Raw genomic sequence first — 113,171 nt, forward strand, 5'->3', positions numbered from 1 at the left:
CGCTCTGCGTGGGAATGCAGCCCGTGACGCTCCGCGTCACTGGACGCGGAGCGTCCCTTGAGGCATTCCCACGCGGAGCGTGGGAACGATCATCAACAAAAAGGCCCCGAGGTTCTCACCCCGGGGCCTTTTGCATTGCTGCGAAGCTTATGCCGCTTTCGCTTCCGGCTGGCTCAGGGAGCGGTTCAGCGCGCTGAACAGGGCCTTGAAGCTGGCAGTGGTGATGTTTTCGTCGATGCCGACGCCGTGCACCGCACGCTCACCATTGACCCGCAGTTCAATGTAGGCCGCGGCCTTGGCATTGGTGCCCGCGCCGATGGCGTGTTCGTTGTAGTCCATGATTTCCACCGGGATCGGCAGGCCGGCCACCAGTGCTTCCAGGGCACCGTTGCCCTTGCCGCGCCAGTGCAGGTTGGTTTCGCCCTGACCTTTGCTGGAAACTTCGACTTCCACGGCGCTGTGACCGTTTTCTTCCTGCAAACGATGGCTGACCAGCGCATACGGGGTGTTGGCCTGCAAGTACTCGCTGTGCAGCAGCGCGTGGATTTGCTGGGCTGTCATCTCCAGGCCCAGGCGATCGGTTTCACGCTGCACGACCTGGCTGAACTCGATCTGCATGCGACGCGGCAAGCTGATGCCGTATTCCTGTTCCAGCAGGTAAGCGATACCGCCCTTGCCCGACTGGCTGTTGACGCGAATCACCGCCTCGTAGCTGCGGCCGATGTCGGCCGGGTCGATCGGCAGGTACGGCACTTCCCACAGGGCGTCCGGTTGCTGCTGGGCGAAGCCCTTGCGGATCGCATCCTGGTGCGAGCCGGAGAACGCGGTGTGAACCAGGTCGCCGACGTACGGGTGACGTGGGTGCACCGCAATCTGGTTGCATTCTTCGACGACTTTGCGCACGCCGTCGATGTCGGAGAAGTCCAGCTCAGGGTCGACGCCCTGGGTGTAGAGGTTCAATGCCACGGTGACGAGATCGACGTTACCGGTACGCTCGCCGTTGCCGAACAGGCAGCCTTCGACACGGTCGGCGCCGGCCATCAGGCCCAGCTCGGTGGCGGCCACGCCGGTGCCACGGTCGTTGTGGGTGTGCAGGCTGATGATCACGCTGTCACGACGGTTGATGTGACGACCGAACCATTCGATCTGGTCGGCATAGATGTTCGGGGTGGCGCATTCGACGGTGGCGGGCAGGTTGAGGATCACCTTGTGCTCAGGCGTCGGGTTCCACACCTCGATCACCGCGTCGCAGACTTCCTTGGCGAATTCCAGTTCGGTGGCGCTGAAGGTTTCTGGCGAGTATTCGAAGGTCCACTCGGTGTCCGGCTGCTGGGCGGCATATTTGACGAACAGCTTGGCGGCGTTCACGGCGATGGCCTTGATCCCGTCCTTGTCTTGGTTGAAGACAATGCGGCGGAAGGAAGGGGAGGTCGCGTTGTACAGGTGAACGATGGCCTTCTTGGCGCCGCGCAGGGATTCGAAGGTGCGCGCGATCAGGTCTTCACGGCCCTGGGTCAGCACCTGAATGGTGGTGTCGTCCGGGATGTGGCCGTCTTCGATCAGGGTACGCACGAAGTCGAAGTCGGTTTGCGAAGCGGCCGGGAACGAGGCTTCGATTTCTTTCACGCCGACGGAGACCAGGGTCTTCCAGAAACGCAGCTTCTTGACCGCGTCCATAGGCTCGATCAGCGACTGGTTGCCGTCACGAAGGTCCGAGCTGCACCAGATCGGCGCGACGTCGATGGTCTTCGATGGCCAGGTGCGGTCCGGCAGGTTGATGGTCGGGAACGCGCGGTATTTCGAAGACGGGTCTTTGAGCATGCTCATTGGAAAATCCTTATTGTGTGGGCCGAAAAAAGGCGGCCTGCCGGTGGATCAAATGTTCTGGTAAAGCGTCAGACGAGGCACCGCGATTCAGCCCGGCAGTCGTGCACTGACGAGGCACAGGCTGCGGTGCTGGCGGAGCTGAATGAGGGTGTGAGAGGTTTTCATGCCTTCAACCCTAACCGCGGGGGGAAAGGATGGCAAGCAGTCGAAAAACTTTGAGAGGAATCCTCGAAAAGCAGGATTTTGCGAGATTTTATTGCTCGTAGGAGGCTGGATCGTTTTGTTGTTTGCGCAGTGTCTCAGCCATGCGCAATCGATAGAAGAAGGGTTGAGTGGGTTGGGAGTGGGAGTGTTCGGTTTATCTGCGGGTTTCGGTGATGCTCAGGCCGCCTTCGCGGACAAGCCCGCGAAGAGGCCATCAGCCTCAACCACTGCTTATGGCTGAAACGCACCAATAAAAATCGCCGGATCCACCCGCGCATCGTTCAGGCTGACATTCCAGTGCATATGCGGCCCGGTCGCGCGGCCAGTTGAGCCGACTTTCCCGACCACGTCACCACGCGCCAGTTGCTGGCCGACTTTCACGTCGATCTTCGACATGTGGCAGAACATGCTGATAAAGCCCTGGCCGTGGTCGACGAACACCGTGTTGCCGTTGAAGAAGTAATTCCCGATCAGGATCACCTTGCCGGCGGCCGGGGTTTTGATCGGCGTGCCTGCGGGCACTGCAAAGTCGAGGCCCGCGTGGGGATTGCGCTCTTCGCCATTGAAGAAGCGGCGCACGCCGAACTTGCTCGACAGCGGCCCATCTACTGGTTTGTCCAGCAGCAGGTTGCTCGGGGTATTCGGACTGAAGCTGCGGTAGGCCCGGATCTGCTCGGCCAGCTCGCCTTCGATGCGCTTGAGATTTTCCGGGTTCGGATTGACCTGCTGCGTATTCTTCAGGGTGATGTGCTGTTCCGGGTATTTCTTGCTGCCGACGGTGAAGCTCAGGTTGCGGCCACCGCTGCTAAGCGACTGACTGCCCGGTTTGACCGTCAGCGGCACGCCGACGATGGCCAGCCAGTTGTTCTGTTCCTTGACCACCAATACGGGCTTGCCTTGGTAGCTGGCTTTCGGTGCCTGGGCGGAGCTGCCCAGATCCACCACTGCCACGCCACCCGGCACCGGTTTGTTCAATAGACGGGTGATGTAACTGTCGGCGTGGGCGTTGAAGGTCAGGCACAGCAACAGCAGCGGAGCGAAAAAACGCGACATGGATCAATCCAGTAAAGAAAGGGTGACAGGCGTCAGGTGATTGTCTTCGACCCGCACTTGCAGCTCGCCTTCGCCGAGTTTGGCTTTCAGGCGCTGGCCAGTATGGGTCTGCGCGGCGCTGCGGATCGCGTTGCCGCGCTCGTCCAACAGAATGCTGTAACCACGGGCGAGGGTCGCCAACGGACTGACCACGTGCAGCGTCTGCATCTGACTTTGCAGTTGCAGGCGACGGGATTTAAGGCCTTCGCGCATGGCTCGGGGCAGGCGCTCGGCGAGGCTGTCGAGGCGCTGGTGAAGCATCGCCAGTTGTCGCCCGGGATGTTGCCCGGCGAGGCGGGTTTCCAGACGGATCAAGCGTTCGCGACGGGTATTGAGGCTGCGTTCGAAGGCGCGGCGCAGGCGCATGTCCAGATCGTCCAGACGTTGCGCTTGCTGACGCAGGCGCTCGCCGGGATGGCGCAAGCGGCGAGAGATGCCTTCCAGGCGCAGCCGATCACGCATCAAGCGGTCACGCATGCGCATCACCAGTCGTCGGTGCAGGCTTTCGACCCGACGCACCAGATCGCTGGAGTCCGGCGCCAGCAGCTCGGCGGCGGCGGACGGCGTCGGGGCGCGAACGTCGGCGACGAAGTCACTGATCGACACGTCGGTTTCATGGCCGACGGCGCTGACAATCGGCGTCACGCAGGCGTCTACGGCGCGGGCCACGGCTTCTTCGTTGAAACACCAGAGGTCTTCCAGCGAGCCGCCGCCACGGGCCAGGATCAACGCATCGAAACCACGGGCGTCCGCCAGTTTCAGTGCGCGGACAATCTGCGCAGTGGCTTCGCGGCCTTGCACGGCGGTGGGGATCAACGTCAGTTGCACCTGCGGCGCACGGCGGCGGAACACACTGATGATGTCGCGGATCACCGCGCCGGTGGGTGAACTGATGATGCCGATGCGTTGCGGGTGCGCCGGCAATGGCACTTTGCGCTCGGCGCTGAACAGGCCTTCGGCGCTGAGTTTTTCCTTCAATGCATCAAAGGCCAGGCGCAGGGCGCCATCACCGGCCGGCTCTACGGTGTCGAGAATCAGTTGGTAGTCGCCGCGGCCCTCGAACAACGAAACCTTGCCGCGAACCTTGACCGCCAGGCCATCCTTCAGCGCCTGGCGAACCCGTGCCGCGTTCTGCCGGAACAAAGCACAACGCACCTGGGCGCCGCTGTCCTTGAGGGTGAAATACACATGGCCGGACGCCGGGCGGGCGAGGTTGGAGATTTCGCCTTCGACCCAGATGTTGCTGAACACGTCTTCGAGCAACACCCGCGCGCGGCCGTTGAGCTGGCTGACAGTCAGGACTTCCCGGTCCAGGCCGAGTCTTGCAAAGGGATCTTTAATCATGGGCGCAGTTTAAAGGCATTCGGCGATCAATCTCCATGAGCCAGTGTAAATCCCTTGTGGGAGCGGGCTTTGCTACGGCAATCGGGTGAAGTGTTCGACGAATTGCTGAACCAGCGCGGTGGGATCTTGCCGGCAGGCGAGGGCGACGGTGCTGTGGCAATCCGGATCGGCCAAGGGGAGAAAGTGGATGTCCGGCGGCGCGATGTCCTGCATCGACTCCGGTAGCAGCGTGATGCCGAACCCGGCCTGGATCAATTGCAGTTGCGTGGTTTTGCGCGATACCACCCGAGCCGCCCGGGGAAAGAACCCTTGGCGCATGCACAACTCGGCGGACAGATAGCTCAGGCCGCCACGCTGTGGATGAGGGATGGAAATAAACGCTTCATCCTTCAACTGTGCCAGATCGATGCCGTGCGCCGACTTATCCACAGCCAGCCGATGATTTGGCGGCACCGCCAGCAACAGACGCTCGCTGTACAGCGGAACAATCTGCACCCCTTCGCGCTGACGCAGCACCGGCAGGCGCAACAGACCCACATCAAGGCGACCTTCGGCCAATTCTTCCAGTTGCGCCTCGGAGGACAGCTTGACGATGTCCATCGACACCCCGGTGTGCTGATCCAGATAGGCGCTGATGCCGCGCAGCAGCCGACCGCTCATGGGCACGGTGCTGGAGTGACTCAGGCGCAAGACGCCCAGTTGGCCGGTGCCCACCTGAGTGGCCATTTCGCTGGCCTTGGTCAGTTCGTTCAGCAGGTTTCTGGCCCTAGGCAAGAAGGCTTCACCCGCCGCGGTCAGTCGGGGCTGGCGCGCGGTGCGTTCGAACAACGGCGTTTGCAGGCGGGTTTCCATGTCCTTGATTTGCCGGCTCAAGGCAGATTGAGCAATAAACAGTCGTTCGGCCGCAGCGCTGAAGCTGCCGCTCTCGGCGATTTCCACGAAGTAACGCAATTGGCGGGTTGAAAGCACCAGGTATGCCTTTTTGAGATGGGTGGTCGATTTTGAAGATATTAGTCGCAACGCCTGACGCTGGCTAAAGTCATCACAGGAATAAAAGGAAGCCGTGTCGATGAATGTGTTGGAGTTGTTAAACCAATGGCCGTGGGGTGCGGTGGATTGGTTGGTGATCGGATTGGGTGTTGCTCTGGCCTACATCGTGTTCGGCATTGCCGGTTTTGGCACCGCGCTGGTAGCGGGGCCGGTTCTGATTCTGTTCATGCCGCTGTCGAAAATCGTGCCGCTGCTGGTGCTGCTGGATTTCGTTGCGGCGTTCGGCAATCTGCTGCCCTCGCGCCGAAATGTAGCGCGGCCCGAGTTGCTGCGACTACTGCCGTGCATGGCGGTGGGCTGCACGTTGGGGGTGATTTTTCTGCTGAACCTAAAGTCCGATGTGTTGTTGCTGTTGATGGGGCTGTTTATCAGTGCCTATGCGATTTACAGCCTGTGGATCAAAACCCGTCCGACGCAATTATCCGCCGGGTGGGCGGTGCCAATGGGCACGGTGGGCGGGATGTTCGGGGCGCTGTTTGGCAGTGGTGGTTTTTTGTATGCGATCTATTTGAACAGTCGGTTACCCAAGGACGAGGCCCGGGCCACCCAAAGTGCGCTGATCAGTTGCAGCACCGTGGTGCGTTTGAGCCTGTTTGCCGTCGCCGGGGTGTATGCCGAGCTACCCTTGTTGGTATTGGCGCTGTGTTTGTTGCCGGCGATGGCGCTGGGGTTGTGGATCGGCCGGCGGTTGACCATGAAATTGTCCCGCGAGGCCTTCGTGCGGCTGGTGACCTGGCTGGTGCTGGCCAGCGGGATTGCCTTGATCGGGCGTTATTTGAGTACTTGACCGGATTTCGTCAGGGATTAAGCTGCCGGCCGTCCTGGCAATCGGCACGCCGCAGGAACATCCATTTGACGCAGTAGGCTTGCACCATGAATTCGCAAAGCATCATCGTCCCGAAAATCTCCACACTGCCGGTACACGAACCCCGGGCTCGGGCAGTCGTGCGGTGGCTGGTGCGCAAGAACATCATTAAAGAAGAGCTGACCACCTGTGGCCGCACCGGCAATCGCATGGCCCACGCCATCGCCGACGGTGCCCGCGCCGTGGTCCTGCACCCTGAAGCGCTGCCGTTCGGCGAGCCAATCAATGGCCTGGAAATCATCACCAAGCGCTGCATCTATACACCGGCCAAGGGTTTCCTCGAAGAAGCCGGCTGCGCCGAGTGCCGCAAGGAAATTGGCGAAGCGCTGTTCGAAAGCCTGGAAGACTGGATGCCGGGGCGCACCGATAACTTCACCTGCCCTGAATGCGGGCATGAAGACGACATCAACGGCTTTCTGTTTTTGCAGGAATGCGGCTTTTCCAACCTGGGGTTCATCTTCAACAATTGGCTCGAGGCCGGGTTCAAGCAGGACTTTATCGATGAGTTTGCCGATTGGCTGGATCAGCCCGTGAGTTGGGTCAAAGTCGAACTCTAAATGCCGACCCCGGTCCTCTGCGGGGGACAATGTTTCTCCGTATGTCAGTAATGCCAATAATAGGCAGAGTTTTACATTGAACCCGAGGGGGTGTCTGACTATAATGGCGCGCTTCCATTTTCCCGCTCGGGAGCCCCCGCGATGCTGCGTATCAGCCAAGAAGCTCTGACATTCGACGACATTCTCCTAGTGCCCGGTTATTCCGAGGTGCTTCCTAACGAAGTCAGTCTCAAGACCCGCCTTACCCGTGGCATCGAGCTGAACATTCCACTGGTTTCTGCCGCCATGGACACCGTTACTGAAGCCCGTCTGGCAATCGCCATGGCTCAGGAAGGTGGCATCGGCATCATCCACAAGAACATGACCATCGAGCAGCAAGCTGCCGAAGTGCGCAAGGTCAAGAAGTTCGAAGCCGGCGTCGTCAAGGACCCGATCACCATCGAGGCCGATGCCACGGTTCGTGATCTGTTCGAACTGACCCGCCTGCACAACATCTCCGGCGTTCCGGTACTGCACGATGGCGACCTGGTCGGCATCGTCACTTCCCGTGACGTGCGCTTCGAAAACCGTCTGGACATCAGTGTCCGTGAAGTGATGACGCCCAAAGAACGTCTGGTCACGGTCAAGGAAGGCGCCAACAAGAACGATGTGCGTGAATTGCTGCACAAGCACCGCATCGAGCGCGTGCTGATCGTCGACGACAAATTCGCCCTCAAAGGCATGATGACCGTCAACGACATCGAAAAAGCCAAGGCTTACCCGCTGGCCAGCAAGGACGATCAAGGTCGTCTGCGCGTTGGCGCTGCAGTCGGTACCGGTAAAGACACCGGTGACCGCGTAGCCGCCCTGGTCAATGCCGGCGTGGACGTGGTGGTGGTCGACACTGCCCACGGTCACTCCAAAGGCGTGATCGACCGCGTTCGCTGGGTCAAACAGAATTTCCCTGAAGTGCAGGTCATTGGCGGCAACATCGCCACCGGCGCTGCCGCCAAGGCCCTGGCCGAAGCTGGCGCTGACGCAGTCAAGGTCGGTATCGGCCCAGGCTCGATCTGCACCACCCGTATCGTCGCCGGTGTCGGCGTCCCGCAAATCAGTGCCATCGCCAACGTCGCCGCCGCCCTTGAGGGCACTGGCGTTCCGTTGATCGCCGACGGCGGCATCCGTTTCTCCGGTGACCTGTCCAAGGCCATCGTGGCCGGTGCTTCCTGCGTGATGATGGGCTCGATGTTCGCCGGTACTGAAGAAGCGCCAGGCGAGATCGAACTATTCCAGGGCCGTTCGTACAAGGCTTATCGCGGTATGGGTTCGCTGGGCGCCATGTCCCAGGCTCAAGGTTCCTCCGACCGTTACTTCCAGGACTCCTCCGCGGGTGCCGAGAAGCTGGTTCCGGAAGGCATCGAAGGGCGTGTTCCTTACAAGGGCACCCTGAGCGCCATCATCCATCAACTGATGGGCGGCCTGCGTTCCTCGATGGGTTACACCGGCAGCGCCGACATCGAAGAAATGCGCACCAAGCCTGAGTTCGTGCGGATCACCGGCGCTGGCATGGCCGAGTCCCACGTCCACGACGTACAGATCACCAAAGAAGCGCCAAACTACCGCGTAGGTTGAGGCTTCAAGCAAATCGTTAAGCAACCGGGGCTGTTCTATTCAGCCCCGAGTTGTTTCTGAATCACGACTGTTTCTGAATTACTTAGACGAGACTGAATCATGGCCCTCGACATTCACGCTCACCGCATCCTGATCCTCGATTTCGGTTCCCAGTACACCCAACTGATCGCCCGCCGCGTGCGTGAAATCGGCGTTTACTGCGAATTGCATCCGTTCGACATGGACGAGGAAGCCATTCGCGAATTCGCTCCAAAAGGCGTGATCCTCGCCGGCGGCCCCGAGTCCGTGCACGAAGCCGACAGCCCTCGCTGCCCGCAAGCAGTGTTTGACCTGGGCGTGCCAGTCTTCGGTATCTGCTACGGCATGCAGACCATGGCCGAGCAACTGGGCGGCAAGGTTGAAGGTTCCGACCTGCGTGAGTTCGGTTACGCCCGTGTTGATGTGGTCGGCAAGAGCCGCCTGCTCGACGGCATCGAAGACCATATCGACGCCGATGGCCTGTTCGGCCTCGACGTCTGGATGAGCCACGGTGACAAGGTCACCAGGATGCCGGAAGACTTCCACATCCTGGCCAGCACCCCGAGCTGCCCGATCGCCGGCATGTTCAGCGATGAGCGTCGTTATTACGGCGTGCAGTTCCACCCTGAAGTGACCCACACCAAGCAAGGCGGTCGCATCCTGTCGCGCTTCATCCTCGATATCTGCGAGTGCGAAGCGCTGTGGACACCGTCGAAAATCGCTGAAGACGCTATCGCCCAGGTCCGCGCTCAGGTCGGCACCGACAACGTACTGCTCGGCCTGTCCGGCGGCGTGGACTCCTCGGTGGTTGCCGCGCTGCTGCACAAAGCCATTGGCGACCAACTGACCTGCGTCTTCGTCGACAACGGCCTGCTGCGTCTGCACGAAGGAGAGCAAGTGATGGCCATGTTCGCCGAGAACATGGGCGTCAAAGTGATCCGCGCCAACGCCGAAGAGCAGTTTCTCGGTAACCTGGCGGGCGAGTCGGACCCGGAGAAGAAGCGCAAGATCATCGGCCGTACTTTCATCGACGTGTTCGATGCCGAATCCTGCAAACTGGACAACATCAAGTACCTGGCCCAGGGCACCATCTACCCGGACGTGATCGAGTCGGCTGGCGCGAAAAGCGGCAAGGCGCACGTGATCAAGTCGCACCACAACGTGGGCGGCCTGCCGGAAGAAATGAACCTCAAGCTGGTTGAACCCCTGCGCGAGCTGTTCAAGGACGAAGTCCGTCGTCTGGGCCTGGAACTCGGCCTGCCGTACGACATGGTCTACCGTCACCCGTTCCCGGGCCCGGGCCTGGGCGTGCGGATCCTCGGTGAAGTGAAGAAGGAATACGCCGACCTGCTGCGTCGCGCCGACCACATCTTCATCGAAGAACTGCGCAAGGCCGACTGGTACCACAAGGTCAGCCAGGCGTTCGTGGTGTTCCAGCCGGTGAAATCGGTTGGCGTGGTCGGCGATGGCCGTCGTTACGCCTGGGTCGTTGCCCTGCGTGCCGTGGAAACCATCGACTTCATGACCGCGCGTTGGGCTCACTTGCCTTACGAACTGCTGGAAACCGTCAGCGGCCGCATCATCAATGAAATCGAAGGCATCTCCCGCGTTACTTATGACGTGTCGAGCAAGCCGCCAGCGACGATCGAGTGGGAGTGATCCCGGTTTCAACTGATCGTCCGTAACACCTGAAAGGCCCCGTGAATGTGAGTTTACGGGGCCTTTTTACGTATCAGCTCCGGTGCTGTGCTGATTACACAGGCAGGCGCCCTTCAAGCGTCATGCCCATGCGGTGGAGTGCTCGTGCAAGAAGGCCAATATTCTGGTAGTTGACCTGATGCACATCGGTCCAGGCGGGACGGTTGATCAGAAAGCCGCCATCCTCGGTTCGCTCAATCATCGTCCGCACGATCACGCCGGTCCTGCTGCGATGGATCAACGTCCAGGTGCCCTCTGATTGCTCGATGGTGAACATGCCCGGACGGTACAGGAGCCGGAGGATGGCTTCCTGTGTTCGTTGAGTGATTGGTGGGGTGGGCATTTTCAAGCTGATATCGGCATACAAGGTGTCAAAGTCTCCGCGCATCTGCGGCAGTGGGGGCTGAACGTCACGACCCACCTCGATGCCATGGTCTATCTCGATGTGCAGGCTCTGGTCAGGACCGACCTCTTCGATCCGTAAACCGATCCCCCCCTCCATTTCGCTGATACCGGCAATTCCCCTGAACGTGTTGGTGTTTTCCTGGCCGGTCAGCACCACCCATTTTCCAGGGCTGTAGGCTTCGTTGGCCTGGATGATCGTGTGAGTGAGGTAGTTCTTGATGGATTGTTGCGACAGGGTGCCAAAGGACGCGTCCGGGAACCGATAGCTTGCCAGGCAATCAGTGGACTGGACTCGAATGCCGTACTGTTGGGCCGTCCGGACGACTTCAAGGGGTGTGAACTGCCCGGCGGGATCGCTCTGGAGCTGTTTCAAATACATTTCCAGCATGCCTTCCATCTTCCCTGTATCGGCGAAATTATTCAGGTCGACTTGAAGGAAGTCGTTGAGCAAACGATGCATGTAAATCGTCTTGACGCCTTGCTTCGACAGCGTCTGCATGTTTTCGATGAGGAACCGCATACTGGCAATGCGATCCTGACTTTCGCCGACGACTAGCCCGGGCGCAGTATCGAATATTTTCTCAATGAGTTCCGAGGGCGTCATGGACGGCGTGATGACGGGCTGTACCGGACGTGCGGGCAATGAGGCAAAAAAGTTCTTGGGGATCTGGAAAGTGCGCGCATCTCTCACCAGGGCCGTACGCCGTGCAGCGACGAACTCATCGTATACAGTCACGGCTTTTATGGTCCCGTCGGGAAGGTTGACCATTTTGAAGTGCGTTTCTTTTTGGCCTAACGCCAGGAAATTCATTGAACGTCCATTGGGGGTATCGTATTTCGTCAGGTGTCGGAAAAGCTCAGCCGGTGGCCGGACATGGGTGGTTCCCGTGGAGGATCCGGGAACAGGGTCGGGCAGGTCCTTGCCGCCGCCCCTCAATCTGCTTTTCGGCGCCAGTTCCCACTCACCCTCGGCATTCAGGCGTACTGGCATAGACCCTGAAGAGGCGAGAGGGTTTTGTGGGTCGATGATCGCCCACGTGCCGCCGCCGTTGATGTCGGCTTCGTAGCGCACGTAGTAAGCCTGATCGTTCATCAGGATGGCGGTAGAAGGGTTTGAGTCCAGCGAGTAGATGCCCTGGAGTTTTCCGCTCGTGGCCAGAGGCGTCTGGCTTTCCAGGATTTCATTGCTCTGCCAGTGCTCTGGCACTTCAATGGCTTGCGTGGATTCCTTCGGCAGAGGCGTGAATTCTTCAAGTTGACGGATGATTCCCTGAGCATCATCGGACGCTTGTGTACCGACAGGTTCATCCGGATGACCGGCTGCCTTCAGGTCGGCCATCTCGGTCGCTTCGGCTGCGTCGACCGAAGCTCCCGCTTCCTCCATTACGCCGGCTTCTTTGAGCAGCGGAATATTGAACAACACATTGATCCCATCAAGCACCGCGCCGATAACGCCAGCCTTGCGTTCCGCCGCCGTTTTGCCATTCACCGCTTTGTCGATATTCAAACCCATCGCCGCGATGCTGGCCCCGATCACTGGCAATGCGATCGGCCAGCCAAGCACCGCCAATGGGCCGAAAACGTGCAGCCCGACAGTCAGATAACCCAGCCACAGCTGTTTACGCATCTGTCCATTGCTCACCAGCGTCAGGTCGGCCTCTTCCAGCATTGTGCGCTGGACAGCCCGGGTCTGCCAGGTGAACACATCACCGCTAATAGTGATGTCTTTTTGATTGATCAAATGGTGGTCGTACTTGCCCCAAGTGCCGACCAGCTGATTCATGAGTGGGGTGATGTTGTCGTGGACCTCCTTTCGCACCGACAGCGGGAAATGGGTCATGAATTCGGTGCGGGGCTGCTCTTCGTTCATTTGCAGCAGCATCCACCAGTGCATGTCCGCCACTGTCGGATGCACATGGAAGGGCTCTGCGGCGCCGGGAACGTAGGTGATCTGCCGGCCATTGGGCTCAACGATGCGCAGGATATCGGTGGCGACATGCCCTGCGACATCCAGCGCACAGACACGAAGACCTTCAGGCGTAACGGTTTGCGCTTGCAGGGTCGCCAAGGTGATCGGCCAGGACGCGTTACCGACCATGGCCCTGATGACGGTCTGGAAATCCTCCTCTTCGAGTTGCCCGCTTTCCCGTGCCTGCACGGCTTTGCTGAGGTAGTTACATTTGGCCAGGGTGCGATAGTCATCAAAATGGCTGGCCCAGAACGCATTCAGCTTCTCCAGGTAGCGTTGACTGAGGTCCTTCTCCCACAGGTCTGCGAGGACTTTCCTGGGGTACATCCGCACTTCATTGGTTTCGTTGTAAATACTGGCGTGCGCATCCGCCGTATAAAAGCCGCCTTTGAAGTCCAGTTCGAGGGCGTCGTCCTGGTCGGTTACGCGGTACCGGTGGATGACCAGTTGCGTCAGGGTAAAGGACTCACTGATTTTGGGCTCGTACTCCCAACCACGAAATGCCTTGGTGCTGCTGGCTGCTAAACCGGAGAAGCGATGCCACCAGACCTGATCCGGGTCCAGATGGGTTATGCCGTGTTTTTGCAGGATTTCACTGGCGACCGCATGGGCTTCCTCCTGCAAGCCGGGGCAGGCTGTCACAACGACGGGCGCGATGAGTCTGAGTGTTTCCTGGTCGGCGGCATTGCTTGATGCGGGGGGATTTTGTTCGGTAGACATGCTCTCGTTCCTTGAGAAATGGGCCGCGATGATTGCCCGTTTCCATGCAAGAGGTGCACTACATAGTTATGCCCAAACGTGATTCAAGAACCTGTAGGGTCAGCGCCGTGCTACATCCGAAAAGTAGAACTTGTCGAGGGTGTGCCGTGATTCCGTGTACTCGAACTGCCGGCCGTCCTGCAGGAACGTTTGGTTGCTGACCACGATCACATGGCTCTGCCCGTCGAGGTCCAGGTGTTGCTGGTCGTCCTTGCTGCGGGGGACCGCTTCGATGGTGCGCTGGGCGTAGGCGATTTGCAGTTGCAGGGTCTGCTCGATGTAGGCGTAGATCGAGTGCTCGGCGATGTCGCGGGACAGGCCGGGAATCACGTCGCTGACGAAATGGTTGATGTCGAGGATCACCCGTTTGCCGTCGATCCGTCGCACGCGCTTGATCCGGGTGATCAGGCTGCCTTCTGCAGCCTTGATGTGCTCGAGCAGCGGGCCTTCGAGGGGGATCTGGGCGAATTCGACCACCTCGGTGCTGACGTCGTTGCCCAGTCGCGGCCAGGTTTCCTGGAAGCTGACGATGCCGCCGAGCTGAAATTCGATCGGGTTGGTCGACAGCACGAAGGTACCTTTGCCATGGACTTTCTGGGCGAAACCGCGCTCCTGCAGTTGCTCGATGGCCTTGCGCACGGTGCCGCGACTGGCTTGATAGCTGTCCATCAGTTCGGTTTCGGAAGGCAATCGGGCGCCGCGTTCCAGACGTTCGGTCGTGATGCTGGCAAGCAGATCGCTGTAGATCTGGTTGTATTTACTCATGGGGATGGCTCTGTGCCGCGTTGTGCTCAAGGTTTTGAACCTTAAGGGCAGGGTAGGGGTTTGTCCATGCGGCTTTGGGTTTCTTTGACTTCGGAGGTAGGAAATATCGCCGCCTGTCGGGTTCAGGATAAACAAAATCAAACTCGTCTGTACGAGTTGTTGCTTTAACTCGTACAGACGAGTATTTTTCGCTTCGGCGTGCTGCCAATAACAAAAAACTACAGCGGAAGAACAAGCATGAGCCATGACTATCCGAACATCGTCACCGAGCTGCTGCACAGCCTCGGTGGCAGCGACAACCTCGAGCAGGCCGCGCACTGTGTCACACGGCTGCGCCTGGCCCTCAAGGACCCGAGCCTGGTCAACAGTGCCACGCTGAACCAGATCGACCTGGTCAAAGGTTCGTTCTACACCGGCGGCCTGTTCCAGGTGGTGATCGGCCCCGGCGAAGTGGAAAAGGTCTACGCCGAGCTGCGTCGGCAAACCGGTCTCGCCGTCTCGACCATCGCTGACGTCAAACAGAAAAGCGCCGACAAGATCAACGCCATGCAGCGGCTGGTGCGGGTGTTTTCCGACGTGTTCATGCCGATTCTGCCGGCGCTGATCATTGCCGGCCTGTTGATGGGCATCAACAACCTGATCGGCGCCAAGGGCATGTTCATCGAGGGCAAGACCCTGCTGGACGCTTATCCCAAGCTTGACGGGCTCTGGAGCCTGATCAACCTGATGGCCAACACATCCTTCGTGTTCCTCCCGGCGCTGGTGGGCTGGTCGGCGGCCAAGCGCTTTGGCGGCAGCGAAATCCTCGGCATTGTGCTCGGCCTGATGCTGGTGCACCCGGATCTGCTCAACGCCTGGAACTACGGCAAAGCGGTGGCCGGGCTTGAGGGGCAGAGTCTGCCGTACTTCGACATCCTGGGTGTGTTCCAGATCGAGAAAGTCGGTTATCAGGGGCAAATCCTGCCGATCCTGCTGGCGGCCTACGTTATGAGTGTCATTGAAAAATGGCTGCGGGCACGCGTGCCGAATGCCATTCAACTGCTGGTGGTGCCGATTACCACCATCGTTGTGACCGGGGTGCTGGCGCTGGCGGTAATTGGCCCGGTGACCCGCCATCTGGGGATTCTCATCACCGAAGGCGTGGTGACCCTGTTCGATCTGGCGCCGATGGTTGGCGGGGCGATTTTCGGCCTGCTCTACGCACCGCTGGTGATCACCGGCATGCACCACATGTTTCTGGCGGTCGACCTGCAACTGATCTCCACACAGGGCGGCACGTTCATCTGGCCAATGATCGTCATGTCCAACCTCGCCCAAGGCAGCGCGGCACTGGGGGTGTTCTACATGACCCGCAATGTGCGGGACAAAAGCATGGCCTCGACCTCGGCGATTTCTGCCTACTTCGGCATCACCGAGCCGGCCATGTTCGGGGTCAACCTGCGCTACAAGTTTCCGTTCTATGCGGCCCTGATCGGCTCGGCCCTGGGCTGCATCTTCCTGTCGCTGAACAAGGTCCAGGCCTCGGCGATCGGCGTTGGCGGCTTGCCCGGTTTCATCTCGATCATCCCGCAGTTCATTCCGATGTTCGTGGTCGGGATGGTGATTGCCATGGTCGTGCCGTTTGTTTTGACCTGCGGGTTGAGCATGAAGATTGTCCGGCCTGGGTATCGGGTCGCCTGATAGATCGCATTCGCCCGTAGGAGCTGCCGAAGGCTGCGATCTTTTGATCTTGATCTTCTGCAAGACCGCTGAAGGTCAATAGATCGCAGCCTTCGGCAGCTCCTACAGGGCCAGTACATATTTAAGAAGGAACCCCGCCATGCAAGACTGGCAACGTTCGGTGATCTACCAGATCTACCCGAAGAGTTTTCACAGCCACGCCGGCAACCCCACGGGGGATTTGCTCGGCGTCGTGGCCAAGCTCGATTACCTGCACTGGCTGGGTGTCGATTGCCTGTGGATTACGCCGTTCCTGCGTTCGCCCCAGCGTGACAACGGTTACGACATCAGCGATTACTACGCCATCGACCCGAGCTACGGGACCATGGCCGATTGCGAATTGCTGATCGCCGAAGCCGGCAAGCGCGGGATCAAGCTGATGCTCGACATCGTGGTCAACCACACCTCGATCGAACACACCTGGTTCCAGCAGGCCCGCAGCAGCCTCGATAACCCTTACCGCGACTTCTACATCTGGCGCGACCAGCCGAACAACTGGGAATCCAAGTTCGGCGGTTCGGCCTGGGAGTACGAAGCCCAGACCGGTCAGTATTACCTGCACTTGTTCGACCACACGCAGGCCGACCTGAACTGGGACAACCCCAAAGTGCGCGCCGAAGTCTTCAAGATGATGCGGTTCTGGCGCGACAAGGGCGTGGGCGGTTTCCGTCTGGACGTGATCAATCTGATTTCCAAACCGGCGGATTTCCCCGAGGACAACACCGACGGTCGACGCTTCTACACCGATGGCCCGAACGTCCACGAGTACTTGCAGGAAATGCACCGCGAAGTGTTCGAAGGCCATGACCTGATCAACGTCGGCGAGATGTCGTCCACCAGCCTGGAACATTGCATTCGCTACTCACGACCGGAGTCGAAAGAGCTGTCGATGACCTTCAACTTTCATCACTTGAAGGTTGATTACCCGAACCTGCAGAAGTGGATTCGCGCCGACTTCGATTTCCTTGAACTCAAGCGCATCCTCTCCGATTGGCAGACCGGCATGCAGGCCGGCGGTGGCTGGAACGCGCTGTTCTGGTGTAACCACGACCAGCCGCGGGTGGTCTCTCGTTTTGGTGATGACGGCGAGCATCGGGTGGTGTCGGCGAAGATGCTCGGCACTGCGCTGCATTTCCTCCAGGGCACGCCGTTTGTGTATCAAGGCGAAGAGCTGGGCATGACCAATCCGGGCTTCGATCACATCGATCAGTACCGCGATGTCGAGACCCTGAACATCTTCCGGCTCAAGCGTGAGGCTGGTGCAAACGACGCCGACAACATGGCGGCGATCATGCAGAAGTCTCGGGACAACAGTCGCACGCCGATGCACTGGAGCGCCGAGCCGAACGCCGGTTTCAGCGCTGTCGAACCGTGGATCGGGGTGCCGGCCAACGCCGCGCAAATCAACGTCGCCCACCAACTCGACGATCCTGATTCGGTGCTGCATCACTACCGTCAGCTGATTGCCCTGCGCCGCAGCGAAACACTGATGTCCGATGGTGTGTACCGGCAGTTATTGCCTGAGCACAGACAAATCTGGGCATACGTGCGTGAAGGCAATGGTGAGCGTTTGCTGGTGCTGAACAACTTCTATGGCACGCCGTGTGAAGTTGAACTGCCGCCGGAGGTGATCAGTGAAGCGATGGCGCAACGTCTGGTGATCAGCAATTACCCGGACTGTCCGCCGCGACATCGGCAGGTCTTTTTACGGCCCTATGAGTCGTTCGTTCTGCACCTGACCAACGACTAACCCTTAACCAATAACAGCATCGTTTCAAAACACACGCAGAACGCTGCGCGGGGAGTTTTGCGCGCCGGTTTTGCTGCATCACACAATAAAAATAATGAGGTGGTTCTTGAAGATAACAATAAATCGCAGCCTTGCAGTCGCGGGTGTCTGCCTGGGGTTACCGTTGTCGGCCCAGGCGCTGGAATTCGCCGGCTATTTGCGTAGCGGTGTCGGCACCTCGGTCAACAGCAGTTCGCAGTCGTGCTTTCAATTGCCGGGCGCACAATCGAAATACCGCCTGGGCAACGAATGCGAACAGTATGCGGAGCTGGAATTGCGTCAGGATCTGTTCACGCTGGACGATGGTTCGGTGCTCAGTGTCGACGGCATGGCTTCGCTGTATAACCAATACGACCGCAGCCTGACGTTCAACGGTGACAACGGCTCGGTGCGCATGCCGCAGCTGTATGCGCAATGGTCGAACATGCCCAGCCTCAATGGTGGTTCGCTGTGGGCCGGTCGGCGTTACTACAAACGGAATGACATTCATATTTCCGACTTTTACTACTGGAACCAGAGCGCCACCGGCGGCGGTATCGAAGACGTGCTGATCGGCGATCTGAAGTACAGCTACGCCTTCTCGCGCAAGGACAACCTGTACCAGAAGGACTACATCAACCGTCACGATTTCAACGTCGCCGGTTTCAACACCAACCCCGGCGGTGAGCTGGAGTTCGGTTTGAGTTACATCGACAAACCCGACAGCCGCGACGCTCACCGTGGCTGGGCGATCACCACCCAGCATGTGCAGAAGGGCTTTCTGGGCGGCAAGAACAAACTGGCCTTTCAATACGGCGAAGGCCCCGGCACCGGGTTGGGTTATACCGGTAACGTGAAGCTGGACGACAGCAGCAAGAGCTACCGCGTGGTCGAATTCTTCGACTGGCAAGTGACGCCACGCTTCGGCGGACAGGTCGAGGCGGTCTACCAGAAGGACATTCGCCCGGACGGCGCCGATCAGAACTGGATTTCCCTCGGGATTCGCCCGGCCTATGCAATCACCGAGCAAATCAAACTGGTGACCGAACTGGGCCACGATCAGGTCGAGGCCACAGGCGGTACGCGCAAACTGAGCAAGTTCACCATCGCCCCGACCTGGTCGCCCAAGGGCCCGGAATTCTGGGCGCGCCCCGAGGTGCGTCTGTATTACACCTATGCCAGCTGGAACGAGGCGGCCAAACGGGCGGCCAATGAACTGGCGGCAGGTTCGGCGTTATCTGACACCGGCGCCTTCGGCACGGCGAGACACGGTTCGAACGTCGGATTGCAGGTCGAGTATTGGTGGAAATAAGCGATGCTGTCGGGGCCTCGCGCTCCATCGGCACTTCAAAGAACAAAACAGCAGGTGACGTCATGGCCACACCCCAACAATTGCAACTGCTGGCTCCCTTGTCCGGCGTGCTGATGCCGCTGGACCAGGTGCCCGATCAGGTGTTTTCCAGTCGCGTGATCGGTGACGGTCTGTGTATCGACCCGACCTCGTCCACCTTGTGCGCACCGCTGGCTGGAGTGATCAGCAATGTGCAGGTCAGCGGGCATGCTGTCAGCATCACCGACGACAACGGCGTGCAGGTGTTGATGCACATCGGCCTCGATACCGTGAACCTGGCCGGCAAGGGCTTCACCCGGTTGGTGGAGGAAGGTCAGCGGGTTGAGGTGGGGCAGGCGCTGATCGAGTTCGATGCCGATTACATCGCCTTGAACGCACGCAGTTTGTTGACCTTGATGCTGGTGGTCAGCGCAGAGCCGTTCACCTGGCTGACACCCGAAACGGGGGTGGTGCAAAGCGGTCAACCGCTGCTGAGTCTGAATCCGTCCGAAGAGGGGGCCGATGAGCGGGTGCCGGAGGAGGGCGAGGCATTGTTCTCCAAACCGCTGACGCTGCCCAATCTCAATGGCTTGCACGCCCGCCCTGCGGCGGTGTTTGCCCAGGCCGCGAAAGGTTTTTCGGCGAGTATTTGCCTGCATAAACAGCAGGACAGCGCGAACGCCAAATCCCTGGTGGCGATCATGGCGTTGCAGACCGCTCACGGCGACATCGTGCAAGTCAGCGCGGCGGGGGCGGATGCCGAAGTGGCGATCAAGACCCTGGCCGAGTTGCTGGCCGCCGGTTGCGGAGAAGCCGTGACGGTGATGGCAGAGGTTGAGCCGGTTACCGTTGAAGCCTCATCGCTGAAGGTGCTGCGTGGCGTCTGTGCATCGGCGGGGTCGGCGTTTGGCCAGGTGGTGCAGATTGCGCAGCAGACCCTTGAAGTTATTGAATCCGGTCGAGGCGCGCAAGTTGAGCGCGAGCACTTGTCCCGGTCGTTGGCGACGGCGGTTCTGGACCTGCAGCAGTTGCGTGACCAGGCCACGGGTGACGCCCAGGCAGATATCTTCAAGGCGCATCAGGAGCTGCTTGAAGACCCAAGCCTGCTGGATCAGGCCCTGGCACTGATCGACGCTGGCAAAAGCGCCGGTTTCGCCTGGCGGGCGGCCACCGAGTCGACGGCTACCTTGTTCAAAAAACTGGGCAATGCCTTGCTGGCCGAACGGGCAGCGGATTTGGCCGACGTTGGTCAACGGGTGCTCAAGTTGATTCTCGGCGTAGAGGATCAGGCGATGGTGTTGCCGGAAGGGGCGATTCTGATTGCCGAGCAACTGACGCCCTCCCAGACGGCTGGCCTGGACACGCGCAAGGTGCTGGGGTTCGCGACGGTCGGCGGTGGCGCCACCAGCCATGTGGCGATTCTCGCCCGGGCCTTCGGCTTGCCGGCGATCTGCGGTTTGCCGGTTCAGGTGCTGGCACTGGCCAATGGCACCCGGGTTTTGCTCGATGCCGACAAGGGCGAGTTGCAGCTGGATCCTGAGCTGGCCGCTATTGAGCAGTTGAAAACCAATCGTCAGCGACAAAAGAAACGCCAGCAATACGAACTGGAAAATGCCGCGCTGGCTGCCTGTACCCGCGATGGGCATCATTTTGAAATTACCGCCAATATCGCTTCGCTGGCCGAAGCCGAACAGGCCATGACGCTGGGCGGCGAGGGCGTCGGTCTGTTGCGTTCGGAGTTTCTGTATCTGGACCGCAACCATGCACCGAGCCATGACGAGCAAGCGTCCACCTACAGCGCCATCGCCCGAGCATTGGGGCCGGCGCGCAATCTGGTGGTGCGGACCCTGGATGTCGGCGGTGACAAACCATTGGCCTACGTGCCGATGGACCGCGAAACCAACCCGTTCCTGGGCATGCGCGGTATTCGTTTGTGCCTGGAGCGTCCGCAGCTGTTGCGCGATCAGTTCAAGGCGATCCTGAGCAGCGCCGGGCTGGCTCGCTTGCACATCATGTTGCCGATGGTCACGCAGTTGTCGGAATTGCGACTGGCCCGTCAGCTGCTTGAAGAGGAGGCGCTGGCAGCAGGGCTCACGGAACTGCCGAAACTGGGGATCATGATCGAAGTACCGGCAGCGGCGCTGATGGCGGATCTGTTTGCGCCCGAGGTGGATTTCTTCTCCATCGGCACCAACGATCTCACCCAATACACCCTGGCCATGGACCGCGATCACCCGCGGCTGGCCAGCCAGGCCGACAGTTTTCATCCGTCGGTGCTGCGCTTGATCGCCGGTACCGTGAAAGCCGCCCATACCCATGGCAAATGGGTCGGCGTGTGTGGCGCCCTGGCTTCGGAACATCTGGCGGTGCCGTTGTTGCTGGGGCTTGGCGTGGATGAGCTGTCGGTGAGCGTGCCGCTGATTCCGGCGATCAAGGCGGCAGTTCGCGAAGTGGACCTGCTGGACTGTCAGGCCATCGCCCAGCAGGTGCTGGGGCTGGAGAGTGCCGAGCAGGTACGCGAGGCATTGCGGCTGCACCACGAGGCCACGGTCGATACTTCACTGGTTCTGGAGAACTGAGCATGTTCGAGAAAATGCAGCGGGTGTTCTGGAAAGCGTTGACTCCGGATCTGGTGGTGGATGAACCGAAAGCGGTGACTCAAGCCGTTTCCGGGCTGGCGCCGAATGTCGTGGCCGCACTGGGCGGTGTGGATAACCTCAAGTCGCATCAGCCCGTGGCGCTGACCCGGATGCGGGTGGAGTTGCGGGATATGGCGCGGATGGATCGGCAGGCGTTGACGGCGGCGGGGGTGCCGGGAGTCATGATGCTGGATGGTGGGGTAGTGCATCTGATCACCGGTCTGCAGCCATGATCGTTCCCACGCTCTGCGTGGGAATGCCGCCACAGATGCTCCGCGTCCGCTCCAAGTGACGCGGAGCGTCACAAGATGCATTCCCACGCGGAGCATGGGAACGGTAAACCGCGAACTGCGTCCATCCGCCACGCTGCCCTTACTGTTTCTCAACCGCAGGTGTATCGTATTCGCCTTTTGCAGGCACCGCGCCTGTGGCTGATACGTGAGGTAGTTGAGTTCATGTCCTTTACCCGTCGACAAATACTCGGTGGTCTGGCCGGTCTTGTGGTGGTTGGCGTGGGGGCCGGTGGCGCGTCGCGTTACTGGCTGGGCAAGATGGCCGACGCTGAGGCCGGCCACGACTATGAGCTGATCGCCGCTCCGTTGGATGTCGAACTGGTCGCCGGGCACAAGACCGAGGCCTGGGCGTTCGGCCCATCGGCGCCGGGCACTGAGTTGCGCGTGCGTCAGGGCGAATGGCTGCGGGTGCGTTTTATCAACCACCTGCCGGTGGCGACCACCATTCACTGGCACGGCATCCGCCTGCCGCTGGAAATGGACGGCGTGCCCTACGTGTCGCAATTGCCGGTATTGCCGGGTGAATACTTCGACTACAAATTCCGCGTACCCGACGCCGGCAGCTACTGGTATCACCCGCACGTGAACAGCAGCGAAGAACTCGGTCGCGGCCTGGTCGGCCCGCTGATTATCGAAGAGCGCGAGCCCACCGGTTTCAAATACGAAAAAACGTTGAGCCTCAAGAGCTGGCATGTCGATGAAGTCGGTGCCTTCGTGCCGTTCAGCATTCCTCGTGAAGCGGCCCGTGGCGGCACGGCCGGGGGCCTGTCGACCATCAATGGCGTCTCGCAAGCGGTGATCGACTTGCCCGCCGGGCAGATCACCCGCGTACGCCTGCTCAACCTTGACAACACCCTGACTTATCGCCTCAACATCCCCGGCGTCGAAGCGCAGATCTACGCGCTGGACGGCAATCCCATCGAACCGCGTCCACTGGGCAAGGAATACTGGCTCGGCCCCGGCATGCGCATTTGCCTGGCGATCAAGGCACCACCGGCCGGCGAAGAACTGTCCCTGCGCAATGGCCCGGTACGCCTGGGCACCTTCCGCTCAGTGGCCAATACCGACGCGCCGACCGAGTGGCCGCCGGCACTGCCCGCCAACCCGGTGGCCGAGCCGGACCTGGCCAATGCCGAGAAACTCAACTTCAATTTTGAATGGGTGGGCTCGGTGTCGGTCAATGTCGACAACGGCAAGCCGCCCAGCCTGTGGCAGATCAACGGCAAGGCCTGGGATATCACCGACAAGACCTGCGCCGACCGACCGATTGCCAAGCTCGAAAAGGGCAAAAGCTATATTTTCGAATTTAAAAACATGACTCAGTATCAGCACCCGGTCCATTTGCATGGCATGAGCTTCAAGGTTATTTCCTCGAACCGGCACAAGGTTATCCCGTACTTCACCGACACTTACCTGTTGGGCAAGAACGAGCGCGCGCAAGTGGCGCTGGTGGCGGATAACCCGGGCGTCTGGATGTTCCACTGCCATGTGATCGACCACATGGAAACCGGCCTGATGGCCGCCATCGAGGTGGCGTGATGCGTCAGATACGCCCCGCGGCGATTATCGACCGCAGCCGTGATCGTGACTTCATGCACGAAGCCCTGGCCCTCGCCGCCGAAGGCGCGGCGCTGGGTGAAGTGCCGGTGGGCGCGGTGCTGGTGCAGGACGGTGAAATCATCGGGCGCGGTTTCAATTGCCCGATCAGCGGCAACGACCCCAGCGCCCATGCCGAGATGGTCGCGATCCGCGCCGCCGCCCAGGCCGCCAGCAACTATCGCCTGCCCGGCAGTACACTCTACGTGACGCTGGAGCCGTGCAGCATGTGCGCCGGGCTGATCGTGCATTCGCGGATTGCGCGAGTGGTGTATGGCGCACTGGAACCCAAGGCCGGAATTGTGCAGAGCCAGGGGCAGTTTTTTACCCAGGGCTTTCTCAATCATCGGGTGTTGTATGAGGGCGGCGTGTTGGCGGAAGAATGCGGCGCGGTGTTGAGCGAGTTCTTCAAGGCTCGTAGGGCCAAGCCAGCGGATTAGGCGGCGACAGGTAGGCCGCCTTGCCCGCGAAGCTTCTACTTGCGGGCGACGATCACCGCACGCATCGGCGCCGGCAGCCCTTCGATCGTTTTGCTGTGATCATCCGGATCGAGGAAGTCGCTCAACGACTGATACTTCATCCACTCCGTCCCGCGTTGTTCCTCGACCGTGGTCATGCTCACATCCACGCAACGCACATCGCTGAACCCGGCGCGACGCAGCCACAGTTCCAGCGCCGGCACCGACGGCAGGAACCAGACATTGCGCATCTGTGCATAACGGTCTTCCGGCACCAATACCTGCTGTTGATCGCCTTCGATCACCAGCGTCTCCAGCACCAGTTCACCACCCTTGACCAGGCAATCCTTCAGCGCCAGCAAATGCTCGATCGGCGAACGGCGGTGGTAAAACACGCCCATGGAAAACACGGTGTCGAACCCTTCCAGGTTCGGCGGCAGGTCTTCGAAAGGGAAGGGCAGGTGCCAGGCATTGGGTTCGGACAGGTAACGCTGCACTGCCTGGAACTGGCAGAAGAACAGCCAGTTGGGGTCGACACCGATCACGCTGTCGGCCCCGGCGCCGAGCATGCGCCACATGTAATAGCCGTTGCCGCAGCCGACATCGAGGATGCGTTTGCCCTTCAGGTCCAGATGCGGAGCCACCCGGGACCACTTCCAGTCCGAGCGCCATTCGGTGTCGACATGCACGCCGAACAGGTCAAACGGCCCTTTGCGCCAAGGTGACAAGCCCATCAGCGCGGTGCGCATTTGCGCGCGGGTTTCATCGTCGCAATCGGTGTCCAGCTTGAGGCCGTTCAACAAGTCGACTTCGCTCGGCTGGATCTTCGGCAACGCATCCAGGGCGCTCTGCCAGCGCTCCAGGTCGCCGTGACCTTTTTCCATTTTCTTGTCGAGTTGCACTTGCAGGGTGTTGGCCCATTCGGCCAACGGAGTACCGGCCAGACGGCGGGCGAGGGGGGACAAATCAATCATGGCAAGGCAATCAACGAGGCAAAGTTAAGACACTGGAACCACGGCACGACTTTCGAGAACCCGGCGGCCAGCAGGCGTTCGCGGTGTTCTTCGAGGCTGTCGGGCTTCATGACATTTTCGATGGCGCTGCGCTTCTGGGCGATTTCCAGTTCGCTGTAGCCGTTGGCGCGTTTGAAGGCCACGTGCAGGTCAGTGAGCAGCGCGTGTTCTTCGGGGTCGTTGAAGCGCAGCTTCTCCGAAAGAATCAGCGCGCCACCGGGCAGCAACGATTGGCGGATACGCGCGAGCAGCGCGGTGCGCTGGTCCGGGGCGATGAATTGCAGGGTGAAGTTCAGCGCTACCACCGAGGCCGGCTGGAATTCGAGGGCGAGGATGTCGCCTTCGATCACTTCCACCGGCAGCAACTCCTGGAACATCGAGTCCTGGCCGTTGAGATATTCGCGGCAACGCTCGACCATGGCCGCGGAATTATCCACAGCAATGACGCGGCAGCCGTCGGTGCGCACATGACGGCGCAAGGCCTGGGTCACGGCACCCAGCGACGAGCCCAAATCGTAGAGCACGCTGTTTGGCTGAGCGAATTGCGCGGCGAGCACGCCGAGGTTTTCAACAATGGTCGGATAACCCGGCACCGAGCGCTTGATCATGTCCGGGAACACCCGCACCACGTCCTCGTTAAAGGCGAAGTCAGGCACCTGGGCCAAAGGCTGGGCGAAAAGGCGATCGGATTCTTTGCTCACGGCGGTTCCAGCGGCATAGGTGGAAAAGGTCGGCATTTTAGCCAACTTGGCGCGGGGATGCGCGGGTTTGCTGATAAACCGCCGGACTAACCTCGGTTAACTTAAACACATGCTGTTGTGGCGAGGGAGCTTGCTCCCGCTGGGCTGCGAAGCGGCCCCACCCCAGGCGACTCTATTCTTCCGGACGAACCCCACTTACCGGAGACGACTGCTGCGCAGCCGAGCGGGAGCAAGCTCCCTCGCCACAGGATTCAGCGCCGTTTCTGGGTGAACGCCGACGCGGCAATCCCCCATTGCCCCAGCCAATAACTCAGAATGATCACGTAAGGCGCGGTATGAAATGGCATCACAAACCGGTTAATGCCAATCACGCTGTCAGAAAACACAAACGCCACCGCGCCTGCCGCCGCCAGTAGCGCCGAGCGTTTGGGCACGTCGGTGGCGAGTCGGGCCAGGGCGCGCCAGAGCATGGCGCTGATGGCCAGGCCGTAGACGATCACCGGGACCAGCAGCGGCCCCAAGCCATTGGAAATCAGAATCCCCAGCAGCACGGCACCCACGCCGAGGGCTAGGATCAGCGGTAACACGGCCAGACGTCGGCAATCGCTCAAATAAGCCTTCAGATACGCCAGATGCGCGAGCAAAAACGCTCCAAGTCCAAACACGAACAAGTCTTGCGGCCATGCCAGCAACACGTCGCCGACCAAGGAGAAAATCAAACCCAGGCTGATCCAGCGCCGATACTCGCTGGGCGGTGCATCGTGCAACCAGCCGAGCAGGGCCAGCACCGGCATCGGTTTGACCAGCAGGCAGAGCAGCGCGGCATGCACGCTCAGGCCATACACAAAGGTCACCGCGCCCATCAGCGCCAGAATCAGCCAGCCCACGATCAGTTAACCGCGATGGCACAGTCGAAGGTTTTCACCGCCGGTACTTCCGGTGCCCACGGTTGTGAGTAAGTCAGCCGCAGGCGGCCAGTGCCGGTGGCGAAGGCCTGGAAACGCCAGGTCGAGATGCCGGCACTGCCGACGATCCCGGCGTCTTCCGGATTGCTGTAAACCTCGGGGCTGAGCGCGCGCAACACGCCACCGGCTGAATCCTGGATCGCCCAGCGGTAACCCGTGGTCGGGTTGCTTGGCAGCGTCAGGATCAGGGTTTGCCCGTTGTGCAGTTTCGCCGGGCATTCGCTTTGTTTTTCCACGGTCAGGTTCTGTTTCGGTTGCGAGGCGCAAGCGCTCAGCAGAGCAAGGGCGAGAGGGACAAACAGGCGAGTGGGGGACATAAGATCAGCGGCTCCGGCGTTCACGACGAACGGCGAGCATAACTGAAGATGAGACAAATTGTGACGATGCGGGAGTTGGTAACTTTCTTGCGTCTTTTGTGGGAGCGAGCCTGCTCGCGATGCGAGCACCGCGGTCATTCAGATAGACCGCGGTGCCCCCCTCAGCGAATTAGCCCGCTGCCAGCGGGTTTAGAGTGTGCCGAAAACTTTCTTCGCCAAACTGGTCGCTGCTGCCGCAGGGTTCTTGCGAATGGTTTCTTCCTGTTTGCCAATCATCTCGAACAACCCGTTCAACGCCTGTTCGGTCACGTAGCTTTCGATGTTGGCATTTTTCGCATCCAGCACACCCAGCGTCGCGGCTTGCCCGGCGAACGCGTTGTACTGCTGGGCCAAACCCACCTGGTCGGTGGCTTGCTTGACGATCGGCAAGAATTTGGTGCGGATCTGTTCGCGGCTGGTTTTGCTCAGGTACTGAGTGGCCGAATCCTGGCCGCCGCTGAGAATCCCCTTGGCATCTTCCACGGTCATCTTCTTCACCGCATCCACCAGAATCGGCTGAGCCTGCGTTACCGCCGCTTCAGCTGCCTTGTTCATGCTGGTTTCCAGTTGATCGACCTGGTCGCCCATGCCGAACTGTTTCATTTTCTTGGCGACCTTGCCCAGTTTTCCCGGCAGTTCGATTTTTACGTCCGGGTTATTGCTGAAACCGCCGGGTGTGCCCAGCTGTTTAACGGCCAGCTGCGCGCCTTGGGTCAGGGCGTCCTTGAGACCGCCGGTAGCGTCTTGTTGCGACAGGTCACTGAGTGACAGTGCCAGGGCGTTGGCGCAGATCATCAAGCCTGCGCACAGGCCGGCGAAGCGAAGGGTAGGGCGCAACATGGCGGCTTCCTTATTCAGAAAAAAGGCTCAGAAAAAATGTTCAGAAAAGACAGTTAACGGACGGCATCGACGCGGATTTTCAGTGGCTGCGGATCTTTGCCGTCCAGTTGCACGGCGTGATGTTCAGTGGTGATGAACATTAATTTGCCGTCTACTTCAATCCGCGCGCTGACCGAATAACGATGGCCGGGTTTGACCTGGGCCGGATCGTAGCTCAAATGAAACGGCAGCGGCACCTGACCTTTGACCGGACCTTTCTGTTCATCGAGCACCACCGCTGGCGCGTCGGCCAGAGACACGTCCTGCAGGCTGATGCTCAGAGTCGCGCTCGGTGGCAGGGCGATGCGTTGCAGGTAGAACACTTCGCCGTCAAGGCTGACTTTGGCGGTCGGTGTCGTTGACTGGCAGGCGCTTAACAAAGTGGCAGCAGCAAGAAGAGCAATTTTTTTCATCGGAACCTCTAAGGCTTGAGCATCGGAAGAAACCCGGCGCTCAAGGAAATCTAGCGGATTTTGCCGATAGTGTCAGTGAGCAAACGTAATGGCGTATCCAGTCACTGATTGAGCGTGTGCAGTAAGCGCGAACTTGTCGGTTGTGGCATCGGTAAAAGCTCGATGGGGCCCGGAGAGACGGAAATGTGTTGGTGATATCTGTTTTCAATCCCGCTCAGTGCGTAGCGCTTGCCGGGGACGACATCGTCTGGGTTATATTTCAGATAAAACGAAGTTGCAGTTTGTTCATCGTGTGTGACGCGTATCAGCTCAACTTCAGGGTTCCCGGTTTCATGCAAGCTGACGGTCACCGCTTGCTCTGCGGCTACGACCTTCGGTTCTTGTACTTCAACATACAAATACCCGATCGGACTCAAATGTAGGGTTTGACGATAGGGCGCGTGATCGATGATCACGAAATAATCCTGTTCCAGCAGCAACGGTTGTTGGTTATGGAACATCTGTATGTTGATCCGGTACTTGATGCTGATATCCAGATAGTGGTGCGCAAATGAAAAACTGAACTGGCCATCGGTAATCGAAGGGTATCGCCAGTCTTTGACTTTTATCGGTTGTTTGGTATTGGCGACCTGGATTTCGATAACTGTTTCATTTTTGCCGTCGAGGGGGGCGATAAACTCAGGCGGCAAACTGAAAGTCAGAGTGATGTTTGGGGTTTCTTTGTTCAATAGACTCATCTCGATATCCTTATCGCGATTATTTAAAGGGAGTCTATTAATTCACGAATCAACTAACCGGAAAACATCTGCGCGTTCCGGTTAGTTGTCAGCAAGTTTCAAGCTTCAGGCATGACCGCCGTTTCTGCCGCATCCTCACTACGATGCAACGCCACCTGACGGATCGACAAGCGAATCTCCGCCGGCAACACCCGTTTGGCCGCACCTTCCGCCAGTTCACCCAGCAGTTCGTGATAGCTCAGCTTGCCGGCTTCGTCACGCTTGAGTACGTCGAGATCCAGCATCGTCTGGATGAAGTGACGGAACAGGCTCTTGTCGAAGAACTCTGGGGCATTCAGGCCATGCAGGATCGACAGGCGCTGGGCCATGACGGTGCACAGGTCTTCCAGTTCTTCGGCGCTGATGCTGTTCTGGCCGCTGTTGAGCAGCAAGGAAACGGTCATGTAGAAGCGCTGCAAGGTCTGGGCGATGCTCTTCGATAACAGGGTCAGCAACACGAAGTGCCGCGAGCTTGGCGCCGGGCGCAGGTAGACGTCGTTCTCGAAACGCAGCAGGCCTTGCTCGACGAAGGCTTCGAGCCACTGATCGATCACGCCATCGAGTTCGTCCTGCGTCCAGCGAATGAACAGCTCCGATTGCAAGTACGGATACAGCGCACGGGTGTAGCGCAGGATCTGCTCGCGGCTCATGCGCGACGCACTCTGGAAGAAACTCGCCAGCAGCGATGGCAACGCGAAAATGTGCAAAACATTGTTGCGGTAGTAGGTCATCAGGACGGCGTTCTGTTCGTCCAGGTACAGAATCTTGCCCAGCGCATCGCTCTGCTCAGACAGCAGGTCCATGTCTTTCACGTGCTCGATCAGCGCGCGACCGTCACCGTCCGGCAGGGTGGTGTGCGGCGAGTAAGGGACCTTGCGCAACAGCGCCAGATACAAATCCAGCACCCGCGCCATGGCGCGATCGTCCAGCGCCAGTCTGCTGGTGGACAGCAGCGCCAGGGCTACCAGATTCACCGGGTTGATCGCCGCCGCTTCGTTCAGATGCTGCGCGACTTTCTCACCGAGGCGGTTGGTGGTTTCGTTGAGCCAGGCCGGTTTGAATTGCGGGCCGAGTTCCTGTTGGCGCCAGTCTGGCTGTTCGCTGTCGAGGAACTCTGCCAGTTTGATCGGCTCACCGAAGTTCACCGCGACCTGACCGAAACGCTGTTTGAGCGCGCCGATGACTTTGAAGATGTCGAAGATCGATTCTTTCTTCTTGCTCGCACCACGCAATTCGCCGAGGTAGGTGCGGCCTTCCAGTACGCGCTCGTAACCGATGTACACCGGTACAAACACGATCGGCATGCGCGACGAACGCAGGAAGCTGCGAAGCGTGATCGCGAGCATCCCGGTTTTCGGTTGCAGCATGCGCCCGGTGCGCGAACGGCCGCCTTCGACGAAGTACTCGACCGGGAAGCCTTTGGTGAACAGGGTGTGCAGGTATTCGTTGAACACCGAGGTATAGAGCGGGTTACCCTTGAAGGTGCGGCGCATGAAGAACGCACCGCCGCGCCGCAGCAGGCCGCCGATCCCCGGCATGTTGAGGTTGATCCCGGCGGCGATGTGCGGCGGGGTCAGGCCGTTGCGGAACAGCAGATAGGACAGCAGCAGGTAGTCGATGTGGCTGCGGTGGCAGGGTACGTAGATCACTTCGTAACCCGGGGCGACCTTTTGCACGCCTTCGATGTTGTTGACCTTGATGCCGTCGTAGATCTTGTTCCAGAACCAGCTCAGCACCACTTCCATGAAGCGGATCGCGGTGTAGGTGTAGTCCGAGGCGATCTCGTTGCCGTAGCGCAGGGCCTGGGCCTTGGCTTTTTCCGCGGAAATGTTCTCGCGCTCGGCTTCGTCGAGGATCGCTTGCTTGACCAGCGGCTGGTTGACCAGGCCCTTGACCAGATTGCGCCGGTGGGAAATGTCCGGGCCGATCACCGCGGCTTTCAGATTGCGGAAGTGCACCCGCAGGATGCGTTGGGCCATGCGCACGGTGCGTTCGTGGCCCTTGTTGTGTTCGATCAGTTCGCGCAGGTGGATCGGCGCCGAGAACTGCACCCGGGTCTTGCGCCCCAGCACGATGATGCTCAGCAGGCGACGCAGGCGCCCGGTGACCGCCCAGCTGTCGGCGAACAGCAGCTTCCACGGGCTCGATTCGCTGTCTGGCGACTGGCCCCAGAACACGCTGACCGGAATGATCTGCGCGTCTTCGGCGGCGTTCTGGCTCAGGGCGCTGACCAGGCGGGTCAAGGTTGGCGGCGCACCGCGTTTGTCCTGGCGGCCAAGCCAGTCGGGATCCGGTGTCAGGTAAAAGAACGCGGCGGGCTCCACCAGCGCACCCACCGATACCGGCAACACCGGGCGGGGCAGGCCTGCCTTGCTGCACTCGGTGTCGACCACTGCCAGGTCGGTGAGCGAAGGGTTTTGCAGGACGTAGAACACCGGACGGCTGCGGTCGAGGTTGAGGGTGAACGACGACTGGTTGATCGTCTCCGAGCGAACCCAGAGGTACAACAGTCGGCGCAGGGTGCCAAACACAAGACGGCGGAACGGGGAACGGGTCATACGGCTTCTGCGTGAGTGAATAAAACCGAGCGTTTGCTCGGGCGGTCGATAGTGTGCCGGATTCATCGAAAATCGGCAAAAAAGCAGCGAAGTAAACTCCTGTTGAGAGTTTTTGTGTCTGTCATATACTCGGCGAGCCCGCACTGGCCAGACAGTGGCACCTATCAGTGCAAGCGATGTTCCCGAGGCTTTCCTGCGAAAAGCCCGATCAATAATAAAAAAGGAGTATGAACAGATGGCAACACGCGAAACCGGCAACGTGAAGTGGTTCAACGACGCCAAGGGTTATGGCTTCATTCAGCGCCAGGACGGGGTGGATGTGTTCGTGCACTACCGCGCGATCCGCGGCGAAGGGCATCGCTCGCTGACGGAAGGTCAGCAGGTTGAATACGCGGTGGTGGAAGGGCAGAAGGGCTTGCAGGCTGAGGATGTGGTGGGGTTGTAAACCCACTAAAGATCGTTCCCACGCAGAGCGTGGGAGTGATCAACTGTCTTAAGCGGTTTTCCAGGTGATCTCTTCTTCACCATCGACGCTGATGCGAATCCAGCGATCCGCCGACTCTTCACCTTCTTCCTCGACCCAGCTACCCGGCGCACAACGCACTTCGACGTTCAGCGCGGCAAATGCGGCGCGGGCGCAAGCGATGTCGTCTTCCCACGGGGTCTGGTCGCTTTCCAGGTACAGGCTGTTCCATTTGCCTACTGCTTTGGGCAGCCAGGTGACTGGCACGTTACCGGCCTTGCACTTGTAGGTCTGGCCTTTCTGAACCCAGTCGGTGCACGGGCCTAAAGCCGCGCCGAGCCAGGCCGCGATGGCTTTGTGATCGACGTCGGCGTCTTTCAGGTAAATCTCGATGTCCGGTTGGCGCATGGATCTCCTCACTGCGGGTCTGAAAAATCCATTCGCGGATTTAGCCGGCCTCAAGCCGTTGCTCAAGACCAAAGTTGTTGGGTTATTGAAGAACGAAATAATCGTAGCGCATCGACACAGTGACCTCGAACGGCTCGACCTGATCGATGACCGCTGCCCGGCGTTCGGCACTGGCGCGCCAGCCGTGAGGTGTCATCGCCAAGAGGTTCGCGCGATCCTGACCGTTGACCAGCGTCAGTTTGAACTCCAGGGTTTCGCTGTGTTGCAACGCCATGCCTTCCGGCACCAACGCCAGGTGTTTGTCATCGGTGTACTCACGCACTTCGTCGTACAGCCGCTCACGCAGTTCCATCAGATGGCCGCTGGTTGGCCCGACTTTCATCAAGCCGCCACCGGGGCTGAGCAGGCGTTTGGCTTCTTGCCAATCCAGCGGGCTGAACACGCTGGCCAGAAATTGGCAACTGCCCGAGGCCAATGGCACCCGCGCCATGCTGGCGATCAACCAGGTCAGCGCAGGGTTGCGTTTACAGGCGCGTTTGACCGCTTCCCGGGAAATGTCCAGGGCATAGCCATCGGCGTTGGGCAAGGCTTCGGCGATTTGCGCGGTGTAGTAACCCTCGCCACAGCCGATGTCCAGCCAGCGCTGCGGCGCATAACCGGCCGCCAGCTCCGCCAGGCGCTTGGCCACCGGCGCGTAATGGCCGGCGTTCAAGAAGTCGCGGCGGGCTTCGACCATCGCCTGGTTATCCCCAGGGTCACGGCTGTTTTTGTGTTGCACCGGCAGCAGGTTCAGGTAACCCTGCCGCGCACGGTCGAAACGATGCCCGGCGGGGCAGGCCACGCCGTTGTCTACCGCGTTCAGCGGTTCGCTGCAGATCGGGCAGGCGAGCATCAGGCGAGCAACTTGATCAAGGTCTGGTAGTAGATCTCGGTCAGCACGTCGAGGTCGGCCGCCAGTACACGCTCGTTGACCTGGTGGATCGTCGCGTTGACCGGGCCCAGTTCAACCACTTGGGTGCCCATGGTCGCGATGAAGCGCCCGTCGGAGGTGCCGCCGCTGGTGGAGGCTTTGGTGTCACGACCGGTGATGTCCTTGATGCTCGCCGACACCGCGTCGAGCAGCGCGCCCGGCTCGGTGAGGAATGGCAGGCCGGACAGCGCCCAGTCGATGTGCCAGTCCAGACCATGCTTGTCGAGAATGTCGGCGACGCGCTTTTGCAGGCCTTCGACGGTGGACTCGGTGGAGAAGCGGAAGTTGAACACCGCCACCAGATCACCCGGAATCACGTTGGTCGCGCCGGTGCCGGAATTGACGTTGGAGATCTGGAAACTGGTCGGCGGGAAGAAATCGTTGCCGTGGTCCCAGTGCTCGGCGGCAAGCTCGGCCAGGGCCGGGGCGGCGAGGTGGATCGGGTTCTTCGCCAGGTGCGGATACGCCACGTGGCCCTGCACACCGCGCACGGTCAATTTGGCGCCGAGGGAACCGCGACGGCCGTTCTTGACCACGTCACCCACCAGGGTGGTGCTCGACGGTTCGCCGACGATGCACCAGTCCAGGCGTTCCTTACGGGCAGCAAGGCGTTCTACCACAGCCTTGGTGCCATGGTGCGCCGGGCCTTCTTCGTCGCTGGTGATCAGGAACGCGACTTTGCCCTTGTGATCCGGATAGTCGGCGACGAAACGCTCGGCCGCCACGGTCATGGATGCAAGGCTGCCTTTCATGTCTGCCGCGCCACGGCCGCAGAGCATGCCGTGTTCGTCGATCACCGCATTGAACGGATCGATCTGCCAGGCGGCCACCGGACCTGTCGGCACCACGTCGGTGTGACCGGCGAAGCACAGCACCGGGCCGTCGTGTTTGCCGTGGGTCGCCCAGAAGTTATCCACATCTTCGATGCGCATCGGTTCCAGCGTAAAACCGGCATCGCCCAGGCGCTGCATCATCTGCTTCTGGCAATCGGCGTCGACCGGCGTCACGGACGGACGGCGGATCAGGTCGATGGCGAGTTGAAGGGTCGGCGAAAGGTCGGCGTGGGCCGTCATGTAAGACTCCGGAAACTGTAAATGTGGGAGCGAGCCTGCTCGCGAAGACGGACTGACAGCCAACATAGATGTTGAATGTGACGGACTCATCGCGAGCAGGCTCGCTCCCACAGGTATTGGGTCAGGCCATTAGGCCCAAGGCCTGCAAAATGGCGGTTATCTTAAAGCAAAACGGCGGCCATTGGCCGCCGTTTAGTGCATCTGTGTTGATTTAGACCGCAGGCAGAGGCGCCGCTTCCACCGAAGGTTTCGGCAGCGACGACAGGAACGCCATGATCAGCGCCGCCAGGTACGGCAGCGACTGCACCAGCAACATGGTCACCCAGAAGCGCATGTCGTTGCTCGGTATACCCTGCACCAGGAAAATCCCCAGCGCCGCGCCCCACAACAGCAGCATGATGAACAGCTCTTCGCGAGCCTCCGAAATCGCCACCCAGAAACCGTGGTTATCGGCATTCTTCGGTGTACGGAAGAACGGAATGCTGCTGGTGAAGAAGCCGTACAGCACCGCTTTGGCAATGGTGTGCGACAACGCCAGCCCGGCCAGCGCGGCGCAGAAGGCGTCTTTCAGGTTGACCCCGACCGCACGGCGGTACAGGAAGATGATCTTGCCCACCTTGAACACGAACAGCGCCAATGGCGGGATCGCGAAAATCAGCAGCGGTGGATCGACTCGTTGCGGCACGATGATCATCGCCGCCGACCACAACAGTGCGCCGATGGTGAAGAAGATGTTCATGCCGTCCGCCACCCACGGCAACCAGCCCGCGAGGAAGTGGTAACGCTGGCCACGGGTCAGCTCGGTGTCCTTGCCGCGCAGCAGGCTGGCGGTGTGACGCTTGATGATCTGAATCGCGCCATAGGCCCAGCGGAAACGCTGTTTCTTGAAGTCGATAAAGGTATCGGGCATCAGGCCTTTGCCGTAGCTGTCGTGGTAATACGCCGCCGACAGACCTTTTTCGAACACACGCAGACCCAGCTCGGCGTCTTCACAGATACACCAGTCGGCCCAGCCCAGTTCCTCGAGCACCGAGCGACGGGTCATGGTCATGGTGCCGTGCTGGATGATTGCGTCGCGGTCGTTGCGGGTGACCATGCCGATATGGAAGAAGCCTTTGTATTCGGCGTAGCAGAGCTTCTTGAAGGTGCTTTCGTTCTGGTCGCGGTAATCCTGTGGCGACTGCACCACGGCGATTTTCGGATCGGCGAAGTGCGGCACCATGTGCTTGAGCCAGTTCGGGTGCACGCAGTAGTCCGAGTCGATCACCGCGATCACTTCGGCATCCTTGGCGGTGTGCGGAATCAGGTAATTCAGTGCGCCACCCTTGAAGCCGGCCAACGGTGCGACGTGGAAGAACTTGAAGCGCGGGCCGAGGGTTTCGCAATAATCGCGTACCGGCTCCCAGACCGCCGGGTCCTTGGTGTTGTTGTCGATGATCAGGACTTCGAAGTCCGGATAGTCGAGGTTGGCCAGGGCGTTGAGGGTCTGTTTGACCATCTCCGGCGGCTCGTTGTAGCACGGTACGTGAATCGACACCTTCGGTCGGTAGTCCGAATCGCCCACCACCGGCAGGAATTCACGCCGGCGTTTGTGGGTCCAGACTGCTTCGGCCAGCTCATGGGCTTCAGTCAGCAGAACGATGAACACTCCGAGCGCACCGAGGGCGAGCAGGAAACCCACCGTCAGACTGAACCAGGTGCTGTATTGCTGGCTGTAGTCGTAACCGATCCACACCAGCACCGAACCGCACAAGAACGCGATAAAGGTCAGGAAGGTACGGCCACGTTGACGCAGGGCCGAACCGTCGATCATCAGCAGGGTCAGGGACAGCAGCGCCAGCACTACCGAGCCGATAGCCAGCACGCGCCATTGCGGGATCGCGACTACCGGGCCTTCAAAGTTGAATTTCTGCTGGCGTGCGGCGTTGAACACGCCCCAGTACGCACCCACCGAACCTTCGTCACTGGCCTTCCATGGTTGGTCAAACGCTTCGATCACGAAGTAGTTGAAACCCTGACGGTTGAGTTTGTTGACCAAGGTACGCAAGTAAATCGCCTGGTCTGCCGGCGACGCATCAGCGCCACCGCGCATGCGGCCGTTGCTCGGCCAGCCGACTTCGGAGAGCAGCAACGGTTTTTTCGGGAACATCTTTTTCAGGTCACGGGCGCGGTCAAGAACGAACTGACCAGCCTTGTCCACCGGGATGAACTCCCAGTAGGGCAGAATGTGAGCTGCGATCAGGTCGACGTGCTTGGCCAGTTCCGGGTGTTCTTCCCAGACGTGCCACTGTTCGGAAGTGGTGACCGGAACCTTAACGGCCGCGCGCACGCGATCCAGGATCACGCTCAGCTCGGCAGCGGTGATTTCCTTGCGGAAGATCGCCTCGTTACCGACCACGACGCGAACCACACTGCGGGAGGTGTTGGCCAGTTCGATGGCACGCTGAATCTCGCGCTCGTTGCGTTCCTGGTCCGGGCTGATCCAGATCCCCAGGGTCACCCGCAGGCCGAATTCTTCCGCCAGTTTGGGAATGTCCTCCAGCGTGCCGTCGACCGAGTAGGTCCGGATGTTGTCCGTCAGCTTGCTCATGATCTCCAGGTCGCGACGCATTTCATCGTCGGTCGGGAACTGGGCTTTTTGCGGGTACTGGCCTTGCTGGAACGGCGAGTACGAAAAGCCGGAGATCTGTTCAGGCCAGTTGGGGGCGGTGACGGGGCGATTGACCAACGCCCAGAAACCGGTGAACAAGGCGGCGATTGCTAGAACCACTACCAGGTTGAGTCCAAATTTACGCGATGACATAGCTTTTTCGGGTTCCAAAGGCTGTGGAACGAAGGAACGGTTGGCGGCCGGCTGCCAGGTGGCAGGGGCGCGCATCCTACACTGGAGGTTCTCTGACCGTACAGCGAACAGGGAAACGCCCGACATTGGGCAATCCAGGTCGACTTAAGTTCTTCGACCGGGAAGATGTAGCCCAATTCCAATAAATTTGTAGTCAATTGAAGCAATCGACACCGCCGTTCATAGTGCAAAGATGCTCTTGGCCGCCGACAGCCCTATAATGCGCGCCGGTTTTTGGGGTAATGGTCATGAGTACAGAAGATCCACGGTTTGCTGGTATCGCCCGCTTGTATGGCATTGAAGGCATGGAGCGCTTGCGCGCGGCCCATGTGGCGATCGTCGGCGTCGGTGGTGTCGGTTCCTGGGCAGCGGAAGCGGTTGCCCGGTGTGGCGTGGGCGAGATATCGCTGTTCGACCTGGACGACGTCTGCGTCAGCAACGTCAACCGTCAGCTGCATGCGCTGGACAGCACCGTCGGCAAGCCCAAGGTCGAGGTGATGGCCGAGCGCCTGCGCGGGATCAACCCGGACTGCACGGTGCATGCGGTGGCGGACTTCGTCACCCGCGAAACCATGGCCGAGTACATCACGCCGAACATCGACTGCGTGATCGACTGCATCGACAGTGTCAACGCCAAGGCGGCGCTGATCGCCTGGTGCAAGCGACGCAAGATCCAGATCATCACCACCGGCGGCGCGGGCGGGCAGATCGACCCGACGCTGATCCAGGTCTGCGACCTGAACCGCACGTTCAACGATCCGCTGGCATCGAAAGTGCGCTCCACATTGCGCCGCGACTACGGCTTCTCTCGCACCGTGACCCGTCACTACAGCGTGCCGTGCGTGTTTTCCACCGAGCAACTGCGCTATCCAAAACCCGATGGCAGCATTTGCCTGCAGAAGAGTTTTGTTGGAGACGGCGTGAAGCTCGACTGCGCCGGGGGCTTTGGCGCGGTGATGATGGTGACGGCGACGTTCGGCATGGTCGCTGCGACCAAGGCTGTGGATAAGATTGTGGCCGGGGTTCGACGCCCGGCGGATCGGGTCAAGCCGGAGGTTTAATGGTTTGATCGTTCCTACACATAGCATGGGAACGATCAAACGATCAGTGCGCTAGCTCACGCATCCGCTGCAACACCGCATTCAAGCCATTGCTACGGGACTGGGACAACTGGCGACCCAGCCCCAGCTGACTGAACCAATCCGCCAGATCCACCTGTTGCAACTCAGCTGTCGACAACCCGTTGACCCGCGCCAGCAGCAACGCCACCAACCCGCGAATCAACCGCGCATCGCTGCTGGCGCTGAATTGCCAGTGTCCGTCCTGCAACGTGCCGACCAGCCAGACCTGGCTTTCACAGCCATGCACGCGGTTGGCGTCGACTTTATCCACATCGCTCAGCGCTGGCAGACGGTCGCCCCACTGCATCAACAGCCGCGCCCGCTGTTCCCAGCTCGCCGCCTTCTGAAACGTGTCCAGCGCGGTAACGGCATCGACGGGCAAGGTCATCGCAACAACTCCAGGGCCTGATCCAGTGCTTCGAAAAAGCGCTCAAGGTCTTCGGAATCGTTGTACAGCGCCAACGACACCCGAATCGCCCCGGCCAGTTCAAAGCTTTTGAGCAACGGCATGGCGCAATGATGACCGGCGCGCACGGCGATTCCCTGTTCGGTCAGCAAATGCGCCAAATCAGAGTTATGCACACCCTCGACGACAAAACTGGCCAGGGCCAGTTGCGGTTTGCCCAGCAGGCGAATGCCGTTGCGTGCTTCAAGGCCCTTGAGCAAATAGTCATGCAGCGCCGCTTCGTGTTCGCACACGGCGTCCTGATCCAGCCCCGCGAGGTAGTCCAGGGTCGCGCCCAGACCGATCACACTGGCGATCGGCGGCGTACCGGCCTCGAACCCCAGCGGCGCGGGCCGAAAGCGTGCGTCGTGATAGTTGGCATCCAGCACCATTTCGCCGCCGAACTGCCAGGGGCGCAGCTGTTGTAGCGCTTCGTTGCGCCCGAACAGCACACCCAGGCCATCGGGGCCGTAGAGTTTGTGGCTGGAAAACACATAGAAGTCGCAGCCCAGTGCCTGCACATCGTGCCGACCATGGACCACGCCTTGAGCGCCATCGACCACGGTCAGCGCGTTGTGTGCCTGGGCCATCGCCAACAGCGCGGGCAACGGTTGCCAGGCGCCCAGCACGTTGGACAGCTGGCTGACCGCCAGCAAACGGGTTCGCGGACCGATCAACTGCGCGGCGACATCCAGGTCGATCAAACCATCGACATCCAGCGGCAGGATCACCAGTTTCAGATCACGACGGTGGGCCAGCTGCTGCCACGGCAACAGGTTGGCGTGATGCTCCAGAGCGCTGATGACAATTTCATCGCCCGGATTGAAAAGGTGTTCCAGGCCATAGGCCAGGAGGTTCAGCGCGGAAGTCGCACCGTGGGTAAAGATAATCTGCCCGCAATCGCCGGCATTGAGCCATTGCGCAACTTTGCGGCGGCTGTCCTCGAACGCCTGGGTGGCATGGGCGCCGGGCAAGTGTTGCGCCCGATGCACGTTGGCCGCGCCGTTGGCGTAGTAATGCGCCAGGGCATTCAGCAGGGCTTGAGGTTTTTGCGTGGTGGCGGCGTTGTCCAGATAGGTCTGGTCTTGCCGTTGCAGTGCGGCGATGGCCGGAAAATCGGCGCGCCAGGGAGAAGGAATCATCATGTTGTTCGGCCCTGGTGACATGGGCGGGTGTACGCCTGACCTTGTAGGAGCGAGCGATGCGGCGCTCCTGCAAGGTGATCGTTTGACGCTCTGCTTAGTTGTGAGCGTGCAGCGCTTCGTTCAGTTCGATAGCCGATTTGTGGGTTTTGCACTCCACGGCACCGGTTTCCGAATTGCGGCGGAACAACAGGTCAGGTTGACCGGCCAGTTCACGGGCTTTAACCACTTTGACCAGTTTGTTGTGCTCGTCCAGCAGCGCAACCTTGGTACCGGCTGTCACGTACAGGCCCGACTCAACGGTGTTGCGATCGCCCAGCGGGATGCCGATACCGGCGTTGGCGCCGATCAGGCAGCCTTCGCCAACCTTGATCACGATGTTGCCGCCGCCCGACAGGGTGCCCATGGTCGAGCAGCCGCCGCCCAGGTCCGAACCCTTGCCGACGAACACGCCAGCCGACACACGGCCTTCGATCATGCCCGGGCCTTCGGTGCCGGCGTTGAAGTTGACGAAACCTTCGTGCATCACGGTGGTGCCTTCGCCCACATAAGCGCCGAGGCGAATACGTGCCGCGTCAGCGATACGCACGCCAGCCGGTACCACGTAGTCGGTCATTTTCGGGAACTTGTCCACCGAGAACACTTCCAGCAGCTCGCCCCGCAGACGGGCTTCCAGTTGATGCTCGGCCAGTTCGGACAGGTCGATCGCACCCTGGCTGGTCCACGCTACGTTCGGCAGCAACGGGAAGATCCCGGCCAGGTTCAGGCCATGCGGCTTGACCAGGCGGTGGGACAGCAGGTGCAGTTTGAGGTAAGCCTCAGGCGTGGAGGTCAGTTGCGCGTCTTCGGCCAGCAGTGTGGCAACCAACGGCTTGTGGCTCTCGGCCAGACGGGTCAGCAGCGCAGCTTGTGCAGCGTCGACGCCTTTGAGCGCTTCAGCCAGTTGCGACGCCTGAGCGGTGCTGAAGGCGATGGCCTGATTGCCTTCGGTGTAGCCCAGAACCGGCGCAATGGCAGCGACCAGTTCGACCGAAGGGTTGAGCAGTGGCTGTGCGTAAAACACTTCCAGCCATGCGCCTTGACGGTTTTGAGTGCCGACACCAAAGGCCAGGCTGAACAGGGTAGTGGACATGTTGATACCTCTAACAAAATGGAACGGGCTGCCTTACTTGAGTGCGGCCGCGTAGATATCTGGCTTGAAGCCAATCAGGGTTCTGTCACCGAGATCGAGCACCGGGCGCTTGATCATCGAGGGTTGTGCGAGCATCAGTTCGATGGCTTTCGGCTGATCGAGATCGGCTTTGCGTTCGTCGTCGAGCTTGCGAAAGGTCGTGCCTGCACGGTTCAACACCACTTGCCAGCCGTGCTCCTCGCACCATTGGGTCAGGTGTTCACGGTCGATTCCAACCGTTTTGTAATCATGGAAGTCATAGCCGACAGCGTGTTCATCGAGCCAGGTGCGCGCCTTTTTCATGGTGTCGCAGGCTTTGATGCCGAAAAGGTGCAACGTTTTGCTTGAAACGGTCAAGGAATTGCCCCCTTTGCAGGTGCTGAAAATAAAAGGTGACGGATTATGCCATGACCGGACGGTTTCGCGTCGGCTGTGGTTGTTTTGCCAGGGCGATGCGACATTGGTGCAACGGTCAGCCCACAGTCTAAGCGGCTGATATGGCACTTCAATGTTGTCGATTGCCTGGGAACCCACGCTTTATGCAAACCGCCTGCACCGTCCTGATCCTGCTGATCCTGGTCGGCGTTTCACGCCTGATCGGACGGGTGATCCCGCTGCCGTTGCCTTTGATGCAAGTTGCCGCGGGCGCTCTGTTGGAGTGGTCGACGTTGGGCCTGCATGTGGCACTCGACCCGGAGTTATTCCTCTTTGTGTTCCTGCCTCCGCCATGCCCAAACGCGAGCTGTGGCGTTTGCGAGGTCCGATCCTGACGTTGGCAGTGGGGCCGGTGTTGTTTACGGTGGTCGGTGCCGGCTATTTCATTCATTGGTTATTGTCGAGCATTCCGCTACCGGTGGCGTTTGCGCTGGCGGCGGTTTTGTCGCCGACGGATGCCGTGGCCGTTTCGGCGATTTCCCGGAATCGTTTGCCGACCCGCTGATGCACATGCTCCAGGGCGAGGCGCTGATGAACGACGCTTCGGGTCTGGAGACTTTCAAATTTGCATTGGCTGCTGCCATGACGGGCGTGTTCTCGATGGCCAGCGCCAGTCTGACATTTGTCTTGGTCGCTGTCGGCGGTCTGGCTGTCGGTGTAGCCCGATGACAAACGTCGTAATGAAGTACGTGATGCCTGGCGCAAGACCGCTGAAGCGGCGATCCATGCGCTGGAAATCGAAGAAGCCAAGCCTGCGGATGCTGTGCAGGCGGCGCTCGCCGCTGAACTCAAGGCGCGAATCATGTCCGAGTATCGACATCAGTTGGACGTATTCAATGATTCGGCGGTCAGAGTTATGGATAAGTCTGCCGAGCAAACGCGATATCGCCTTCGCTGAGGTATTTGTTTTGAAGTTGCTCCCAATCGCCGAGGGTGGCGTCGTTCGTTACTTGATAATGCATCACGGAGTGTCGGTCATAGGGAGCGTAAGTCGCGTTATTATCTCGAGGGAGGGGGAATAAGTTGGCGTCTACTGCAGTCCTCGACATTCCATGGTTGGTTTGAAGTGCCTGATAAACTTTTTCCCTGTCCCAAGGAATATCCGCGTCAGGGTGTTGATGCTCGTGCAGGCGGCCCAGAGCGTGACCAAACTCATGGATCGCCACGGCGCTATAATTTTCATCGGTACTGTTGATTCCTAAACCCATGGTGACTTCATAGGCAGGAGTCGTTAATGCATCTGTGCCGATGCGGGAGAATGCCACCTTGTTGTAGTGGGGTGAGAGATCGATGCGAATATCACCTTCAAAGAGTTCGTCGTTATCACTGAGGTCGACGAATTCAAAATTAAGATTGACGTAAGGTGCCCATTGATTGATTGCATTTTTGACGGTGTCATAAAGTTCGTCGTTCAGCCGAAGGATGGCGATTTTCAGTGTTCTACCCGTAGCCCAGTACTTCGTGTGCGCGCCAATGCTTCGGGTTGGTCTATTTGATTTGCCTTGAGGTGAATTACTTTTTCGTTCTTGTGTAGCGGCTTCGTAAGAAGCCTGAGGGTTAATAGGTGTTTGAATGTCGCACGAAACAAACATGTTCATGGTTTATATCCTTATAAGCGGGATGAATGATAAGTGTGGTGATGTTTAAGCGGTCTTGTAGCGGTTGCTTGATGGGAGGTTAGTTGTTTGGCTGGAGAGGGTAAAGTTTAAAGCGGTTAACTAATGTTTCTTTCGTTAAAACCTGTACTGCATTGCACAGTACAGGCTTGGTTTGTGTTACTTGTGGCGTTGGATAAAAGCGCGAATACGTTCGGCCGCCTCAACACATTCGGCCAGCGGCGCGACAAGTGCCATGCGTACTCGGCCTGCGCCCGGATTAAAACCGTCAACGTCGCGCGACAGATAAGAGCCCGGCACCACGGTCACGTGTTCCTCGGCAAACAGATCACGGCAGAACGCCTCGTCATCACCTTCAACATTCGGCCACAAGTAAAAGCCGCCATCGGGCCGCTGCACGTCCATCACCGGGCCGAGGATCTCCAGCACCGCATCGTACTTCTCGCGATACAGCGCACGGTTGGCCCGTACATGCACTTCGTCATTCCATGCGGCAACGCTGGCCAGTTGCGTTTGAACCGGCATCGCACAGCCGTGGTAAGTGCGATACAGCAGGAAACCCTTGAGGATGTCTGCATCACCGGCCACAAAGCCTGAACGCAGGCCTGGCAGGTTGGAACGCTTGGACAGGCTATGGAACACCACGCAACGCTTGAAGTCTTTGCGACCCAGTTCCACACAGGCGCTGAGCAGGCCGGGTGGCGGGGTCTGTTCGTCGAAGTACAGTTCGCTGTAGCACTCATCCGCGGCAATCACGAAGTCGTATTCGTCGGCCAGGGCGATCAGTTTTTTCAGGGTTTCAACCGGGATCAGCGCGCCGGTCGGGTTGCCCGGCGAGCACAGGAACAGGATCTGGCAGCGCTTCCAGATGTCTGGCGAAACAGCGTCGAAATCCGGGTTGAAGCCGTTTTCATCCAGGCACGGCAGGTAATGCGGCTTGGCTCCGGCCAGGAACGCCGCGCCTTCATAGATCTGATAGAACGGGTTCGGGCTGACCACCAGCGCGTCTTCGCCACGGTTGACCACAGTCTGGGTGAACGCGAACAACGCTTCGCGGGTGCCGTTGACCGGCAGCACGTTGCGCGCCGGGTCGAGCCAGCCGTTCGGAACGCTGAAACGGCGTTCGCACCATGCGGCAATCGCTTCACGCAGGGCTGGGATGCCGAGGGTGGTCGGGTACACGGCCATCTGATCCAGATTGCTTGCCAGGGCTTCGGCGACAAAGCTTGGCGAGCGATGCTTCGGTTCGCCGATGGACAACGCGATGGCGCGTTTGTTCGGGTTTGGCGTGACGCTGCCGAGCAGGGCGCGGAGCTTTTCGAACGGGTAGGGCTGCAACTGGTTCAGAGCGTTGTTCATGGGGGCCTCGTTCAATGTGGGAGCGGGCCTGTGGCGAGGGGGCTTGCCCCCGTTGGGCTGCGAAGCAGCCCCAAATTCTCTGATGCACCAAAGATCTTGTGAGTGCTACGCACTCAAACGGGGGTAAGTCCCCTCGCCACAGGCGCTCCCACAGGGGGAAAATTGTTGATTCAGATGCTGATGCGCGAAAGTTTGATATCGGGTTCCTGGTTGACGCTCAGCTGTTCGACGATTGCATCCTGCAAACGGCTGCACAGCAACGGGTCGGATAGCGGCTGATTGTTTGCGTCGGTGATGAAGAACACGTCTTCCACACGCTCGCCCAAGGTGGCGATCTTGGCGTTCTGCAGCGACAGGTCGAACTCGAGGAAGATCGTGCCGATCCGCGCCAGCAACCCAGGACGGTCGGGTGCGCTGAGTTCCAGCACGGTCACCGGACGCTGCGCATCGTTGTGGATCGTCACCTGTGGCGCAAAGGCAAAGTGCTTGAGCTGACGCGGCACCCGACGCTGGATAATCGTTGGGTAGTTGTCCGGGTTGCGCAGGGCTTCGGTCAGGCCATCGCGGATCTGCTTGACCCGCGCCGGGTTGTCGCCGATCGAGTCGCCATCGGTGTCGAGCACGATATAGGTGTCGAGGGTGAACTGGCTGCTGGAGGTGATGACCCGGGCGTCGTGAATGTTCAGGTTGAGCTGGTCCATCGCCGCCACGGTCACGGCGAAGAAGTCGTGCTGGTCCGGCGCATAAATGAAGATCTGCGTACCGCCCTCGAATTCGCGCTGGGTGGTTTCCTTGATCAGCACCAGCGGGCCGCCGTCGGCCGGCTGCTGCAAGATCGCATCAGTGTGCCAGGCCACGTCGCCGGCGGTGTGACGCAGGAAGTAGTCATCGCCCAGTTGTGCCCACAACTGCTCGACGTCGTCCGGGTCGGTGCCGCCGCGTACCAGAATGTCCAGCGCTGCGCTTTGGGTCTGGCGGATCTGCTCTTCGCGATCCACCGGGTTTTCCAGGCCGCGACGCAAGGCGCGCTTGGTCTCGGTGTAGAGCTGGCGCAACAGGCTCGCGCGCCAGGAGTTCCACAGCGTCGGGTTGGTCGCGTTGATGTCGGCAACGGTCAGCACATACAGATAATCGAGGCGGGTTTCATCACCGACAATCTGTGCAAAATCGTGGATCACATGCGGGTCGGACAAGTCCTTGCGCTGGGCGGTGGTCGACATTACGAGATGGTTTTGCACCAGCCAGACGATCAGGCGGCTGTCCCAGATCGGCAACTGATGGCGTTGGCAAAAGGCTTCGGCATCCACTGCGCCGATTTCCGAGTGGTCGCCATGCCGGCCCTTGCCGATGTCGTGGTACAGGCCGGCCAGGTAAATCAACTCCGGCTTGGGCAGTTTGGCCATGAGCTTGCTGGCGAGCGGGAATTTTTCCGACACCTGGGTGTACTGCAACTTACGCAGATGCTTGATCAGGTTCAGGGTGTGCGCATCGACCGTATAGATGTGAAACAGGTCGTGCTGCATCTGTCCGACAATAAAGCCGAACTCCGGCAGATAACGCCCAAGAATCCCGTAACGGTTCATGCGCCGCAGGTTGCGGTGGATGCCGATCTTGCACTTGAACAATTCGATGAACAGGCTGGTATTGCGAATATCATTGCGGAAGTCGTCGTCGATCAGATGACGGTTCTCGCGCAGCAGGCGGATGGTATCGGCGCGTACGCCCTTGATTTCCGGCTGCTGGGCCATCAGCACGAAGATCTCGAGCATGGCGAATGGTGTGCGGCGGAACACATTGTTGTTGCGCGCCTCGATGTAGCCGTCGTGCAGCTGGAATCGCGAGTTGATCGGCTGCGGCGGTGCTTCGTCTTCGGGGGCCAGGATCACTTCTTCGAAGTGCTGGATGATCAGGTCGCTGAGCTGGGCAATGCTCATGACTACCCGGTAGTACTGTTGCATGAAGTTTTCGATGGCGTGCTTGGCGTCATTGCCCACGAAGCCCAGCAGCCCGGCAATCGTGCGCTGGTGATCGAACAGCAGACGGTCTTCGGAGCGGCCGGCGAGCATGTGCAGCGCGTAACGCACTTTCCACAAAAACTCCTGGGATGAGGCCAGCAGGGCGTTTTCGCTCTCCACTAGAAAACCTTCACCGGCCAGGGCCCGCAGGTTCAGGGTGCCGTACTCACGACGGGCGACCCACAGAATCGTCTGAATATCCCGCAGGCCACCGGGCGAGCCTTTGACGTTGGGTTCCAGGTTGTATTCGGTGTCGTTGTACTTGTGGTGACGGGCTTTCTGCTCGGCGCGCTTGGCCAGGAAGAACTCCTTGCTGGGCCACATGTGCGCGGTGCTGGTCACGTCCAGCATGCGCTGGCGTAGACGCTCGGGGCCGGCAATGGTGCGGCTTTCCATCAGGTTGGTGATCACCGTCAGGTCGGCGCGGGCTTCCTCGGCGCATTCATCCACTGAGCGAACGCTCTGGCCGACTTCCAGGCCAATGTCCCACAGCAACGTCAGAAAACGCTCGATGGAATCACGGAAAACTTCGTGATCGGCACCGTCCAGCAGGATCAGCAGGTCAATGTCGGAGTAGGGGTGCAACTCGCCACGACCGTAGCCGCCGACCGCGACCAGTGCGATGTCGGCATCGAAGCTCCAGTTGAACTGTTCCCAGGCCTTTTGCAGGATGTTATCGACGAACCAGGCACGATCCTCGATCAACCGTCGAATTTCCCGACCGGCGCGAAACCGCTCGTCGAGCACTTCGCGGGCCTGACGGATCGCCTTCTTGAAAGCAGCGATAGGGCTTGCCTTCAGGGCCAGTTCAGCCTGGAACTGGCCGCGGTCGAAGAGTTCGGGATCCACCTGCGGCATCGATTGGCTTTCCTTTCTATAAGGCTGGGAACGGAGCGGGCGGGATCAGGCCGAAACGCGCGGGATGGTGTCGTCGCTGCGCAGGGTGAAGATCTCGTAGCCGGTTTCGGTCACCAGCAGGGTGTGTTCCCATTGCGCCGACAACTTGCGGTCCTTGGTGATCGCGGTCCAGCCATCGCCCAGCACCTTGGTGTCGGCCTTACCCTGGTTGATCATCGGCTCGATGGTGAAGGTCATGCCGGCTTTCAGTTCCATGCCGGTGCCGGCACGGCCGTAGTGCAGGATCTGTGGTTCTTCGTGGAACACCTTGCCGATGCCGTGGCCGCAGAACTCGCGAACCACCGAGAAACCGTTCTTTTCCGCGTGCTTCTGGATCACTTCACCGATATCGCCCAGGCGGCAGCCGGGCTTGACCAGTTCGATGGCCTTGTACATGCACTCCTGAGTCACCTGGGATAGACGCTCGGCCCAGACCGGCACAGTGCCGACGTGGAACATGCGGCTGGTGTCGCCGTGGTAGCCGTCCTTGATCACCGTGACGTCGATGTTCAGTGTGTCGCCATCCTTAAGCGGCTTCTCGTTCGGGATGCCGTGGCAGACCACGTGGTTGATCGAGGTGCAGATCGACTTCGGAAAGCCTTTGTAGTTGAGCGGGGCAGGAATGGCTTTCTGCTCGTTGACGATGTAGTCGTGGCAGATGCGGTCCAGCTCTTCGGTGGTAACGCCCGGTTTGACATAATCGGCAATCATTTCCAGCACATCGGCGGCCAATTTGCCGGCGATCCGCATTTTTGCGATGTCCTCTGGGGTTTTGAGGGTGACGGTCATACAGGCTCTCTCTGCGCTCAGTGGCGCCTTCTAAAACGAAATGGGCACTGCGCGAACGATCGTCGCGGCCCTGAAAAACGCGATTCTACCAGACGATCAGGGCAAATCTGAGCTTCTGTGCATCGCTTCTCTCTATAGGATGGCGCATTCTTGGGGGATTCCAAGGGCGGGATCAAAAGCATTCGCCAGGTTTTCAGAATCCGGGTTCCGTTTTTTCCGGCCTTGTGATATAAAATGCGCCGCTTTCCGGGGATACCCTGAAAAGCTTAAATCCACACACGTGTCGACACGATGACCTGGGTGCCTTCAGCTGATGCTGCTGGTTGGTCATTGGGATACGTGGAGGCCAAACCCGACTTATTAAGGAACTATCATGTCCCAAGTCAACATGCGCGATATGCTGAAGGCCGGTGTGCACTTCGGTCACCAAACCCGTTACTGGAATCCGAAAATGGGTAAGTACATTTTCGGCGCGCGTAACAAGATTCACATCATCAACCTTGAAAAAACCCTGCCAATGTTCAACGAAGCTCTGACTTTCGTAGAGCGTCTGGCCCAGGGCAAAAACAAGATTCTGTTCGTCGGCACCAAGCGTTCCGCTGGCAAGATCGTTGCTGAAGAAGCAGCACGTTGCGGTTCGCCGTACGTCGATCACCGCTGGTTGGGCGGCATGCTGACCAACTTCAAAACCATCCGTGCTTCCATCAAGCGTCTGCGTGACCTTGAAGTGCAAGCCGAAGACGGTACTTTCGCCAAGCTGACCAAGAAAGAAGCGCTGATGCGCTCTCGCGATCTTGAGAAGCTGGATCGTTCCCTGGGTGGTATCAAGGACATGGGCGGTCTGCCAGACGCTCTGTTCGTTATCGACGTTGATCACGAGCGCATCGCGATCACCGAAGCCAACAAGCTGGGCATCCCGGTTATCGGCGTAGTCGATACCAACAGCAGCCCGGAAGGCGTTGACTACATCATCCCAGGCAACGATGACGCAATCCGCGCTATCCAGCTGTACATGGGTTCGATGGCTGACGCTGTTATCCGTGGTCGCAACAATGTTGCTGGCGGCACTGTAGAGTTCGCAGCTGAAGAAACTCAGGCTGCAGCTGAGTAATTGACGCCCTGGCGTTGACTCAGTAAGCAAAAAGGGGGCTTGGCCCCCTTTTTGCCACCTCGAAAACCATTTGTCGGCGCCCACTGCTTTATCTGTAACGTGCGGCAGCTAACAAGGGTGGTTCGGGAAGAATTGATCGCCCGTTCGATCGGGTGGAATGGTTGAAAACCTATCCAAGAGGAATTTGAAAATGGCAGAGATTACTGCAGCGTTGGTCAAAGAACTGCGCGAGCGTACCGGCGAAGGCATGATGGACTGCAAAAAGGCCTTGACCAAGGCTGGCGGCGACATCGAAAAAGCCATTGATGACATGCGCGCTTCGGGCGCCATCAAGGCTGCCAAGAAAGCCGGCAACGTTGCCGCTGAAGGCGCAATCGCTCTCAAGGAAGACGGTAAATCCGCCGTCCTGCTGGAAGTGAACTCGCAGACCGACTTCCTGGCTCTGCAGGACGACTTCAAGGCATTTGTCGCTGCCAGCATTGAAAAAGCGTTCGCTGACAAACTGACCGATGCTGCTCCGCTGATCGAAGCGCGTGAAGCTGATCGTCTGGTTCTGGTTGGCAAGGTTGGCGAAAACGTCAATATTCGTCGCCTGGCTCGCGTTGAAGGCGATGTTGTTGGTGGCTACCTGCACGGCAACAAGATTGGTGTTGCGGTTGTTCTCAAGGGCGGCGACGTTGAGCTGGCCAAAGACATCGCTATGCACGTAGCGGCTACCAATCCTGAATTCCTGCTGCCGTCGGAAGTTTCCGCTGAAGCGATCGAGCGCGAGAAGGGCGTGTTCCTGACCCTCAACGCTGACAAGATCGCCGGCAAGCCAGAAAACATCGTTGAAAACATGGTCAAAGGCCGTATCAGCAAGTTCCTGGCTGAAGCGAGCCTGGTTGAGCAGGCGTTCGTCAAGAACCCTGAAATCAAGGTCGGCGAACTGGCCAAGAAAGCCGGTGCTGAAATCGTTTCTTTCACCTACTTCAAAGTAGGCGAAGGCATCGAGAAGCCAGTAGACAACTTCGCAGAAGAAGTTGCTGCCCAGCTGGCTGCCAGCAAGCAATAAGACGGTTTTTTAACTGTCGCCCTGAAGAGGCTGCCCGCTTACGCGCGCAGCCTCTTTTCAGATGGGGTTGCCAATTTTATTTGGTTTCCCTTTGGAACTGGCTTACAAAGCCATGTTCCGATGGCGCTGAAGCAGTGCCAAGCTAGAGTGAACGCCAGCTGTAAACAGCTCGCAAAGAATTTTTAAAATACGCCGCAGGAGAGATTCGCAATGGCTCAGCAGGGCAGTGGTTATCAGGCTCGCTATAAACGCATTCTACTCAAGCTTAGCGGCGAGGCCCTGATGGGCTCGGAAGAGTTCGGGATCGATCCGAAAGTTCTGGATCGCATGGCACTGGAAGTTGGCCAGCTGGTTGGCATCGGTGTTCAGGTCGGTCTGGTGATCGGCGGGGGTAACCTGTTCCGCGGCGCAGCGCTCAGCGCAGCCGGCATGGATCGGGTCACTGGCGACCACATGGGCATGCTGGCCACTGTGATGAACGCCCTGGCGATGCGCGATGCGCTGGAACGTGCCAATATCTCGGCCATCGTGATGTCGGCCATTTCCATGGTTGGCGTGACCGATCACTATGATCGCCGCAAAGCCATGCGCCACCTGAACTCCAAGGAAGTCGTGATTTTCGCGGCCGGTACTGGCAATCCGTTCTTCACTACGGACTCGGCTGCTTGCCTGCGCGCAATCGAAATCGATGCCGATGTGGTGCTCAAGGCAACGAAGGTTGATGGCGTCTACACCGCTGACCCGTTCAAAGACCCGCATGCCGAGAAGTTCGATCATCTGACCTACGATGAAGTGCTGGATCGCAAGCTGGGTGTGATGGATCTGACGGCCATTTGCCTGTGTCGCGACCACAAGATGCCGCTGCGCGTGTTTAATATGAACAAACCCGGTGCCCTGTTGAACATCGTACATGGCGGCGCTGAAGGAACCCTGATCGAGGAAGTTCAACAATGATCAACGAAATCAAGAAAGACGCTAAAGAGCGCATGCAGAAATCCGTAGAATCGCTGGCGCACAACTTCGGTCGTATCCGTACCGGCCAGGCGCACCCAAGCATTCTGGAAGGCGTGATGGTTCCGTACTACGGCGCCGACACTCCGATCAAGCAAGTGGCGAACATCACCGTTAAAGACGCCCGTACCCTGCAAGTCGTTGCCTTCGAACGCAACATGCTGGGCGCGGTCGATAAGGCCATCGGTAGCGCTGGCCTGAACCTCAACCCGACCAACCTGGGTGAGTTGCTGCTGATCTCCATGCCAGCCCTGACCGAAGAAACCCGCCGGGGCTTCACCAAGCAGGCTCGTGATGTAGCTGAAGATGCCCGTGTTGCCGTGCGCAACATCCGTCGCGATGCAAACAGCTCGCTGAAGGATCTGGTCAAGGAAAAGGAAATCAGCGAAGACGAAGAGCGTCGCGCCACTGGCGAGATCGACGATCTGACCAAGAAATTCGTGGCTGAAATCGACGCTAAGTTGGCGGAAAAAGAAAAAGACCTGATGGCCGTATAAGGGTCGAGTTTCAAATGGACAAGACCAAGCAGACTGCGCCGTCCGCGGTGCCGCGCCATGTCGCGATCATCATGGATGGTAATAATCGTTGGGCGAAAAAACGCTTTATGCCGGGTGTCGCCGGGCATAAAGCGGGTGTGGATGCTGTTCGTGCGGTCATCGAGGTGTGTGCGGAGTCCGGGGTTGAGGTATTGACCCTGTTTGCATTCTCCAGTGAGAACTGGCAGCGCCCGGCCGATGAGGTCAGTGCCTTGATGGATCTGTTCTTCAGGGCGCTGCGTCGCGAGGCCAAGCGCCTGAACGACAACAACATCAGTTTGCGCATCATCGGCGACCGTTCGCGTTTTCATCCGGAGCTTCAAGCAGCCATGCGTGAAGCCGAGGCGATGACCGCCGGCGCCAACCGCTTTATCCTGCAGATCGCCGCCAACTACGGCGGTCAGTGGGACATCGCGCAAGCCGCGCAACGTCTGGCGCGCGAAGTTCAGGCCGGGCATCTGCGCCCGGAAGACATCACTCCCGAACTGTTGCAAACCTGTCTGGCGACCGGCGATCTGCCGTTGCCGGACTTGTGCATCCGTACCGGCGGCGAGCATCGCATCAGTAACTTCCTGCTGTGGCAACTGGCTTACGCCGAGTTGTACTTCTCCGACCTGTTCTGGCCGGACTTCAAACACGACGCCATGCGCAATGCGCTGGCCGATTTCGCTTCTCGCCAGCGTCGCTTCGGTAAAACGAGCGAGCAGGTCGAGTCTGGAGCCCGGGTTTAATGCTTAAACAACGAATCATCACGGCACTGATTCTGCTGCCGATTGCCCTGTGCGGGTTTTTCCTGCTCGAAGGGTCCGGTTTTGCGCTGTTCATCGGGCTGGTGGTGACGCTGGGGGCATGGGAATGGGCACGCCTGGCAGGTTTTGCTGCCCAGGCGATCCGAATTGCTTTTGCGGCTGTGGTCGCGCTGATGCTGTTTGTCATGCACATCCTGCCGGGGCTCGCGCCTTGGGTGCTGGGCGCCTCGGTGCTCTGGTGGGGCGTGGCCACCTATCTGGTGCTGACTTATCCACGGTCCAGCGAACACTGGGCCAGTGCTGCCTGCAAACTGGCGATCGGTTTGTTGATTCTATTGCCGGCCTGGCAAGGTCTGATCCTGATCAAGCAGGAGCCCTTGGGCAACTGGCTGATCATGGCCGTGATGGTGCTGGTCTGGGGCGCCGATATCGGTGCGTACTTTTCCGGCCGGGCCTTCGGCAAGCGCAAGCTGGCGCCACAGGTCAGCCCTGGCAAGAGCTGGGAGGGTGTGTACGGCGGCTTGCTGTTGAGCCTGGTGATCACGGCAATCGTCGGTTTTGCGCGGGACTGGAGTTTCGCTCAGATGCTGATGGGCCTGTTCGGTGCTGCGATCATCGTGTTCATTTCGGTGGTGGGCGACCTCACCGAAAGCATGTTCAAGCGCCAGTCTGGGATCAAGGACAGCAGTAATCTGCTGCCGGGACACGGCGGTGTACTGGACCGCATCGACAGCCTGACAGCGGCGATTCCGGTGTTCGCCGTGCTGCTGTGGATGGCGGCATCGTGAGTCGCCCACAACAGATTACCGTGCTGGGGGCGACCGGCTCGATTGGTCTGAGCACTCTCGACGTCATCGCCCGTCACCCCGAGCGCTATCAGGTATTCGCCTTGAGCGGTTTCACTCGTTTGAGAGAGCTGCTGGCGCTGTGCGTGCGTCATGTGCCACGTTTCGCGGTCGTGCCGGAATCTGGCGCTGCCCGAGGCTTGCAGGACGAGTTACGTGCGGCTGGCCTGTCGACCCGTGTTCTGGTGGGAGAGGAGGGCTTGTGTCAGGTCGCCTCGGATCCAGAAGTCGATGCGGTGATGGCGGCGATCGTCGGGGCGGCGGGTTTGCGTCCGACTCTGGCGGCGGTCGAGGCTGGCAAAAAGATTCTTTTGGCTAATAAAGAAGCGCTGGTGATGTCCGGTGCGCTGTTCATGCAGGCCGTGCGTAAAAGCGGTTCGGTACTGCTGCCGATCGATAGCGAACACAACGCGATTTTCCAGTGCATGCCGCAGGATTTCTCCCGTGGCTTGGGCGCGGTCGGTGTACGCCGGATTTTACTGACAGCCTCTGGTGGCCCGTTCCGGCAGACGCCCCTGGCCGAGCTGGCGCATGTTACCCCCGAGCAAGCGTGTGCTCACCCGAATTGGTCCATGGGGCGCAAGATTTCGGTGGATTCGGCCAGCATGATGAACAAAGGGCTCGAGCTGATCGAGGCCTGCTGGCTGTTCGACGCTACGCCCTCTCAGGTCGAAGTGGTGATTCACCCGCAAAGCGTGATTCATTCGCTGGTGGACTATATCGATGGTTCGGTGCTGGCGCAGTTGGGCAATCCGGATATGCGCACGCCGATTGCCAATGCCCTGGCCTGGCCAGAGCGGATTGACTCGGGTGTTGCGCCGTTGGACCTGTTCGCCATCGCTCGCCTGGATTTCCAGGCGCCCGATGAAGAGCGTTTCCCTTGCCTGCGCCTTGCACGTCAAGCCGCCGAGGCTGGTAACAGCGCGCCGGCGATGCTCAATGCCGCGAATGAAGTGGCTGTGGCGGCCTTTCTCGACGGACGGGTTCGCTATCTGGAAATCGCGAGTATTATCGAGGAAGTATTGAACCTCGAGCCTGTGGTTGCGGTTGATGATCTCGAGGCAGTGTTTACGGCCGATGCGAAAGCACGGGTGCTGGCCGGGCAATGGTTGAGTCGTCACGGGCGATAAGTGCTGCAATACGTTGGCCCATGCAGCACCGATAGGATTGCGGAGAAAGTAGATGAGCGCGCTCTATATGATTGTCGGCACCCTGGTAGCGCTGGGCGTGCTGGTCACCTTCCACGAATTCGGCCATTTCTGGGTCGCACGTCGCTGTGGGGTCAAAGTGCTGCGTTTCTCCGTGGGCTTCGGCATGCCACTGTTGCGCTGGCACGACAGCAAAGGCACTGAATTCGTGGTCGCCGCCATCCCGCTGGGTGGCTATGTGAAAATGCTCGACGAGCGCGAAGGCGAGGTTCCGGCCGATCAGCTCGATCACGCCTTCAATCGCAAATCCGTCCGTCAGCGTATTGCCATCGTGGCGGCCGGTCCGATCGCCAACTTCCTGTTGGCAATGGTGTTTTTCTGGGCATTGGCAATGCTGGGTAGCAATCAGGTGCGCCCGGTTATCGGCGCGGTCGAATCCGGCAGTATCGCCTCCAGGGCAGGTTTGAGCCCGGGGCAGGAAATTATTGCCATCGATGGCGAGCCGACTTCCGGCTGGGCTGCGGTGAACCTGCAACTGGTCCGCCGCCTGGGCGAGAGCGGTTCCCTTCAAGTGCTGGTCCGCGAGCAGGGTTCCACCGTAGATTCGCCTCGTGAGTTGGTGTTGGACAAGTGGCTCAAGGGTGCTAACGAGCCGGATCCTATTCACTCGCTGGGTATTCGCCCCTGGCGTCCGGCATTGCCGCCGGTGCTGGCTGAAATTGATCCGAAAGGGCCGGCGAAGGCTGCGGGTCTGAAGGCCGGTGACCGCCTGTTGGCCCTTGATGGCAGGGCACTGGATGACTGGCAGCAAGTAGTCGACATCGTCCGTTTGCATCCGGATACCAAAATCATGCTGCGCGTTGAGCGCGACGGTGCTCAAATCGACGTCCCGGTGACGCTGGCCACGCGCGGCGAGAGCAAGGCACCCAGTGGTTATCTGGGCGCAGGGGTGAAAGCGGTCGATTGGCCACCAGAGATGATTCGCGAAGTCAGTTACGGTCCGGTGGCCGCCATTGGGGAGGGTGCTCGACGCACCTGGACCATGAGCGTACTGACCCTCGACTCGCTCAAGAAAATGTTGTTCGGCGAGCTCTCGGTAAAAAACTTGAGTGGACCGATAACCATTGCTAAAGTGGCGGGCGCTTCTGCCCAGTCGGGCGTCGCTGATTTCCTGAATTTCCTTGCTTATCTGAGTATTAGCCTGGGTGTTCTGAATTTGCTGCCCATTCCTGTACTGGATGGGGGGCATTTGTTGTTTTATCTGATCGAGTGGGCGCGTGGTCGTCCCTTGTCGGATCGGGTGCAAGGTTGGGGGATACAGATCGGTATCAGTTTGGTGGTCGGGGTGATGTTGCTTGCTCTGGTCAATGATCTGGGTCGACTGTAACGCTTCGCTGAATTGCGAATCTGCCGCATTTTGCGGCAGTTTTTATTGCCAGTTGGAATAAGAAAGGACTTCATGAAACGTCTGCTGCTAACTGCGGTTCTCACCGTATTGATGATCGCCGAAGTTCACGCCGAGTCCTTCACTATCTCTGATATTCGCGTCAATGGCCTCCAGCGGGTCTCCGCGGGTAGTGTCTTTGGTGCCTTGCCGTTGAACGTCGGCGAGCAGGCGGATGATCGTCGCCTGGTGGAATCCACTCGTGCGCTGTTCAAAACCGGGTTCTTTCAAGATATCCAGCTGGGCCGTGAAGGCAACGTCCTGGTCATCACTGTAGTCGAGCGTCCGTCGGTCGCCAGTATCGAGATCGACGGCAACAAGGCGATCTCCACTGAAGACCTGATGAAGGGCCTCAAACAGTCCGGTCTGGCCGAAGGCGAGATCTTCCAGCGCGCCACCCTCGAAGGTGTGCGTAACGAACTGCAGCGTCAATACGTCGCTCAGGGCCGCTACTCGGCTACCGTCGACACCGAAGTGGTGCCACAGCCGCGTAACCGCGTCGCCCTGAAGGTCAACATCAACGAAGGCACCGTTGCCGCGATCCAGCACATCAACGTGGTGGGCAACACTGTCTTCCCTGATGAAGACCTGATCGACCTGTTCGAACTCAAGACCAGCAACTGGCTGTCGTTCTTCAAGAACGATGACAAGTACGCCCGTGAAAAACTCTCCGGTGACCTGGAGCGTCTGCGCTCCTATTACCTGGACCGTGGCTATATCAATATGGATATCGCTTCGACCCAGGTGTCCATCACCCCGGACAAGAAACACGTCTATATCACCGTCAACGTTAACGAAGGCGAGAAGTACACCGTTCGTGACGTGAAACTCAGCGGCGACCTGAAAGTGCCTGAAGACCAGGTCAAGTCCCTGCTGCTGGTTCAGAAAGGCCAGGTGTTCTCGCGCAAGCTGATGACCACCACCTCCGAACTGATCACCCGCCGCCTGGGTAACGAGGGTTACACCTTCGCTAACGTCAACGGCGTGCCTCAGCCTCACGATGAAGACCACACGGTCGATATCACGTTCGCTGTCGATCCGGGCAAGCGTGCTTACGTGAACCGCATCAACTTCCGTGGCAACACCAAGTCCGAAGACGAAGTGCTGCGCCGTGAAATGCGTCAGATGGAAGGCGGCTGGGCTTCGACCTACCTGATCGACCAATCCAAGACCCGCCTGGAACGTCTGGGCTTCTTCAAGGAAGTCAACGTCGAAACGCCGGCCGTGCCGGGTGTCGATGATCAGGTTGACGTGAACTACAGCGTTGAAGAGCAGGCTTCCGGTTCGATTACCGCCAGCGTCGGTTTTGCCCAGAGCGCCGGTCTGATCCTTGGTGGTTCGATCACTCAGAACAACTTCCTGGGTACCGGTAACAAGGTCAGCATCGGCTTGACTCGCAGTCAGTATCAAAGCCGTTATAACTTCGGTTATGTCGACCCCTACTGGACAGCTGACGGTGTGAGCCTGGGTTACAACGCTTTCTATCGTACGACCGACTACAAAGACCTCGATGTCAACGTAGCCAGCTACGCCGTAGACAGCCTGGGTGCGGGCGTGAGCGTTGGTTATCCGATCAGCGAGACTTCGCGTCTGACATTTGGTTTGTCTGCGCAACAAGACAAGATCAAGACGGGTCTTTACACCGTCGACGAAATCTTCGACTTCGTTAACAAGGAAGGCGATCAGTACCTCAACTTCAAGGCATCGGCAGGTTGGTCAGAGTCCACCTTGAACAAAGGTGTACTGGCGACCCGTGGTCACTCCCAGAGCTTGACCGCAGAAGCTACGACGCCAGGCAGCGACTTGTCGTTCTTCAAGCTCGATTACCGCGGTCAATTGTTCCAGCCGCTGTCTGAAAACTACACCATGCGCCTCCACACCGAGCTGGGTTATGGCGATGGTTATGGTTCGACCGACGGCTTGCCGTTCTATGAAAACTACTATGCTGGTGGTTTCAACTCGGTTCGTGGCTTCAAGGACAGCACCCTCGGGCCTCGCAGTACGCCGAGCCGGGCTGTGAACCCTGGCACCGCAGTCGACCCGGACCAGGATCCACTACCGTTTGGTGGTAACGTCCTGATTCAGGGTGGTGTAGAAGTTCTATTCCCTCTGCCGTTCGTGAAAGATCAGCGTTCCTTGCGCACTTCGGTATTCTGGGACGTGGGTAATGTGTTCGATTCGACTTGCAAGCAGAGCACTAACGCCGATGGTTCCAAGTCCAACACTCAGTGTAACGACGTCAGCCTGAGCAATATGGCCAGTTCGGTGGGTGTCGGTGTGACATGGGTTACCGCCCTTGGTCCGTTGAGCTTCGCCTTGGCGATGCCAGTCAAAAAACCGGACAGCAATGCCGAGACTCAAGTGTTCCAATTCTCCCTCGGCCAGACGTTCTAAGCGTCTGACCCAAGATAATGACAATGGATTTTGTAGGAGTGCATCGTGCGTAAGTTGACTCAATTGGTTCTCCTGGCGACCGTGTTGGTTGCAGGTCCGGCTTTTGCCGACATGAAAATCGCCGTTCTGAACTATCAGATGGCACTGCTGGAATCCGATGCGGCGAAGAAATACGCCGTGGATGCCGAGAAAAAATTCGGCCCGCAACTGACCAAGCTCAAGAGCCTGGAAAGCAGCGCCAAGGGTATCCAGGACCGTCTGATGGCCGGTGGCGACAAAATGCAGCAAGGCGAGCGTGAGCGCCTGGAGCTCGAGTTCAAGCAAAAGGCCCGTGATTTCCAGTTCCAGTCCAAGGAACTGAACGAAGCCAAAGCCGTTGCCGACCGTGAAATGCTGAAGCAGCTCAAGCCGAAACTGGACAGCGCTGTGGAAGAAGTCATCAAGAAAGGTGCTTATGACCTGGTCTTCGAGCGTGGCGCAGTGATTGATGTCAAGCCTCAGTACGACATCACTCGCCAGGTTATCGAGCGCATGAATCAGCTGAAGTAACCCATGACAGCGACTATAAAGCTCGGCCAGTTGGCCGAGTTCCTCGGCGCCACCTTACGTGGCGACCCGGCGAAAGAAATTACTGGGCTGGCCACTTTGCAAGAGGCTGGCCCAGCTCAGTTGAGCTTTCTGGCAAATCCTCAATACCGTAAATACCTGGCTGACAGTCAGGCCGCAGCCGTGTTGCTGAAGGCCGCTGACGCAGAAGGTTTTGCCGGTGATGCGCTGGTGGTGGCTGATCCATATCTGGCCTATGCGCGCATTTCCCATCTGTTCGATCCCAAGCCCAAGGCGCCGGCCGGTATTCATCCGACAGCGGTAGTGGCAGCGGATGCGGTGGTCGATCCGGCGGCGAGCATCGGTGCCTTTGCGGTCATCGAAAGTGCAGCGCGTATTGGCGCCGGTGTGACCGTTGGTGCGCATTGCTTCATCGGTGCACGCTGCGAAATTGGCGAGGGCGGCTGGTTGGCCCCGCGCGTTACGCTGTACCACGACGTGCGCATCGGCAAACGGGTGGTGATTCAATCCGGTGCCGTGCTCGGTGGTGAAGGCTTCGGTTTTGCCAACGAGAAAGGTGTCTGGCAGAAAATTGCCCAGGTCGGCGGCGTCTCGATCGGAGACGACGTGGAGATAGGCGTAAATACCGCTATCGATCGCGGCGCGCTGGCCGATACCGTCATTGGTAATGGTGTGAAGCTCGACAACCAGATTCAGATTGCCCACAACGTCCAGGTCGGTGACCACACTGCCATGGCCGCGTGCGTGGGAATTTCCGGCAGCACCAAAATCGGCAAGCATTGCATGCTCGCCGGTGGCGTAGGGCTGGTGGGGCATATCGACATTTGCGACAACGTTTTCCTGACCGGGATGACCATGGTGACCCACTCGATTACCGAGCCGGGCTCCTATTCTTCCGGTACGGCGATGCAACCGGCAGCCGAATGGCGCAAAAGCGCGGCACGTATCCGTCAGCTCGATGACATCGCGCGACGTCTGCGACAGCTGGAAAAGCGTGTAGGGGACGTGACCCCTGACGGTAATGCTTCATCAGATGGCTGATACCATTTCCATATCAAGTGTGCACAGCCGCTAGACTGCCTCCCTTGATTTGCTAGAGGAGTGCGCGTCAGTCGCGCGCTCCCAATCTTTACATAGGCTTCCCCCCGAAATGATGGACATCAACGAGATTCGCGAATACCTGCCTCACCGTTACCCGTTCCTGCTGGTGGACCGGGTCGTGGATCTGGATGTGGAAGGCAAGCGCATTCGCGCCTACAAGAATGTCAGCATCAACGAACCGTTCTTCAATGGTCACTTCCCTGCGCATCCAATCATGCCGGGCGTACTGATCATCGAAGCGATGGCTCAGGCTGCCGGGATCCTTGGTTTCAAAATGCTCGACGTGAAACCGGCCGATGGCACGCTTTACTACTTCGTCGGCTCCGACAAACTGCGCTTCCGTCAGCCTGTGCTGCCGGGCGATCAATTGATCCTTGAAGCCAAGTTCATCAGCTGCAAGCGTCAGATCTGGAAGTTCGAATGCCAGGCTTCGGTCGATGGCAAGCCAGTCTGCTCCGCTGAAATCATCTGTGCGGAACGCAAACTATGAGTTTGATTGACCCTCGCGCAATCATCGATCCGACGGCCATCCTGGCCGACGACGTCGAAGTCGGCCCTTGGTCGATCGTCGGCGCAGGTGTGGAAATCGGCGAGGGAACAGTGATCGGGCCGCATGTGATTCTCAAGGGCCCGACCCGAATCGGTAAGCACAACCGCATCTACCAGTTTTCTTCGGTAGGTGAGGACACGCCCGATTTGAAATATAAGGGCGAGGAAACCCGTCTGGTCATCGGTGACCACAACGTCATCCGCGAAGGCGTGACGATTCACCGCGGGACCATTCAGGATCGTTCGGAAACGACCCTGGGCGATCACAACCTGATCATGGCCTATGCCCACATCGGTCACGACAGCGTTATCGGCAATCATTGCATCCTGGTCAACAACACCGCGTTGGCGGGCCATGTGCACGTTGAAGACTGGGCGATCCTGTCCGGCTTCACCCTGGTTCACCAGTATTGCCACATTGGCGCCCACAGCTTTTCCGGCATGGGCACAGCCATTGGCAAAGACGTTCCAGCGTACGTCACGGTATTCGGCAACCCGGCCGAAGCCCGCAGCATGAACTTCGAAGGCATGCGCCGTCGCGGTTTCAGCGAAGATGCGATCCACGCGCTGCGTCGTGCCTACAAGGTGGTTTACCGCCAGGGCCTGACGGTCGAGCAAGCGCTCGCCGAGCTGGCCGAACCCTCGCTGCAGTTCCCGGAGGTCGCGGTGTTCCGTGATTCCATCCAGTCTTCGACCCGCGGCATCACCCGCTAATCATGGCCAATCTGCGTATTGCGCTGGTAGCGGGTGAGGCTTCCGGTGACATTCTGGGCGCAGGTCTCATGCGTGCGCTCAAGTCACAGCATCCGGCGGTCGAGTTCATCGGTGTCGGCGGTCCGCTGATGCAGGCCGAAGGCCTGACTTCCTATTTCCCGATGGAACGCCTTTCTGTCATGGGGCTGGTGGAAGTGCTGGGCCGTTTGCGCGAGCTGTTGGCCCGTCGCAAAAAGCTGGTTGCGGACCTGATCGCCGAGAAGCCGGACGTGTTCATCGGTATCGATGCCCCGGACTTCAACCTTAATATCGAACTCAAGCTGCGTCAGGCCGGGATCAAGACTGTGCATTACGTCAGCCCGTCGGTCTGGGCCTGGCGACAGAAGCGGGTGCTGAAGATTCGCGAAGGTTGCGACCTGATGCTGACGCTGTTCCCGTTCGAAGCTAAATTTTATGAAGAGAAGGGCGTGCCGGTACGGTTTGTCGGGCACTCCCTGGCCGATGCGATCCCGCTTGAGGCCGATCGCGCCGCCGCGCGGGCCGAACTCGGTTTGCCGGACGGGCCGTTGGTCGCCCTGATGCCGGGCAGCCGCGGCGGTGAAGTCGGACGCCTCGGTGCGCTGTTCCTCGACACTGCCCAGCGCCTGCGGGCCATGCGTCCGGGCGTGCGGTTCGTCATGCCGTGCGCCAACCCGGAACGCCGGGCCCAGCTTGAAGAGTTGCTGGCCGGTCGCGATCTGCCGCTGACCTTGCTCGACGGCAAATCCCATCTGGCGCTGGCGGCGTGCGATGCGGTGTTAATCGCTTCGGGAACCGCCACGCTGGAAGCATTGCTGTACAAGCGGCCGATGGTGGTCGCTTATCGCTTGGCGCCGCTGACGTTCTGGATTCTCAAACGGATGGTGAAGAGTCCCTACGTCTCGTTGCCGAATCTGCTGGCCCAGCGCCTGCTGGTGCCGGAGTTGTTGCAGGACGATGCGACAGTCGAAGCCCTGGCCCAGACTCTGTCGCCGCTGATCGAGGGTGGCGAGGAGCAGACCCGGGGCTTTGACGAAATCCACCGAACCCTGCGCCTGGACGCCTCCAATCAGGCAGCGGACGCGGTACTGAACCTGATTGGCAGGGCACAATGAGCAAAGCAAGTAGGCAGATGGGCCTGGATTTTATGTTGGTCGATGAAGTTGAAGATCTGGTGGCGGGTGTTGATGAAGTCGGTCGCGGCCCGCTGTGCGGTGCCGTGGTGACGGCGGCGGTGATCCTCGATCCGAGCCGGCCGATCCTTGGCCTCAACGATTCGAAGAAGCTCACCGAAGCCCGCCGCGAAAAGCTCTACGACGAGATTTGCGAAAAAGCCCTGAGCTGGTGCATCGCTCGCGCCGAAGTCGAAGAAATCGACGAGTTGAACATTCTCCATGCCACCATGCTGGCCATGCAGCGTGCGGTCGAGGGCCTGCACATTCAGCCGAAACTGGCGATGATCGACGGCAACCGGTGCCCGAAACTCTCGATGCGCGCCGAAGCGGTGGTGCAAGGCGACAGCAAAGTGCCGGCCATCGCTGCGGCGTCGATTCTGGCCAAGGTCAGTCGTGATCGTGAAATGGCGGCGTTCGAGCTGATTTACCCGGGTTACGGCATCGGTGGCCACAAAGGCTACCCGACGCCCGTTCATCTGGAAGCGCTGACGCGTCTGGGGCCGACACCGATTCACCGCCGCTCGTTCGCCCCGGTACGCCTGGCGTATGAAGCGCGGGAAAACCTGATCGAGGGTTAGTCGCAGGCTGATGTTTTACTCAAGGCCCGGTACAATCCGGGCCTTGTTGTCTTCACGTTTCTAGTTTCTAGACAGGATCACTATGCCGGCTTCATTCGTTCATCTACGCCTGCACACTGAATATTCCCTGGTCGACGGTCTGGTGCGGATCAAACCGCTGGTCAAGACCCTGGTCGGTATGAACATGCCTGCCGTGGCGGTCACTGACCAGAACAACATGTGTTCCCTGGTCAAATTCTATAAAGCCGCCATGGGTGCCGGGATCAAGCCGATCTGTGGCGCCGACCTGTGGCTGTCGAACAAGGATCCGGACAACCCCTTGAGCCGGATCAGCCTGCTGGCGATGAACGCCACGGGTTATCGCAACCTTACCGAACTGATCTCCCGCGGTTTCATCGACGGCCAGCGCAATGGCTCGATCATCATCGAGCGCGAGTGGGTGGCCGAAGCCAGCGAAGGCTTGATCATGCTGTCGGCGGCGAAAGAGGGTGAGATCGGTCTGGCGATGCTCGGCGGCAATCCGGACGAAGCCGAAACCCTGGCTCGCGAGTGGATGGCGGTGTTCCCGGATCGTTTCTACCTGGAAATCCAGCGCACCAACCGCCCCAACGACGAAGAGCAACTGCACGGCGCCGTGGCCCTGGCCGAGAAACTCGGCGCGCCGCTGGTGGCGACCAACGACGTGCGCTTTATCAAGCAGGAAGACTTCGAAGCCCACGAAACCCGCGTTTGCATCGGTGAGGGCCGTGCCCTCGACGATCCGCGGCGTTCGAAGAATTACAGCGATCAGCAATACCTCAAAAGCGCCGAGGAAATGGCCGAGCTGTTCAGCGACCTGCCTGAGGCGCTGGAGAACACGGTCGAGATCGCCAAGCGCTGCAACATCGAAGTGAAGCTGGGCAAGCACTTCCTGCCCAACTTCCCGATTCCCGATGGCATGACCATCGACGAGTATTTCCGCAAGGTTTCCTTCGACGGGCTGGAAGAGCGTCTCACCGTTCTGCTGCCCAAAGACACCACCGAAGACTACGAAGCCAAGCGTCAGGTGTATGTCGACCGGCTGAATTTCGAGCTGGATATCATCATCCAGATGGGGTTCCCCGGTTACTTCCTGATCGTGATGGACTTTATCCAGTGGGCCAAGAACAACGGCGTGCCGGTGGGACCTGGCCGTGGGTCGGGTGCCGGGTCGCTGGTGGCCTATGTGCAGAAGATCACCGACCTCGACCCGCTGGAATATGACCTGCTGTTCGAACGTTTCCTTAACCCGGAACGGGTTTCCATGCCCGACTTCGACGTTGACTTCTGCATGGACGGTCGCGACCGCGTGATTGATTACGTGGCCGAGAAATACGGCCGTAACGCGGTAAGCCAGATCATCACCTTCGGTTCCATGGCGGCCAAGGCTGTGGTCCGTGACGTGGCGCGGGTGCAGGGCAAGTCCTACGGCCTGGCGGATCGTCTGTCGAAGATGATTCCGTTCGAAGTCGGCATGACCCTGGAAAAAGCCTACGAACAGGAAGAAATCCTGCGCGACTTCATCAAGGTCGATGAAGAGGCCGCGGAAATCTGGGAAATGGCGCGCAAGCTCGAAGGCGTTGTGCGTAACGTCGGCAAGCACGCCGGTGGTGTGGTAATCGCACCGACCAAACTGACCGATTTCTCGCCGATCTATTGCGACGAAGCGGGCGACGGTCTGGTAACCCAGTTCGACAAGGACGACGTCGAGGCTGCCGGTCTGGTGAAGTTCGACTTCCTGGGGCTGCGGACCCTGACGATCATCGACTGGGCGCTGAAAACCATCAACCGCGACCGCGCCAAGGTCAACGAACCGCCGCTGGACATCGCGTTCATCCCGCTGGACGACAAACCGACTTACACGCTGCTGCAAAAAGCCGAAACCACTGCGGTGTTCCAGCTCGAGTCGCGCGGCATGAAAGAGCTGATCAAAAAGCTCAAGCCCGACTGCCTGGAAGACTTGATCGCACTGGTGGCCCTGTTCCGTCCGGGCCCGTTGCAATCAGGCATGGTTGACGACTTCATCAACCGTAAGCACGGTCGCGCCGAACTCGCGTACCCGCACTCGGACTACCAGTACGAAGGCCTCAAGCCGGTATTGGCACCGACTTACGGCATCATCCTGTATCAGGAACAGGTGATGCAGATTGCCCAGGTCATGGCCGGTTACACCCTCGGCGGCGCGGACATGCTGCGTCGAGCCATGGGTAAGAAAAAACCCGAAGAAATGGCCAAGCAGCGCGGCGGTTTCATTGAAGGTTGCGCCACCAACAATATCGACGCTGACCTTGCCGGTAACATTTTTGACCTGGTAGAAAAATTCGCCGGTTACGGCTTCAACAAATCCCACTCCGCTGCCTATGGCCTGGTGTCGTACCAGACCGCGTGGCTGAAAGCCCACTACCCGGCGCCGTTCATGGCTGCGGTACTGTCGGCGGATATGCACAACACCGACAAGGTCGTGACCTTGATCGAAGAAGTGCGGACCATGAAGCTGCGCCTCGACGCGCCGGACGTGAACACCTCGGAGTTCAAGTTCACGGTGAACGACGAAGGCCGCATCATTTACGGTCTGGGCGCGATCAAGGGCGTGGGCGAAGGCCCGGTCGAAGCGATTACCGAGGCGCGGGAAGACGGGCCGTTCAAGGATCTGTTCGATTTTTGCGCGCGGGTCGACCTCAAGCGCATCAATAAACGAACCCTCGACGGCTTGATCCGCAGTGGTGCCCTGGACCGCCTTGGCCCGTACTTCCACGATGAGCAGAAAGCCTATCAGGCCAACATCGACCGCAACCGAGCGGTGTTGTTGACGGCCATGGAAGAGGCGATCAAGGCTGCTGAACAGACCGCTCGTACCCACGACAGTGGGCATGCCGATCTGTTTGGCGGTCTGTTCGTTGAAGAAGACGCCGACGTCTACGCCAATCACCGCAAGGCCAAGGAACTGACCCTCAAGGAACGCCTGAAAGGCGAGAAAGACACCTTGGGCCTGTACCTCACCGGCCACCCGATCGACGAATACGAAGGCGAGATTCGTCGCTTTGCCCGTCAGCGCATCATCGACCTGAAGCCGGCTCGCGATACGCAGACCGTCGCGGGGATGATCATCGCCCTGCGAGTGATGAAGAACAAAAAGGGCGACAAGATGGGCTTCATCACCCTCGACGACCGCTCCGGGCGGATCGAAGCCTCGTTGTTCGCCGATGCGTTCCATTCCGCGCAGTCGCTGTTGCAGACCGATGCGATGGTGGTGGTCGAAGGCGAAGTCAGCAACGACGACTTCTCCGGCGGCCTGCGGTTGCGGGTCAAGCGGGTGATGAGCATGGAAGATGCGCGCACCAACCTGGCCGAAAGCCTGCGCCTGAAGTTGCATGCCAAGGATTTGAAAGGTGATCAGCTACGCTGGCTGGGTGAGCTGTTCAAGCGCCACCGCGGCGCGTGCCCGATCACCATGGAGTACACCAGTCCCGATGCGAAGGCTTTGTTGCAGTTCGGCGAGACTTGGCGAATCGACCCGGCGGATGCCTTGATTCAAGCCCTGCGTGACCAGTTCGGGCGAGACAACGTCTTCCTCCAATACCGTTGACGGTCAGGCGCCATTCCTTGCCATTGGAACGCGCCTGATCCCGACCCGAATTTTTAATCTCGACCTGAACGCGCCTGTCCCTTAAGGTAGGGCGCGAATAGACAACCGGCCGGCCCAAGCTCTCTTGGACGCGACCCTAGACGGACGCCTATGAACCCGAATTTCCTGGATTTCGAACAGCCGATCGCCGACCTGCAAGCCAAGATCGAAGAGTTGCGCTTGGTCGGTAATGACAATTCGCTGAATATCGGCGATGAGATCTCCCGCCTGCAGGACAAGAGCAGCACGCTGACCGAAGACATCTTCGGCAAACTGACCAGCTGGCAGATCGCTCGTCTGGCGCGTCACCCGCGTCGTCCGTACACCCTGGACTACATCGAACATATCTTCACCGAGTTCGATGAGTTGCACGGCGACCGTCACTTCTCCGACGACGCTGCCATCGTTGGCGGTGTTGCCCGTCTGGACGACCAGCCGGTGATGGTTATCGGTCACCAGAAAGGTCGCGAAGTGCGCGAGAAGGTTCGCCGCAACTTCGGCATGCCGCGTCCGGAAGGCTACCGCAAAGCGTGTCGCCTGATGGAAATGGCCGAGCGTTTCAAAATGCCGATCCTGACCTTCATCGACACCCCGGGCGCTTACCCTGGCATCGACGCCGAAGAGCGCAACCAGAGCGAAGCGATTGCCTGGAACCTGCGCGTCATGGCTCGCCTGAAAACCCCAATCATCGCCACCGTGATCGGTGAGGGTGGTTCCGGTGGTGCGCTGGCAATCGGCGTCTGCGATCAGCTGAACATGCTGCAATATTCGACCTACGCGGTGATTTCGCCGGAAGGTTGCGCCTCGATTCTGTGGAAAACTTCCGAGAAAGCTCCGGATGCCGCTGAAGCGATGGGCATCACTGCCGAGCGCCTGAAGGGCCTGGGCATTGTCGATAAAGTGATCGGCGAGCCGTTGGGCGGCGCTCATCGTGATCCGGCCGCTGCCGCTGCCTCGATCCGCGCCGAGCTGAGCTCGCAACTGGCGATGCTGAAGAAGTTCGACAACGACGCGCTGCTGGCCCGTCGCTACGAGCGTCTGATGAGCTACGGTCTCTGATCTACGGCTGACTTTTGTCCTGGGTTGCCGATCAAAAGATCGCAGCCTTCGTCAGCTTCTACATGTATCCCCTGTAGGAGCTGCCGCAGGCTGCGATCCTGGCATTCTTGTTGGCAGAGGTGTTTTAAATGATTGCCCATTCAAACAGTGGCAATGATCTGCAAACCAGGCTTTTCAAGGTGCTTGCGCCTTGGCGCAATGCTACAATCTGGCGCATCGCCTTCTCCGGTGGTCTCGATTCCACCGTCCTGCTGCACCTTCTCGCACACCTCGCAAAAACCGAATCCTTGCCGGCGCTGACCGCCGTTCATGTCCACCACGGCCTGCAGGTTGCGGCTGATGCGTGGCCGGAACATTGTCAGTCGGTCTGTGATGCGTTGGGTGTGCCGCTGGAGGTTGTGCGTGTTCAGGTTGAGCCTGGCGCCAGCCTTGAGCGCGCGGCGCGGGATGCGCGTTATGGCGCCTTCATCGCGGCGACTCACGCCGGTGAAGTGCTGCTCACTGGCCAGCACCGTGACGATCAAGCGGAAACCCTGCTGTTTCGGCTGATGCGCGGGGCAGGGGTGAGAGGCTTGTCGGGAATGCCGAGCGAGCGTCCGTTGGGGCGTGGGCATCTGCTGCGCCCGTTACTGGATGTCACGCGCGCCGAGCTTGAGGCCTACGCCGCTGAACATCAGTTGAGCTGGATCGAAGATCCGTCGAATCAGGACCGGCAGTTCTCGCGCAATTACCTGCGTCATCAGGTGTTCCCGGTGTTGACCGCGCGCTGGCCGCAAGCGGTGGCGACCATGGCTCGCAGCGCTGCGCATCTGAGCGAAGCGCAGGGATTGCTCGACGAGCTGGCGCAAATTGATCTGGCCCAGGCCGGCACCGTCAGTGATTTCGATTGGCTGGGGTTGCCATCGCTGGAGCTGGCGCCCCTGGAAAAGCTCTCTGATGCACGCCAGCGCAATGCGCTGAGTCATTGGCTCAAACCGCTGACGTCTTTGCCGGACAGTGACCATTGGTCGGGTTGGGAGGATTTGCGCGATGCGACTGGCGATGCACGTCCGGTCTGGCGATTGGCGGCGGGCGAACTGCATCGCGCTGGTGGGCGTCTCTGGTGGTTGTCAGGTGGATGGCTGCGCACCCCGCCATCCCCGGTGTCCTGGGCGGACCCCTCGGTATTGCTGGCGTTGCCGGATAATGGTGTGCTCACACTCACTGGTCAGATCCCCGATGGCCCGTTGCAGATTCGCTATCGTGAGGGCGGCGAAGTCATGAATTTGCCCGATCGCGGTCACCGTGACTTGAAGCGTTTGCTCAACGAAAGCGGCGTGCCGGGCTTCGCCCGTGGCAGATTGCCGCTGGTCTACAGAGACGAGCAATTGCTGGCGGTGGCGAACCTGCTGGGGCTAAACGGAAGTGAGCGCAGTGGCTGGTATTTGCATTGGCAGCCGCCGATCGAAGATCAAGGTTTGAGCTGAAAGGGGCTTTCCGGTAGACTACGCTCCCTTCTTGATACAACTTCTGTGGATTCGCCTGAATCGCAGCAGTTGCCGATTACCAAGCAGTCTTTGCTGGGCGATTCCAAAAAATGTGTAGCGAGCAACCTACCGGTGTTTCATCTTCCGGTCTGTCCCAACGCGGCGGTTTTTTTGAAAGGTGCACTGTGATTAATGCAGGTGATCGGGGGCTTCGGCCTTCCTTCGCTTTCCCCGGCGGCTCGGACCGCTTTAACGCAGACTTCTAGGGTTTTTCATGACGCGCTACATATTCGTCACGGGCGGTGTTGTTTCTTCATTGGGGAAAGGCATTGCCTCGGCTTCATTGGCGGCCATCCTGGAGGCGCGGGGACTTAAGGTCACCATGCTGAAGCTGGACCCGTACATCAACGTTGACCCGGGCACCATGAGCCCGTTCCAGCACGGTGAAGTGTTCGTCACCCACGACGGCGCCGAGACCGACCTGGACCTGGGCCACTACGAGCGGTTCATCCGCACGACCATGACCCAGAACAACAACTTCACCACTGGCCGTGTCTACGAACACGTCCTGCGCAAAGAGCGCCGTGGTGATTACCTGGGCGCAACCATTCAGGTGATCCCGCACATCACCGACGAAATCAAGCGCCGGATCATCAAGGGCGCCGGCGATGCCGACGTGGCCATGGTCGAGATCGGTGGCACCGTGGGTGACATCGAGTCGCAACCGTTCCTCGAAGCGATCCGTCAATTGCGTTTCGAAGTCGGGGCCAAGCGCGCGATGCTGATGCACCTGACACTGGTGCCGTACATCGCCACTGCCGGTGAAACCAAAACCAAGCCAACCCAGCACTCGGTCAAGGAACTGCGTTCCATCGGCCTGCAGCCTGACGTGCTGGTGTGCCGCTCCGATCACCCGATCGACATTTCTTCGCGTCGCAAGATCGCGCAGTTCACCAACGTTGAAGAACGTGCGGTGATTGCGCTGGAAGACGCCGACACCATCTACAAGATCCCGGGCATTCTGCACTCCCAGGGCCTGGATGATTTCGTTGTCGAGCGTTTCGGCCTGCAATGCGACAGCGCCGATCTGTCCGAGTGGGAAGCGGTGGTTGACGCCAAGCTGAACCCGGAGCACGAAGTCACCATCGCCATGGTCGGCAAGTACATGGAACTGCTGGACGCCTACAAGTCGCTGATCGAAGCGATGAGTCACGCCGGCATCAGCAACCGCACCAAGGTCAACCTGCGCTACATCGATTCCGAAGACATCGAAAACCAGGGCACTGCTCTGCTGGAAGGTGTCGACGCGATTCTGGTGCCGGGCGGCTTCGGTCTGCGTGGCGTTGAAGGCAAGATCACTGCCGTTCAATACGCTCGCGAAAACAAGGTTCCATACCTGGGCATCTGCCTGGGCATGCAAGTGGCCGTTATCGAGTTCGCTCGTAACGTCATGGGCTGGAAAGACGCCAACTCCACCGAGTTCGATCGCACCAGCGGTCACCCGGTGGTAGGTCTGATCACCGAGTGGGAAGACGCCACCGGCGCGGTCGAAACCCGTACCGAAGCGTCTGACCTGGGCGGCACCATGCGCCTCGGCGCCCAGGATTGCCTGCTTGAGCCAGGTTCCCTGGTGCACGATTGCTACGCCAAGGACGTGATCGTCGAGCGTCACCGTCATCGCTACGAGGTGAACAACAACCTGCTGCCGCAAATCATCGAGGCCGGCCTGAAAATCTCCGGTCGTTCCGGTGATGGCGCGCTGGTTGAAGTGGTTGAGGCACCGGATCACCCATGGTTCGTCGCTTGCCAGTTCCACCCCGAGTTCACCTCGACGCCACGCGACGGTCACCCGTTGTTCAGCGGTTTCGTTAAAGCCGCTTTGGCTCAACACCAGAAGAAGGCGTAAACCTTATGGCGCAGAAGATCATCCGCGTAGGCGATATCGAGATTGCCAACGACAAGCCAATGGTGCTGTTCGGTGGCATGAACGTGCTGGAAAGCCGTGACATGGCGATGCAGGTCTGCGAAGAGTACGTAAAGGTCACCGAAAAACTCGGTATCCCTTACGTGTTCAAAGCCAGTTTCGACAAGGCGAACCGGTCTTCTGTGACCTCTTACCGTGGCCCCGGCCTGGAAGAGGGCATGCGGATTTTCCAGGACATCAAGCAGGCCTTCGGCGTGCCGATCATCACCGACGTCCACGAGCCTGATCAGGCCGCGGTCGTCGCTGAAGTCTGCGACATCATCCAGCTGCCGGCCTTCCTGTCGCGCCAGACCGACCTCGTGGTCGCGATGGCCAAGACCGGCGCGGTGATCAACATCAAGAAAGCCCAGTTCCTCGCGCCTCAGGAAATGAAACACATCCTGAACAAATGCGTGGAAGCCGGTAACGATCAGTTGATCCTCTGTGAACGTGGTTCGAGCTTCGGCTACAACAATCTCGTGGTCGACATGCTCGGCTTCGGCATCATGAAGCAGTTCGAATACCCGGTGTTCTTCGACGTGACCCACGCGCTGCAAATGCCCGGCGGTCGCTCCGATTCCGCCGGCGGTCGTCGTGGCCAGGTCACTGACCTCGCCAAGGCCGGCATGAGCCAGTCGCTGGCCGGGCTGTTCCTCGAAGCCCACCCGGACCCGGACAACGCCAAATGCGACGGCCCTTGCGCCCTGCGTCTGGACAAACTGGAGCCATTCCTGGCCCAGCTCAAAGCACTGGACGAACTGGTGAAGAGTTTTCCGACGGTAGAAACCGCGTAAACCTCAATTCTCCGGTAAAGTACCGCACGGTTTAAATGCTCAGGCCCTCGGGCTTGAGCCTTATCGTCCGCAAGCCTGCCCGCTGTCTGTCACTTGCCGACGATAAAAGATTTCCTTCAGCTGCGTCGTTTTCGTCAACTTTGGAGTGTTTACAACAATGGCAAAAATCGTCGACATCAAAGGTCGTGAAGTTCTCGACTCCCGTGGCAATCCCACTGTGGAAGCAGACGTGCTTCTCGATAACGGCATCATCGGCAGCGCTTGCGCGCCATCCGGTGCTTCCACTGGCTCGCGTGAAGCGCTCGAGCTGCGTGATGGCGACAAGAGCCGTTACCTGGGTAAAGGCGTGCTCAAGGCCGTAGCCAACATCAACGGTCCGATCCGTGACCTGTTGCTGGGCAAAGACCCAAGCGACCAGAAAGCGCTGGATCACGCGATGATCAAGCTCGATGGCACCGAAAACAAAGCGACCCTGGGTGCCAACGCAATCCTCGCCGTTTCCCTGGCCGCGGCCAAGGCAGCCGCACAGGATCAGGACCTGCCGCTGTACGCTCACATCGCTAACCTGAACGGCACCCCGGGTGTTTACTCGATGCCGGTTCCGATGATGAACATCATCAACGGTGGCGAGCACGCCGATAACAACGTCGACATCCAGGAGTTCATGGTGCAGCCGGTTGGCGCCAAGTCTTTCTCGGAAGGTCTGCGCATGGGCACCGAGATTTTCCATCACCTCAAAGCTGTTCTGAAGGCCCGTGGCCTGAGCACTGCCGTTGGTGACGAAGGTGGTTTCGCGCCGAACCTGGCCTCCAACGAAGACGCTTTGAAAGTGATCTCCGAAGCCGTGGCCAACGCCGGTTACAAGCTGGGGACCGACGTGACCCTGGCTCTGGACTGCGCGGCCAGCGAATTCTACGAAGATGGCAAGTACAACCTGTCTGGCGAAGGCCAGGTGTTCACCGCTGAAGGTTTCGCCGACTACCTGAAAGGTCTGACCGAGCGTTACCCGATCATCTCCATCGAAGACGGTCTGGACGAGTCCGACTGGGCTGGCTGGAAAATCCTCACCGACAAGATCGGCGAGAAGACTCAGCTGGTAGGCGACGACCTGTTCGTGACCAACACCAAGATCCTGAAAGAAGGCATCGACAAAAAGATCGCCAACTCGATCCTGATCAAGTTCAACCAGATCGGCACCCTGACCGAAACCCTGGAAGCCATCCAGATGGCCAAGGCCGCTGGTTACACCGCCGTGATCTCGCACCGCTCCGGCGAAACCGAAGATTCGACCATTGCCGACCTGGCCGTGGGCACCTCGGCTGGCCAGATCAAGACCGGTTCGCTGTGCCGTTCCGACCGCGTTTCCAAGTACAACCAACTGCTGCGTATCGAAGAGCAGTTGAATGGCAAAGCCAAGTACAACGGCCGTAGCGAATTCCGCGGCTGAGTGGTAAACGATAAAAAGACACCGGATTGTGTCGGAAAAATCGCGACAGCGACGGATTTGCCACTAATCTGATGCCTTAAGAGCACAAGCCTGGTTCTTCCAGGCTTCGTGCTATCAGAAGCTTCAAAGTTTGGCATGGCTGTCTTTTTTCACTGGATACCTGATATTCGATGCGCAGTCCCAATTGGTTGTTCCTCGTCTTGCTCTTGCTGCTGGCCGGCCTGCAGTACCGCCTGTGGGTGGGTAATGGCAGTCTGGCGCAAGTGGCCGAACTGAAGCAGCAGATTGCGGATCAACACGCCGAGAACGAGGCGTTGCTGGAGCGCAACCGAGTGATGGACGCCGAAGTCAGTGAGTTGAAAAAGGGCATGGAGACCGTTGAAGAGCGGGCTCGCCATGAGTTGGGCATGGTCAAGGATGGTGAAACCCTTTACCAGTTGGCCCAATGATTGAGTCGTTACCGGCCTTCTGGGCCGTGATTCCTGCTGCGGGCGTCGGTGCCCGTATGGCCGCGGACCGTCCCAAGCAATACTTGCAGTTGGGCGGGCGCACTATTCTCGAACACAGCCTCGGCTGTTTCCTCGATCATCCTGCCCTGAAGGGGTTGGTGGTCAGTCTTGCCATCGATGATCCTTACTGGCCGAACCTGGCCTGTGCTGCCGATCCGCGTATTCAGCGGGTTGAGGGCGGCGCCGAGCGTTCCGGCTCAGTGCTCAACGCCTTGCTGCATCTGCATGCCCAGGGTGCTGACGATGAGGATTGGGTGTTGGTTCACGATGCCGCGCGACCGAATCTGGCGCGCGATGATCTCGATAAATTGCTCAGTGTACTGGCTGACGATCCAGTGGGCGGCCTATTGGCGGTACCTGTGCGCGACACCCTCAAACGGGTCGACAAGCACGGGCGTGTGCTGGAAACGGTGGATCGCAGTGTGATCTGGCAGGCCTATACGCCTCAGATGTTCCGCCTTGGAGCATTGCATCGTGCGTTGGCGGATAGCCTGGTGGCGGATGCTGTCATCACCGATGAAGCCTCGGCGATGGAGTGGGCAGGTATGGCACCCCGTTTGATCGAAGGTCGATCCGATAACATTAAAGTCACTCGCCCCGAAGACCTGGAATGGTTGCGCCAGCGTTGGGCGAACCGTCGTTAAAAGATCGCAGCCTATGCAGGAGCTGCCGCAGGCTGCGATCTTTTACTCTTAAAACCGATACTCCGGCCGTTCGGCCAACCCTTCCTTCAAATAATCCACCAACTTGCGCACCTTCGGCGACAGATGCCGCTGCTGCGGATAAAGCGCCCAAACCGCTGTGTTCGGCGGTTGGTGGGCTTCCAGCAGCGAGATCAATTCGCCGTTTTTCAGGTGCTCCAGCACGTAGTAATCCGGCAACTGACACAACCCAACCCCTTGTAGCGCGGCATCCAGCACCGCCTGCCCACTATTGCAGCGCCAGTTTCCCTGTACTCGCTGGGAAAATTCCCGCCCGTTCTGTTCCAGTTGCCAGATATCCGAGCTGCCGATGAGGCAGTTGTGGCGACTCAGTTCCGACAAGCTGTGTGGGCGACCATACCGTTCCAGGTAGGACGGTGAGGCGCACAGGTACATGCGCCGTGGTGCCAAACGGGTCGCGACCAATCTTGAATCCTGTAGACGGCCAAGTCGGATGGCCAGGTCCAGCCCTTCGTGTACCAGATCGAGCGGGCGGTTGCTCAGTTCGATGTCGACACGCAGTTGCGGATACATGCCCATGAAGCGAGTCACCAGCGGCACGATGAATCGTTCGCCGTAGGCCACGGCACAAGTCATGCGCAGCATGCCCTTGGGTTCGCTGGTCAGGTCGCCGACAGCGCGCAATGCTTCTTCGCGGCCGTCCTGCAAACGTTGGCAATGTTGCAGAAAGGTTTGCCCGGCCTCGGTCAGCGTGACCCGGCGGGTGCTGCGATAGAGCAAGCGGGTTTGCAGGCGCTCTTCCAGTCGTACGATTTGGCGACTGATGTGGGAGGAAGACACCCCAAGGCGCTCAGCCGCGGCGGTGAATTGGCTACACTCGGCGACGGCGACGAACTCATCGATGCCTTCCCAGCGGTTTTCGGACATCAGGATTATCCCTGTATGGCAATAATGTTTTGCTTTTGTCCAGATTATTCATCGTAATCCGCTGTATTACACTCCCAGTCTCGTTTTTATTCACTGGAGAGTCAGCATGATCAAGTCGCGCGCCGCCGTTGCCTTCGAGGCCAAGAAGCCCCTCGAGATCGTTGAAGTCGATGTCGCCATGCCCAAGGCGGGCGAAGTCCTGCTGCGCGTCGTCGCTTCCGGTGTCTGCCATACCGATGCCTACACCCTCTCGGGCGCGGACCCGGAAGGTATCTTCCCGTCGATCCTGGGTCACGAAGGTGGCGCGGTGGTCGAAGCGATCGGCGAGGGCGTGACCTCGGTTGCCGTAGGTGACCATGTGATCCCGCTGTACACCCCGGAATGTGGCAAGTGCAAATTCTGTCTGTCGGGCAAAACCAACCTCTGCCAGGCGATTCGTGCAACCCAGGGTAAAGGCCTGATGCCGGACGGCACTTCGCGCTTTTCCTACAAGGGCGAAACGATTTTCCACTACATGGGCACCTCGACGTTTTCCGAGTACACCGTGCTGCCGGAAATCTCTGTCGCCAAAATTCCTAAAGAAGCACCGCTGGAAAAAGTCTGCCTGCTGGGCTGTGGCGTCACCACCGGCATCGGTGCAGTGATCAACACTGCCAAGGTCAAACCGGGTGACACCGTCGCCATCTTCGGTCTGGGCGGCATCGGACTGTCTGCCGTGATCGGCGCGGTCAAAGCCAAGGCTGGCCGGATCATCGCCATCGACATCAACCCTGCCAAGTTCGAAATCGCCAAGCAATTGGGCGCCACGGACTGCGTGAACCCGAAAGACTTCGATCGCCCGATCCAGGAAGTGATCGTCGACATGACCGATGGCGGCGTCGACTTCTCGTTCGAATGCATCGGCAACGTGCAGTTGATGCGTGCTGCACTTGAGTGCTGCCACAAAGGTTGGGGCGAGTCGGTCATCATCGGTGTGGCCGGTGCCGGCCAGGAAATCTCTACCCGTCCGTTCCAGTTGGTCACTGGTCGCGTCTGGCGCGGTTCGGCGTTCGGTGGTGTGCGCGGGCGTACCGAGTTGCCAAGTTACGTCGAAATGGCCCAGACCGGCGAGATCCCGCTGGATACCTTCATCACCCACACCATGGGCCTGGAAGATATCAACAAGGCGTTTGACCTGATGCATGAAGGCAAAAGCATCCGTAGCGTCATTCATTTCTGAGGTCGGTCATGAGCCTGGAAAATATCTCCTGCCAGAAAAGCTTCGGCGGCTGGCACAAGCGCTACCGGCACCGCTCCGACGTGCTCGGCTGCGACATGGTGTTTGCCGTGTACCTGCCGCCGCAAGCGGAGCAGGGCGGCAAGCTGCCGGTGCTGTACTGGTTGTCCGGCCTGACCTGCACCGACGAGAACTTCATGCAGAAGGCCGGCGCCATGCGCATGGCCGCCGAGCTTGGGCTGATCATCGTCGCGCCGGACACCAGCCCGCGCGGTCCCGAAGTGCCGGGTGATCCAGATGGCGCCTGGGACTTCGGTCTCGGTGCCGGGTTTTATCTGAATGCCACGCAGGAACCGTGGTCGCGGCACTATCGGATGCATGACTATGTCGTGCAGGAATTGCCGACATTGGTCGAAGCGCATTTCCCTGCATCGGACAAGCGCGGCATCAGCGGTCACTCCATGGGCGGCCACGGTGCGCTGGTCTGCGCGTTGCGCAATCCGGGGCGTTATCAGTCGGTATCGGCATTCTCGCCGATCAACAATCCGATCGATTGCCCGTGGGGGCAGAAAGCCTTTTCCCGCTACTTGGGCGAAGACCGTTCGAAGTGGCGCGAGTGGGATGCCTGTGCATTGATCGCCGAGGCCGACGAGAAGTTGCCGCTGCTGGTGGATCAGGGCGATCGCGACGATTTCCTCGCCACCCAGCTCAAGCCTGAAGCCCTGCAACAGGCGGCCAAACTGGCTGGTCACCCGCTGACGTTGCGTTTGCAACCGGGCTACGACCATAGCTATTTCTTCATCGCCAGTTTTATCGACGACCACTTGCAGCATCACGGACGCGCTCTAGGCCTCTAATGCAGGTAGAATCACGCCCTGACAAAAATCGGGGCGTTTTTTTATGCGTATTGGCCACGGCTATGATGTGCACCGTTTCGGTGAAGGCGATTTCATCACGCTGGGCGGTGTGCGGATTGCACACAGCTTCGGGCTGCTCGCCCATTCCGACGGTGATGTCCTGCTGCACGCCTTGAGCGATGCGTTGCTCGGCGCTGCCGCGCTGGGTGATATCGGCAAGCATTTTCCGGACACCGACCCGCAATTCAAGGGCGCCGACAGCCGTGCGCTGTTGCGTCATGTCGTCGCACTGATCCACGCCAAAGGCTGGAAAGTCGGCAACGTCGATAACACCATCGTCGCCCAGGCCCCGAAAATGGCCCCGCATATCGAATCGATGCGCGTGCTGATTGCCGCGGATCTTCAAGTTGAGTTGGATCAAGTGAACGTGAAAGCTACCACCACCGAGAAGCTTGGCTTTGTCGGTCGCGAAGAAGGTATTGCCGTGCACTCCGTTGCCTTGTTGCTGCGCGCATGAACGAGGCGCAATTGCTCGGCCCACGGGCCTATGGTGAAGCTCTAGGCAGCGCGGTGCTGAAAGCCACGGCGGAAGATTTCCAGGTCGATGAAGTCCTCGATATTCCCCTGAGCGGCGACGGCGAACACCTGTGGATCTGGGTAGAAAAGCGCGGTCTGAATACCGAAGAAGCGGCACGGCGGATTGCCAAGGCCGCGGGCGTGCCGTTGCGTACTGTCAGCTATGCGGGCCTCAAGGACCGTCAGGCGCTGACTCGCCAGTGGTTCAGCGTGCAACTGCCCGGCAAGGCTGATCCAGATCTGTCGGCAGCGGAAAACGACACGCTGAAGATTCTCAAAACCGGTCGGCACAGACGCAAGCTGCAACGCGGTGCCCATTCGGCCAACGGCTTCACCTTGCGTCTGACCCAGTTTGCGGGCGACAAGGCGGCGATCGAAGAGCGTCTGCAACTGATCGCCAGGCAAGGTATTCCCAATTATTTCGGCGCCCAGCGTTTCGGGCATGACGGCGGCAACGTCGTCGACGCCCGTGCCTGGGCAGCGCGCAAGGCCCTGCCGGAACAACGCAATGTGCGTTCGCGCCTGCTCTCCACTGCGCGCAGTTTTCTGTTTAATCAGGTGCTGGCAGCGCGTGTCGCCGATGGTACCTGGCAGCGTGCTCAGGTCGGCGATCTGCTGGCGTTCACCGACAGCCGCAGTTTCTTCCCGGCAGGTGAGGCCGAATGCAGCGACCCGCGTCTGGCGATTCTCGACTTGCACCCGACCGGCCCGCAGTGGGGCGAAGGTGACTCGCCGGCGTCGGGTGCTGTCCATGAACTGGAGCAGGCAATCGCCGCGCGCGAAGCGGACCTGCGCGATTGGTTGATTAACGCCGGAATGAGCCACGAACGTCGCATCCTGCGGCTGCCCATTGGCGGGTTGACGTGGCATTATCCCGAGCCTGACATTCTGCAACTGGAATTCGTCCTCCCGGCCGGATGCTTCGCCACCGTATTGGTGCGTGAACTCGTCGATCTGGTGCCGGTGGGGCAGACGGACAGCCCATGCGTATTCTGATTTCTAACGACGATGGGGTAACCGCACCCGGTCTCGCCGCGCTTTATGCTGCGCTGGCGGATTACACCGAATGCGTGGTTATCGCCCCGGACCAGGACAAAAGCGGCGCCAGCAGCTCGCTGACGCTCGACCGTCCGTTGCACCCGCATACCTTGGCCAATGGCTTTATCAGCCTCAACGGAACGCCCACCGATTGCGTGCACCTGGGGCTTAACGGCTTGCTGGAGTTTGAGCCGGACATGGTGGTTTCCGGTATTAACCTGGGTGCGAACCTGGGGGATGACGTGCTGTATTCCGGTACTGTGGCGGCGGCCCTTGAGGGACGTTTCCTGGAGCGTCCTTCGTTTGCCTTTTCGTTTGTCTCACGGCAAGTGGAGAACCTTCCCACGGCGGCCTATTTTGCGCGCAAAATGGTAGAGGCCCACGCGGACCTTGATCTGCCACCGCGCACGGTACTGAACGTGAACATTCCCAACTTGCCGCTGGAGCATATCCGCGGTATCCAGCTGACCCGCCTGGGCCATCGCGCCCGGGCCGCTGCGCCGATAAAAGTGGTCGATCCGCGCGGTAAATCCGGTTACTGGATCGCTGCGGCGGGGGACGCCGAAGATGGTGGTCCGGGCACCGATTTCCATGCGGTGATGCAAGGCTATGTTTCAATCACGCCACTGCAACTGGATCGCACCTTTAATGATGCCTTCAGAAGTCTCGATGGCTGGCTGGAGGGGCTGCGCTAATGGCTCGTGAACAAGACGATATTCTGCACCGCGGCATCGGGATGACCTCCCAGCGGACCCGTGAGCGTCTGATTCAACGCCTCTATGAAGAAGGGGTGTCCAACGCCAAGGTGCTGGAAGTCATCCGCCGCACACCGCGTCACCTGTTCGTCGATGAGGCGCTGGCCCACCGCGCTTACGAAGATACGGCGCTACCGATTGGCCATAACCAGACCATCTCCCAGCCTTATATGGTGGCACGCATGAGCGAGCTGCTGCTGGAGGCCGGCCCGCTGGACAAGGTGCTGGAAATCGGTACCGGTTCGGGTTACCAGACGGCGGTGCTGTCGCAACTGGTGGAGCGGGTTTTTTCCGTCGAGCGCATCAAGGTTCTGCAGGATCGAGCCAAGGAGCGCCTGACGGAGCTGAACCTGCGCAATGTGGTATTTCGCTGGGGCGATGGCTGGGAAGGCTGGCCGGCGCTGGCGCCTTACAACGGCATCATTGTTACCGCCGTGGCCACCGACGTGCCTCAGGCGCTGCTCGATCAGTTGGCGCCGGGCGGGCGACTGGTGATTCCGGTCGGCTCTGGTGAAGTTCAGCAATTGATGCTGATCATCCGTGAAGAACAGGGCTTTTCCAGGCGTGTTCTGGGGGCGGTGCGCTTTGTGCCACTGCTCAACGGGCCGCTGGCCTGAGCATTTGTTTCAGCGTGCTGAATTCTCTTCGATTGCCCGGGTCTTACAGCGGCATCGATGGGTTAAACGGAATTCATCGTCAGGCAGCAAACGTGTGCGTGAAGCGAATCCGCTTCATTAAAGGTAAAGCCTGTTCGGCCCGTTATACTTGCGACATTTCGTGCCGAAACACGGCAATTCATATTTTCAGCCACCACAAAGGGAGCGGCGGGTGAGTCTCACAGTCGTTGCGCAGCGAATGGGTATAACGAGCTTTCAGCGTCTGGTGACTGGTCTTGTCTTGAGTACCTTGCTGGTCGGTTGCTCCAGCACCAAATCGAGTAGCGTGGGAGTTGTCGATCGCAACAATGCGGTCGCCCAGCGTCCGGCCGTCACCACCGGCCAGTACGTTGTTCGACCCAAGGACACGTTGTTCTCCATCGCCTTTCGCTACGGCTGGGACTACAAAGCCCTCGCGGCAAGGAACAACATTCCTACGCCTTACACGATCCATCCGGGTCAGACTATTCGCTTCGATGGTCGCAACGATTCAACGCCGACAGCGGTGGTGAGTTCGTCCAGTTCCTCGCCTTCGTCGTCGAGCAAAACCACGGTAATTCGGCGCCAGGCAAATGGCACAACGACCAGTACAACGGTGCTCGCACCGTCCGTCGCCAGCAAACCGGCACCCGCTCCACTGCCTCCTGCCGGTCCGGCCCCGACGGGCTGGGGGTGGCCTTCTAATGGCATTCTCATTGGAAAATTCTCTTCAAACGGTAGTTTGAATAAAGGAATTGATATCGCCGGAGATTTGGGACAGCCTGTTTTAGCTGCGTCTGATGGGACGGTGGTATACGCCGGGAGTGGCTTAAGGGGCTACGGCGAATTAGTCATCATCAAACACAGCGATACCTACGTCAGTGCCTACGGTCATAACCGCAGGCTGTTGGTTCGGGAGGGGCAGCAGGTCAAAGTCGGACAGACAATTGCCGAAATGGGGTCAACGGGTACAGACCGGGTGAAACTGCATTTTGAGATTCGCCGACAAGGTAAACCTGTAGATCCGCTGCAGTTCCTGCCACGTCGTTGATTTGTTAGCCAAGCCTGTTCCGTCACGTAGAGGGAACAGGCTCCAGCGTTGCCAGGGATCAAGGCGCCGCTTGAGCTTGAGGTCGAACTCACCAAAGGACTATAACAATGGCTCTCAGTAAAGAAGTGCCGGAGTTTGACATCGACGATGAGGTTCTCCTTATGGAGACCGGCATCGCTATGGATTCGATGTCGAATGATGAAGGGGATGCACCACCTTCCGTTCGTGCCAAATCCAGACACTCCGCTTCGTTAAAGCAACACAAGTACATCGACTACACCCGGGCACTCGATGCCACGCAGCTGTACCTCAACGAAATCGGCTTTTCCCCATTGCTCTCCCCGGAAGAAGAAGTTCATTTTGCGCGCCTGTCGCAAAGTGGTGATCCGGCCGGGCGCAAGCGCATGATTGAAAGCAACCTGCGGCTGGTGGTGAAAATCGCCCGGCGTTACGTCAATCGTGGGCTGTCGCTGCTGGACCTGATCGAAGAGGGTAACCTTGGCCTGATCCGGGCAGTGGAGAAGTTCGATCCAGAACGCGGCTTCCGCTTTTCGACCTACGCCACCTGGTGGATTCGTCAGACCATCGAACGCGCGATCATGAACCAGACCCGGACCATCCGGCTACCTATTCATGTGGTCAAAGAGCTCAACGTGTACTTGCGGGCTGCACGGGAGCTGACTCAAAAGCTCGACCATGAACCCTCACCCGAAGAAATTGCCAACCTGCTGGAGAAACCGGTAGGCGAGGTCAAGCGCATGCTTGGCCTGAACGAGCGGGTTTCTTCGGTCGACGTCTCGCTGGGTCCGGATTCGGATAAAACCCTGCTGGACACCCTGACCGACGACCGCCCGACCGATCCATGTGAACTGTTGCAGGATGACGACCTGTCGCAGAGCATCGATCAATGGCTCTCGGAGCTGACCGACAAACAACGCGAGGTGGTCGTACGCCGCTTCGGCTTGCGAGGTCACGAGAGCAGTACGCTTGAAGATGTCGGCCTGGAAATCGGCCTTACCCGGGAGCGGGTCAGGCAAATCCAGGTTGAAGGCCTCAAGCGTCTTCGGGAGATTCTCGAGAAAAACGGCCTGTCGAGTGAGTCGCTGTTCCAATAAGCCATTCGCTCAACCGGCAACAAAAAGCCCCGACTGGTTCGGGGCTTTTTGCTGTCGGGAAGATGAGAGGTGCGTTGGTATGGGCGCCACCTCAGGTTTGTAGTCTCGTGGTGTAAGTCTTGGCTTACTCTTTCGTAAGTGTTCATTATTTTTACACCCTGGCAGTTGTCTATTCGAAGGATGCTGTCTTTATAAATTGTTGATTTATATGCTTATTTTATTAAGTTAACAGCATATTACAGATGATTTCAGCCATAGCGGCCGATTGCTCTTGGTGGGGAATCCTCTAGTATTTGAACTGTGTCGACGGATAGACACGCCCTTCAAGGAAGAGGGGAACGGACATCGCAGGAAGCGATTCATCAGGACGATGAAAGGGAACACAGGGAATAAGGAAAAAATGTGGGCGGGTCAAACCGCCCCTTTTTTTTGCCTGCAGAAAAGCAAAAAGGCCCGCTAGGGGCCTTTTCGGGAACGCGAAGGAAATCAGCGTTCGAGGTGTTCGATCTTGCCTGGCTTGCCATCCCATTCAGCGGAATCGGGCAATGGATCTTTCCGTTCAGTGATGTTTGGCCATACCTCGGCCAATTCCATGTTCAGCTGAATGAAGTTTTCCATGCCGGCCGGCACTTCATCTTCAGAGAAGATGGCCACGGCAGGGCATTCTGGTTCGCACAGTGCGCAGTCGATGCACTCATCCGGGTGAATCACCAGGAAGTTCGGGCCTTCGTAAAAGCAGTCCACCGGACAGACTTCTACGCAGTCGGTGTACTTGCACTTGATGCAGTTGTCGGTGACGACGAAGGTCATTTCTAATTTTCTCCTCAGGCGGCGGCAGCGGAGCCCCTTCAGGACGGGGTCGCCAGGTTCGGGAGCGATAGTCTGCAGGCCAGGCTATGAGCCTGCAGCATCCCAAACCGCGCGAGATTCTAACAGCTTGCAGGCAAGTGCGTTAGATCCGTGTCTTTAATGTATAGAGCATTTCCAAAGCCCTGCGCGGTGTCAGGTCATCCAGATCAAGTTTGGCCAGTTCATCCAGCACCGGGTGCGGCAGGCTGGCGAACATGTCGCTCTGCTGTGGCGCAACGGATTTGCCTTTGGCCGGCGTCGGCACTTCATGGGGCAGCGCTGTGGATTCCAGTCGGCTCAAGTGTTCACGGGCGCGCACGATCACTTCGCTCGGCACCCCGGCCAACTGTGCAACCGCCAGGCCATAGCTCTGGCTGGCAGGCCCAGGCAGCACGTGGTGCAGGAACACGATGCGTTCGTTGTGCTCGGTGGCATTGAGGTGCACGTTGGCTACCAGCGGCTGGGCTTCCGGCAGCACCGTCAGCTCAAAATAGTGGGTGGCGAACAGCGTATAGGCCCGCAGCTGCGCCAGACGCTCGGCCGCGGCCCACGCCAGGGACAGACCATCGAAGGTGCTGGTGCCGCGACCGACTTCGTCCATCAGCACCAGGCTGCGCTCGGTGGCGTTGTGCAGGATGTTCGCGGTTTCGCTCATTTCGACCATGAAGGTCGAACGCCCGCCCGCCAAGTCATCGCTGGAACCGATCCGGGTAAAGATCCGGTCGACCAGGGACAATTCGCAACTGGCCGCCGGCACGAAGCTGCCAATGTGCGCCAGCAGCACGATCAACGCGGTCTGGCGCATGTAGGTGGATTTACCGCCCATGTTCGGACCGGTGATCACCAGCATGCGGGTGCTGTCATCGAGGCTCAGGTCGTTGGCCACGAACGGCGTGGTGAGCACTTGCTCGACCACCGGGTGACGACCCTGGCTGATGCGCATGCATGGCTCGCTGACGAAGCGCGGGCAGTTCAGGTCCAGGTTCAGCGCGCGCTCGGCGAGGTTGCTCAGCACGTCCAGCTCGGCCAGTGCGGCAGCGGTGTCCTGTAAGGGCGGCAATTGGGCGATCAGGTCTTCGAGCAGTGCTTCGTAGAGCATCTTCTCGCGCGCCAGGGCGCGGCTCTTGGCCGACAGCGCCTTGTCTTCGAACGCTTTCAGTTCCGGAGTGATGAAGCGCTCGGCGCCCTTGAGGGTCTGGCGACGGATATAGTCCGCCGGTGCCGACTCGGCCTGCTTGCTCGGCAACTCAATGAAGTAGCCGTGAATGCGGTTGTAACCGACCTTGAGGTTGGCCAGGCCGGTGCGGGCCTTTTCCCGGGCTTCCAGATCGATCAGGAACTGCCCGGCGTTTTCGCTGAGCGATTGCAGCTCGTCGAGTTCGCTGTCGTAACCGGTTTTCAACACGCCGCCGTCACGGATAACCGCTGGCGGGTTGTCGATAATGGCTTTTTCCAGCAGCGCCGCCAGTTCCGGATAGGTGCTGGTGGTCGTTGCCAGTTGAATGATGTGCGGAGCTTCAAGCTCGGCCATCGCCATCTGCAACTCTGGCAGTGCGCCTAGGGCATCGCGCAGGCGCGCCAGGTCACGAGGACGGGCATTGCGCAGGCCGATCCGTGCCAGAATCCGCTCGATGTCGCCGATTTCCTTGAGCTGCGGTTGCAGTTTCTCGAAACGATAACGGTCCAGCAGGCAGGTGATCGACGTCTGGCGTGCCAGCAGTACGGTCAAATCCCGCAGCGGACGGTTCAGCCAGCGGGTCAGCAAACGGCTGCCCATGGCGGTCTGGCAGCGGTCGACCACCGATTGCAACGTATTGTCGCGACCACCGGCCAGGTTGGTGTCCAGCTCCAGGTTACGACGGCTCGCGCCGTCCAGCACCACGGTGTCGTCCAGGCGTTCATGACGCAGGCTGCGCAAGTGCGGCAGGGCAGTGCGCTGGGTTTCCTTGGCGTAGCTGAGCAGGCAGCCAGCAGCGCCGATGGCCAGGGTCAGGTTCTCGCAGCCGAAACCCTTCAGGTCCTGGGTGGAAAACTGCTGGCAAAGACTTTTCAGCGCCGAGTCGCGCTCGAAATCCCACGGCGCACGGCGACGGACCCCACGACGTTTCTCCGCTGGCAAGTCCTTCGGCCAGTCGTCCGGGATCATCAGCTCAACCGGGTTGACCCGCTCCAGTTCCGCCAGCAGGTTTTCCCAGCCCTTGATCTCCAGCACCGTGAAGTTGCCGCTGGTGATGTCCAGCACCGCCAGACCGAACAGACGCTCGTCCCCCAGCACCGCAGCGATCAGGTTGTCCCGACGCTCATCCAGCAGCGCTTCATCGCTGACCGTGCCGGGCGTGATGATGCGCACCACCTGACGATCCACCGGGCCTTTGCTGGTGGCCGGGTCGCCGACCTGTTCACAGATCACCACCGATTCACCGAGCTTCACCAGTTTCGCCAGGTAACCTTCCGCAGCGTGGTAAGGAATCCCACACATCGGAATCGCCTGACCCGCCGATTGCCCACGAGCCGTCAGGGTGATGTCCAGCAACTTGGCGGCCTTCTTCGCATCTTCATAGAAGATCTCGTAGAAGTCGCCCATGCGATAGAACATCAGCTGGTCGGGGTGCTGGTTCTTCAGGCGCCAGTATTGCTGCATCATTGGCGTGTGGGAGGACAGATCGGAGACGGCTTTATTCATCGGATATAGGCAAATTCGTTGAAAGGTGTGGGGCAAAGGAGGGGCGTCAGCCCGGCTTTTCCGCGATAGGCGCAAGGTTACCATGGGCGGTCCGCCCGACGCAGGCATGAAAGCCTCAAGGCAAGTATTCGCGGTCTATGCACAAATTATGCAATTTGGCATTTGTCTTCCGAAAAAAGATCAAGCACTATTCGCGTTATGCAAAAACGCAATGTTTCTACCGTCTTAAGAGCGCTGCTCGATCAGCACGGGATCTCCCCCACGGAGCTTCACCGTCGCACCGGCGTGCCTCAATCCACTCTCTCGCGCATCCTCAGCGGGAAGATCGTCGATCCCTCGGATAAACATATCTCGAAGATTGCCGAATACTTTGCTGTGAGCACCGATCAGTTGCGGGGCCGCGCGGATGTCGCGCCGGCTGCCAGCGCCGGGCGCGATGAATTGCATTCGGAACTCAAGGACATAAGCCTGTGGGACGACGATACGCCTGTCGATGACGATGAGGTGTCGGTCCCCTTTCTTCGCGAGGTTGAATTGGCTGCTGGATCAGGAAGATTCGTCATCGAAGAGAGCGAGCGCTCTAGCCTGCGCTTCGGCAAGCGCAGCTTGCGCCACAACGGTGTGCAGTTCGACCAGGCCAAATGCGTGACCGTGCGTGGCAACAGCATGTTGCCGGTACTGCGCGACGGCGCCACGGTGGGGGTGAATGCCGGTAAATGCGGGATCGGCGACATCATCGACGGCGACCTGTACGCCATCAACCACAACGGCCAGTTGCGGGTGAAACAGCTTTATCGCCTGCCGACCGGGATTCGCCTGCGCAGCTTCAATCGGGATGAGCATCCGGACGAGGACTACAGCTTCCAGGAAATCCAGGAGGAGCAAATTGTCATCCTTGGTCACGTCTTCTGGTGGGGCATGTACGCCCGTTAACCTCACCGCTGTCAGATAAAACCCGTCGCCCGACGGGTTTTTTTTCGCCTGCCGAAAACCGCCAACGCCTTTGTCTGTGGGGCTTTCATGCGTCTGTGCATTTTAAATGCATAAATAAATGCATTTATGCATTGACTGTATATGCATCCATGCATATTCTTTGTCTCAAGCCGCTCAACAAAGCGGCTCGAAACGAAGCTCTTTAGTTCCACCACAAAGGCAGCGATGAACCGGCCTCAACGGTTCAGAGGGTTGGCAACTGACCCGGGTGTGCAGCGTAAAGCACCAGAAGCAGTTATCCGGCGGGCAGGGACCGCGGTCGGACAAACAATTTGAATGGACTCGTACCGCGCCAGTAGCGCCGAAAAGTCAGCTTCCTTTTTTGATACAGGATTTAAAGGAAGGCGAAGGACCGCATTACTGAAAAGCCCGGCAGGCGCCGGGCTTTTTGGAATGCCTACCTGCCGTCGTCAGCTTGGTAAGCAAGCCGATTCGAACACCCAAAACAACACAAAGGAATGAATACATGAAGCGCTATGCACGCATTGAAAACAAGTTGGTGACTGATCTCGTCGAGACTGATGAGGAGCTGATCTCGCAGTCTCCCTTCGTGGTGATCTGGGCCGACGTAACCAACATCACCGAAGTCGCCATCGGTTGGGTGGCAACCTTCTTCAACGGCGGCTGGACCTATGCCCCGATGACAGACGAAGAGCTACGCAATCGGGCAAAGGAGAAGAAAGCGACTCTGCTTCACGCGGCCTTCGATACACAGCTTATGAGTGCGCTGCAGTTCAAAGTCGATGCCGGTGTCGCGACCCCGGAAGAACAAGCTGCGTTTCTGGCAAACAGGCAATTCTGCATCGAGGTGAGCAACATCGAAAAGCAGCCTGGGTATCCGGGAACCATCAATTGGCCGGTCATGCCTGCTTAACCACTGAACGTTCGGAGCCGCATTACTGAAAGCCCGGTCAATACCGGGCTTTTTGGAATGTTTACCTGCCGTCAGGCACCTCAAGAGTCACTGTTTGAAAGACACACACATCACTCATCAATCACCCCAGGAGGCGTGACATGACAAACGAGCAACAAGCGTTGCTGGACATGCCGATCTGGCTAGTCATCCTCCTCGCCGTGGTGGGCGGGGTGTCTGGCGAAATGTGGCGCGCGGACAAGGAGGGCGCCCGTGGCTGGTCACTGCTGCGGCGCCTGGCGCTGCGGTCCGGGGCCTGCATGATCTGCGGGGTCTCGGCAATCATGCTGCTGTACGCCGCCGGCGTGTCGATCTGGGCCGCCGGTGCCTTTGGCTGCCTGACGGCGATGGCCGGGGCGGACGTGGCCATCGGACTTTACGAGCGCTGGGCCGCCAAGCGGATTGGCGTTTGTGAAGTGCCACCGCGCGATTCTCACCCCGATCAACAGTGAATCGGCGACACGGGAGTACGCCACCTGGGCTGTTTCATTTACCCAAACCCTGTACCTCGACCCAACGCTGCTCGAAGACCCGCCGGGCATCCCGAAATTCGTCCGCACCTGGGAGGTGTCGAACATCGACGGCACATTCAACATCCATATTGATTGACCCACCGCTTTCGCGAGCAGGCTCGCTCCCACAGTTCCTGACAGACACCTTTCATAAAACGCTGGAGTGCTTTCATGAAGATCACGCCGATCCTCACGCAGCTGCGTGAGCAATGCCCGAGCCTGGCCAATCGTGTGGCGGCGGGCATTGATCTCACCACCCTGCAAGCCAACAACCCGCTCATCACGCCTTGCGCCTACGTCGTTCCCATCGCCGATGTGGCGAGCAAAAGCGTGGCGCAAAACCTGATGCTGCAACCCATCCGCGACCGCTTCGAAGTGACCCTGGTGCTCGACACCACGGACGCCACTGCCGCGCTGGATCAACTGCACGACCTGCGCGCCGAACTATGGCGCGCACTGGTGGGTTTCAAACCTGGCAACGACTACAGCGCTATTGCCTACGACGGCGGCGAACTGGTTTCCATCAACAGCAGCCGCGTGCTCTACCGCCTGCGCTTTTTCACCGAATTCCAGCTCGGTCGCAATCTGCCGGGGCAACCGGCGCAGAGCTGGCACGAGCGTGAACTGGACGGCTTGTCGTCCTTTACCGGGGTCACCGTGCGGGTCGATGCGATCGATCCGGCGGACCCCAATCTGCAACGCCCAGGCCCCGATGGACGCCTGGAACTGACTTTCTCTGGAGACGTAACCCCATGAGCAAACGCATCACCGTGCTGCCGGCCCCGGGCCGTGTCGTGCCGGACCCGGAAGCGGGCGATCTGTTGCCCCTCGAGGGCCGTGAAGTGCCGGACAACGCCTGGTGGCGTCGACGTCTGGCCGATGGCGATATCACTACCAAAGCCGTGAAAGCGGCGAAACCACAGGGAGCCAAATAATGGCGATCGGATTCAGCAACATCCCCGCGGACATTCGTGTTCCGCTGTTCTATGCCGAAATGGACAACTCGGCCGCCAATAGCGCGTCGTCGGCGATGCGCCGCCTGATCGTCGCTCAGGTCAACAACAACATCGCCCCGGCCGATGTCGGCAAACTGGTGCTGGTGTCCAGCGTGGCGCTGGCCAAAAGCATTGGCGGCCAGGGCTCGATGCTCGCCTCGATGTATGAAACCTGGCGCAAGACCGACCCGATCGGCGAGATCTGGTGCCTGCCGCTGCACAACACTGAAGGCAGCATTGCCAAAGGCGTGCTGACCCTGACCGGTGCGGCGACCCAAAGCGGCGTGCTCAACCTGTACGTCGGCGGCGTTCGCGTTCAGGCAGCCATCGTCAACGGCGCCACCGCGGCGCAGGCGGCCACCGCCCTGGCACTGAAAATCAACGCCAGCGCCGATCTGCCGGTCACTGCGGCGGCGGTCGAAGGTGTGGTCACCCTGAGCGCCAAATGGACTGGCGACAGCGGCAACGACATCAGCCTGCAATTCAATCGCCTGGGCAAGAGCAACGGCGAAGAAACCCCGGCTGGCCTGACCTCGGCGATCACCGCCATGACCGGCGGCGCCGGTGTGCCGGATCAAGTGGCCGCCGTGGCGGCGCTGGGCGATGAACCGTTCGAGTTCATCTGCATGCCGTGGTCGGATCTGTCGACGCTCAACACCTGGCAAGCGGTCATGGATGACAGCACCGGTCGTTGGTCCTGGGCCAAGCAATTGTTCGGTCACGTTTACAGCGCCAAACGCGGCACCGTCGGCACTCTGGTGGCGGCAGGGCAAGCGCGTAACGACCAGCACATGACCATTCAGGCGCTAGAGCCGGGCGTACCGCAACCGTTCTGGGTGCAGGCCGCCGCATTGGCCGCGCGCACTTCGGTGTTCATCTCGGCCGATGCCAGTCGTCCGACCCAAAGCGGCAGCCTGCCAGGTCTTGACCCAGCACCGGCGAGCGAGCGTTTCACCCTGACCGAGCGTCAGTCGCTGCTCAACTACGGCATCGCCACTGCGTACTACGAAGGCGGCTACGTGCGCATTCAGCGTTCGATCACCACCTATCAGAAGAACGCCTACGGCCAGGCAGACAACTCCTACCTGGACAGCGAAACCATGCACCAGTCGGCGTTCATCGTGCGTCGTCTGCAAAGCGTGATCACCAGCAAATACGGTCGCCACAAACTGGCCTCCGACGGCACCCGCTTCGGCGCCGGCCAGCCAATCGTCACCCCGAGCACCATTCGCGGTGAGCTGATTGCCCAGTACGCCAAGCTCGAACTGGAAGGCCATGTGGAAAACGCCGAGCTGTTCGCCGAGCACCTGATCGTCGAGCGCGACCCCCAGGACCCGAGTCGGGTCAACGTGCTGTTCCCGCCGGACTACATCAACGGCCTGCGCGTGTTCGCGCTGCTCAACCAGTTCCGTCTGCAGTACGACGACGCAGCCTGATCGCTGCCTTTGACTGTGTGAATTCGGCCCACCGCGTGTGGGCTTTTTATTTGAAGGGAGAAACACCATGGGTCAACTGATTGCGGGCACCTGCTACGTCAAAGTGGACGGCGCTCAACTGACCATCAACGGCGGCTGCGAAGCGCCATTGATGGCCGTTAAACGGGAAACCGTCGTGCCGGGCTTCTACAAGGAAACCGACATTGCGCCGTCGTTCAAAGTGACGGCGCTGCACACCGCGGACTTCCCGCTCAAGCAACTGATCGCAGGCACCGACATGACCGTCACCTGCGAATTCAGCAACGGCAAAGTCTACGTACTGGCCGGCGCCTATCTGGTGGAAGAGCCGGTCTCCAAAGGCGACGACGCCACCATCGAACTGAAATTCGAAGGCATCAAGGGGACCTGGCAATGAGCAACGCCGTGAAGCTTCAAGTTGCGATCGAAGCCCACGGCGAGCCCTTGACCGAACTCAACCTGCGCCGTCCGACGGTGCAGGAAGTGCGGGCGATCAAGGCGCTGCCGTACAAGATCGACAAGAGCGAAGAGGTCAGCCTCGACATGGACGTCGCGGCCAAATACATCGCCGTGTGCGCCGGCATCCCGCCGTCGTCGGTCAACCAGCTGGATCTGGCTGACCTCAACACGTTGAGTTGGGCGGTCGCGAGTTTTTTCATGAGTGCGGCATCGGGGCCATCACCGACCTGATCGCAGTCGCCTATGACCTGGCCTGGTTCTGGAAGGTTGACCCCGAACAGATGATGGCCAGGCCACTGGATGTGCTCCGCGAATCGCTGGAGCACGCGCAACGGATCAATGCGATGCAGCAGGTGCAGTGATGGCGAACATACAAATAAACATGAGCCAGACGAATATCCAGGCCACAGTGAACATGCTCGTGGTAATGCAGGGCGTCAAGAAGCTGGACGTCGAGCTAAAGGGGATTCGAGGCAAGGTCGCCGCGTTCAAGAAAAGCATGGAGGACAGCGGCCTCAAGCCGCTGGACCTCTCCGGGTTCATCTCCGGTGGCGGCCTGCTGAAACCGTTCCAAGACGGCATTAAAAAAGCCATCGAGGCTCAGGATGCGCTGGCGAAAAAAGCCAGGGCCCTCAAGGGGCTGAAAGTACCCAAGGTGGTACAGGGTGAAACCTCGACCAACCTTGCCAAATTCAGCAAATCGCTCGACAACATCTCGCTGAAGATTGGTCAGGCGTTGCTTCCGGCGGTCAATGGCATCGTCACCGCGCTGACGCCGGTGATGACCTCAGTAGGCCAGTTCGTGGCGAACAATTCTTATCTGGTGGAGGGATTGGCGGCGGCTGCGGTGGCGTTCACCGTGGTCACTGTCGCCGCGATGGGGCTGGTCGCGGTAATGGGCATACTGACTTCGCCGGTCGGCGTGATTGCCGCAGTCATCGCGGCGGCTGTCGCGATCATCGTGATCGGCGCCCGTTTGATCACGGATAACTGGGCACCGATCTCGGAATTCTTCTCCGGGCTCTGGCAGTCCATCAGCGCTGCAACCGATGCGGGGATAGCGACGATCAAACAGGGCTGGGACGACCTCGGAACGAACCTGTCGCAAACCTGGGATTCGATCGGGGCTTCGACCCGCGAGGCGTGGGCAGGGCTCAAAGCGGACTTTTTCGCTGGCGCCAACAACGTCGTGACAGGAACAACCGAGCGTTTTGCAAAACTCCGGGTGACGATGGACGAGGCCTGGTCTTCGGCCAGCAGCGTTGTGACCGATTTCTTTAACCGTGCGACGACGAAAACAACGGCCGGCTATGAGGCGCTCAAGGCGCGGTTCAACTGGTCGCCGAGAGAGACGATGACCGGGGTCTGGCGTTCAGCGGCCAGCGTAGTTACTGATTTTTGGAGCAGTTTGACGGCGAAAACGGCGGCGGGCTATGAAACGCTGAAATCGACATTTTCCTGGTCACCGACGGCTTTGATCGAAGGCCTGTGGCAGCCACTGGCGGGTGTGTTCTCCGCGCTGTGGGATGTGCTTCACGCATCGGCGGCAGCGTTTATCGATGGTTTTCGCGGTTTGTTTGGCGAGTCGCCGCTTGAGTCGGTCACTGCTGCGTGGGATGGCTTGAAGGGGTACTTTTCCGGTTTGTGGACATCGCTGACGGCTGACGTACAACCGATTCTGGACACGTTCGGTTCGCTGTTTGGCGAGTCGCCGATGGAAGCGATCAAGCAAGCCTGGGAGCCGATTCTTGGCTGGTTCAGTGAGTTGTGGGCAAAACTCCAGAGCATTATCGGGCCGATCAAAAACCTGCTCGGTGGCGGCGTGGGCGGATTGGTCGCGACGATCACCGGCCAGCCGGGTGCTGACGGCGAAAAAGGTCAGACGCCTTCGTTTTTCCGTAAAGATGCTGATGTTCCGCAAGCTGCATCGGGGTTGCCCGGCAATTTGCCACAAACCTCCAGCACCCTGATCCAGCAAACCGCCGCCAACAACCGCACGCAACTCGAAGGCGGTCTCACCGTGCGTTTCGACAATGCACCGCAAGGCTTGCGTGTCGATCAGGCACAGACCAATCAACCGGCGCTGGCGATGAATTCGCGCATCGGCTACCGCTCACTTTCCCTAGGAGGCTCCAATGAGCTGGCGTGACCGTTTGTTGCCGGCGTCCTTTCGTGGTGTCGGTTTCTGGGTCGATCAGGCGAAAACCCCGGTCGGTAAAAATGGCCAGTTGCACGAGTATCCGCAGCGGGACCTGCCGTTTTTCGAGGGCCTTGGCCAGCAGGCGAAGATCCACGATCTGACGGCGTTCATCGTCGGCCCCGATTGCCTGGAGCAGCGCGACAAGCTGCTCAAGGCGCTGGAGCAGGGCAGTGGCGAACTGGTCCACCCGTGGCTGGGGCGGCTACAAGTCAAGGTTGGCGAATGCGACATGACCCAGACCCGCCAGGACGGTGGGCTGGTGACCTTTGCGCTGAAGTTTTACCCCGATGAACCGCTGCCGTTTCCGACGGCCACGGTCAGCACGCAGAAAGTGTTGCTGGCATCGGCTGACCATTTTCTGGGTTCGGCGGTGGCGCGTTTCGAAGACGCGATGACCTTGATAAAGGCTGCGCGGATTGGCATTGCCGAACTGCGCAACAGCATCAAGGACATTTACGGTGTCATCCAGCAACAGCTACAGCCGTTGATCGATCAATACAAGCAGATCAGCGAGCTGGTCAAAGCGGTCAAGGAATTGCCCAGGGAAGTGGCGGCCGAATTCAAGGGATTGATCGGCGACATCAAGGAACTCAAGGACTTCGCCCGTGAAGGCTATCGTGGCGTGATTGCCAACGTCTCCCAACAGGTCGAAGCCATTCGCAAGGCCGATGCGCCGAAGATAACCACCGGCAAGGACACCACTGCCGCTGCCCAAGCGCTGGCCGATCTGGTGCAGGACACGTTGCTGGTGCAGGCCGCCCAATGGGTCGCCTCGATGCCGGTGGCATCCAAGGTGGTTAAGCTCGGTTCCACGCCGTCCGTGGAGCAACAGGCTGTGCAACCGGTCCAGCGTCAGGCCGTACCGGTGGCCGATGATGTGCTGGCCCTGCGCGCGGCCCTCGACGAGGCGATCCACCAAGCGTCGAATAAGGCTGATCCTGCGCACTATCAGGCAATGACGGACCTGCGCCACAAGCTCAATGCGCATCTGACGGCCGTTGCGTCGTCGGGTGTGAGGCTGGTCAGCAAGTCGTTCCAGGAGAGTTTTCCAGCGCTGGTGGTCGCCTATAAGCAACTGGGCGATGCCACTCGCGTGGAGGAAGTAGTCCAGCGCAACGGCATTGTTCATCCGAGTTTTCTCCCACCGAACGACCTGAAAATCTCTCGGGAGTAAGCCATGAGTGAACTGGATAACAGGGTCACTCTGACCGTTGACGGTCTGGAGTATGGCGGCTGGAAAAGCGTGCAGATCACCGCGGACCTGGAGCGCCAGTTCCGCACCTTCAAACTCGACATCACTTGGCAATGGCCAGGGCAGACCGAGGTGCGACGGATTCAACCGGGCGCACCGTGCGAAGTGCGGATCGGCAACGATCTGGTGCTCACCGGGTATGTGTTCAAAGCGCCGATCAGTTATGACGGGCGTCAGATCAGCCTGAGCATCGAAGGCAGTTCTTGTACCCAGGACCTGGTGGATTGCGCCGCGACCAACCGCCCGAACCAATGGCATGAGCAATCGCTGTTGAGCATCGTCGAAGCGCTGGCGATCACCTACAAGGTCTTTGTGGTCAGCGAAATTCCCGAAACCGCCCGGCTCGGCAGTCACACCGTCGTGCCGGGGGAAACGGTGTTTCAATCCATCGACCGCTTGCTGACGCTGTTCCGGGTGTTTTCTACCGATGACGCCCAAGGCCGGCTGGTACTGGCCCGGCCTGGCAGTGGTGGCCGGGCCAGCGATGCGCTGGAATTGGGCAAAAATATTCTGTCGGCCAACGCACCGATGGATTACAGCCAGGTGTTCTCCGAATACCGGGTAATCGGTCAGCAAAAGGGCACGGACAAGAAGAGCGGGGCGGCGGTCAGCGAGGTTGAAGCGGTGTCTGCCGACCTGAGCTACAAGCGTCGACGGGTCACGGTGATCAACGAAGGCATGCAGATCAATCCCGATCTCGCCTTGCAACGGGCCAACTGGGAAAGCGCCACCCGCGTCGGCAAGGCCAAAACCACCACCTATCAGGTGCAGGGTTGGCGGCAATCCAACGGCGATCTGTGGCGTCATAACACGCTGGTACGGGTCAAGGACCCGGTGCTGGGGTTCGATGACGACATGCTGATCTCGAAGGTGACGTACTCGCTGTCGGCGCAAGGTTCGGTCACCACCCTGCAAGTCGCACCGCCGCATACCTTCGACGCCAATCCCGAGCCCCCGAAAAAAACCTGATAGCCCCTTAAAAGATCGCCGTCACAAGGTAGCTATTCAGGTCAATCGCACTGGATTGGCATCGCCCCTCAAAGGAATTCAACATGAGCCTACTGACACGCCTCCTGGCGCGCGGCACTGTCGTGCTCGCCAACTCGGCCACCAAGCTTCAATCGCTGCAAATGCGCCTCACCGCCGGCGAAGTGAACGACGACATGGAGCACTTCGAACCCTACGGTTTCACCAGCAACCCACTGGCCGGCGCCGAAGGTGTCGCCACGTTTCTGGGCGGTGATCGCTCCCACGCCATCGTGCTGGTGGTCGCCGATCGCCGCTATCGCCTCCAGTCCCTGGCCGCGGGCGAAGTGGCGATCTACACCGACGAAGGCGACAAGATCCACTTCAAGCGCGGGCGGATCATCGACATCGAAACCGCCACCCTGAACATCCGCGCCAGCAGCGCGGTGAACATCGACAGCCCCGTGATCAACCAGACCGGAAAAATCGTCTCCACCGGCGATCAGATTGCCGGTGGCATCAGCCAGATCAAACACGTTCACGTCGGTGTGCAAGCGGGCAATGGCCAGACCGGCGTACCGGCGGGAGGGCAGTGATGCTGATCAGCCAAAACCTCCACGCCGCACTGACCCGTGCAGTGCTGATCAGCCTGTTCACCTGGCGCCGCGCCGCCGATGACGATGCCCTCGACGACGAAGAGCGTTTCGGCTGGTGGGGCGACAGCTTTCCTACGGTGGCCGACGACCGCATCGGTTCGCGGCTGTGGCTGCTGCGCCGGGTCAAGCTGACCCGCCAGACCCAGATGGACGCCGAGTTTTATGCCCGCGAAGCCCTGCAATGGCTGATCGACGACGGCCATTGCAGCGCCATCGACATCATCAGCGAACGCCTCGACGCCCAGCGCCTGAACCTGCGCACGGTCCTGACCCTGGCCGACGGCGAACGTCTGGACATCAACCCTGATAACAGTTGGCAGGTGATCTATGCCGTTTGAAACCCCTTCGCTGCCGGTGCTGATCAAGCGCACCCAAAGCGACCTGGCCAGCGATTCGCTGCGCCAGTCCGATGCGCAAGTGCTGGCCCGCACCCTCGGTGGCGCCGCCTATGGCCTGTATGGCTATCTGGACTGGATCGCCGAGCAGATTCTCCCGGACAAGGCCGACGAATCGACCCTGGAACGGATCGCCGCACTGCGTCTGAACCAGCCGCGCAAATCCGCACAAGCGGCCAGCGGCAGCGTCAGCTTTACTGCCAGCGCCGGTGCCGTGCTGGACGTCGACACCCTGCTGCAATCGAGTGACGGTCGCACCTACAAAGTCACCGCCGCGCGCACCACCAGCAACGGCCTCAACAGCACCACCATCGCTGCGCTCGAAGCCGGTAGCCTGGGCAATGCCGAGGCCGGCATGACGCTGATTCCGGTGCAGCCGATCCAGGGCATTGCCGGCAACAGTTTCACGGTGCTGGCGCCGGGATTGATCGGCGGCATCGCGCGGGAAAGCCTGGAATCCCTGCGCTCCCGGGTCATCAGTTCCTACCGCATCATTCCCCATGGCGGCTCGGCGCAAGACTATGAAACCTGGGCGCTGGAGTGCCCCGGCGTGACTCGCGCGTGGTGTCTCGGCAGCTACCTTGGTCCGGGCACCGTCGGCCTGTTCATCATGCGCGATAACGACCCGCAACCCGTCCCGACTGCCGCGCAACTGGCCGAAGTTCAGGCTTACATCGAACCGCTGCGCCCGGTTACTGCCGAGTTGCACGTGCTGGCACCCGTGCAAGTGCCTGTGACTTACCGACTGAGCCTGACCCCGGACACCACCGCCGTGCGCGCCACTGTCGAGGCGCAACTGCGTGATCTGCATAACCGCGAAGCGGGCCTCGGCGACACGTTGCTGCTGACCCACATCGCCGAAGCCATCAGCAGCGCCACCGGCGAAAACGACCACAAACTCTTGTCGCCGATCGCCGATGTAGTAGCAGCCAATAACCAGTTGCTGACCTTTGGAGGTTGCGTATGGCAGGCATAAGAACCGCCGCGCAATACCACGCCCAACTGCGCAGCCTGCTGCCCAGCGGCCCAGCCTGGGACCCTGAACAAGTTCCTGAACTCGAAGAAGTGCTCGAAGGCGTTGCACAGGAACTGGCCCGCCTCGACGCCCGCGCCGCCGACCTGCTCAACGAAATGGACCCGGCCGGTGTCAGCGAACTGGTGCCCGATTGGGAACGAGTGATGAACCTGCCCGACCCGTGCCTGGGCGCCACCCCTCTGTTCGACGATCGCCGTCTCGCCGTACGCCGGCGACTGCTCGCGGTCGGCAGCCAGACCATCAGCTATTTCGTCGAGATTGCCCGCACCCAAGGCTACCCGAACGCCACCATCACCGAACTCAGGGCGCCGCGTATGGGGCGCTCGCGTTTCGGTGCGGCGCACTTCGGTACCTTGCAGGCGCAGTTCATGTGGACCCTCAACACCGGCGGCCGCCTGCTGCTTGGGCGGCGTTTCGGCGCCAGCTACTGGGGCGAGCGCTTTGGCATGAACCCGGGCAATGCCTTGGAATGTTTGATACACCGCAGCGCACCAGCGCATACGCTGGTTTACATCAATTATGACTAGAGGATAGAAAAGTGGATTATCCAAAGAGTGTGCCCGGCGTTGGGCTAGTGAATGGACAGTTTGTGGATGAGAGCCCGGTCACCGGGACGCCGGGATCTTTGATTCCGTCGACATGGGGCAACGCAATCACGAGCGAGATGTTGAATGTGATTGCAGCGGCGGGAATGGCCCCCAGTGAGGTTGACCTGACGCAGTTGCTGAAAGCCATCGGTACCCTTGGCCAGTCTGCTGCAAGCAGCTTTGCCATCGACACCGGCACGGCCAATTACTACGTCTGCAACTTCACGCCGGCGATCTCCGCCCGCGTCGAAGGCCAGCCCCTGCGCTTCAAGGTCAAGACGGCGAACACTGGCGCCTGCACGATCAACGACGGCCTGGGGGCTGTCGCTATGGTTGGGGGTGCCCATTCACCCCTTCGAGGTGGCGAGCTGGTCGCCAACGGTGACGCATGGGTGCAGTGGAACACCTCTATCGGCGGCGGCTCTTACATCCTGCTGTTCTGCACTGGCGCGGCTGAGCAAATCGCTCCAGCAACGCAAAGCCAGCACGCGGCCCAACTGGGCCAGATAACCGGTAGTGTCACCAGCATCAGTGCGGATACCACGCTGACCGCCGCGCAGAAGGGGTTGGTCATTATTGACGCGACGGCGTCTAACCGGACGATCACGTTGCCTACCGCCAACGCGGCACTTGGCGTGACTGACTTCATTGTTCGTCGCTTGGATAACACCACCAATTCCCTTGTTGTCACTGCGTCAGGGACCGACAAAATCAAATTTCACACCCACCTGAATGCGGCTGGATATTCATTCCTGGTCCTGATGGGGGCGTGCGATTACTGGCATTTGCGCAGTGATGGTGCGGGCAGCTGGTGGCCGGTAAGTCGTTATGACGGTACGCCGCTGGGTCGGTCGGTGCTTGAAACCACGTCCTCGTTGAGTCCCGGTGGTTACGGCGTCATGAACGGCGCGCTGTTCGCGCGGGCCGCTTTCCCCTGGTTGTGGGACCACGCGCAACAGTCAGGAATGCTGACCACGGAAGCCGCTCGCGCCGGCATGGAGGGTGGATGGACTTCGGGCGACGGTGCCACCACGTTCCGTTGTCCAGATGTCCGTGGTCGATTCCAGCGCTCCGCTGATGAGACTGCCGCAATTGACCCGAATCGTGCGGCGGGTAGCTCGCAGGCCAGCCAACTCGGAGCTCACAACCACTCCCTGCCCGGTGGAGGTACGTTTGGCACGACAATGATGGGTGGTGGTACTAACAACTACGCGCAGTGGGTTGCCGGGGCCTCGGGGTACGCCGGAGGTTCCGAGACTCGTCCGATAAACATTGCCTACCCGGGCCGAATTAAATTGATCTGAGGTGTTTTATGTCCATTTACATGTTTGATGCACTGGGTGTTTTGATTGGCCCGGTTTCTCTTCCCGAAGTTCCCGGCCTGGGCTTTCAGTTGCCGAGCAATGCCGTCGAGCTGGCTGACTTGTTGCCGACGCCTGATCCGGGCAAAGTTTGGGTGCTCGTTAACTCTATGCCGGTTCAACTCGCCGATCATCGCGGGACGGTGTACAGCGTGACGACCGGTGTAGCGGAGGAGTGGTCCGAGCTTGGCGAGCTCCCAAGCGAATATACGTTGCTCCCTTGTCCCGGTGCTTACTACGTCTGGAGCGGTACTGAGTGGCTGCTTGATGCCGCTGCGGTCGCTCAGGCTCAGTGCAATGCGCTAATGTCGGCGGCCAATCAAGTTACTGCCGGCATGGTTAACGCCTACATTGCCGGGTTGCTCGATGCAGCGGATACGGCGACCTTCAAGGCCTACGCGGCCTACCAGTTAGCGCTGAAAAAGATTGAGCAGCAACCAGGTTACCCAACCACTATTGCGTGGCCGACCTCTCCATAGCCGAGAGCGCAATTCCGATGCCCGCCAAGTGCCGGATTATTTTTTCCCGGAGAAAAGTATGCCCATCACCCAGCAGCAGTTGCTGCAGATCCTCCCGAACGCCGGCCCAGTTGCCGGCGTTTTTGTTCCTGTCCTGAATACAGCCATGGTCCGGTTTCAGATCATCACGGCCAGGCGAATCGCGGCCTTCATCGCGCAGATAGGACATGAGTCCGGGCAACTCACCCGCGTCGTTGAGAACTTGAACTACGATGCGCCGGGTCTGATGGCGACGTGGCCAAGCCGGTTCCCGGCTGATTTGGCTGCTGCGCGCGCGCGTCAGCCGGAGAAGATCGCGAACATTGCCTATGCCTCGCGCATGGGTAATGGCAATGCCGCGAGCGGTGATGGGTGGACATATCGCGGTCGCGGCCTGATCCAGATCACCGGCCGAGCAAACTATCAGGAGTGCGGTGATGACCTCGGTATTGACCTTATCGGCAATCCAGATCTCCTGATACAACCGCAGTACGCCGCGCTGTCTGCGGCCTGGTTCTGGGAACTGAACGGTTTGAATGAGCTGGCCGACCGCGACCAGTTCAACAGCATCACTCGTCGCATCAACAGTGGGCTTAACGGCCTGCAAGATCGTCTGTTGTTGTGGGCACGGGCGAGGGCGGTGCTATGCCAGTCTTCGGTCTGATGCCGGTTTCCTGCCGGGCAATTGGGCTTGTTGTGTTTCTGGCTGTGTTGACCGGAAGCTCGGCGGCGCTGGCCTGGCACTTCCAGGATTGGCGCTATGGCCGGCAACTGGCGGAACAGGCTCGCGTGCACACCGAGACGTTGAGTCGGCTGGCGCTGGCAGCGGCAACGCAGCAAGAGGCCGAGCAGGACAAGCGTCTGGCGCTTGAACAGCGTCTTTCAACCAGTGAACAAACCCATTATCGAGCGCTTAGCGATGCCGAACGTGATCAAGGTCGCCTGCGCGATCGTCTTGCCACTGCTGATGTGCGCCTGTCAGTCCTCCTCGATGCCCATGACGCTGCCTCAACCTGTGCAGTGCCAGCCGCCTCCGGCGCCGGCGGCATGGATCATGGTGCCCCTCGAGCCCGACTTGACCCGGCGCATGCTCAACGAATTATCGCCATCACCGATGCCGGCGACCGTGGACTGATTGCCTTGCAGGCCTGTCAGGCCTATGTCAGAGCCCTTGCTCGCTAACATTTTGATCGATCCTGAACCTTGCAAGTGCGATTCGCTCGTGTACGGTAGGCCTCATTCCGCTCGATCAGGAGAGAGCCGTGAAAGAGATTACTCATCTGGCCGATCTACTCGGCAAACGCTTGCAGTTTCTCAATGCCCACGTCACTGCCGCCGAGTCCTGCACCGGCGGAGGGATCAGCGAGGCGATCACCCGCATTCCGGGGAGCTCAGCGTGGTTCGAGGCCGGTTATGTCACCTACTCAAACCGTCAGAAAACCCAGCAATTGAATGTCCCGGCAGAGTTGTTTTCAACTGTCGGGGCGGTCAGTCGCGAGGTGGTCGAGGCCATGGTCCGAGGCGCGCAGGAAAAAAGCCGGGCGCGTTTTGCCGTGGCGGTCAGTGGTGTGGCGGGGCCGGATGGCGGTTCGCCGAACAAGCCCGTGGGGACGGTGTGGCTGGCCTGGGGCGTCGGTGAGCAGGTGTTCAGTGAGGTTCAGCACTTTGCCGGTAACCGCGACGAGGTCCGCCGACAAACGGTGAAGGCCGCGCTAGAGGGGCTGCTGCGGCATGCCGCTGGAGAAATCTCAAATCAGGGGTAGGCGATCCTGAAACGCTGTGGAATAATACTGGCTACTTATACAGGTGTTGGCCGTCAGGCCTTATTGATTACGTGAGGACTTTAATGGACGACAACAAGAAGAAAGCCTTGGCTGCGGCCCTGGGTCAGATCGAACGTCAATTCGGCAAGGGTGCCGTAATGCGTATGGGCGATCAGGACCGTCAGGCGATCCCGGCCATTTCCACTGGCTCTCTGGGTCTGGACATCGCGCTCGGCATTGGCGGTCTGCCAAAAGGCCGTATCGTTGAAATCTACGGTCCTGAATCCTCCGGTAAAACCACCCTGACACTGTCGGTGATCGCCCAGGCTCAAAAAGCCGGCGCGACCTGCGCATTCGTCGACGCCGAACACGCTCTCGACCCTGAGTACGCCGGCAAACTGGGCGTCAACGTCGACGACCTGCTGGTTTCCCAGCCGGACACCGGCGAGCAGGCCCTGGAAATCACCGACATGCTGGTGCGTTCCAACGCCGTTGACGTGATCATCGTCGACTCCGTGGCCGCTCTGGTGCCAAAGGCTGAAATCGAAGGCGAAATGGGCGACATGCACGTGGGCCTGCAAGCCCGTCTGATGTCCCAGGCGCTGCGTAAAATCACCGGTAACATCAAGAACGCCAACTGCCTGGTGATCTTCATCAACCAGATCCGCATGAAAATCGGCGTGATGTTCGGCAGCCCGGAAACCACCACCGGTGGTAACGCGCTGAAGTTCTACGCATCGGTTCGTCTGGACATCCGTCGTACTGGCGCGGTGAAAGAAGGTGATGAAGTCGTTGGTAGTGAAACTCGCGTCAAAGTCGTGAAGAACAAGGTGGCTTCGCCGTTCCGTCAAGCCGAGTTCCAGATTCTTTACGGCAAGGGCATCTACCTCAACGGTGAGATGATCGACCTGGGTGTGCTGCACGGTTTCGTCGAGAAGTCCGGTGCCTGGTATGCCTACAACGGCACCAAGATCGGTCAGGGCAAAGCCAACTCGGCCAAGTTCCTGGCAGATAACCCGGAAATCGCCGCGACCCTCGAGAAGCAGCTGCGCGACAAGCTGCTGACCCCGGCACCGGACGTCAAGGCTTCGGCCGTCAGAGAGACCGAAGACGACCTGGCTGACGCTGATATCTGATCGATCCGATGACCGCCGTACTCGATACACTCGTCGCGGTGCGGCGAACCGCAATGGACCTGCTCGCGCGACGCGAGCACGGTCGAGTCGAGCTGACGCGTAAACTGCGTCAGCGCGGCGCCCTCCCTGAAATGATCGACACAGCACTCGACCGCTTGACGGAAGAGGGCTTGTTGTCCGAATCCCGTTACCTCGAAAGCTTCGTTTCCTACCGTGCCCGTTCCGGTTATGGCCCTTTGCGCATTCGCGAAGAGCTGAGCCAGCGTGGCCTGCAACGTACCGACATTGAGCTCGCCTTGCGCGAGAGTGGTATCGATTGGCAGGAACAACTGGAAGACACCTGGCGGCGCAAATTTTCCGGGCATTTACCGATAGACGCCCGGGAACGTGCCAAACAGGGCAGGTTCCTGAGTTATCGGGGATATTCCATGGAAATGATCAGCCGCTTGTTCAGCGGCCGAGGGATGGACGATTGACTGAAACGGCTCGCTATTTCGATAGCGGGCCGTTTTTTTTGCATCACGTTACCTTGGACGGTTGCCGTGTGCGTTGTTGCGCCTGGGGTTTGGACTGGGCCCAGTTTTCCGGCAGGTTGATGTAATCCACCAATTCCCGCAGACGGCCATGATCACGAGCGTTGAAGGTAAAGGACAAGCGCGCCAGATGACTGAACTGCGCTTCGTCGTGCTCCTCGCCACTGTAGGCATGCTGATGGAAATGATCACTCAGGCACAGGTCGGCGAATGCCTCCTGCATGTGTTCAAGCGCCCGGTCGCTGAGCTTATGGTTCATGCGAATCACGAACTGATGCTTGAGCCAGCGGCTGGAGTGGAAGTTGCTGTAGAACTGGTTGATCTGCTCCACAGCATCTTCGACGCTGTAGACCAGGCTCAACAGCTTCATGTCGGTCGGCAGGATGTAGCGATTTTCCTCCAGTTGATGGTGAATGAAATCCAGCGCGCCTTGCCAGAACGTGCCGCCTGGTGCATCCAGTAGCACCACGGGCACCAGCGGGCTTTTGCCGGTCTGGATCAGGGTCAGCACCTCCAGTGCTTCATCCAGCGTACCGAAACCGCCTGGGCAAAGGACCAGCGCATCGGCTTCCTTGACGAAGAACAGCTTGCGGGTAAAGAAAAAGTGGAAGGGCAGCAGGTTGGCGGTGCCATTGACCGTGGGATTGGCATGTTGCTCGAAGGGCAGGGTGATATTGAATCCCAGGCTGTGTTCCAGGCCGGCACCTTCATGGGCTGCCGCCATGATGCCGCCACCGGCGCCGGTGATGACCATCATGTCCGAGCGCGCCAGGGCGGCGCCCAGTTCTCGGGCCTGAGCATACAACGGGTGTTCTATCGGCGTGCGGGCCGAGCCGAAAACGGTAACTTTGCGTCGACCCTTGAACTGCTCCAGCACACGGAAGGCATGCTCGAGTTCGCGCAGGGCTTGCAGGGTGATTTTGGCATTCCAGCGGTTGTGATCTTCCTGGGCCATGCGCAGCACGGTCAGGATCATGTCGCGGTAAATCGGGATGTTGGGGCTGTTGGGTGAAACCAGGTTGAGTTGTTCTTCGACCTTGCTGGTGAGGTCGTGGCCGCTTTCTTGAAAATGACGGCTCAGGAGGTCATTCGGTTGGTAAGGCATTCAACTTCTCCTTCTGCACAGAACCCTCGGCCCGACAAAACAATCGTCGGCGCCGCGACACCCCTTGTGTCGCTGTCTGCCCAAGCCCATGCCTGGGCGCTCTACCTGACTCGGTTGCAATCAAGTCATCCATACGGGCTCTGCTTATCCCTTGAATGAAAGAAACGTTCGCACAATAAGACACCGTAATGGGCAGCCCCTTTTCTGCCCTCGAAAAAATAACGTGAACACTTTGAATTTAGACCCTCGCAACGATTTGCGCTGGCTCGATCATTGCGCCGCAAAGTCTTTCCTGGCAACCGCTTATTGACGATTTGCAAGGTGCTTTCACCGTTCGTCTGAACGCAAGCCGCATGTTCTGCGCTCTGATTTACTAAGTTACAGGCGTGATACGACAACTGTGCGTCAATGGCAGGACGCAACGTTCAAGCAATTCAGGGATTTATCGCGTGATCAACGGCGATCAATGCATGCAGGGAGGCGGGAAACCATGCCCAGAGTGACTCTGGAGATCGATGCGCAACTGTATCGATTGCTGAAAGCATCGGCCGAGGCCCATCATTTGAGTCTCGAAGAGGAGTGTTGCCGACGTCTGGAGGGCGGGGAGCGACGTTCGCGTTACTTGCAGGCGCTGCTGGCAGAACTGCGCGCCGAGGATGAACAGCGGCGCGCCAATGCCGGATAATTATTTCTTCTTCGCGGGAGTCGCTTTCGGGCAGTCCGATTCCTGGAAGCTTGCGGAGCCGACCGGGCGGTTGGTCTTCACCTCGGTGAAGTCGTAACGCATGATCGCGCCCTTGGCCATCAGCTTGCGGAACCCTTCGTTTCTGCAGACGGAGGCGCCAAGCTGGAAGTACACCGCTTTTGGATCGGCGCGCATTTTTTCGGCGTGGCTGCTTTGCACGCTCAAGTGGTTGATCAGCACTTTTCCTTCGGCAGTGTAGCCCTGATCAAGAATGTCTTCGTTGATCGCCCGTGGAGTGCCAACGCTGCTCTGTACGGCGACGTTTCGCAGCTCTCTGTTCAGATTCTGCTCACTCAAGGAAGCAGCCTGAGCGCTGAAGGACGACGCCAGCAAAACGGCAGCGGTGGGAACGATAAGGCGCAGCATGAAACTCTCCTGGTTCAGTGACTGGTGGTTCGACCCGTCACATGACTGTGCGTTCAGTGGCGGCGAATTATAGGGGAGGAGGCCCGGACGGTACAGGCTTGCGCCGAACCCTCTGGTAAACTGCCGGCACTTTTTGCCTTGCCGAGTGTTTTTTGTGTCGATTTTCCTTACCTGTCGGCGTTGCCTGCGATGAGTCAAACCCTTGCGCCCTTTTCGAAGAACGCCGTCGCCCGTTTGCGCGATGAACGCGAAGAGGCTGGCATCAAGCCTATTCAGGCCCGTGGCTGGCGGGCAACCCGTTGCCGTGCCTGCCGCGTGATCGAGAGCCACTGTTTGTGCGCCTGGCGCCCGCAGGTCGAAACCCGCAGCGGCGTGTGCCTGATCATGACTAATAAAGAAGTGTTCAAGCCGAGCAACACCGGTTGGCTGATCGCCGATGTGGTGCGTGACAACCATGCATTCATCTGGTCACGCACCGAAGTCGATGAACAACTGCTGGCGCTGTTGGCCGATCCGCAATGGCAACCGTACCTGGTGTTTCCGGGCGAATACGTCGAGCCTGAACGAGTTACCCACAGCGTCGCGGCTGATAGCACCAAGCGCCCGCTGTTCATCCTGCTGGACGCCACCTGGACCGAAGCCCGGAAGATTTTCCGTAAAAGCCCTTATTTTGATGGGTTGCCGATTCTGAGCCTGCTCCCCGAGAAGCTTTCACGCTACCGATTGCGCAGGTCCACGCGCAGCGAGCACCTGTGCACGGCCGAAGTGGCCGCACTGTGCCTGGATCTTGCTGGCGATACAGACGCGGCATCGGCACTGGACGCCTATTTTGATGTGTTCAGCCAGCATTACCTGGATGCTAAGCATCAGCTGGATATGAATGTTGAAACACCGGCCCACGCCGAGCTGATGCCCTTCGTACAGCACGCGGCGCCCGTTGTCGGCTGAACGTCGCCCATACTGCAAGGAACGAGGCCCGTTGGCCGCGCCATGCAACTTGACCACCCCGGCTTCGCTGGGCATGCTTGGCGCCGATTAGGGCGCGGCCAAGGTTTGATACGCCGACGTGTTGGTGTTGAACGTGCCCTGTTGGTGCCGCTGCGTGGCGGCACCTCGAGTTGTTTTGGCGAGGCCTGAATGCATCGGGCGTCCCATGAAAAACAGGATCATTTGAAAAATGGCCACATACGAAATCCTGATTGCCGATGACCACCCTCTTTTTCGTAGTGCCCTGCATCAAGCATTGACCCTGGGCCTGGGCCCGGATGTCCGGCTGGTGGAAGTGGCGAGCATTGCCGAGCTTGAAAGCCGCCTGACCGAAAAGGCCGATTGGGACCTGGTATTGCTGGACCTGAACATGCCAGGGGCTTACGGTTTTTCCGGGCTGGTGCTGTTGCGTGGTCAGTACCCGCAGATTCCGGTGGTGATGGTGTCGGCTCAGGAAGAGGCGTCGATCATGGTCAAGTCCCGTGAGTTCGGCGCCAGCGGTTTCATTCCCAAGTCCAGTGACCTGAGTGTCATTCAGAAAGCCGTGCGCGCGGTGCTCGATGGTGACGTTTTCTGGCCGCCCCAGGCCTTCGAAGCGGTCAGCGTTTCCGACGAAGCCAAGGCTGCCAGCGAAGGCCTTGCCAGCCTGACACCCCAGCAGTTCCGGGTGTTGACCATGGTCTGCGAGGGTTTGCTGAACAAGCAGATTGCTTACGAATTGAGCGTGTCCGAAGCGACGATCAAGGCCCACGTCACGGCGATTTTCCGTAAGCTGAATGTGCGGACCCGGACCCAGGCGGCGCTGCTCTTGCAACAACTTGAGTCAATTACGAGCCACTAAGGTGTTACGTATTCACGCTTTTTTGACTTTGCTTAATCTAGCTTTCCCACTCCTTTTTGGTCAGTTGCTTACTCTATGTCACCTTTCAAAGGCCAGACCGGCCTAAAACGCATCCTCAACGCCTCCGGCTACTCCCTGGACGGCCTGCGCGCGGCCTTCACCGGTGAAGCGGCTTTTCGGCAACTGGTGTTGCTCAATGCGATCCTGATTCCGCTGTCGTTCTTCCTGAGCGTCAGCCGTGTCGAGCGGGCGCTGCTGATTGCAGTCTGCCTGTTGGCGCTGATCGTCGAATTGCTCAACTCGGCGGTGGAAGCGGCCATCGACCGTATTTCCCTGGAGTTGCACCCACTGTCCAAGAACGCCAAGGACATGGGCAGCGCCGCTCAACTCGTAGCGTTGAGCATGATCGCGCTGGTGTGGGCGGTGATCCTGCTTTAAGCAATGGCAGGCAGAACGATCTCGTCGCTGCGCTGAACCCCGGCGGTGAAGGCGCGGCACAGTTCGAGGAATTCGCGCATCGCCGAGGTCTGGTATTTCTGTTTGTGCCAGATGAAATAGAACTGTCGCGCCAGGTCCAGATCCGGTGTTTCCACCGGCACCAGGCTGCCACGGCGGAACGCATCGCGCAGCGCCAGGCGTGAAATACAGCCAATCCCCAAACCCGATTCCACTGCGCGCTTGATCGCTTCGGTGTGTTCCAGCTCCAGGCGAATGTTCAGCGCGCTGCGGTGGTGGCGCATGGCCTGATCGAACGTCAGCCGCGTGCCGGAGCCTTGTTCACGCAAGATCCAGGCTTCATGACTCAGCTCCTCCATGGTGGCTGTACCGCGTTTGGCCAGCGGATGCCGGGGCGCGCAGAACACCACCAGCTCATCTTCGACCCAGCTCTGCACTTCGATGTCCGGATGGCTGCAGTCGCCTTCAATTAGACCCAGATCAATTTCATAGTGAGCCACCTGTTGCACGATGTTGGCGGTGTTCTGCACATGCAGCTTCACCTGGCTTTCCGGATGGCGCTGCATGAAGCTGCCGATCAGCAGGGTGGCCAGGTAATTGCCGATGGTCAGGGTCGCGCCAACCGCCAGGGAGCCGAAACCGGACTTGCCGTTGAGCAGGTCTTCGATCTCCTTGGCCTGATCGAGCAGGGCCACCGCTTGCGGCAACAGTTGTTTGCCGAGGGCGTTGAGGCTCAGCCGTTTGCCGGCGCGATCGAACAGCTGACAGCTGCACTGGCGCTCCAGCTCGGTGATCGAGGTGCTCGCCGCCGATTGCGAGAGGTTGAGCAGACCCGCGGCACGGGATACGCTTTCCTGCTGGGCGACGGCGACGAATACTTGAAGTTGACGGAGAGTAAATCGCATATCGATATAACCGATAACCCTTATCTTAATAATCCATTTAACAGATATTGTCGCTGCCATTAGAATGCGATGCAATTGCGCACATCATCGGCGCAGGCAAAATCTCCAGGAGTCCCACGTACATGAGCAACATGAACCACGAGCGTGTCCTCAGTGTTCATCACTGGAACGACACTCTGTTCAGCTTCAAGTGCACCCGCGATCCGGGCCTGCGCTTCGAGAACGGTCAGTTCGTGATGATCGGCCTGCAACAGCCCAACGGCCGGCCGCTCATGCGCGCTTACTCGATTGCCAGCCCGAACTGGGAAGAGCATCTCGAGTTCTTCAGCATCAAAGTGCCTGATGGCCCGCTGACTTCCCAGTTGCAGCATCTGAAGGAAGGCGACGAGATCATCATCAGCAAGAAGCCTACCGGCACCCTGGTGCTGGACGACTTGAAGCCTGGCAAGCATTTGTACCTGCTCAGCACCGGTACCGGTCTGGCGCCGTTCATGAGCGTCATCCAGGACCCGGAAACCTACGAGCGTTTCGAAAAGGTGATCCTGTGCCACGGCGTGCGTTACGTCAACGAAGTCGCTTACCGCGAGTTCATCACCGAGCACCTGCCGCAGAACGAGTTCTTCGGCGAGGCCCTGCGTGACAAGTTGATCTACTACCCGACCGTGACCCGCGAGCCGTTCGAAAACGAAGGCCGCCTGACCGACCTGATGCGCAGCGGCAAGCTGTTCAGCGATATCGGTCTGCCACCGATCAACCCGCAGGACGACCGCGCCATGCTGTGCGGCAGCCCGAGCATGCTCGACGAGACCAGCGAAGTGTTGAACAGCTTCGGCCTGAAAGTTTCGCCGCGGATGCGCGAGCCGGGTGATTACCTGATCGAGCGTGCGTTCGTCGAGAAGTAACAACACCGCATCACTGAAAAGCCCCCATTGCCTGTGCAGGCAATGGGGGCTTTTTTATGCCGGACACAATCTCTACGCGTTGGATACGGGGATGACTTCGAGAACGCGGATAAGCCCGGCTTCCGGGTAATGCCAGCGCACATCCAGATCCCAGAACTGCGCGCCGTATTCGCGCTCAGGCGCAGGAATCTGGTACGCCGGGCGTGGGTCTTGTGCCAGGCATTGCTCGATCAACTCGACCAGGGGCTCGTCAAGCCGCTGAGCGTGGCCGTGGGCCTGTTGCAGGGCCGAGTCCGTCCACTGCACGGGAATCAGTAGCGGCGGGGCGCTGGCGATGCTATTGGACGCCGTGTCGATGATGTCGGCGTAGGGCACGTAGGGTTTGATGTCGAGAACCGGCGTGCCGTCCAGCAAGTCGATGCCGGAAATCCACAGCCGATTGGCTTCGACCTTGTCCAGTTTGACCACCGACTGGCCGATGCCATTGGGGCGATGCGTCGCGCGGGTGGCGAACACGCCCATGGATTTGTTACCGCCCAGGCGCGGCGGGCGGACTTTGAGGCGTGGCTTTTCTTCCAGCGCTTGATGAAACAGGAACAGCAGCCACACATGGCTGACCTGCTCCAGCCCCTGCACCGCATCGCCCTGATCGAACGGCGCCACCAGCTCCAGTACGCCCCGAGCGGCCGGGGCCAGTTGCGGTTGACGCGGAATGGCGAACTTCTCCTTGAAACAGGAGCGCACGAAGCCGATGGGGGAAACACTGTAGGTCATGGTTTGGGGTCAAAGCGATTTGAGGGTGAGCATGATAACCCACCCAAAGATCGTTCCCACGCTCTGCGTGGGAATGCCTCAATGGACGCTCTGCGTCCGCTCTTGGGACGCGGAGCGTCCCCGGCTGCATTCCCACGCAGAGCGTGGGAATGATCATAGGGAAGAGTTCAGAGACTAAACCCACCATCCAAAGGAATGACATTCCCGGTCATATATGCCCCGGCCGTACTCGCCAGGCTGATCGCCAACGCCGCCATTTCTTCCTCCCGGCCCCAGCGCTTCATCGGAATCAGCGCCGTGTCTTCGGCCAACGCCTGCTCATCGTTGCCGATGTGCTGAGTCATCTTGCTCGGGAAGCGTCCCGGTGCAATCACGTTGACGTTGATGTGCTGGCTCACCAGCTCTCGCGCCAGAATCCGCGACAGTTGATGCAGGGCGGCTTTGCTCGGGCCGTAGGCATACGCCTGTTCGCCGAAGGACGAAATCCCGGCCACCGAGCCGATGTTGATAATCCGTGCCGGATTCGCCGCCGAACCGGCCTTGCGCAGCAGCGGCAGAAATTGCTGGATGCAGTTGAACACCGAGGTCACATTGAGCTGCATGACTTTTTCCCAGCCCTTGACCGGGTAACTCTCCAGCGGCGCACCCCAGGTGGTGCCGGCGTTGTTCACCAGAATATCCAGCTGACCGATCTGTTCGCTCAATTGCGCAGCCAGTTCCTGAACTCCTTCTTCATGGGCCAGATTGGCAGCCACAGCATGGCAAACCCCGAAAGCGCTCAGCTCAACGGCAGTTTGCTGGCAGGCTTCGGCATCCCGGGCGCACACGTACACGGTGGCGCCGGCCTCGACATAAGCCTTGGCGATCATTTTGCCGATACCGCGGGTGCCGCCGGTCACCAGAGCGGTGCGGCCTTGCAGAGAGAAGTAGGGATGCATGGCGAGTCCTGAGAGCTGAGGGTCGATACACCCTAGTCTTCAGCCGCCGGAAGCGGAGCCACTATTTTTGCGCGGAATGGTGGGCCATACGGCCCTGTAGGAGCACAGCTTGCTGGCGATGGCGTTTTGACGATCGCCTTCGCCAGCAAGCTGTGCTCCTACAGTTTTGTGGGCGATTTACTGCGGGCGCACGCGCAGGGTCAGGCCCTTGAGGAAGTTGCGCAGCAGTTGATCGCCGCATGGGCGGTAGTTGGTGTGGCCGAACTTGCGGAACAGCGCGCTCAGCTCAGGCTTGGACACCGGGAACTCGGCGGCCTTGAGAATGGCGTGCATGTCGTCTTCCTTCAGTTCGAAGGCGACGCGCAATTTCTTCAGGATGATGTTGTTGGTCACCGGCACTTCGATCGGCTGCGGCGGACGGCTTTCGTCCTTGCCACGCTTGAAGATCACCAGGCCGTCGAGGAAATGCGCCATGACTTCGTCCGGGCACCGTACGAAACCTTCCTCATCTTCTTCTTTCTTGTCGAGGTACGTCACCAGGTCGGGCAGGGTGACGTCCATGTCGCCGAGCTTGATGATCTCGATGACTTTCTTGTCGCTGATGTCGAGCATGTAGCGCACGCTGCGCAGTACGTCGTTATGAATCATGTGTGCAGTCCTGATATTTCGCTGTGGGCGCCGCATAAAGCTGCGGCGCCGAAATGTATGGCGGCGGGAAAAGCCTTAGAACTTCTCTTTGCCGGACAGGTAGCGCCATTGCCCGACGGGCACTTTGCCGATGGACACGCCGCCGATGCGGATGCGGCGGATGGCGACAACCTTGAGGCCGAC

General features: G+C 59.4%; 108 protein-coding genes and 1 pseudogene (1 of these 109 running past the window's edge). 73 read left to right on the forward strand and 36 right to left on the reverse strand.

Annotated elements, in window-relative coordinates:
* Window positions 1-147: 147 nt before the first annotated feature.
* The 4 genes from leuA to PMI21_RS07050 form a co-directional block, all read right to left on the reverse strand.
* Complete coding sequence (leuA, locus tag PMI21_RS07065; protein ID WP_007940449.1) at window positions 148-1,827, reverse strand: 2-isopropylmalate synthase; 1,680 nt, start codon at window positions 1,825-1,827, stop codon at window positions 148-150.
* Window positions 1,828-2,262: 435 nt separating this feature from the next.
* Window positions 2,263-3,084, reverse strand: a complete 822-nt coding sequence (locus PMI21_RS07060; RefSeq protein ID WP_007940450.1) for a peptidoglycan DD-metalloendopeptidase family protein — start codon at window positions 3,082-3,084, stop codon at window positions 2,263-2,265.
* 3 nt (window positions 3,085-3,087) lie between these two features.
* Entirely contained in the window at window positions 3,088-4,467 is a 1,380-nt protein-coding gene (xseA, locus tag PMI21_RS07055) for an exodeoxyribonuclease VII large subunit (RefSeq protein ID WP_007940451.1), read from the reverse strand.
* 72 nt (window positions 4,468-4,539) lie between these two features.
* Complete coding sequence (locus tag PMI21_RS07050) at window positions 4,540-5,436, reverse strand: LysR family transcriptional regulator (RefSeq protein WP_007940452.1); 897 nt, start codon at window positions 5,434-5,436, stop codon at window positions 4,540-4,542.
* A 100-nt stretch (window positions 5,437-5,536) separates the two neighbouring features.
* Here PMI21_RS07050 and PMI21_RS07045 point away from each other — a divergent pair, with 100 nt between their 5' ends.
* The 4 genes from PMI21_RS07045 to guaA all read left to right on the forward strand — a co-directional run bounded on the left by PMI21_RS07045 (window position 5,537) and on the right by guaA (window position 10,227).
* A complete protein-coding gene (locus tag PMI21_RS07045) occupies window positions 5,537-6,304 on the forward strand; it encodes a sulfite exporter TauE/SafE family protein (protein WP_007940453.1) in 768 nt (255 codons plus the stop codon).
* An 86-nt stretch (window positions 6,305-6,390) separates the two neighbouring features.
* The gene (locus tag PMI21_RS07040) at window positions 6,391-6,939 is read left to right on the forward strand and encodes a hypothetical protein (protein WP_007940454.1); all 549 of its coding nucleotides are present in this window, start codon (window positions 6,391-6,393) and stop codon (window positions 6,937-6,939) included.
* A 141-nt stretch (window positions 6,940-7,080) separates the two neighbouring features.
* The gene (gene guaB, locus PMI21_RS07035) at window positions 7,081-8,550 is read left to right on the forward strand and encodes an IMP dehydrogenase (protein ID WP_007940455.1); all 1,470 of its coding nucleotides are present in this window, start codon (window positions 7,081-7,083) and stop codon (window positions 8,548-8,550) included.
* Window positions 8,551-8,649: 99 nt separating this feature from the next.
* Window positions 8,650-10,227 (forward strand): glutamine-hydrolyzing GMP synthase, encoded by a 1,578-nt coding sequence (gene guaA / locus PMI21_RS07030; RefSeq protein ID WP_007940456.1) that lies wholly within the window; start codon window positions 8,650-8,652, stop codon window positions 10,225-10,227.
* 94 nt (window positions 10,228-10,321) lie between these two features.
* Here the strand turns inward: guaA and PMI21_RS07025 are convergent, their stop codons facing one another.
* On the reverse strand, window positions 10,322-13,360 hold the full coding sequence (locus tag PMI21_RS07025) for a membrane-targeted effector domain-containing toxin (protein ID WP_007940458.1): 3,039 nt from the start codon (window positions 13,358-13,360) through the stop codon (window positions 10,322-10,324).
* Between the two features lie 99 nt (window positions 13,361-13,459).
* Entirely contained in the window at window positions 13,460-14,164 is a 705-nt protein-coding gene (gene treR, locus PMI21_RS07020; protein ID WP_007940459.1) for a trehalose operon repressor, read from the reverse strand.
* A gap of 237 nt (window positions 14,165-14,401) precedes the next feature.
* On the opposite strand from treR, the gene treP reads away from it, so the two are divergent.
* From treP to tadA, 7 genes are all read left to right on the forward strand, one after another.
* Window positions 14,402-15,844: a PTS system trehalose-specific EIIBC component gene (treP, locus tag PMI21_RS07015; RefSeq protein WP_007940460.1), complete on the forward strand. Its 1,443-nt coding sequence runs from the start codon at window positions 14,402-14,404 to the stop codon at window positions 15,842-15,844.
* A 139-nt stretch (window positions 15,845-15,983) separates the two neighbouring features.
* The gene (treC, locus tag PMI21_RS07010; protein WP_007940461.1) at window positions 15,984-17,633 is read left to right on the forward strand and encodes an alpha,alpha-phosphotrehalase; all 1,650 of its coding nucleotides are present in this window, start codon (window positions 15,984-15,986) and stop codon (window positions 17,631-17,633) included.
* 106 nt (window positions 17,634-17,739) lie between these two features.
* On the forward strand, window positions 17,740-18,963 hold the full coding sequence (locus PMI21_RS07005) for a maltoporin (protein ID WP_007940462.1): 1,224 nt from the start codon (window positions 17,740-17,742) through the stop codon (window positions 18,961-18,963).
* A gap of 62 nt (window positions 18,964-19,025) precedes the next feature.
* Window positions 19,026-21,560: a phosphoenolpyruvate--protein phosphotransferase gene (ptsP, locus tag PMI21_RS07000; RefSeq protein WP_007940463.1), complete on the forward strand. Its 2,535-nt coding sequence runs from the start codon at window positions 19,026-19,028 to the stop codon at window positions 21,558-21,560.
* Window positions 21,561-21,562: 2 nt separating this feature from the next.
* Window positions 21,563-21,853: a PTS transporter subunit EIIB gene (locus tag PMI21_RS06995; protein ID WP_007940464.1), complete on the forward strand. Its 291-nt coding sequence runs from the start codon at window positions 21,563-21,565 to the stop codon at window positions 21,851-21,853.
* 222 nt (window positions 21,854-22,075) lie between these two features.
* Window positions 22,076-23,452: a multicopper oxidase family protein gene (locus tag PMI21_RS06990; RefSeq protein ID WP_033064161.1), complete on the forward strand. Its 1,377-nt coding sequence runs from the start codon at window positions 22,076-22,078 to the stop codon at window positions 23,450-23,452.
* Entirely contained in the window at window positions 23,452-23,949 is a 498-nt protein-coding gene (gene tadA, locus PMI21_RS06985) for a tRNA adenosine(34) deaminase TadA (RefSeq protein ID WP_007940466.1), read from the forward strand. Before PMI21_RS06990 ends, tadA begins: the two co-directional genes overlap by 1 nt.
* A gap of 35 nt (window positions 23,950-23,984) precedes the next feature.
* On the opposite strand, the gene cmoB is transcribed toward tadA, so the two are convergent.
* The 8 genes from cmoB to plsB all read right to left on the reverse strand — a co-directional run bounded on the left by cmoB (window position 23,985) and on the right by plsB (window position 31,628).
* On the reverse strand, window positions 23,985-24,941 hold the full coding sequence (gene cmoB / locus PMI21_RS06980; RefSeq protein ID WP_007940467.1) for a tRNA 5-methoxyuridine(34)/uridine 5-oxyacetic acid(34) synthase CmoB: 957 nt from the start codon (window positions 24,939-24,941) through the stop codon (window positions 23,985-23,987).
* Window positions 24,938-25,717 carry a carboxy-S-adenosyl-L-methionine synthase CmoA gene (gene cmoA / locus PMI21_RS06975; RefSeq protein WP_007940468.1) on the reverse strand — a complete coding sequence of 260 codons (780 nt, stop codon included), beginning with the start codon at window positions 25,715-25,717 and terminating at the stop codon, window positions 24,938-24,940. The genes cmoB and cmoA overlap by 4 nt, the downstream gene beginning before the upstream one ends.
* A 215-nt stretch (window positions 25,718-25,932) precedes the next feature.
* Entirely contained in the window at window positions 25,933-26,568 is a 636-nt protein-coding gene (locus PMI21_RS06970) for a lysoplasmalogenase (protein WP_007940469.1), read from the reverse strand.
* 2 nt (window positions 26,569-26,570) lie between these two features.
* Complete coding sequence (locus tag PMI21_RS06965) at window positions 26,571-26,963, reverse strand: protease inhibitor I42 family protein (RefSeq protein WP_007940471.1); 393 nt, start codon at window positions 26,961-26,963, stop codon at window positions 26,571-26,573.
* 189 nt (window positions 26,964-27,152) lie between these two features.
* Entirely contained in the window at window positions 27,153-27,842 is a 690-nt protein-coding gene (locus PMI21_RS06960) for a DUF4197 domain-containing protein (protein ID WP_007940472.1), read from the reverse strand.
* A 53-nt stretch (window positions 27,843-27,895) separates the two neighbouring features.
* Window positions 27,896-28,294, reverse strand: coding sequence for a YbaY family lipoprotein (locus PMI21_RS06955; RefSeq protein ID WP_007940473.1), 399 nt, complete (start codon window positions 28,292-28,294; stop codon window positions 27,896-27,898).
* A gap of 101 nt (window positions 28,295-28,395) precedes the next feature.
* Window positions 28,396-29,031: a hypothetical protein gene (locus PMI21_RS06950; RefSeq protein WP_007940475.1), complete on the reverse strand. Its 636-nt coding sequence runs from the start codon at window positions 29,029-29,031 to the stop codon at window positions 28,396-28,398.
* Window positions 29,032-29,129: 98 nt separating this feature from the next.
* The gene (gene plsB, locus PMI21_RS06945; protein WP_007940476.1) at window positions 29,130-31,628 is read right to left on the reverse strand and encodes a glycerol-3-phosphate 1-O-acyltransferase PlsB; all 2,499 of its coding nucleotides are present in this window, start codon (window positions 31,626-31,628) and stop codon (window positions 29,130-29,132) included.
* Window positions 31,629-31,863: 235 nt separating this feature from the next.
* Between plsB and PMI21_RS06940 the strand changes: the two genes are divergently transcribed.
* Window positions 31,864-32,073 (forward strand): cold shock domain-containing protein, encoded by a 210-nt coding sequence (locus PMI21_RS06940; RefSeq protein WP_007940478.1) that lies wholly within the window; start codon window positions 31,864-31,866, stop codon window positions 32,071-32,073.
* 48 nt (window positions 32,074-32,121) lie between these two features.
* Here the strand turns inward: PMI21_RS06940 and PMI21_RS06935 are convergent, their stop codons facing one another.
* From PMI21_RS06935 to PMI21_RS06920, 4 genes are all read right to left on the reverse strand, one after another.
* Entirely contained in the window at window positions 32,122-32,499 is a 378-nt protein-coding gene (locus tag PMI21_RS06935; protein WP_007940479.1) for a hypothetical protein, read from the reverse strand.
* Window positions 32,500-32,581: 82 nt separating this feature from the next.
* Window positions 32,582-33,391 (reverse strand): putative RNA methyltransferase, encoded by an 810-nt coding sequence (locus PMI21_RS06930; protein ID WP_007940480.1) that lies wholly within the window; start codon window positions 33,389-33,391, stop codon window positions 32,582-32,584.
* A complete protein-coding gene (dapE, locus tag PMI21_RS06925; protein ID WP_007940481.1) occupies window positions 33,391-34,542 on the reverse strand; it encodes a succinyl-diaminopimelate desuccinylase in 1,152 nt (383 codons plus the stop codon). Before dapE ends, PMI21_RS06930 begins: the two co-directional genes overlap by 1 nt.
* 211 nt (window positions 34,543-34,753) lie before the next feature.
* Window positions 34,754-37,345 (reverse strand): glycosyltransferase, encoded by a 2,592-nt coding sequence (locus tag PMI21_RS06920; protein ID WP_033064167.1) that lies wholly within the window; start codon window positions 37,343-37,345, stop codon window positions 34,754-34,756.
* A gap of 287 nt (window positions 37,346-37,632) precedes the next feature.
* On the opposite strand from PMI21_RS06920, the gene tcdA reads away from it, so the two are divergent.
* Complete coding sequence (tcdA, locus tag PMI21_RS06915) at window positions 37,633-38,445, forward strand: tRNA cyclic N6-threonylcarbamoyladenosine(37) synthase TcdA (protein ID WP_443200771.1); 813 nt, start codon at window positions 37,633-37,635, stop codon at window positions 38,443-38,445.
* 43 nt (window positions 38,446-38,488) lie between these two features.
* Here the strand turns inward: tcdA and PMI21_RS06910 are convergent, their stop codons facing one another.
* From PMI21_RS06910 to PMI21_RS06895, 4 genes are all read right to left on the reverse strand, one after another.
* Window positions 38,489-38,893, reverse strand: coding sequence for a SufE family protein (locus tag PMI21_RS06910; protein ID WP_007940486.1), 405 nt, complete (start codon window positions 38,891-38,893; stop codon window positions 38,489-38,491).
* Window positions 38,890-40,095, reverse strand: a complete 1,206-nt coding sequence (locus tag PMI21_RS06905) for an aminotransferase class V-fold PLP-dependent enzyme (RefSeq protein WP_007940487.1) — start codon at window positions 40,093-40,095, stop codon at window positions 38,890-38,892. Before PMI21_RS06905 ends, PMI21_RS06910 begins: the two co-directional genes overlap by 4 nt.
* 94 nt (window positions 40,096-40,189) lie before the next feature.
* Window positions 40,190-41,224 (reverse strand): 2,3,4,5-tetrahydropyridine-2,6-dicarboxylate N-succinyltransferase, encoded by a 1,035-nt coding sequence (dapD, locus tag PMI21_RS06900; RefSeq protein WP_007940488.1) that lies wholly within the window; start codon window positions 41,222-41,224, stop codon window positions 40,190-40,192.
* A gap of 33 nt (window positions 41,225-41,257) precedes the next feature.
* Window positions 41,258-41,620 carry an ArsC family reductase gene (locus PMI21_RS06895; RefSeq protein WP_007940489.1) on the reverse strand — a complete coding sequence of 121 codons (363 nt, stop codon included), beginning with the start codon at window positions 41,618-41,620 and terminating at the stop codon, window positions 41,258-41,260.
* Between the two features lie 182 nt (window positions 41,621-41,802).
* Between PMI21_RS06895 and PMI21_RS29945 the strand changes: the two are divergent.
* Window positions 41,803-42,361, forward strand: a pseudogene (locus PMI21_RS29945) (cation:proton antiporter domain-containing protein); the annotation flags it as partial.
* Window positions 42,362-42,552: 191 nt separating this feature from the next.
* Here PMI21_RS29945 and PMI21_RS06890 read toward each other — a convergent pair.
* From PMI21_RS06890 to map, 4 genes are all read right to left on the reverse strand, one after another.
* Window positions 42,553-43,296, reverse strand: a complete 744-nt coding sequence (locus PMI21_RS06890; protein ID WP_007940495.1) for a M12 family metallopeptidase — start codon at window positions 43,294-43,296, stop codon at window positions 42,553-42,555.
* Between the two features lie 177 nt (window positions 43,297-43,473).
* Window positions 43,474-44,673, reverse strand: a complete 1,200-nt coding sequence (gene dapC, locus PMI21_RS06885; protein ID WP_007940496.1) for a succinyldiaminopimelate transaminase — start codon at window positions 44,671-44,673, stop codon at window positions 43,474-43,476.
* A gap of 170 nt (window positions 44,674-44,843) precedes the next feature.
* Window positions 44,844-47,546 carry a [protein-PII] uridylyltransferase gene (locus PMI21_RS06880; protein ID WP_007940497.1) on the reverse strand — a complete coding sequence of 901 codons (2,703 nt, stop codon included), beginning with the start codon at window positions 47,544-47,546 and terminating at the stop codon, window positions 44,844-44,846.
* Window positions 47,547-47,591: 45 nt separating this feature from the next.
* On the reverse strand, window positions 47,592-48,374 hold the full coding sequence (gene map / locus PMI21_RS06875) for a type I methionyl aminopeptidase (protein ID WP_007940499.1): 783 nt from the start codon (window positions 48,372-48,374) through the stop codon (window positions 47,592-47,594).
* 373 nt (window positions 48,375-48,747) lie between these two features.
* On the opposite strand from map, the gene rpsB reads away from it, so the two are divergent.
* The 23 genes from rpsB (at window position 48,748) to ispD (ending at window position 74,893) form a co-directional block, all read left to right on the forward strand.
* A complete protein-coding gene (gene rpsB, locus PMI21_RS06870; RefSeq protein ID WP_003222119.1) occupies window positions 48,748-49,485 on the forward strand; it encodes a 30S ribosomal protein S2 in 738 nt (245 codons plus the stop codon).
* A gap of 190 nt (window positions 49,486-49,675) precedes the next feature.
* On the forward strand, window positions 49,676-50,539 hold the full coding sequence (gene tsf / locus PMI21_RS06865) for a translation elongation factor Ts (RefSeq protein ID WP_007940500.1): 864 nt from the start codon (window positions 49,676-49,678) through the stop codon (window positions 50,537-50,539).
* 210 nt (window positions 50,540-50,749) lie between these two features.
* Window positions 50,750-51,493: a UMP kinase gene (gene pyrH, locus PMI21_RS06860; protein ID WP_003198235.1), complete on the forward strand. Its 744-nt coding sequence runs from the start codon at window positions 50,750-50,752 to the stop codon at window positions 51,491-51,493.
* Window positions 51,490-52,047: a ribosome recycling factor gene (frr, locus tag PMI21_RS06855; protein ID WP_007940501.1), complete on the forward strand. Its 558-nt coding sequence runs from the start codon at window positions 51,490-51,492 to the stop codon at window positions 52,045-52,047. The genes pyrH and frr overlap by 4 nt, the downstream gene beginning before the upstream one ends.
* Window positions 52,048-52,061: 14 nt before the next feature.
* On the forward strand, window positions 52,062-52,817 hold the full coding sequence (gene uppS / locus PMI21_RS06850; protein ID WP_007940503.1) for a polyprenyl diphosphate synthase: 756 nt from the start codon (window positions 52,062-52,064) through the stop codon (window positions 52,815-52,817).
* The gene (locus tag PMI21_RS06845) at window positions 52,817-53,623 is read left to right on the forward strand and encodes a phosphatidate cytidylyltransferase (protein WP_007940504.1); all 807 of its coding nucleotides are present in this window, start codon (window positions 52,817-52,819) and stop codon (window positions 53,621-53,623) included. The genes uppS and PMI21_RS06845 overlap by 1 nt, the downstream gene beginning before the upstream one ends.
* Window positions 53,620-54,810: a 1-deoxy-D-xylulose-5-phosphate reductoisomerase gene (ispC, locus tag PMI21_RS06840; RefSeq protein WP_007940505.1), complete on the forward strand. Its 1,191-nt coding sequence runs from the start codon at window positions 53,620-53,622 to the stop codon at window positions 54,808-54,810. The genes PMI21_RS06845 and ispC overlap by 4 nt, the downstream gene beginning before the upstream one ends.
* Window positions 54,811-54,862: 52 nt before the next feature.
* Window positions 54,863-56,215, forward strand: a complete 1,353-nt coding sequence (gene rseP, locus PMI21_RS06835; RefSeq protein ID WP_007940506.1) for a sigma E protease regulator RseP — start codon at window positions 54,863-54,865, stop codon at window positions 56,213-56,215.
* A 72-nt stretch (window positions 56,216-56,287) separates the two neighbouring features.
* On the forward strand, window positions 56,288-58,666 hold the full coding sequence (gene bamA, locus PMI21_RS06830) for an outer membrane protein assembly factor BamA (RefSeq protein WP_007940507.1): 2,379 nt from the start codon (window positions 56,288-56,290) through the stop codon (window positions 58,664-58,666).
* 45 nt (window positions 58,667-58,711) lie between these two features.
* Window positions 58,712-59,215, forward strand: coding sequence for an OmpH family outer membrane protein (locus tag PMI21_RS06825; RefSeq protein WP_007940508.1), 504 nt, complete (start codon window positions 58,712-58,714; stop codon window positions 59,213-59,215).
* Window positions 59,216-59,218: 3 nt separating this feature from the next.
* Entirely contained in the window at window positions 59,219-60,274 is a 1,056-nt protein-coding gene (gene lpxD / locus PMI21_RS06820) for a UDP-3-O-(3-hydroxymyristoyl)glucosamine N-acyltransferase (RefSeq protein ID WP_007940510.1), read from the forward strand.
* A 109-nt stretch (window positions 60,275-60,383) separates the two neighbouring features.
* Window positions 60,384-60,824: a 3-hydroxyacyl-ACP dehydratase FabZ gene (gene fabZ / locus PMI21_RS06815; RefSeq protein WP_007940511.1), complete on the forward strand. Its 441-nt coding sequence runs from the start codon at window positions 60,384-60,386 to the stop codon at window positions 60,822-60,824.
* Window positions 60,821-61,597 carry an acyl-ACP--UDP-N-acetylglucosamine O-acyltransferase gene (gene lpxA, locus PMI21_RS06810; RefSeq protein ID WP_007940512.1) on the forward strand — a complete coding sequence of 259 codons (777 nt, stop codon included), beginning with the start codon at window positions 60,821-60,823 and terminating at the stop codon, window positions 61,595-61,597. The genes fabZ and lpxA overlap by 4 nt, the downstream gene beginning before the upstream one ends.
* Window positions 61,598-61,599: 2 nt before the next feature.
* Window positions 61,600-62,730: a lipid-A-disaccharide synthase gene (lpxB, locus tag PMI21_RS06805; RefSeq protein ID WP_007940513.1), complete on the forward strand. Its 1,131-nt coding sequence runs from the start codon at window positions 61,600-61,602 to the stop codon at window positions 62,728-62,730.
* Window positions 62,727-63,368, forward strand: a complete 642-nt coding sequence (gene rnhB, locus PMI21_RS06800) for a ribonuclease HII (protein WP_007940514.1) — start codon at window positions 62,727-62,729, stop codon at window positions 63,366-63,368. Before lpxB ends, rnhB begins: the two co-directional genes overlap by 4 nt.
* Before the next feature lie 82 nt (window positions 63,369-63,450).
* Entirely contained in the window at window positions 63,451-66,972 is a 3,522-nt protein-coding gene (dnaE, locus tag PMI21_RS06795; RefSeq protein WP_007940515.1) for a DNA polymerase III subunit alpha, read from the forward strand.
* A gap of 150 nt (window positions 66,973-67,122) precedes the next feature.
* On the forward strand, window positions 67,123-68,070 hold the full coding sequence (locus PMI21_RS06790) for an acetyl-CoA carboxylase carboxyltransferase subunit alpha (protein ID WP_007940516.1): 948 nt from the start codon (window positions 67,123-67,125) through the stop codon (window positions 68,068-68,070).
* 128 nt (window positions 68,071-68,198) lie between these two features.
* On the forward strand, window positions 68,199-69,536 hold the full coding sequence (tilS, locus tag PMI21_RS06785; RefSeq protein ID WP_007940517.1) for a tRNA lysidine(34) synthetase TilS: 1,338 nt from the start codon (window positions 68,199-68,201) through the stop codon (window positions 69,534-69,536).
* Between the two features lie 274 nt (window positions 69,537-69,810).
* Window positions 69,811-71,442, forward strand: coding sequence for a CTP synthase (locus tag PMI21_RS06780; protein WP_007940520.1), 1,632 nt, complete (start codon window positions 69,811-69,813; stop codon window positions 71,440-71,442).
* A 5-nt stretch (window positions 71,443-71,447) separates the two neighbouring features.
* Window positions 71,448-72,293 (forward strand): 3-deoxy-8-phosphooctulonate synthase, encoded by an 846-nt coding sequence (gene kdsA / locus PMI21_RS06775; protein ID WP_007940521.1) that lies wholly within the window; start codon window positions 71,448-71,450, stop codon window positions 72,291-72,293.
* A gap of 157 nt (window positions 72,294-72,450) precedes the next feature.
* Window positions 72,451-73,740: a phosphopyruvate hydratase gene (gene eno, locus PMI21_RS06770; protein ID WP_007940523.1), complete on the forward strand. Its 1,290-nt coding sequence runs from the start codon at window positions 72,451-72,453 to the stop codon at window positions 73,738-73,740.
* Window positions 73,741-73,910: 170 nt separating this feature from the next.
* Window positions 73,911-74,189 (forward strand): cell division protein FtsB, encoded by a 279-nt coding sequence (gene ftsB, locus PMI21_RS06765; protein WP_007907178.1) that lies wholly within the window; start codon window positions 73,911-73,913, stop codon window positions 74,187-74,189.
* Complete coding sequence (gene ispD / locus PMI21_RS06760; protein WP_007940525.1) at window positions 74,186-74,893, forward strand: 2-C-methyl-D-erythritol 4-phosphate cytidylyltransferase; 708 nt, start codon at window positions 74,186-74,188, stop codon at window positions 74,891-74,893. Before ftsB ends, ispD begins: the two co-directional genes overlap by 4 nt.
* 48 nt (window positions 74,894-74,941) lie before the next feature.
* Here the strand turns inward: ispD and PMI21_RS06755 are convergent, their stop codons facing one another.
* Window positions 74,942-75,838: a LysR substrate-binding domain-containing protein gene (locus PMI21_RS06755; protein WP_007940526.1), complete on the reverse strand. Its 897-nt coding sequence runs from the start codon at window positions 75,836-75,838 to the stop codon at window positions 74,942-74,944.
* A gap of 106 nt (window positions 75,839-75,944) precedes the next feature.
* Between PMI21_RS06755 and PMI21_RS06750 the strand changes: the two genes are divergently transcribed.
* The 8 genes from PMI21_RS06750 to rpoS all read left to right on the forward strand — a co-directional run bounded on the left by PMI21_RS06750 (window position 75,945) and on the right by rpoS (window position 83,081).
* The gene (locus tag PMI21_RS06750) at window positions 75,945-77,057 is read left to right on the forward strand and encodes an S-(hydroxymethyl)glutathione dehydrogenase/class III alcohol dehydrogenase (RefSeq protein ID WP_007907184.1); all 1,113 of its coding nucleotides are present in this window, start codon (window positions 75,945-75,947) and stop codon (window positions 77,055-77,057) included.
* Window positions 77,058-77,065: 8 nt separating this feature from the next.
* On the forward strand, window positions 77,066-77,911 hold the full coding sequence (fghA, locus tag PMI21_RS06745; protein ID WP_007940527.1) for an S-formylglutathione hydrolase: 846 nt from the start codon (window positions 77,066-77,068) through the stop codon (window positions 77,909-77,911).
* A 43-nt stretch (window positions 77,912-77,954) separates the two neighbouring features.
* Window positions 77,955-78,428 carry a 2-C-methyl-D-erythritol 2,4-cyclodiphosphate synthase gene (gene ispF / locus PMI21_RS06740; RefSeq protein ID WP_007940528.1) on the forward strand — a complete coding sequence of 158 codons (474 nt, stop codon included), beginning with the start codon at window positions 77,955-77,957 and terminating at the stop codon, window positions 78,426-78,428.
* Window positions 78,425-79,483 carry a tRNA pseudouridine(13) synthase TruD gene (gene truD / locus PMI21_RS06735; RefSeq protein ID WP_007940529.1) on the forward strand — a complete coding sequence of 353 codons (1,059 nt, stop codon included), beginning with the start codon at window positions 78,425-78,427 and terminating at the stop codon, window positions 79,481-79,483. Before ispF ends, truD begins: the two co-directional genes overlap by 4 nt.
* Window positions 79,471-80,220, forward strand: coding sequence for a 5'/3'-nucleotidase SurE (gene surE / locus PMI21_RS06730; RefSeq protein WP_007940530.1), 750 nt, complete (start codon window positions 79,471-79,473; stop codon window positions 80,218-80,220). The genes truD and surE overlap by 13 nt, the downstream gene beginning before the upstream one ends.
* Before the next feature lie 41 nt (window positions 80,221-80,261).
* Window positions 80,262-80,897, forward strand: coding sequence for a protein-L-isoaspartate(D-aspartate) O-methyltransferase (locus PMI21_RS06725; RefSeq protein WP_177318303.1), 636 nt, complete (start codon window positions 80,262-80,264; stop codon window positions 80,895-80,897).
* Between the two features lie 211 nt (window positions 80,898-81,108).
* A complete protein-coding gene (locus tag PMI21_RS29130; RefSeq protein WP_007940533.1) occupies window positions 81,109-81,966 on the forward strand; it encodes a peptidoglycan DD-metalloendopeptidase family protein in 858 nt (285 codons plus the stop codon).
* Window positions 81,967-82,073: 107 nt separating this feature from the next.
* Window positions 82,074-83,081 carry an RNA polymerase sigma factor RpoS gene (gene rpoS / locus PMI21_RS06715; protein ID WP_007940534.1) on the forward strand — a complete coding sequence of 336 codons (1,008 nt, stop codon included), beginning with the start codon at window positions 82,074-82,076 and terminating at the stop codon, window positions 83,079-83,081.
* A 486-nt stretch (window positions 83,082-83,567) separates the two neighbouring features.
* Here rpoS and fdxA read toward each other — a convergent pair whose 3' ends face one another.
* Window positions 83,568-83,891: a ferredoxin FdxA gene (gene fdxA / locus PMI21_RS06710; RefSeq protein WP_007940535.1), complete on the reverse strand. Its 324-nt coding sequence runs from the start codon at window positions 83,889-83,891 to the stop codon at window positions 83,568-83,570.
* Between the two features lie 142 nt (window positions 83,892-84,033).
* Window positions 84,034-86,613: a DNA mismatch repair protein MutS gene (mutS, locus tag PMI21_RS06705; RefSeq protein WP_033064162.1), complete on the reverse strand. Its 2,580-nt coding sequence runs from the start codon at window positions 86,611-86,613 to the stop codon at window positions 84,034-84,036.
* Window positions 86,614-86,811: 198 nt separating this feature from the next.
* Here mutS and PMI21_RS06700 point away from each other — a divergent pair, with 198 nt between their 5' ends.
* From PMI21_RS06700 to recX, 23 genes are all read left to right on the forward strand, one after another.
* Window positions 86,812-87,546 carry an XRE family transcriptional regulator gene (locus PMI21_RS06700; RefSeq protein ID WP_007940538.1) on the forward strand — a complete coding sequence of 245 codons (735 nt, stop codon included), beginning with the start codon at window positions 86,812-86,814 and terminating at the stop codon, window positions 87,544-87,546.
* A gap of 526 nt (window positions 87,547-88,072) precedes the next feature.
* The gene (locus tag PMI21_RS06695; RefSeq protein ID WP_007940539.1) at window positions 88,073-88,480 is read left to right on the forward strand and encodes a tail fiber assembly protein; all 408 of its coding nucleotides are present in this window, start codon (window positions 88,073-88,075) and stop codon (window positions 88,478-88,480) included.
* A 140-nt stretch (window positions 88,481-88,620) separates the two neighbouring features.
* Window positions 88,621-88,971, forward strand: a complete 351-nt coding sequence (locus PMI21_RS06690; protein ID WP_007940540.1) for a phage holin family protein — start codon at window positions 88,621-88,623, stop codon at window positions 88,969-88,971.
* Complete coding sequence (locus PMI21_RS29135; protein WP_007940541.1) at window positions 88,931-89,128, forward strand: hypothetical protein; 198 nt, start codon at window positions 88,931-88,933, stop codon at window positions 89,126-89,128. Before PMI21_RS06690 ends, PMI21_RS29135 begins: the two co-directional genes overlap by 41 nt.
* Before the next feature lie 74 nt (window positions 89,129-89,202).
* Window positions 89,203-89,787 carry a phage tail terminator protein gene (locus PMI21_RS06685; RefSeq protein WP_007940542.1) on the forward strand — a complete coding sequence of 195 codons (585 nt, stop codon included), beginning with the start codon at window positions 89,203-89,205 and terminating at the stop codon, window positions 89,785-89,787.
* Complete coding sequence (locus PMI21_RS06680; protein WP_007907211.1) at window positions 89,784-89,966, forward strand: DUF2635 domain-containing protein; 183 nt, start codon at window positions 89,784-89,786, stop codon at window positions 89,964-89,966. The genes PMI21_RS06685 and PMI21_RS06680 overlap by 4 nt, the downstream gene beginning before the upstream one ends.
* A complete protein-coding gene (locus PMI21_RS06675; RefSeq protein WP_007940543.1) occupies window positions 89,966-91,462 on the forward strand; it encodes a phage tail sheath subtilisin-like domain-containing protein in 1,497 nt (498 codons plus the stop codon). The genes PMI21_RS06680 and PMI21_RS06675 overlap by 1 nt, the downstream gene beginning before the upstream one ends.
* A gap of 67 nt (window positions 91,463-91,529) precedes the next feature.
* Window positions 91,530-91,877 carry a phage tail tube protein gene (locus tag PMI21_RS06670; protein WP_007907215.1) on the forward strand — a complete coding sequence of 116 codons (348 nt, stop codon included), beginning with the start codon at window positions 91,530-91,532 and terminating at the stop codon, window positions 91,875-91,877.
* On the forward strand, window positions 91,874-92,170 hold the full coding sequence (locus PMI21_RS06665) for a phage tail assembly protein (protein ID WP_007940544.1): 297 nt from the start codon (window positions 91,874-91,876) through the stop codon (window positions 92,168-92,170). The genes PMI21_RS06670 and PMI21_RS06665 overlap by 4 nt, the downstream gene beginning before the upstream one ends.
* A gap of 130 nt (window positions 92,171-92,300) precedes the next feature.
* A complete protein-coding gene (locus PMI21_RS06660) occupies window positions 92,301-94,088 on the forward strand; it encodes a hypothetical protein (protein WP_007940546.1) in 1,788 nt (595 codons plus the stop codon).
* Window positions 94,075-95,313 (forward strand): DNA circularization protein, encoded by a 1,239-nt coding sequence (locus PMI21_RS06655; RefSeq protein ID WP_007940547.1) that lies wholly within the window; start codon window positions 94,075-94,077, stop codon window positions 95,311-95,313. The genes PMI21_RS06660 and PMI21_RS06655 overlap by 14 nt, the downstream gene beginning before the upstream one ends.
* Window positions 95,314-95,316: 3 nt before the next feature.
* Window positions 95,317-96,360 (forward strand): phage baseplate assembly protein, encoded by a 1,044-nt coding sequence (locus tag PMI21_RS06650; protein WP_007940549.1) that lies wholly within the window; start codon window positions 95,317-95,319, stop codon window positions 96,358-96,360.
* A gap of 83 nt (window positions 96,361-96,443) precedes the next feature.
* Window positions 96,444-96,953, forward strand: coding sequence for a phage baseplate assembly protein V (locus PMI21_RS06645; RefSeq protein WP_007940550.1), 510 nt, complete (start codon window positions 96,444-96,446; stop codon window positions 96,951-96,953).
* Window positions 96,953-97,351, forward strand: coding sequence for a phage GP46 family protein (locus PMI21_RS06640; RefSeq protein ID WP_003222234.1), 399 nt, complete (start codon window positions 96,953-96,955; stop codon window positions 97,349-97,351). The genes PMI21_RS06645 and PMI21_RS06640 overlap by 1 nt, the downstream gene beginning before the upstream one ends.
* Entirely contained in the window at window positions 97,341-98,384 is a 1,044-nt protein-coding gene (locus PMI21_RS06635) for a baseplate J/gp47 family protein (protein WP_007940551.1), read from the forward strand. The genes PMI21_RS06640 and PMI21_RS06635 overlap by 11 nt, the downstream gene beginning before the upstream one ends.
* On the forward strand, window positions 98,372-98,971 hold the full coding sequence (locus tag PMI21_RS06630; RefSeq protein ID WP_007940552.1) for a YmfQ family protein: 600 nt from the start codon (window positions 98,372-98,374) through the stop codon (window positions 98,969-98,971). The genes PMI21_RS06635 and PMI21_RS06630 overlap by 13 nt, the downstream gene beginning before the upstream one ends.
* A gap of 11 nt (window positions 98,972-98,982) precedes the next feature.
* Window positions 98,983-100,335, forward strand: coding sequence for a hypothetical protein (locus PMI21_RS06625; protein WP_007940553.1), 1,353 nt, complete (start codon window positions 98,983-98,985; stop codon window positions 100,333-100,335).
* An 8-nt stretch (window positions 100,336-100,343) separates the two neighbouring features.
* Entirely contained in the window at window positions 100,344-100,871 is a 528-nt protein-coding gene (locus PMI21_RS06620) for a tail fiber assembly protein (RefSeq protein WP_007940554.1), read from the forward strand.
* Window positions 100,872-100,929: 58 nt separating this feature from the next.
* On the forward strand, window positions 100,930-101,553 hold the full coding sequence (locus PMI21_RS06615; protein ID WP_007940555.1) for a glycoside hydrolase family 19 protein: 624 nt from the start codon (window positions 100,930-100,932) through the stop codon (window positions 101,551-101,553).
* Window positions 101,535-102,071, forward strand: coding sequence for a lysis system i-spanin subunit Rz (locus PMI21_RS06610; protein ID WP_007940557.1), 537 nt, complete (start codon window positions 101,535-101,537; stop codon window positions 102,069-102,071). Before PMI21_RS06615 ends, PMI21_RS06610 begins: the two co-directional genes overlap by 19 nt.
* A gap of 80 nt (window positions 102,072-102,151) precedes the next feature.
* Window positions 102,152-102,652: a CinA family protein gene (locus PMI21_RS06605; RefSeq protein WP_007940558.1), complete on the forward strand. Its 501-nt coding sequence runs from the start codon at window positions 102,152-102,154 to the stop codon at window positions 102,650-102,652.
* An 83-nt stretch (window positions 102,653-102,735) separates the two neighbouring features.
* Entirely contained in the window at window positions 102,736-103,788 is a 1,053-nt protein-coding gene (gene recA / locus PMI21_RS06600) for a recombinase RecA (RefSeq protein ID WP_007940559.1), read from the forward strand.
* Window positions 103,789-103,796: 8 nt separating this feature from the next.
* The gene (gene recX / locus PMI21_RS06595; RefSeq protein WP_007940560.1) at window positions 103,797-104,264 is read left to right on the forward strand and encodes a recombination regulator RecX; all 468 of its coding nucleotides are present in this window, start codon (window positions 103,797-103,799) and stop codon (window positions 104,262-104,264) included.
* Between the two features lie 43 nt (window positions 104,265-104,307).
* Here recX and PMI21_RS06590 read toward each other — a convergent pair whose 3' ends face one another.
* The gene (locus PMI21_RS06590; RefSeq protein ID WP_007940561.1) at window positions 104,308-105,426 is read right to left on the reverse strand and encodes a TIGR00730 family Rossman fold protein; all 1,119 of its coding nucleotides are present in this window, start codon (window positions 105,424-105,426) and stop codon (window positions 104,308-104,310) included.
* Between the two features lie 490 nt (window positions 105,427-105,916).
* Between PMI21_RS06590 and PMI21_RS06585 the strand changes: the two genes are divergently transcribed.
* Window positions 105,917-106,111 (forward strand): hypothetical protein, encoded by a 195-nt coding sequence (locus tag PMI21_RS06585; protein WP_007940562.1) that lies wholly within the window; start codon window positions 105,917-105,919, stop codon window positions 106,109-106,111.
* Here the strand turns inward: PMI21_RS06585 and PMI21_RS06580 are convergent, their stop codons facing one another.
* Window positions 106,112-106,537 (reverse strand): PA3611 family quorum-sensing-regulated virulence factor, encoded by a 426-nt coding sequence (locus PMI21_RS06580; protein ID WP_007940563.1) that lies wholly within the window; start codon window positions 106,535-106,537, stop codon window positions 106,112-106,114.
* 189 nt (window positions 106,538-106,726) lie between these two features.
* Here PMI21_RS06580 and PMI21_RS06575 point away from each other — a divergent pair, with 189 nt between their 5' ends.
* From PMI21_RS06575 to PMI21_RS06565, 3 genes are all read left to right on the forward strand, one after another.
* On the forward strand, window positions 106,727-107,485 hold the full coding sequence (locus PMI21_RS06575; protein ID WP_007940564.1) for a tRNA-uridine aminocarboxypropyltransferase: 759 nt from the start codon (window positions 106,727-106,729) through the stop codon (window positions 107,483-107,485).
* Window positions 107,486-107,714: 229 nt separating this feature from the next.
* The gene (erdR, locus tag PMI21_RS06570; protein ID WP_007940565.1) at window positions 107,715-108,365 is read left to right on the forward strand and encodes a response regulator transcription factor ErdR; all 651 of its coding nucleotides are present in this window, start codon (window positions 107,715-107,717) and stop codon (window positions 108,363-108,365) included.
* Between the two features lie 75 nt (window positions 108,366-108,440).
* Window positions 108,441-108,803, forward strand: a complete 363-nt coding sequence (locus PMI21_RS06565; protein WP_007940566.1) for a diacylglycerol kinase — start codon at window positions 108,441-108,443, stop codon at window positions 108,801-108,803.
* Here the strand turns inward: PMI21_RS06565 and PMI21_RS06560 are convergent.
* Complete coding sequence (locus PMI21_RS06560; RefSeq protein ID WP_007940567.1) at window positions 108,800-109,726, reverse strand: LysR family transcriptional regulator; 927 nt, start codon at window positions 109,724-109,726, stop codon at window positions 108,800-108,802. The genes PMI21_RS06565 and PMI21_RS06560 overlap by 4 nt on opposite strands.
* Window positions 109,727-109,848: 122 nt before the next feature.
* Here PMI21_RS06560 and fpr point away from each other — a divergent pair, with 122 nt between their 5' ends.
* Window positions 109,849-110,628 carry a ferredoxin-NADP reductase gene (gene fpr / locus PMI21_RS06555; protein WP_003443014.1) on the forward strand — a complete coding sequence of 260 codons (780 nt, stop codon included), beginning with the start codon at window positions 109,849-109,851 and terminating at the stop codon, window positions 110,626-110,628.
* 72 nt (window positions 110,629-110,700) lie between these two features.
* Here the strand turns inward: fpr and tsaA are convergent, their stop codons facing one another.
* The 4 genes from tsaA to PMI21_RS06535 all read right to left on the reverse strand — a co-directional run.
* The gene (gene tsaA / locus PMI21_RS06550; RefSeq protein WP_007940568.1) at window positions 110,701-111,402 is read right to left on the reverse strand and encodes a tRNA (N6-threonylcarbamoyladenosine(37)-N6)-methyltransferase TrmO; all 702 of its coding nucleotides are present in this window, start codon (window positions 111,400-111,402) and stop codon (window positions 110,701-110,703) included.
* A gap of 167 nt (window positions 111,403-111,569) precedes the next feature.
* Window positions 111,570-112,340 (reverse strand): SDR family oxidoreductase, encoded by a 771-nt coding sequence (locus tag PMI21_RS06545; protein WP_007940569.1) that lies wholly within the window; start codon window positions 112,338-112,340, stop codon window positions 111,570-111,572.
* Window positions 112,341-112,517: 177 nt separating this feature from the next.
* Window positions 112,518-112,988 carry a DUF1456 family protein gene (locus PMI21_RS06540; protein WP_007940570.1) on the reverse strand — a complete coding sequence of 157 codons (471 nt, stop codon included), beginning with the start codon at window positions 112,986-112,988 and terminating at the stop codon, window positions 112,518-112,520.
* A gap of 75 nt (window positions 112,989-113,063) precedes the next feature.
* On the reverse strand, window positions 113,064-113,171 hold the end of the coding sequence (locus tag PMI21_RS06535; RefSeq protein WP_007940571.1) for an rRNA pseudouridine synthase. The gene runs 603 nt beyond the window's last position; 108 of the gene's 711 nt are visible here — the last part of the coding sequence; its start codon lies beyond the right edge, outside the window — the gene reads right to left on this strand; it ends in the stop codon at window positions 113,064-113,066.

Source organism: Pseudomonas sp. GM18 (assembly GCF_000282195.1).
Classification (GTDB): domain Bacteria; phylum Pseudomonadota; class Gammaproteobacteria; order Pseudomonadales; family Pseudomonadaceae; genus Aquipseudomonas.

What these genes read in the sequence shown, in the direction of transcription:
- leuA (WP_007940449.1), bottom strand. Translation starts at nt 1,827, where the DNA reads ATGAGCATGCTCAAAGACCCGTCTTCGAAATACCGCGCGTTCCCGACC.
- PMI21_RS07060 (WP_007940450.1), bottom strand. Translation starts at nt 3,084, where the DNA reads ATGTCGCGTTTTTTCGCTCCGCTGCTGTTGCTGTGCCTGACCTTCAAC.
- xseA (WP_007940451.1), bottom strand. Translation starts at nt 4,467, where the DNA reads ATGATTAAAGATCCCTTTGCAAGACTCGGCCTGGACCGGGAAGTCCTG.
- PMI21_RS07045 (WP_007940453.1), top strand. Translation starts at nt 5,537, where the DNA reads ATGAATGTGTTGGAGTTGTTAAACCAATGGCCGTGGGGTGCGGTGGAT.
- PMI21_RS07040 (WP_007940454.1), top strand. Translation starts at nt 6,391, where the DNA reads ATGAATTCGCAAAGCATCATCGTCCCGAAAATCTCCACACTGCCGGTA.
- guaB (WP_007940455.1), top strand. Translation starts at nt 7,081, where the DNA reads ATGCTGCGTATCAGCCAAGAAGCTCTGACATTCGACGACATTCTCCTA.
- guaA (WP_007940456.1), top strand. Translation starts at nt 8,650, where the DNA reads ATGGCCCTCGACATTCACGCTCACCGCATCCTGATCCTCGATTTCGGT.
- PMI21_RS07025 (WP_007940458.1), bottom strand. Translation starts at nt 13,360, where the DNA reads ATGTCTACCGAACAAAATCCCCCCGCATCAAGCAATGCCGCCGACCAG.
- treR (WP_007940459.1), bottom strand. Translation starts at nt 14,164, where the DNA reads ATGAGTAAATACAACCAGATCTACAGCGATCTGCTTGCCAGCATCACG.
- treP (WP_007940460.1), top strand. Translation starts at nt 14,402, where the DNA reads ATGAGCCATGACTATCCGAACATCGTCACCGAGCTGCTGCACAGCCTC.
- treC (WP_007940461.1), top strand. Translation starts at nt 15,984, where the DNA reads ATGCAAGACTGGCAACGTTCGGTGATCTACCAGATCTACCCGAAGAGT.
- ptsP (WP_007940463.1), top strand. Translation starts at nt 19,026, where the DNA reads ATGGCCACACCCCAACAATTGCAACTGCTGGCTCCCTTGTCCGGCGTG.
- PMI21_RS06995 (WP_007940464.1), top strand. Translation starts at nt 21,563, where the DNA reads ATGTTCGAGAAAATGCAGCGGGTGTTCTGGAAAGCGTTGACTCCGGAT.
- PMI21_RS06990 (WP_033064161.1), top strand. Translation starts at nt 22,076, where the DNA reads ATGTCCTTTACCCGTCGACAAATACTCGGTGGTCTGGCCGGTCTTGTG.
- tadA (WP_007940466.1), top strand. Translation starts at nt 23,452, where the DNA reads ATGCGTCAGATACGCCCCGCGGCGATTATCGACCGCAGCCGTGATCGT.
- cmoB (WP_007940467.1), bottom strand. Translation starts at nt 24,941, where the DNA reads ATGATTGATTTGTCCCCCCTCGCCCGCCGTCTGGCCGGTACTCCGTTG.
- cmoA (WP_007940468.1), bottom strand. Translation starts at nt 25,717, where the DNA reads ATGCCGACCTTTTCCACCTATGCCGCTGGAACCGCCGTGAGCAAAGAA.
- PMI21_RS06965 (WP_007940471.1), bottom strand. Translation starts at nt 26,963, where the DNA reads ATGTCCCCCACTCGCCTGTTTGTCCCTCTCGCCCTTGCTCTGCTGAGC.
- PMI21_RS06960 (WP_007940472.1), bottom strand. Translation starts at nt 27,842, where the DNA reads ATGTTGCGCCCTACCCTTCGCTTCGCCGGCCTGTGCGCAGGCTTGATG.
- PMI21_RS06955 (WP_007940473.1), bottom strand. Translation starts at nt 28,294, where the DNA reads ATGAAAAAAATTGCTCTTCTTGCTGCTGCCACTTTGTTAAGCGCCTGC.
- PMI21_RS06950 (WP_007940475.1), bottom strand. Translation starts at nt 29,031, where the DNA reads ATGAGTCTATTGAACAAAGAAACCCCAAACATCACTCTGACTTTCAGT.
- plsB (WP_007940476.1), bottom strand. Translation starts at nt 31,628, where the DNA reads ATGACCCGTTCCCCGTTCCGCCGTCTTGTGTTTGGCACCCTGCGCCGA.
- PMI21_RS06940 (WP_007940478.1), top strand. Translation starts at nt 31,864, where the DNA reads ATGGCAACACGCGAAACCGGCAACGTGAAGTGGTTCAACGACGCCAAG.
- PMI21_RS06935 (WP_007940479.1), bottom strand. Translation starts at nt 32,499, where the DNA reads ATGCGCCAACCGGACATCGAGATTTACCTGAAAGACGCCGACGTCGAT.
- PMI21_RS06930 (WP_007940480.1), bottom strand. Translation starts at nt 33,391, where the DNA reads ATGCTCGCCTGCCCGATCTGCAGCGAACCGCTGAACGCGGTAGACAAC.
- dapE (WP_007940481.1), bottom strand. Translation starts at nt 34,542, where the DNA reads ATGACGGCCCACGCCGACCTTTCGCCGACCCTTCAACTCGCCATCGAC.
- PMI21_RS06920 (WP_033064167.1), bottom strand. Translation starts at nt 37,345, where the DNA reads ATGTCATCGCGTAAATTTGGACTCAACCTGGTAGTGGTTCTAGCAATC.
- tcdA (WP_443200771.1), top strand. Translation starts at nt 37,633, where the DNA reads ATGAGTACAGAAGATCCACGGTTTGCTGGTATCGCCCGCTTGTATGGC.
- PMI21_RS06910 (WP_007940486.1), bottom strand. Translation starts at nt 38,893, where the DNA reads ATGACCTTGCCCGTCGATGCCGTTACCGCGCTGGACACGTTTCAGAAG.
- PMI21_RS06905 (WP_007940487.1), bottom strand. Translation starts at nt 40,095, where the DNA reads ATGATGATTCCTTCTCCCTGGCGCGCCGATTTTCCGGCCATCGCCGCA.
- dapD (WP_007940488.1), bottom strand. Translation starts at nt 41,224, where the DNA reads ATGTCCACTACCCTGTTCAGCCTGGCCTTTGGTGTCGGCACTCAAAAC.
- PMI21_RS06890 (WP_007940495.1), bottom strand. Translation starts at nt 43,296, where the DNA reads ATGAACATGTTTGTTTCGTGCGACATTCAAACACCTATTAACCCTCAG.
- dapC (WP_007940496.1), bottom strand. Translation starts at nt 44,673, where the DNA reads ATGAACAACGCTCTGAACCAGTTGCAGCCCTACCCGTTCGAAAAGCTC.
- PMI21_RS06880 (WP_007940497.1), bottom strand. Translation starts at nt 47,546, where the DNA reads ATGCCGCAGGTGGATCCCGAACTCTTCGACCGCGGCCAGTTCCAGGCT.
- map (WP_007940499.1), bottom strand. Translation starts at nt 48,374, where the DNA reads ATGACCGTCACCCTCAAAACCCCAGAGGACATCGCAAAAATGCGGATC.
- rpsB (WP_003222119.1), top strand. Translation starts at nt 48,748, where the DNA reads ATGTCCCAAGTCAACATGCGCGATATGCTGAAGGCCGGTGTGCACTTC.
- tsf (WP_007940500.1), top strand. Translation starts at nt 49,676, where the DNA reads ATGGCAGAGATTACTGCAGCGTTGGTCAAAGAACTGCGCGAGCGTACC.
- pyrH (WP_003198235.1), top strand. Translation starts at nt 50,750, where the DNA reads ATGGCTCAGCAGGGCAGTGGTTATCAGGCTCGCTATAAACGCATTCTA.
- frr (WP_007940501.1), top strand. Translation starts at nt 51,490, where the DNA reads ATGATCAACGAAATCAAGAAAGACGCTAAAGAGCGCATGCAGAAATCC.
- uppS (WP_007940503.1), top strand. Translation starts at nt 52,062, where the DNA reads ATGGACAAGACCAAGCAGACTGCGCCGTCCGCGGTGCCGCGCCATGTC.
- PMI21_RS06845 (WP_007940504.1), top strand. Translation starts at nt 52,817, where the DNA reads ATGCTTAAACAACGAATCATCACGGCACTGATTCTGCTGCCGATTGCC.
- rseP (WP_007940506.1), top strand. Translation starts at nt 54,863, where the DNA reads ATGAGCGCGCTCTATATGATTGTCGGCACCCTGGTAGCGCTGGGCGTG.
- bamA (WP_007940507.1), top strand. Translation starts at nt 56,288, where the DNA reads ATGAAACGTCTGCTGCTAACTGCGGTTCTCACCGTATTGATGATCGCC.
- lpxD (WP_007940510.1), top strand. Translation starts at nt 59,219, where the DNA reads ATGACAGCGACTATAAAGCTCGGCCAGTTGGCCGAGTTCCTCGGCGCC.
- fabZ (WP_007940511.1), top strand. Translation starts at nt 60,384, where the DNA reads ATGATGGACATCAACGAGATTCGCGAATACCTGCCTCACCGTTACCCG.
- lpxA (WP_007940512.1), top strand. Translation starts at nt 60,821, where the DNA reads ATGAGTTTGATTGACCCTCGCGCAATCATCGATCCGACGGCCATCCTG.
- lpxB (WP_007940513.1), top strand. Translation starts at nt 61,600, where the DNA reads ATGGCCAATCTGCGTATTGCGCTGGTAGCGGGTGAGGCTTCCGGTGAC.
- rnhB (WP_007940514.1), top strand. Translation starts at nt 62,727, where the DNA reads ATGAGCAAAGCAAGTAGGCAGATGGGCCTGGATTTTATGTTGGTCGAT.
- dnaE (WP_007940515.1), top strand. Translation starts at nt 63,451, where the DNA reads ATGCCGGCTTCATTCGTTCATCTACGCCTGCACACTGAATATTCCCTG.
- PMI21_RS06790 (WP_007940516.1), top strand. Translation starts at nt 67,123, where the DNA reads ATGAACCCGAATTTCCTGGATTTCGAACAGCCGATCGCCGACCTGCAA.
- tilS (WP_007940517.1), top strand. Translation starts at nt 68,199, where the DNA reads ATGATTGCCCATTCAAACAGTGGCAATGATCTGCAAACCAGGCTTTTC.
- PMI21_RS06780 (WP_007940520.1), top strand. Translation starts at nt 69,811, where the DNA reads ATGACGCGCTACATATTCGTCACGGGCGGTGTTGTTTCTTCATTGGGG.
- kdsA (WP_007940521.1), top strand. Translation starts at nt 71,448, where the DNA reads ATGGCGCAGAAGATCATCCGCGTAGGCGATATCGAGATTGCCAACGAC.
- eno (WP_007940523.1), top strand. Translation starts at nt 72,451, where the DNA reads ATGGCAAAAATCGTCGACATCAAAGGTCGTGAAGTTCTCGACTCCCGT.
- ftsB (WP_007907178.1), top strand. Translation starts at nt 73,911, where the DNA reads ATGCGCAGTCCCAATTGGTTGTTCCTCGTCTTGCTCTTGCTGCTGGCC.
- ispD (WP_007940525.1), top strand. Translation starts at nt 74,186, where the DNA reads ATGATTGAGTCGTTACCGGCCTTCTGGGCCGTGATTCCTGCTGCGGGC.
- PMI21_RS06755 (WP_007940526.1), bottom strand. Translation starts at nt 75,838, where the DNA reads ATGTCCGAAAACCGCTGGGAAGGCATCGATGAGTTCGTCGCCGTCGCC.
- PMI21_RS06750 (WP_007907184.1), top strand. Translation starts at nt 75,945, where the DNA reads ATGATCAAGTCGCGCGCCGCCGTTGCCTTCGAGGCCAAGAAGCCCCTC.
- fghA (WP_007940527.1), top strand. Translation starts at nt 77,066, where the DNA reads ATGAGCCTGGAAAATATCTCCTGCCAGAAAAGCTTCGGCGGCTGGCAC.
- ispF (WP_007940528.1), top strand. Translation starts at nt 77,955, where the DNA reads ATGCGTATTGGCCACGGCTATGATGTGCACCGTTTCGGTGAAGGCGAT.
- truD (WP_007940529.1), top strand. Translation starts at nt 78,425, where the DNA reads ATGAACGAGGCGCAATTGCTCGGCCCACGGGCCTATGGTGAAGCTCTA.
- surE (WP_007940530.1), top strand. Translation starts at nt 79,471, where the DNA reads ATGCGTATTCTGATTTCTAACGACGATGGGGTAACCGCACCCGGTCTC.
- PMI21_RS06725 (WP_177318303.1), top strand. Translation starts at nt 80,262, where the DNA reads ATGACCTCCCAGCGGACCCGTGAGCGTCTGATTCAACGCCTCTATGAA.
- rpoS (WP_007940534.1), top strand. Translation starts at nt 82,074, where the DNA reads ATGGCTCTCAGTAAAGAAGTGCCGGAGTTTGACATCGACGATGAGGTT.
- fdxA (WP_007940535.1), bottom strand. Translation starts at nt 83,891, where the DNA reads ATGACCTTCGTCGTCACCGACAACTGCATCAAGTGCAAGTACACCGAC.
- mutS (WP_033064162.1), bottom strand. Translation starts at nt 86,613, where the DNA reads ATGAATAAAGCCGTCTCCGATCTGTCCTCCCACACGCCAATGATGCAG.
- PMI21_RS06700 (WP_007940538.1), top strand. Translation starts at nt 86,812, where the DNA reads ATGCAAAAACGCAATGTTTCTACCGTCTTAAGAGCGCTGCTCGATCAG.
- PMI21_RS06695 (WP_007940539.1), top strand. Translation starts at nt 88,073, where the DNA reads ATGAAGCGCTATGCACGCATTGAAAACAAGTTGGTGACTGATCTCGTC.
- PMI21_RS06690 (WP_007940540.1), top strand. Translation starts at nt 88,621, where the DNA reads ATGACAAACGAGCAACAAGCGTTGCTGGACATGCCGATCTGGCTAGTC.
- PMI21_RS06685 (WP_007940542.1), top strand. Translation starts at nt 89,203, where the DNA reads ATGAAGATCACGCCGATCCTCACGCAGCTGCGTGAGCAATGCCCGAGC.
- PMI21_RS06680 (WP_007907211.1), top strand. Translation starts at nt 89,784, where the DNA reads ATGAGCAAACGCATCACCGTGCTGCCGGCCCCGGGCCGTGTCGTGCCG.
- PMI21_RS06675 (WP_007940543.1), top strand. Translation starts at nt 89,966, where the DNA reads ATGGCGATCGGATTCAGCAACATCCCCGCGGACATTCGTGTTCCGCTG.
- PMI21_RS06670 (WP_007907215.1), top strand. Translation starts at nt 91,530, where the DNA reads ATGGGTCAACTGATTGCGGGCACCTGCTACGTCAAAGTGGACGGCGCT.
- PMI21_RS06665 (WP_007940544.1), top strand. Translation starts at nt 91,874, where the DNA reads ATGAGCAACGCCGTGAAGCTTCAAGTTGCGATCGAAGCCCACGGCGAG.
- PMI21_RS06660 (WP_007940546.1), top strand. Translation starts at nt 92,301, where the DNA reads ATGGCGAACATACAAATAAACATGAGCCAGACGAATATCCAGGCCACA.
- PMI21_RS06655 (WP_007940547.1), top strand. Translation starts at nt 94,075, where the DNA reads ATGAGCTGGCGTGACCGTTTGTTGCCGGCGTCCTTTCGTGGTGTCGGT.
- PMI21_RS06650 (WP_007940549.1), top strand. Translation starts at nt 95,317, where the DNA reads ATGAGTGAACTGGATAACAGGGTCACTCTGACCGTTGACGGTCTGGAG.
- PMI21_RS06645 (WP_007940550.1), top strand. Translation starts at nt 96,444, where the DNA reads ATGAGCCTACTGACACGCCTCCTGGCGCGCGGCACTGTCGTGCTCGCC.
- PMI21_RS06640 (WP_003222234.1), top strand. Translation starts at nt 96,953, where the DNA reads ATGCTGATCAGCCAAAACCTCCACGCCGCACTGACCCGTGCAGTGCTG.
- PMI21_RS06635 (WP_007940551.1), top strand. Translation starts at nt 97,341, where the DNA reads ATGCCGTTTGAAACCCCTTCGCTGCCGGTGCTGATCAAGCGCACCCAA.
- PMI21_RS06630 (WP_007940552.1), top strand. Translation starts at nt 98,372, where the DNA reads ATGGCAGGCATAAGAACCGCCGCGCAATACCACGCCCAACTGCGCAGC.
- PMI21_RS06620 (WP_007940554.1), top strand. Translation starts at nt 100,344, where the DNA reads ATGTCCATTTACATGTTTGATGCACTGGGTGTTTTGATTGGCCCGGTT.
- PMI21_RS06615 (WP_007940555.1), top strand. Translation starts at nt 100,930, where the DNA reads ATGCCCATCACCCAGCAGCAGTTGCTGCAGATCCTCCCGAACGCCGGC.
- PMI21_RS06610 (WP_007940557.1), top strand. Translation starts at nt 101,535, where the DNA reads ATGCCAGTCTTCGGTCTGATGCCGGTTTCCTGCCGGGCAATTGGGCTT.
- recA (WP_007940559.1), top strand. Translation starts at nt 102,736, where the DNA reads ATGGACGACAACAAGAAGAAAGCCTTGGCTGCGGCCCTGGGTCAGATC.
- recX (WP_007940560.1), top strand. Translation starts at nt 103,797, where the DNA reads ATGACCGCCGTACTCGATACACTCGTCGCGGTGCGGCGAACCGCAATG.
- PMI21_RS06590 (WP_007940561.1), bottom strand. Translation starts at nt 105,426, where the DNA reads ATGCCTTACCAACCGAATGACCTCCTGAGCCGTCATTTTCAAGAAAGC.
- PMI21_RS06585 (WP_007940562.1), top strand. Translation starts at nt 105,917, where the DNA reads ATGCCCAGAGTGACTCTGGAGATCGATGCGCAACTGTATCGATTGCTG.
- PMI21_RS06580 (WP_007940563.1), bottom strand. Translation starts at nt 106,537, where the DNA reads ATGCTGCGCCTTATCGTTCCCACCGCTGCCGTTTTGCTGGCGTCGTCC.
- PMI21_RS06575 (WP_007940564.1), top strand. Translation starts at nt 106,727, where the DNA reads ATGAGTCAAACCCTTGCGCCCTTTTCGAAGAACGCCGTCGCCCGTTTG.
- erdR (WP_007940565.1), top strand. Translation starts at nt 107,715, where the DNA reads ATGGCCACATACGAAATCCTGATTGCCGATGACCACCCTCTTTTTCGT.
- PMI21_RS06565 (WP_007940566.1), top strand. Translation starts at nt 108,441, where the DNA reads ATGTCACCTTTCAAAGGCCAGACCGGCCTAAAACGCATCCTCAACGCC.
- PMI21_RS06560 (WP_007940567.1), bottom strand. Translation starts at nt 109,726, where the DNA reads ATGCGATTTACTCTCCGTCAACTTCAAGTATTCGTCGCCGTCGCCCAG.
- fpr (WP_003443014.1), top strand. Translation starts at nt 109,849, where the DNA reads ATGAGCAACATGAACCACGAGCGTGTCCTCAGTGTTCATCACTGGAAC.
- tsaA (WP_007940568.1), bottom strand. Translation starts at nt 111,402, where the DNA reads ATGACCTACAGTGTTTCCCCCATCGGCTTCGTGCGCTCCTGTTTCAAG.
- PMI21_RS06545 (WP_007940569.1), bottom strand. Translation starts at nt 112,340, where the DNA reads ATGCATCCCTACTTCTCTCTGCAAGGCCGCACCGCTCTGGTGACCGGC.
- PMI21_RS06540 (WP_007940570.1), bottom strand. Translation starts at nt 112,988, where the DNA reads ATGATTCATAACGACGTACTGCGCAGCGTGCGCTACATGCTCGACATC.